The organism is Devosia sp. ZW T5_3 (genome assembly GCF_044987315.1).
GTDB lineage: Bacteria > Pseudomonadota > Alphaproteobacteria > Rhizobiales > Devosiaceae > Devosia.
Window position 1 is genome coordinate 57,672 of record NZ_JBJDRE010000014.1, and the last position, 105,464, is coordinate 163,135.

Annotated in this window: 102 protein-coding genes and 1 tRNA gene (1 of these 103 only partly in view); 57 read left to right on the top strand and 46 right to left on the bottom strand. The window is 63.1% G+C overall.

Going from position 1 to position 105,464, the window contains the following annotated elements:
- The 6 genes from ACI3KW_RS17150 to ACI3KW_RS17175 all read left to right on the top strand — a co-directional run.
- Positions 1-306 carry the 3' portion of a mandelate racemase/muconate lactonizing enzyme family protein gene (locus tag ACI3KW_RS17150; protein ID WP_404849099.1) on the top strand. Its footprint begins 894 nt before the window's first position, so 306 of the gene's 1,200 nt are visible here — the last part of the coding sequence; its start codon lies beyond the left edge, outside the window; its stop codon occupies positions 304-306.
- Positions 307-625: 319 nt separating this feature from the next.
- Positions 626-1,963, top strand: coding sequence for an extracellular solute-binding protein (locus ACI3KW_RS17155; RefSeq protein ID WP_404849100.1), 1,338 nt, complete (start codon positions 626-628; stop codon positions 1,961-1,963).
- A 71-nt stretch (positions 1,964-2,034) separates the two neighbouring features.
- On the top strand, positions 2,035-2,919 hold the full coding sequence (locus ACI3KW_RS17160; protein WP_113123203.1) for an ABC transporter permease subunit: 885 nt from the start codon (positions 2,035-2,037) through the stop codon (positions 2,917-2,919).
- Positions 2,920-2,929: 10 nt separating this feature from the next.
- Positions 2,930-3,847 (top strand): ABC transporter permease subunit, encoded by a 918-nt coding sequence (locus tag ACI3KW_RS17165; protein WP_404849101.1) that lies wholly within the window; start codon positions 2,930-2,932, stop codon positions 3,845-3,847.
- 11 nt (positions 3,848-3,858) lie between these two features.
- Positions 3,859-4,974 carry an ABC transporter ATP-binding protein gene (locus ACI3KW_RS17170; protein WP_404849102.1) on the top strand — a complete coding sequence of 372 codons (1,116 nt, stop codon included), beginning with the start codon at positions 3,859-3,861 and terminating at the stop codon, positions 4,972-4,974.
- A 17-nt stretch (positions 4,975-4,991) separates the two neighbouring features.
- Positions 4,992-5,903, top strand: a complete 912-nt coding sequence (locus ACI3KW_RS17175; RefSeq protein ID WP_404849103.1) for a TIM barrel protein — start codon at positions 4,992-4,994, stop codon at positions 5,901-5,903.
- 35 nt (positions 5,904-5,938) lie between these two features.
- Here the strand turns inward: ACI3KW_RS17175 and ACI3KW_RS17180 are convergent, their stop codons facing one another.
- The 7 genes from ACI3KW_RS17180 to phnG all read right to left on the bottom strand — a co-directional run bounded on the left by ACI3KW_RS17180 (position 5,939) and on the right by phnG (position 11,224).
- A complete protein-coding gene (locus ACI3KW_RS17180; protein WP_404849104.1) occupies positions 5,939-6,553 on the bottom strand; it encodes a DapH/DapD/GlmU-related protein in 615 nt (204 codons plus the stop codon).
- The gene (phnL, locus tag ACI3KW_RS17185) at positions 6,550-7,254 is read right to left on the bottom strand and encodes a phosphonate C-P lyase system protein PhnL (RefSeq protein ID WP_404849105.1); all 705 of its coding nucleotides are present in this window, start codon (positions 7,252-7,254) and stop codon (positions 6,550-6,552) included. Before phnL ends, ACI3KW_RS17180 begins: the two co-directional genes overlap by 4 nt.
- Positions 7,255-7,438: 184 nt before the next feature.
- Positions 7,439-8,215 carry a phosphonate C-P lyase system protein PhnK gene (gene phnK, locus ACI3KW_RS17190; RefSeq protein ID WP_404849106.1) on the bottom strand — a complete coding sequence of 259 codons (777 nt, stop codon included), beginning with the start codon at positions 8,213-8,215 and terminating at the stop codon, positions 7,439-7,441.
- On the bottom strand, positions 8,212-9,093 hold the full coding sequence (locus tag ACI3KW_RS17195) for an alpha-D-ribose 1-methylphosphonate 5-phosphate C-P-lyase PhnJ (RefSeq protein WP_404849107.1): 882 nt from the start codon (positions 9,091-9,093) through the stop codon (positions 8,212-8,214). The genes phnK and ACI3KW_RS17195 overlap by 4 nt, the downstream gene beginning before the upstream one ends.
- Entirely contained in the window at positions 9,090-10,187 is a 1,098-nt protein-coding gene (locus ACI3KW_RS17200; protein WP_404849108.1) for a carbon-phosphorus lyase complex subunit PhnI, read from the bottom strand. The genes ACI3KW_RS17195 and ACI3KW_RS17200 overlap by 4 nt, the downstream gene beginning before the upstream one ends.
- The gene (phnH, locus tag ACI3KW_RS17205; protein WP_404849109.1) at positions 10,188-10,787 is read right to left on the bottom strand and encodes a phosphonate C-P lyase system protein PhnH; all 600 of its coding nucleotides are present in this window, start codon (positions 10,785-10,787) and stop codon (positions 10,188-10,190) included.
- Positions 10,787-11,224, bottom strand: a complete 438-nt coding sequence (gene phnG, locus ACI3KW_RS17210) for a phosphonate C-P lyase system protein PhnG (protein ID WP_404849110.1) — start codon at positions 11,222-11,224, stop codon at positions 10,787-10,789. Before phnG ends, phnH begins: the two co-directional genes overlap by 1 nt.
- 79 nt (positions 11,225-11,303) lie before the next feature.
- Here phnG and phnF point away from each other — a divergent pair, with 79 nt between their 5' ends.
- Positions 11,304-12,041: a phosphonate metabolism transcriptional regulator PhnF gene (gene phnF / locus ACI3KW_RS17215; RefSeq protein ID WP_404849111.1), complete on the top strand. Its 738-nt coding sequence runs from the start codon at positions 11,304-11,306 to the stop codon at positions 12,039-12,041.
- Here the strand turns inward: phnF and phnN are convergent.
- From phnN to ACI3KW_RS17245, 6 genes are all read right to left on the bottom strand, one after another.
- Positions 12,038-12,616, bottom strand: a complete 579-nt coding sequence (gene phnN, locus ACI3KW_RS17220; RefSeq protein WP_404849112.1) for a phosphonate metabolism protein/1,5-bisphosphokinase (PRPP-forming) PhnN — start codon at positions 12,614-12,616, stop codon at positions 12,038-12,040. The two genes, phnF and phnN, sit on opposite strands and share 4 nt — an antisense overlap.
- Complete coding sequence (locus tag ACI3KW_RS17225) at positions 12,613-13,761, bottom strand: alpha-D-ribose 1-methylphosphonate 5-triphosphate diphosphatase (protein ID WP_404849113.1); 1,149 nt, start codon at positions 13,759-13,761, stop codon at positions 12,613-12,615. The genes phnN and ACI3KW_RS17225 overlap by 4 nt, the downstream gene beginning before the upstream one ends.
- Before the next feature lie 3 nt (positions 13,762-13,764).
- Complete coding sequence (locus ACI3KW_RS17230; protein ID WP_404849114.1) at positions 13,765-14,349, bottom strand: DUF1045 domain-containing protein; 585 nt, start codon at positions 14,347-14,349, stop codon at positions 13,765-13,767.
- 238 nt (positions 14,350-14,587) lie between these two features.
- Positions 14,588-15,220 carry a nuclear transport factor 2 family protein gene (locus ACI3KW_RS17235; RefSeq protein WP_404849115.1) on the bottom strand — a complete coding sequence of 211 codons (633 nt, stop codon included), beginning with the start codon at positions 15,218-15,220 and terminating at the stop codon, positions 14,588-14,590.
- A 137-nt stretch (positions 15,221-15,357) separates the two neighbouring features.
- Positions 15,358-16,197, bottom strand: a complete 840-nt coding sequence (locus ACI3KW_RS17240) for a bifunctional 5,10-methylenetetrahydrofolate dehydrogenase/5,10-methenyltetrahydrofolate cyclohydrolase (protein WP_404849116.1) — start codon at positions 16,195-16,197, stop codon at positions 15,358-15,360.
- Positions 16,198-16,206: 9 nt separating this feature from the next.
- Complete coding sequence (locus ACI3KW_RS17245; RefSeq protein WP_404849117.1) at positions 16,207-16,977, bottom strand: IclR family transcriptional regulator C-terminal domain-containing protein; 771 nt, start codon at positions 16,975-16,977, stop codon at positions 16,207-16,209.
- 287 nt (positions 16,978-17,264) lie between these two features.
- Between ACI3KW_RS17245 and ACI3KW_RS17250 the strand changes: the two genes are divergently transcribed.
- From ACI3KW_RS17250 to ACI3KW_RS17310, 13 genes are all read left to right on the top strand, one after another.
- Positions 17,265-17,846 carry an NAD(P)H-dependent oxidoreductase gene (locus ACI3KW_RS17250; RefSeq protein ID WP_404849119.1) on the top strand — a complete coding sequence of 194 codons (582 nt, stop codon included), beginning with the start codon at positions 17,265-17,267 and terminating at the stop codon, positions 17,844-17,846.
- Positions 17,847-17,848: 2 nt separating this feature from the next.
- Positions 17,849-18,646: an ABC transporter ATP-binding protein gene (locus ACI3KW_RS17255; RefSeq protein WP_404849120.1), complete on the top strand. Its 798-nt coding sequence runs from the start codon at positions 17,849-17,851 to the stop codon at positions 18,644-18,646.
- Between the two features lie 3 nt (positions 18,647-18,649).
- Positions 18,650-19,504: an ABC transporter permease gene (locus ACI3KW_RS17260; protein ID WP_404849121.1), complete on the top strand. Its 855-nt coding sequence runs from the start codon at positions 18,650-18,652 to the stop codon at positions 19,502-19,504.
- 54 nt (positions 19,505-19,558) lie between these two features.
- Entirely contained in the window at positions 19,559-20,716 is a 1,158-nt protein-coding gene (locus ACI3KW_RS17265; protein WP_404849122.1) for a hypothetical protein, read from the top strand.
- Positions 20,716-21,570: a bifunctional 5,10-methylenetetrahydrofolate dehydrogenase/5,10-methenyltetrahydrofolate cyclohydrolase gene (locus tag ACI3KW_RS17270; protein WP_404849123.1), complete on the top strand. Its 855-nt coding sequence runs from the start codon at positions 20,716-20,718 to the stop codon at positions 21,568-21,570. The genes ACI3KW_RS17265 and ACI3KW_RS17270 overlap by 1 nt, the downstream gene beginning before the upstream one ends.
- Before the next feature lie 202 nt (positions 21,571-21,772).
- The gene (locus ACI3KW_RS17275) at positions 21,773-22,780 is read left to right on the top strand and encodes an MsnO8 family LLM class oxidoreductase (protein ID WP_404849124.1); all 1,008 of its coding nucleotides are present in this window, start codon (positions 21,773-21,775) and stop codon (positions 22,778-22,780) included.
- 17 nt (positions 22,781-22,797) lie between these two features.
- The gene (locus ACI3KW_RS17280; RefSeq protein ID WP_404849125.1) at positions 22,798-24,132 is read left to right on the top strand and encodes an LLM class flavin-dependent oxidoreductase; all 1,335 of its coding nucleotides are present in this window, start codon (positions 22,798-22,800) and stop codon (positions 24,130-24,132) included.
- Positions 24,132-25,298 (top strand): M20 aminoacylase family protein, encoded by a 1,167-nt coding sequence (locus ACI3KW_RS17285; RefSeq protein WP_404849126.1) that lies wholly within the window; start codon positions 24,132-24,134, stop codon positions 25,296-25,298. The genes ACI3KW_RS17280 and ACI3KW_RS17285 overlap by 1 nt, the downstream gene beginning before the upstream one ends.
- A 19-nt stretch (positions 25,299-25,317) precedes the next feature.
- Entirely contained in the window at positions 25,318-25,851 is a 534-nt protein-coding gene (locus tag ACI3KW_RS17290) for a GNAT family N-acetyltransferase (protein ID WP_404849127.1), read from the top strand.
- A gap of 103 nt (positions 25,852-25,954) precedes the next feature.
- The gene (locus ACI3KW_RS17295; RefSeq protein ID WP_404849128.1) at positions 25,955-27,730 is read left to right on the top strand and encodes an amino acid ABC transporter permease/ATP-binding protein; all 1,776 of its coding nucleotides are present in this window, start codon (positions 25,955-25,957) and stop codon (positions 27,728-27,730) included.
- An 80-nt stretch (positions 27,731-27,810) separates the two neighbouring features.
- Positions 27,811-28,758 (top strand): ABC transporter substrate-binding protein, encoded by a 948-nt coding sequence (locus tag ACI3KW_RS17300; protein WP_404849129.1) that lies wholly within the window; start codon positions 27,811-27,813, stop codon positions 28,756-28,758.
- 15 nt (positions 28,759-28,773) lie between these two features.
- Positions 28,774-29,820 carry an LLM class flavin-dependent oxidoreductase gene (locus ACI3KW_RS17305; protein WP_404849130.1) on the top strand — a complete coding sequence of 349 codons (1,047 nt, stop codon included), beginning with the start codon at positions 28,774-28,776 and terminating at the stop codon, positions 29,818-29,820.
- A gap of 69 nt (positions 29,821-29,889) precedes the next feature.
- Positions 29,890-30,822: an ABC transporter substrate-binding protein gene (locus tag ACI3KW_RS17310; protein ID WP_404849131.1), complete on the top strand. Its 933-nt coding sequence runs from the start codon at positions 29,890-29,892 to the stop codon at positions 30,820-30,822.
- Positions 30,823-30,861: 39 nt separating this feature from the next.
- On the opposite strand, the gene ACI3KW_RS17315 is transcribed toward ACI3KW_RS17310, so the two are convergent.
- On the bottom strand, positions 30,862-31,764 hold the full coding sequence (locus ACI3KW_RS17315; RefSeq protein ID WP_404849132.1) for a phosphotransferase: 903 nt from the start codon (positions 31,762-31,764) through the stop codon (positions 30,862-30,864).
- A 110-nt stretch (positions 31,765-31,874) separates the two neighbouring features.
- On the opposite strand from ACI3KW_RS17315, the gene ACI3KW_RS17320 reads away from it, so the two are divergent.
- From ACI3KW_RS17320 to ACI3KW_RS17345, 6 genes are read left to right on the top strand one after another with little or no spacing between them, the layout of a single operon-like run.
- The gene (locus ACI3KW_RS17320) at positions 31,875-33,164 is read left to right on the top strand and encodes an ABC transporter substrate-binding protein (RefSeq protein ID WP_404849133.1); all 1,290 of its coding nucleotides are present in this window, start codon (positions 31,875-31,877) and stop codon (positions 33,162-33,164) included.
- Positions 33,164-34,132, top strand: a complete 969-nt coding sequence (locus ACI3KW_RS17325) for a carbohydrate ABC transporter permease (protein ID WP_404849134.1) — start codon at positions 33,164-33,166, stop codon at positions 34,130-34,132. The genes ACI3KW_RS17320 and ACI3KW_RS17325 overlap by 1 nt, the downstream gene beginning before the upstream one ends.
- Positions 34,129-34,950 (top strand): carbohydrate ABC transporter permease, encoded by an 822-nt coding sequence (locus ACI3KW_RS17330; protein WP_404849135.1) that lies wholly within the window; start codon positions 34,129-34,131, stop codon positions 34,948-34,950. The genes ACI3KW_RS17325 and ACI3KW_RS17330 overlap by 4 nt, the downstream gene beginning before the upstream one ends.
- Positions 34,951-34,952: 2 nt before the next feature.
- On the top strand, positions 34,953-36,971 hold the full coding sequence (locus tag ACI3KW_RS17335; protein ID WP_404849136.1) for an alpha-L-fucosidase: 2,019 nt from the start codon (positions 34,953-34,955) through the stop codon (positions 36,969-36,971).
- A 14-nt stretch (positions 36,972-36,985) separates the two neighbouring features.
- Complete coding sequence (locus ACI3KW_RS17340) at positions 36,986-38,047, top strand: ABC transporter ATP-binding protein (RefSeq protein WP_404849137.1); 1,062 nt, start codon at positions 36,986-36,988, stop codon at positions 38,045-38,047.
- Between the two features lie 5 nt (positions 38,048-38,052).
- Complete coding sequence (locus tag ACI3KW_RS17345) at positions 38,053-40,287, top strand: glycosyl hydrolase family 95 catalytic domain-containing protein (RefSeq protein ID WP_404849138.1); 2,235 nt, start codon at positions 38,053-38,055, stop codon at positions 40,285-40,287.
- A gap of 20 nt (positions 40,288-40,307) precedes the next feature.
- Here ACI3KW_RS17345 and ACI3KW_RS17350 read toward each other — a convergent pair whose 3' ends face one another.
- Both ACI3KW_RS17350 and ACI3KW_RS17355 read right to left on the bottom strand, forming a co-directional pair.
- Positions 40,308-41,225: a phosphotriesterase gene (locus ACI3KW_RS17350; RefSeq protein WP_404849139.1), complete on the bottom strand. Its 918-nt coding sequence runs from the start codon at positions 41,223-41,225 to the stop codon at positions 40,308-40,310.
- Positions 41,226-41,287: 62 nt separating this feature from the next.
- Positions 41,288-42,328 carry a LacI family DNA-binding transcriptional regulator gene (locus ACI3KW_RS17355; protein WP_113123237.1) on the bottom strand — a complete coding sequence of 347 codons (1,041 nt, stop codon included), beginning with the start codon at positions 42,326-42,328 and terminating at the stop codon, positions 41,288-41,290.
- A 178-nt stretch (positions 42,329-42,506) separates the two neighbouring features.
- Here ACI3KW_RS17355 and ACI3KW_RS17360 point away from each other — a divergent pair, with 178 nt between their 5' ends.
- Positions 42,507-43,487, top strand: a complete 981-nt coding sequence (locus ACI3KW_RS17360; protein WP_404849140.1) for an NADP-dependent oxidoreductase — start codon at positions 42,507-42,509, stop codon at positions 43,485-43,487.
- Positions 43,488-43,544: 57 nt separating this feature from the next.
- On the opposite strand, the gene ACI3KW_RS17365 is transcribed toward ACI3KW_RS17360, so the two are convergent.
- Complete coding sequence (locus ACI3KW_RS17365; protein WP_404849141.1) at positions 43,545-44,438, bottom strand: LysR family transcriptional regulator; 894 nt, start codon at positions 44,436-44,438, stop codon at positions 43,545-43,547.
- Positions 44,439-44,541: 103 nt separating this feature from the next.
- On the opposite strand from ACI3KW_RS17365, the gene ACI3KW_RS17370 reads away from it, so the two are divergent.
- A complete protein-coding gene (locus ACI3KW_RS17370) occupies positions 44,542-45,411 on the top strand; it encodes an SDR family oxidoreductase (RefSeq protein WP_404849142.1) in 870 nt (289 codons plus the stop codon).
- A 56-nt stretch (positions 45,412-45,467) separates the two neighbouring features.
- Here ACI3KW_RS17370 and ACI3KW_RS17375 read toward each other — a convergent pair whose 3' ends face one another.
- Together ACI3KW_RS17375 and ACI3KW_RS17380 are read right to left on the bottom strand one after the other, a co-directional pair.
- Positions 45,468-46,202 carry an SDR family NAD(P)-dependent oxidoreductase gene (locus ACI3KW_RS17375; protein WP_404849143.1) on the bottom strand — a complete coding sequence of 245 codons (735 nt, stop codon included), beginning with the start codon at positions 46,200-46,202 and terminating at the stop codon, positions 45,468-45,470.
- 31 nt (positions 46,203-46,233) lie between these two features.
- Positions 46,234-46,839, bottom strand: a complete 606-nt coding sequence (locus ACI3KW_RS17380; RefSeq protein ID WP_404849144.1) for an NADPH-dependent F420 reductase — start codon at positions 46,837-46,839, stop codon at positions 46,234-46,236.
- A gap of 169 nt (positions 46,840-47,008) precedes the next feature.
- Here ACI3KW_RS17380 and ACI3KW_RS17385 point away from each other — a divergent pair, with 169 nt between their 5' ends.
- A complete protein-coding gene (locus ACI3KW_RS17385; protein WP_404849145.1) occupies positions 47,009-47,926 on the top strand; it encodes a LysR family transcriptional regulator in 918 nt (305 codons plus the stop codon).
- Positions 47,927-48,272: 346 nt separating this feature from the next.
- Here the strand turns inward: ACI3KW_RS17385 and ACI3KW_RS17390 are convergent, their stop codons facing one another.
- The 3 genes from ACI3KW_RS17390 to ACI3KW_RS17400 form a co-directional block, all read right to left on the bottom strand.
- Positions 48,273-48,701 carry a hypothetical protein gene (locus ACI3KW_RS17390; RefSeq protein ID WP_404849146.1) on the bottom strand — a complete coding sequence of 143 codons (429 nt, stop codon included), beginning with the start codon at positions 48,699-48,701 and terminating at the stop codon, positions 48,273-48,275.
- Positions 48,702-48,709: 8 nt separating this feature from the next.
- The gene (locus ACI3KW_RS17395; RefSeq protein WP_404849147.1) at positions 48,710-48,910 is read right to left on the bottom strand and encodes a hypothetical protein; all 201 of its coding nucleotides are present in this window, start codon (positions 48,908-48,910) and stop codon (positions 48,710-48,712) included.
- Between the two features lie 156 nt (positions 48,911-49,066).
- Positions 49,067-49,140 (bottom strand) — tRNA-Gln (locus ACI3KW_RS17400).
- 236 nt (positions 49,141-49,376) lie between these two features.
- On the opposite strand from ACI3KW_RS17400, the gene ACI3KW_RS17405 reads away from it, so the two are divergent.
- Positions 49,377-50,570, top strand: a complete 1,194-nt coding sequence (locus ACI3KW_RS17405) for a Ppx/GppA phosphatase family protein (protein ID WP_404849148.1) — start codon at positions 49,377-49,379, stop codon at positions 50,568-50,570.
- Positions 50,563-51,303, top strand: a complete 741-nt coding sequence (locus ACI3KW_RS17410) for an RlmE family RNA methyltransferase (protein ID WP_404849149.1) — start codon at positions 50,563-50,565, stop codon at positions 51,301-51,303. Before ACI3KW_RS17405 ends, ACI3KW_RS17410 begins: the two co-directional genes overlap by 8 nt.
- Positions 51,304-51,339: 36 nt before the next feature.
- On the opposite strand, the gene ACI3KW_RS17415 is transcribed toward ACI3KW_RS17410, so the two are convergent.
- Positions 51,340-52,722 (bottom strand): MFS transporter, encoded by a 1,383-nt coding sequence (locus tag ACI3KW_RS17415; RefSeq protein ID WP_404849150.1) that lies wholly within the window; start codon positions 52,720-52,722, stop codon positions 51,340-51,342.
- Between the two features lie 27 nt (positions 52,723-52,749).
- Positions 52,750-54,150 carry an MFS transporter gene (locus ACI3KW_RS17420; RefSeq protein ID WP_404849151.1) on the bottom strand — a complete coding sequence of 467 codons (1,401 nt, stop codon included), beginning with the start codon at positions 54,148-54,150 and terminating at the stop codon, positions 52,750-52,752.
- A gap of 275 nt (positions 54,151-54,425) precedes the next feature.
- On the opposite strand from ACI3KW_RS17420, the gene guaB reads away from it, so the two are divergent.
- Positions 54,426-55,928: an IMP dehydrogenase gene (gene guaB, locus ACI3KW_RS17425; RefSeq protein ID WP_404849152.1), complete on the top strand. Its 1,503-nt coding sequence runs from the start codon at positions 54,426-54,428 to the stop codon at positions 55,926-55,928.
- 39 nt (positions 55,929-55,967) lie between these two features.
- Here guaB and ACI3KW_RS17430 read toward each other — a convergent pair whose 3' ends face one another.
- Positions 55,968-56,390 carry a VOC family protein gene (locus tag ACI3KW_RS17430; RefSeq protein WP_404849153.1) on the bottom strand — a complete coding sequence of 141 codons (423 nt, stop codon included), beginning with the start codon at positions 56,388-56,390 and terminating at the stop codon, positions 55,968-55,970.
- A 658-nt stretch (positions 56,391-57,048) separates the two neighbouring features.
- Here ACI3KW_RS17430 and ACI3KW_RS17435 point away from each other — a divergent pair.
- Both ACI3KW_RS17435 and ACI3KW_RS17440 read left to right on the top strand, forming a co-directional pair.
- Entirely contained in the window at positions 57,049-57,486 is a 438-nt protein-coding gene (locus ACI3KW_RS17435; protein ID WP_404849154.1) for an MAPEG family protein, read from the top strand.
- Positions 57,487-57,630: 144 nt separating this feature from the next.
- Positions 57,631-58,923 carry an RsmB/NOP family class I SAM-dependent RNA methyltransferase gene (locus tag ACI3KW_RS17440; RefSeq protein ID WP_404849155.1) on the top strand — a complete coding sequence of 431 codons (1,293 nt, stop codon included), beginning with the start codon at positions 57,631-57,633 and terminating at the stop codon, positions 58,921-58,923.
- 9 nt (positions 58,924-58,932) lie between these two features.
- Here ACI3KW_RS17440 and ACI3KW_RS17445 read toward each other — a convergent pair whose 3' ends face one another.
- Positions 58,933-60,153, bottom strand: coding sequence for an acyltransferase family protein (locus ACI3KW_RS17445; RefSeq protein WP_404849156.1), 1,221 nt, complete (start codon positions 60,151-60,153; stop codon positions 58,933-58,935).
- Positions 60,154-60,283: 130 nt separating this feature from the next.
- On the opposite strand from ACI3KW_RS17445, the gene guaA reads away from it, so the two are divergent.
- The 5 genes from guaA (at position 60,284) to ACI3KW_RS17470 (ending at position 66,420) form a co-directional block, all read left to right on the top strand.
- Positions 60,284-61,852 carry a glutamine-hydrolyzing GMP synthase gene (guaA, locus tag ACI3KW_RS17450; RefSeq protein WP_404849157.1) on the top strand — a complete coding sequence of 523 codons (1,569 nt, stop codon included), beginning with the start codon at positions 60,284-60,286 and terminating at the stop codon, positions 61,850-61,852.
- 119 nt (positions 61,853-61,971) lie between these two features.
- Complete coding sequence (locus ACI3KW_RS17455) at positions 61,972-62,589, top strand: 2'-5' RNA ligase family protein (RefSeq protein WP_404849158.1); 618 nt, start codon at positions 61,972-61,974, stop codon at positions 62,587-62,589.
- An 82-nt stretch (positions 62,590-62,671) separates the two neighbouring features.
- Complete coding sequence (locus ACI3KW_RS17460; protein WP_404849159.1) at positions 62,672-63,511, top strand: tetratricopeptide repeat protein; 840 nt, start codon at positions 62,672-62,674, stop codon at positions 63,509-63,511.
- A 37-nt stretch (positions 63,512-63,548) separates the two neighbouring features.
- Entirely contained in the window at positions 63,549-65,000 is a 1,452-nt protein-coding gene (gene der, locus ACI3KW_RS17465; protein ID WP_113123149.1) for a ribosome biogenesis GTPase Der, read from the top strand.
- A 157-nt stretch (positions 65,001-65,157) separates the two neighbouring features.
- Entirely contained in the window at positions 65,158-66,420 is a 1,263-nt protein-coding gene (locus ACI3KW_RS17470; protein ID WP_404849160.1) for a hemolysin family protein, read from the top strand.
- Positions 66,421-66,537: 117 nt separating this feature from the next.
- Here the strand turns inward: ACI3KW_RS17470 and ACI3KW_RS17475 are convergent, their stop codons facing one another.
- The 7 genes from ACI3KW_RS17475 to ACI3KW_RS17505 all read right to left on the bottom strand — a co-directional run bounded on the left by ACI3KW_RS17475 (position 66,538) and on the right by ACI3KW_RS17505 (position 74,731).
- A complete protein-coding gene (locus ACI3KW_RS17475; RefSeq protein ID WP_113123151.1) occupies positions 66,538-67,272 on the bottom strand; it encodes an SDR family NAD(P)-dependent oxidoreductase in 735 nt (244 codons plus the stop codon).
- Positions 67,272-68,762, bottom strand: a complete 1,491-nt coding sequence (gene purF, locus ACI3KW_RS17480) for an amidophosphoribosyltransferase (protein WP_390888791.1) — start codon at positions 68,760-68,762, stop codon at positions 67,272-67,274. Before purF ends, ACI3KW_RS17475 begins: the two co-directional genes overlap by 1 nt.
- 176 nt (positions 68,763-68,938) lie before the next feature.
- Positions 68,939-69,565 carry a CvpA family protein gene (locus ACI3KW_RS17485; RefSeq protein WP_404849161.1) on the bottom strand — a complete coding sequence of 209 codons (627 nt, stop codon included), beginning with the start codon at positions 69,563-69,565 and terminating at the stop codon, positions 68,939-68,941.
- A 129-nt stretch (positions 69,566-69,694) separates the two neighbouring features.
- Positions 69,695-71,095 (bottom strand): DNA repair protein RadA, encoded by a 1,401-nt coding sequence (gene radA, locus ACI3KW_RS17490; RefSeq protein WP_113123154.1) that lies wholly within the window; start codon positions 71,093-71,095, stop codon positions 69,695-69,697.
- 73 nt (positions 71,096-71,168) lie between these two features.
- Positions 71,169-72,299, bottom strand: a complete 1,131-nt coding sequence (gene alr / locus ACI3KW_RS17495) for an alanine racemase (protein WP_404849163.1) — start codon at positions 72,297-72,299, stop codon at positions 71,169-71,171.
- A gap of 2 nt (positions 72,300-72,301) precedes the next feature.
- Positions 72,302-73,786: a replicative DNA helicase gene (locus ACI3KW_RS17500; protein WP_113123156.1), complete on the bottom strand. Its 1,485-nt coding sequence runs from the start codon at positions 73,784-73,786 to the stop codon at positions 72,302-72,304.
- 177 nt (positions 73,787-73,963) lie between these two features.
- The gene (locus ACI3KW_RS17505; protein ID WP_404849164.1) at positions 73,964-74,731 is read right to left on the bottom strand and encodes a TetR/AcrR family transcriptional regulator; all 768 of its coding nucleotides are present in this window, start codon (positions 74,729-74,731) and stop codon (positions 73,964-73,966) included.
- 131 nt (positions 74,732-74,862) lie between these two features.
- On the opposite strand from ACI3KW_RS17505, the gene ACI3KW_RS17510 reads away from it, so the two are divergent.
- Entirely contained in the window at positions 74,863-75,342 is a 480-nt protein-coding gene (locus ACI3KW_RS17510) for an SRPBCC family protein (protein WP_404849165.1), read from the top strand.
- Positions 75,343-75,395: 53 nt separating this feature from the next.
- Here the strand turns inward: ACI3KW_RS17510 and rplI are convergent, their stop codons facing one another.
- The 4 genes from rplI to ACI3KW_RS17530 form a co-directional block, all read right to left on the bottom strand.
- Entirely contained in the window at positions 75,396-75,968 is a 573-nt protein-coding gene (gene rplI / locus ACI3KW_RS17515) for a 50S ribosomal protein L9 (protein WP_113123159.1), read from the bottom strand.
- Positions 75,969-76,196: 228 nt separating this feature from the next.
- Positions 76,197-76,451, bottom strand: coding sequence for a 30S ribosomal protein S18 (gene rpsR, locus ACI3KW_RS17520; RefSeq protein ID WP_035100429.1), 255 nt, complete (start codon positions 76,449-76,451; stop codon positions 76,197-76,199).
- Positions 76,452-76,469: 18 nt separating this feature from the next.
- Positions 76,470-76,880, bottom strand: a complete 411-nt coding sequence (gene rpsF / locus ACI3KW_RS17525) for a 30S ribosomal protein S6 (RefSeq protein ID WP_113123160.1) — start codon at positions 76,878-76,880, stop codon at positions 76,470-76,472.
- Between the two features lie 279 nt (positions 76,881-77,159).
- Positions 77,160-77,540 carry a VOC family protein gene (locus tag ACI3KW_RS17530; protein WP_113123161.1) on the bottom strand — a complete coding sequence of 127 codons (381 nt, stop codon included), beginning with the start codon at positions 77,538-77,540 and terminating at the stop codon, positions 77,160-77,162.
- Positions 77,541-77,748: 208 nt separating this feature from the next.
- Between ACI3KW_RS17530 and fabD the strand changes: the two genes are divergently transcribed.
- From fabD to ACI3KW_RS17570, 8 genes are all read left to right on the top strand, one after another.
- Positions 77,749-78,699 carry an ACP S-malonyltransferase gene (gene fabD / locus ACI3KW_RS17535; RefSeq protein ID WP_113123162.1) on the top strand — a complete coding sequence of 317 codons (951 nt, stop codon included), beginning with the start codon at positions 77,749-77,751 and terminating at the stop codon, positions 78,697-78,699.
- A gap of 57 nt (positions 78,700-78,756) precedes the next feature.
- Positions 78,757-79,494 (top strand): 3-oxoacyl-[acyl-carrier-protein] reductase, encoded by a 738-nt coding sequence (gene fabG, locus ACI3KW_RS17540; RefSeq protein WP_113123163.1) that lies wholly within the window; start codon positions 78,757-78,759, stop codon positions 79,492-79,494.
- 215 nt (positions 79,495-79,709) lie between these two features.
- Positions 79,710-79,946, top strand: coding sequence for an acyl carrier protein (locus ACI3KW_RS17545; protein ID WP_035100440.1), 237 nt, complete (start codon positions 79,710-79,712; stop codon positions 79,944-79,946).
- Between the two features lie 39 nt (positions 79,947-79,985).
- The gene (gene fabF, locus ACI3KW_RS17550) at positions 79,986-81,248 is read left to right on the top strand and encodes a beta-ketoacyl-ACP synthase II (protein WP_113123184.1); all 1,263 of its coding nucleotides are present in this window, start codon (positions 79,986-79,988) and stop codon (positions 81,246-81,248) included.
- A gap of 175 nt (positions 81,249-81,423) precedes the next feature.
- Positions 81,424-82,539 carry an endolytic transglycosylase MltG gene (mltG, locus tag ACI3KW_RS17555; protein WP_404849166.1) on the top strand — a complete coding sequence of 372 codons (1,116 nt, stop codon included), beginning with the start codon at positions 81,424-81,426 and terminating at the stop codon, positions 82,537-82,539.
- Positions 82,536-83,426 carry a YicC/YloC family endoribonuclease gene (locus ACI3KW_RS17560; RefSeq protein WP_404849167.1) on the top strand — a complete coding sequence of 297 codons (891 nt, stop codon included), beginning with the start codon at positions 82,536-82,538 and terminating at the stop codon, positions 83,424-83,426. The genes mltG and ACI3KW_RS17560 overlap by 4 nt, the downstream gene beginning before the upstream one ends.
- A gap of 10 nt (positions 83,427-83,436) precedes the next feature.
- Positions 83,437-84,075 carry a guanylate kinase gene (gene gmk / locus ACI3KW_RS17565; RefSeq protein WP_262168519.1) on the top strand — a complete coding sequence of 213 codons (639 nt, stop codon included), beginning with the start codon at positions 83,437-83,439 and terminating at the stop codon, positions 84,073-84,075.
- A 129-nt stretch (positions 84,076-84,204) separates the two neighbouring features.
- Complete coding sequence (locus ACI3KW_RS17570; RefSeq protein WP_404849168.1) at positions 84,205-85,443, top strand: MFS transporter; 1,239 nt, start codon at positions 84,205-84,207, stop codon at positions 85,441-85,443.
- 11 nt (positions 85,444-85,454) lie between these two features.
- On the opposite strand, the gene rsmA is transcribed toward ACI3KW_RS17570, so the two are convergent.
- From rsmA to ACI3KW_RS17600, 6 genes are all read right to left on the bottom strand, one after another.
- A complete protein-coding gene (rsmA, locus tag ACI3KW_RS17575; RefSeq protein WP_404849169.1) occupies positions 85,455-86,306 on the bottom strand; it encodes a 16S rRNA (adenine(1518)-N(6)/adenine(1519)-N(6))-dimethyltransferase RsmA in 852 nt (283 codons plus the stop codon).
- Positions 86,303-87,304 (bottom strand): 4-hydroxythreonine-4-phosphate dehydrogenase PdxA, encoded by a 1,002-nt coding sequence (gene pdxA / locus ACI3KW_RS17580; protein WP_404849170.1) that lies wholly within the window; start codon positions 87,302-87,304, stop codon positions 86,303-86,305. Before pdxA ends, rsmA begins: the two co-directional genes overlap by 4 nt.
- Before the next feature lie 43 nt (positions 87,305-87,347).
- Positions 87,348-88,256 carry a SurA N-terminal domain-containing protein gene (locus tag ACI3KW_RS17585; protein WP_404849171.1) on the bottom strand — a complete coding sequence of 303 codons (909 nt, stop codon included), beginning with the start codon at positions 88,254-88,256 and terminating at the stop codon, positions 87,348-87,350.
- Positions 88,257-88,355: 99 nt separating this feature from the next.
- Positions 88,356-90,662 carry an LPS-assembly protein LptD gene (locus ACI3KW_RS17590; protein WP_404849172.1) on the bottom strand — a complete coding sequence of 769 codons (2,307 nt, stop codon included), beginning with the start codon at positions 90,660-90,662 and terminating at the stop codon, positions 88,356-88,358.
- Positions 90,659-91,726, bottom strand: coding sequence for an LptF/LptG family permease (locus tag ACI3KW_RS17595; protein WP_404849173.1), 1,068 nt, complete (start codon positions 91,724-91,726; stop codon positions 90,659-90,661). The genes ACI3KW_RS17590 and ACI3KW_RS17595 overlap by 4 nt, the downstream gene beginning before the upstream one ends.
- A complete protein-coding gene (locus ACI3KW_RS17600) occupies positions 91,723-92,793 on the bottom strand; it encodes an LptF/LptG family permease (protein ID WP_404849174.1) in 1,071 nt (356 codons plus the stop codon). The genes ACI3KW_RS17595 and ACI3KW_RS17600 overlap by 4 nt, the downstream gene beginning before the upstream one ends.
- Positions 92,794-93,002: 209 nt before the next feature.
- Here ACI3KW_RS17600 and ACI3KW_RS17605 point away from each other — a divergent pair, with 209 nt between their 5' ends.
- The 3 genes from ACI3KW_RS17605 to ACI3KW_RS17615 all read left to right on the top strand — a co-directional run bounded on the left by ACI3KW_RS17605 (position 93,003) and on the right by ACI3KW_RS17615 (position 95,736).
- The gene (locus tag ACI3KW_RS17605; protein WP_404849175.1) at positions 93,003-94,484 is read left to right on the top strand and encodes a leucyl aminopeptidase; all 1,482 of its coding nucleotides are present in this window, start codon (positions 93,003-93,005) and stop codon (positions 94,482-94,484) included.
- 191 nt (positions 94,485-94,675) lie between these two features.
- Positions 94,676-95,122 (top strand): DNA polymerase III subunit chi, encoded by a 447-nt coding sequence (locus ACI3KW_RS17610; RefSeq protein WP_404849176.1) that lies wholly within the window; start codon positions 94,676-94,678, stop codon positions 95,120-95,122.
- Positions 95,119-95,736: a YitT family protein gene (locus ACI3KW_RS17615; RefSeq protein ID WP_404849177.1), complete on the top strand. Its 618-nt coding sequence runs from the start codon at positions 95,119-95,121 to the stop codon at positions 95,734-95,736. The genes ACI3KW_RS17610 and ACI3KW_RS17615 overlap by 4 nt, the downstream gene beginning before the upstream one ends.
- Here the strand turns inward: ACI3KW_RS17615 and ACI3KW_RS17620 are convergent.
- From ACI3KW_RS17620 to ACI3KW_RS17630, 3 genes are all read right to left on the bottom strand, one after another.
- Positions 95,733-96,587 carry a DUF4344 domain-containing metallopeptidase gene (locus tag ACI3KW_RS17620; protein ID WP_162740412.1) on the bottom strand — a complete coding sequence of 285 codons (855 nt, stop codon included), beginning with the start codon at positions 96,585-96,587 and terminating at the stop codon, positions 95,733-95,735. The genes ACI3KW_RS17615 and ACI3KW_RS17620 overlap by 4 nt on opposite strands.
- Positions 96,588-96,687: 100 nt before the next feature.
- On the bottom strand, positions 96,688-97,119 hold the full coding sequence (locus tag ACI3KW_RS17625) for a cupin domain-containing protein (protein ID WP_404849178.1): 432 nt from the start codon (positions 97,117-97,119) through the stop codon (positions 96,688-96,690).
- Entirely contained in the window at positions 97,116-98,987 is a 1,872-nt protein-coding gene (locus tag ACI3KW_RS17630) for an ABC-F family ATP-binding cassette domain-containing protein (protein ID WP_404849179.1), read from the bottom strand. Before ACI3KW_RS17630 ends, ACI3KW_RS17625 begins: the two co-directional genes overlap by 4 nt.
- A gap of 189 nt (positions 98,988-99,176) precedes the next feature.
- Here ACI3KW_RS17630 and ACI3KW_RS17635 point away from each other — a divergent pair, with 189 nt between their 5' ends.
- From ACI3KW_RS17635 to ACI3KW_RS17660, 6 genes are all read left to right on the top strand, one after another.
- Positions 99,177-99,581, top strand: a complete 405-nt coding sequence (locus ACI3KW_RS17635; RefSeq protein ID WP_404849180.1) for a hypothetical protein — start codon at positions 99,177-99,179, stop codon at positions 99,579-99,581.
- Between the two features lie 234 nt (positions 99,582-99,815).
- Positions 99,816-100,238, top strand: coding sequence for a nucleoside-diphosphate kinase (gene ndk / locus ACI3KW_RS17640; protein WP_404849181.1), 423 nt, complete (start codon positions 99,816-99,818; stop codon positions 100,236-100,238).
- A gap of 385 nt (positions 100,239-100,623) precedes the next feature.
- Positions 100,624-102,525 carry a DEAD/DEAH box helicase gene (locus ACI3KW_RS17645; protein WP_404849182.1) on the top strand — a complete coding sequence of 634 codons (1,902 nt, stop codon included), beginning with the start codon at positions 100,624-100,626 and terminating at the stop codon, positions 102,523-102,525.
- 226 nt (positions 102,526-102,751) lie between these two features.
- Positions 102,752-103,591 carry an SDR family NAD(P)-dependent oxidoreductase gene (locus ACI3KW_RS17650; RefSeq protein WP_404849183.1) on the top strand — a complete coding sequence of 280 codons (840 nt, stop codon included), beginning with the start codon at positions 102,752-102,754 and terminating at the stop codon, positions 103,589-103,591.
- Between the two features lie 223 nt (positions 103,592-103,814).
- Positions 103,815-104,129 carry a quaternary ammonium compound efflux SMR transporter SugE gene (gene sugE, locus ACI3KW_RS17655; protein ID WP_113124035.1) on the top strand — a complete coding sequence of 105 codons (315 nt, stop codon included), beginning with the start codon at positions 103,815-103,817 and terminating at the stop codon, positions 104,127-104,129.
- 243 nt (positions 104,130-104,372) lie between these two features.
- Complete coding sequence (locus ACI3KW_RS17660) at positions 104,373-104,972, top strand: hypothetical protein (RefSeq protein ID WP_404849184.1); 600 nt, start codon at positions 104,373-104,375, stop codon at positions 104,970-104,972.
- Positions 104,973-105,464: the final 492 nt, after the last annotated feature.

Below are 105,464 nucleotides of genomic sequence, written 5' to 3' on the forward strand. Positions count from 1 at the left end.
AAATGGGTGGCCGAGCACGCCTATATGCACTCGATCATGATGGCCCCGCATGGCACGGCCAATGGGTTGCTGGGCCTGGGCGCGCTGATCAATGTGTGTGCCACGCTGCCGGCCAATTATATCGCGTTTGAATATCCCAGCGCGTCCGATCCGTGGTGGGAGGACATTGTAACGGGGCTGCCGGCGGGGCGGATCGTCAATGATTCCATGGTTGATCTGCTGCCGGGACCGGGGCTGGGGCTCGATATCGATGCCAAGGCGGCCAAGCGGTATCTGATGGACGAGGATGTGGGATTTTTTGATTAGGGGTCGAGTATTCCTCCCTGATCTCACCGCCATCCACGGTGTCCTCCCCGCGAAAGCGGGGACCTCCGTTTGCCTTCCTCGCATCGTAAAACAGAGGTTCCCGCTTTCGCGGGAATGACACTGTGGGCAGGGGAGTAATCGCATAGGGCGCCATCCGGGGTAGGGACCGCTCCCTCTAATTTGCCCCAATCTCCCCCGATCCATCGCACAGCTGTGCAATGTCATCGATCCGTCACCGCAACGCAGTCATTCCGTCAACCACCGGGGCTAGGAGTCGCGCCGCTTTCAACAGCGCAACCCATTCCCGGAGACTACCCAAATGACAAGCAAATGGCTGTTCGGTGCAGCTCTGGCTGCCAGCGCGCTGAGCGTTGCGGCGCCGGCTTCTGCCGCCACCAAGTTCGAATTCTGGTACGGCCTGTCCGGCGACCTCAGCGAACGCATCCAGGACATGTGCAAGACCTTCAACGAGTCGCAGGCCGACTATGAAATCGTCTGCATCAGCCAGAATGATTACGAAGCCAACCTGCAGAACACCATTGCCGCTTTCCGCGCCAACAAGCAGCCCACCATCACCCAGATCAGCGATGGCGGCACGCTCGACCTGATGCTGTCCGGCGCTTACATCCCCGTGCGCCAGCTGATGGAAGAAAATGGCTACCAGATCAACTGGGACGACTATTTCTCCGGCATCGCCTCGTATTATTCGACCTCGAAGGGCGAACTGCTCTCGATGCCGTTCAATTCCTCGACGGCCATGTTCTATTACAATACCGACGCCCTCAAGGCCGTCGGTTTTGAAGGCGCTCCCCAGACCTGGGAACAGGTCGAGAAGATCGCCCGTGATCTGAAAGCCGCCGGCTATGACTGCCCCGTCGCGTTCGATCCGACCGGCACCTGGCAGTGGTGGGAGCAGTTCTCGGCTGCCCACAACCAGCCCATCGCTTCCAAGGGCAATGGCTATGAAGGGCTCGACGCCACCGTGGAATTCAACCACGGCAAGTTTGTCGATCAGCTGACCTGGATCAAGAAGATGTACGACGAGGGCCTGTTCGTCGCCAAGTCCAAGGCCATCGGCGAAACCGCCAATGATGCCTTCGTCAACGCCAAGTGCCAGATGTCGTCCTCCTCGATTGCCGATCACGGCACCTTCGCCAAGCAGGCCATTGAAGGCATGCATTGGGATGTCGCCATGCTCCCGATCTGGGAAGGCACCGAACGCACCAATACGCTGGTGGGCGGCGCTTCGCTGTGGACACTCAAGGGCTCGACCCCCGAGCAGTACAAGGGCGCCGCTGCGTTCTACGCTTTCCTCGCCACTCCCAAGCAGGCCGAATGGTGGTCGACCGTGACCGGCTACATCCCGGTTACCAATTCGGGCTTCAAGGCCATGACCGACAAAGGCTTTTACGCCAACGCCCCCTATAAGGGCCGCGAACAGGCCATCGAAAGCCTGACCTTCACGCCGCCCACCGAATATACCCGCGGCGTTCGCCTGGGCAATTTCGGCGCGGTGCGCAAGGAAGTCGCCGACGCCATGCAGGAAGTGCTGTTCAACAACGTTCCCGTGCAGCAGGCCCTTGATGGCGCCGCCGAGCGCAGCAACGAAATCCTGCGCCGCTTCGAGCAGACCTATGCCGGTCAGCAACTCCCCTGATCTGACGATGATCAAAGCGCGGGCGGCGAAAGCCGTCCGTGCATTGCTATTTTCTGCGAGGCGGATGGTTCATGGAACGACGCGCATTCTATCGTAACGGCACCTTGCCCTGGTTGCTGCTGGCGCCCCAACTCCTGCTGGTGCTGGTGTTTTTCTACTGGCCCACATCACAGGCGCTGTATTGGGCCTTCACGCTCGAACAGGCCTGGGGCGGCGGCAATACCTGGGTTGGCTTCGCCAATTTTCTCGCCATTTTCCGCGACAGCCAATATTGGGCCACTGTCGGTCGCAGCGCCTTCTACGCCATCTGCGCCACGGGCCTGTCCATGGCCATCGCCCTCACGCTCGCCATGTTCGTGGATCGCGCGCTCAAGGGCACCCGCATTTTCCAGTCGGTGTTCGTCTGGCCCTATGCCATCGCCGCGCCCGCTGCCGGCGTCGCCTTCCGCTTCATCTTCTCGCCTGAAGCGGGCCTGATTGGCTCGATCAACGATATCTGGCCCGGCATCTGGAGCCCCGCCACCAATGGCTGGCACGCTCTGGGCATGGTCATTGTCTGTCATGCCTGGCTGGGCATCGGTTATAATTTCATCTTCTTCCTCGCGGCTCTCCAGATGATCCCCAAATCCATCTCCGAGGCCGGGGCCATGGATGGTGCGCGCCCGTTCCAGCGCATGCTCGACCTGCAATTGCCGCTGATCGCGCCCACCGTCTTCTTCCTCATGATCATGAACCTGATTTCCAGCTTCACCGACAGCTTCGGGCTGATCGACACCATGACCGAGGGCGGACCGATCGGGGCCACCGAAGTGATGGTCTACAACATCTATATCGATGGCTTCAAAGGCCTCGATTATTCGGGCGCCGCCGCTCAGTCGATCGTGCTCATGGTCCTCGTTATTGCGCTGACTTTCGTCCAGTTCCGCTGGGTCGAAAAGCGCGTCCACTACAGCTAGGGAGAAGACTGTGATCGAACGTTCCCCCATTTTCGACTTCGTCACCTATGCGGCCATGGTGCTGGGCATGTTCCTCGTGCTGGTGCCGTTCTGGATCACGCTGGTGGCAGGCAGCCAGTCGCTGCAGGAAGTCAGCCAGGTGCCGCTGCACCTCTGGCCGTCCACCCATCTGCTCGAGAATATCCAGGCGGCCTGGACCCGCGCCGATCTGGGTCCCAAAATGGTCAATAGCTTCATCGTCGCCATCGGCGTGACGGTCGGCAAGATCGTGCTGGCGGCGCTCAGCGCCTTTGCCATCGTGTTCTTCAACTTCCGCGCCCGCATGCTGTGCTTCTGGCTGATTTTCATCACCCTGATGCTGCCGCTCGAAGTGCGCATCGTGCCCACCTATTCCATCGCCGCCAATGCGCTGCTGCCCTTCCAGGTCATCCTCGACACGTTCGGCATTACTGGCCTGGTTGAAAGCCTATCGGGCCTTCGCATCGGTCTGGAATGGAACCTGCTCAATTCCTATACCGGCCTCATCCTGCCGCTCGTCGCCACCGCAACCGGCACGTTCCTCTATCGCCAGTTCTTCATGACTATCCCGGACGAATTGGTCGAAGCCTCCAAGATGGATGGCTCGGGTCCGATGCGGTTCTTCTTCGATGTGCTGCTGCCGCTCAGCCGCACCAATATGCTGGCGCTGGCCACCATCATGTTCGTTTCGAGCTGGAACCAGTATCTCTGGCCGCTGCTGATCACTACCGACCGCGCCAATTTCGGCACCGTGGTCATGCAGCTCAAGGCGCTCATTCCCGCCCAGAACGGCACCCCCGACTGGAACGTCACCATGGCGGGCGCCCTCATCATCATGCTGCCGCCGCTGCTGGTGGTTGCCCTCATGCAGCGCTGGTTCGTGCGCGGCCTCATTTCTCGCGACAAGTGATTGGATCGATCATGTCTGCCATCACCCTCAAATCCGTCAAGAAACGCTACCAAAAATCCCTCGTCGTCCACGGCGTGGATGCCGAGATCGAACAGGGCGAATTCGTCGTCATCCTCGGGCCATCGGGCTGCGGCAAATCCACCCTGCTGCGCATGATTGCGGGCCTTGAGGACATCACCGAAGGCGAAATCCTGATCGGCGGCACGGTCGTCAACAAGCTCGAACCGCGCGAACGCGGCTGCGCCATGGTGTTCCAGAATTACGCGCTCTATCCCCACATGAGCGTGGCCCAGAATATCGGCTATGCCCTCAAGGTCGCCGGCATGCCGCGGGCCGAGCGCGACGCCAAGGTCGCCAAAGTTGCCAAATCGGTGAGCTTGGAACCCTATCTCGACCGCAAGCCGGGCGAACTCTCGGGCGGCCAGCGCCAGCGCGTTGCCATGGCCCGTGCCATGGTGCGCGAGCCAAAGGTGTTCCTGTTCGACGAACCCTTTTCCAACCTCGATGCCAAGCTGCGCGTCGCCATGCGCGCTGAGGTTCGCAACCTGCACCGCAGCCTTGGCGTCACCTCTGTGTTCGTGACGCATGACCAGACCGAAGCCATGACCCTAGCGGATCGGCTGATCATCATGAATTCGGGCGTTGTCGAGCAGATCGGCAAACCGTCGGAAGTCTATCACCGTCCCGCCAGCCTCTTCGTCGCCGATTTCATCGGCTCGCCCGCCATGAACCTGGTGCGGGGCCACTTCGCACAGGATGGCTATTTCCGCCACGGCAAGGGCGGCATGATCCATCTGCCCGCCATTGCCCCGGCGCTGGTCAGCCAGGAAATTTCCATCGGCGTGCGCCCCGAACTCGTGCGCCGCGTCAGCGCGACGGCAAACGGGGCGATAGCCGCCGTGGTCGACTACACCGAAGAACTCGGCGCCGCCCGCCTCATCTATGCTGACGCCGATGGCAGCCGCATCGTTGCGGTTGATACCGCCACCGACGCCCTCGGCACCGGCATGCCCATCCACTTCGCGATCGACCCCGCCGACCTGCACGTCTTCAGCCACGACACCGGCCGCCGCATCGAGCTGGGCGAGGCCCAGCGTGCTGCCACCCATACCCGCATCAACGCCTGACTCCCAGGAGATCCACCATGAGCAACATCACTGCAACAGGCTTCAATTCCGGCTCCACCGATGGCGAACTCGATAGCCTCGAGGCCGATCTGCGGCGCCTCGCCGATATCGGCGTCGATACGGTCGAACTGGCCCTGACCAGCATCGACTTGATCAGCGGCGGCCGCATCATCGAGGAGCGCGCCGAACGCCTGCTGGCCATCACCGAGCAATTCGATTTCCGCTACACCCTGCATGGCCTGGTCTCGTCCAATTTCATGGACCCGGACACTCAGCGCTATCAGCTTGATGCCGCCAAGGCGCTGGTCCAGCTCTGCGACCGCGTCGGCTCGGGCATTCTGGTGCAACATGGGGGCGCGCTGCGCGCCGACCAGCTCGTCGAACGCGCCGGCGCCGACCAGCGCGAACGCGAGGCCCTGACCGAACTGGCCGAATTCGCCCGCCCTTATGGCGTGCGCATTGCGCTCGAAAACATCTTCACCACCGAGCTGGGCCAGTACCGCCAGACCCCGGCCGAAGTCGCCGCAACGGTCAAGGCCGTCAACCATCCCAACCTGGTCGCGCTGATCGATTTCAGCCACGCCTATATCGAGAGCACCTATAAGGGCCTCAACTTCCGCGAACAGATCGCTGCCATGGCCCCGGTCACCGGCCATCTGCACGTCCACGACAGCTTCGGCCGCCCGCAGGGCTTTTACAAACCCTTCTTCCCGCAGGAAAACACGGCAATGGGCATTGGCGACCTGCACATGCCGCTGGGCTGGGGCGATATTGATTGGGACAGCATTTTCGCCGAACTCGATTTCCTGCCGGACACGGTGCTGATGATGGAAATCGGTCCCCGCCATCGCAACGAGCAGCCGGCTTGCCTGGAGCGGGCGCGGAAATTGGCCGGGTTGAGTGGCGCTGAGGCTATCGCTGCGCAGTAAGCGCGGGCCGGACGGGGCGCCATGCCCCGTCCATCCTACCCCTCATATTTCTCCAGAAATCCCTCCGCACCCAGCGCCCGAAAATCCGGTAGGGCCTGGTGCAGGCGCTCATGGCTCCAATCCCACCATGCTAACTTGTCCAGCCGTCCTGCCACATCATCGCTGAACCGCTGCTTGATCGTGCGCGCCGGCACGCCAACGGCGATGGCGAAATCGGCCACGTCCTTGGTTACAACCGCATTGGAGCCGATGATCGCCCCATTGCCGATCTTGATGCCTGGCATGATCACCGCGCCGTGGCCGATCCAGGTGTCGTGGCCGATGGTAATGCGCTGCTCCGCCCGCCAGTCGAAAAAGTCCTGGTCGTCCGCTTCGCCCTCAAAGTACCAGGAGGAGCGATAGGTGAAGTGGTGCAGCGACGCCCGCTCCATCGGGTGCATGCTGGCATAGATGCGCACATGGCTGGCGATATTGGCGAATTTGCCGATGTCGGCATAGGTGATCTGGGTGTTCTCGACGCAATAGGAATAGTCGCCCAGCGTGGAGCGCGCGACATGGCTGCCCGCGCCCACTTCAGTATAGCGGCCGAGCGTGGACTCGGTGACATGGGCGGTGGCGTGGATATGGGGCTCGATGCCAAGTTTGGTCATGCGGCAATCCTCGGCGCAAAAGCGGTCACATCCACAATCCGGTCGGCCACCTGCTGGCGTACTTCCTCATCGTGGAAAATGCCCAGCAGGGCCGTGCCCGCCGCCTTTTTCTGCGCGATCATCTCGACCACCACGGCCCGATTGGTCGCGTCCAGCGACGCCGTCGGTTCGTCGAGCAACAGCACCTTGTGGTCGGTGATGAAGCCACGCGCGATGTTGACGCGCTGCTGCTCGCCGCCCGAAAACGTCGCCGGGGGCAGGGACCACAGCCGCTCCGGCAGGTTGAGCCGCGCCAGTAGTGCCTTAGCGCGTGCCTGCGCCTCACTCTTGTCGATCCCACGGATCACCAGCGGCTCGGCCACCACATCCAGCGCCGAAACGCGCGGCACCGTGCGCAGGAACTGGCTGACATAGGCAATGGTGTCGCGCCGCAGCGTCAAAACCAGGCGGGGATCAGCCGTTGCCAGATCGATCTCGGCGCCATTATGGGCCAGCAGGATCGCCCCGCCATCGACGCCATAATTGCCATAGACCATTTTGAGAATGGAGCTTTTGCCCGCCCCCGATGGCCCGCCGAGGACGACGCACTCGCCGGCATGGACGTCAAAATCGACATTTTCCACAACGGGGAGCACCACGCCATCGCGCAGGTGCATGGTGAAGGTCTTGGAGAGGTTGCGGATGGATAGGGCGGCGGTCACAGCGTGGCTCCGTAAGTTTGGACAATGCGTTGACCCCTCATCCGCCCCTTCGGGGCACCTTCTCCCTCAAGGGGAGAAGGGGGGCTCAGAGTTTGAACGGGCACCAGGGCTCCCCTCTCCCCTTGAGGGAGAGGGTGGATCGGCCAGGGGCCGAGACGGGTGAGGGGTTTCTTTGGCATCGTCCTCACACCTGCAAAATCGAAGACACGAGCAGCTGTGTATAAGGCTCGCGCGGGTCATCCAACACGCGGTCGGTCAGCCCCGCTTCGATCACTCGGCCGTCCTTCATCACCATCATGCGGTGGCTCAGAAGCCGCGCCACGGCCAGATCATGCGTCACGATGATGGCCGCCAGTCCCAGTTCGCCCACCAGCCCACGCAACAGATCGAGCAGGCGCGCCTGCACCGATACGTCGAGCCCGCCAGTCGGCTCGTCCATGAATACCAGGCGCGGCCCCGTTACGAGATTGCGGGCAATCTGCAGGCGCTGGCGCATGCCGCCCGAGAAGGAGCGCGGCTGATCGTCGATGCGGTCGGCGGCGATTTCCACGCGGCCGAGCCAATCCACGGCCGTCTCGCGGATATGGCCATAATGGCGGTCGCCCACCGCCATCAGCCGCTCGCCCACATTGGCGCCGGCCGACACCGTCATGCGCAAACCATCGGCCGGGTTCTGGTGCACAAAGCCCCAATCGGTGCGCATCAGAAAGCGCCGCTCGGCCTCGCTCAGCTCATAAAGATTGCGCCAGACCTCGTCGCGCATCCGATATTCGGTCCGTCCCGAACTGGGTTCGAGATGGGTGAACAGGCAATTGAGCAGCGTCGTCTTGCCCGATCCGCTCTCGCCCACAATGGCCAGCACTTCGCCGGGCCATAGCTCGAAGGACACATCGGTGCAGCCCAGCCGATTGCCGTAATATTTGCTCAGGCCTTCGACCCGCAGCAGGGGTTGCTCGCTCATTCCGCCGCCTCCAGTTCTTCACCGCTCAGGTGGCCGCGATGGCCTTCGGCGCGGCGCTCTTCGCAATTGTCGGTGTCCGAGCACACGAACATGTGCCCGCCATGGTCATCCAGGATCACCTCGTCGAGATAGACGCCGGTAGCAGCGCATAGGGCGCAGGGCTGGGTAAAGTGCTGGATTTCGAAGGGGTGATCTTCAAAATCGAGGCTCACCACCTCGGTAAAGGGTGGCACGGCATAAATCCGCATTTCGCGCCCCGCGCCGAACAGCTGCAGCGCCGGCGACATATGCATTTTGGGGTTGTCGAATTTGGGTGTGGGCGAGGGGTCCATCACATAGCGGCCCTCGACCTTGACCGGATAGGCATAGGTCGTGGCGATCTGGCCGTGCTTGGCAATGTCCTCATAGAGTTTGACATGCATCAGCCCATATTCCTCAAGCGCATGCATTTTGCGCGTCTCCGTTTCGCGCGGTTCGAGGAAGCGCAACGGCTCGGGGATCGGCACCTGATAGACCAGCACCTGGCCCGCCTTGAGGGGCTTTTCTGGAATGCGGTGGCGGGTCTGGATGATGGTGGCGTCTGATGTATGCGTGGTCGTGGCCACATTGGCCACCTTGGCGAAGAAGGCGCGGATCGAGACGGCATTGGTTGTGTCGTCGGCGCCCTGATCGATCACCTTGAGCACATCGTCTGGCCCGATGATCGCCGCCGTCACCTGCACGCCGCCCGTGCCCCAGCCATAGGGCATGGGCATTTCGCGGCTGGCAAACGGCACCTGATAGCCGGGAATGGCCACGGCCTTGAGGATAGACCGCCGGATCATGCGCTTGGTCTGTTCGTCGAGATAGGCAAAATTGTAGCTTGGGATCAGGCTCATTCGGCCGCCTCCTTGTGTGCTTCCTGTTCAGCCCGCATGCGCCGCACCACGTCGAGTTCGGCCTGGAAATCGACATAATGGGGCAGCTTGAGGTGTTCGACGAAGCCGGTGGATTGCACATTGTCGAGGTGGCTGATGACGAATTCTTCGTCTTGCGCGGGGGCCACCACGTCCTCGCCAAATTCGCGGGCGCGCAGCGCCCGGTCGCACAGCGACATCGACATGGCCTTGCGTTCCGATTGGCCGAACACCAGCCCATAGCCGCGGGTGAATTGCGGGGGCACCTTGGCCGAGCCCTTGAACTGGTTGACCATCTGGCACTCGGTGACCCGCACACGGCCCAGGCTCACCGCAAAGCCAAGCTCGGCAATGTCGAGTTCCACCTCGACCTCCCCGATGCGGATTTCGCCGACAAAGGGGTGCGTTCTGGCGTAACCGCGCTGTGTCGAATAGCCGAGCGCGAGCAGGAACCCTTCATCGCCCCGCGCCAATGCCTGCAGCCGCAAATCACGGTCCAGCGGGTATTGCAGGGGCTCGCGCGTCAGGTCGCCGATTTCGTGTTCTTCGGCGTTCAGGGCCTGCTCGCCGGAATCGGGCTCGATCAGCCCTTCGTGGGCCAATAGGTCGGTGACGCGGGGTGCTTGCTCCGGGTCGGCAGGCCGCCGGACTGGCGTTGCGACCTCACCGCCCTCGGCCACTGCCGGGTCGAGCAGGCGGTGGGTATAGTCAAAGGTGGGGCCCAACATTTGCCCGCCCGGCAAATCCTTGAACGTCGCTGAAACGCGGCGCTCGATCAGCATCTTGGCGGTGTCGATCGGCACCGAATAGCCGAAGCGGGGCAGGGTGGTGCGATAGGCGCGCACGAGGAAAATCGCCTCGATCAGATCGCCGCGTGACTGGATGATGGCGAGCGCGGCAAGCTCCCGGTCATAGAGCGAGCCTTCCGCCATGCAGCGATCGACCGCCAGGCCAAGCTGCTGGATGATCTGCTCAATTCCGAGTGCCGGCACGTCCCGGTCGCCCCGCCGCCGGTCGGCCAGCAGAGCATGTGCATTGGCAATGGCGGCTTCCCCGCCCTTTACGGCCACATACATTTAAGCGTCCTTCCCAATAATGCGTGTGGTCCGTGGCAGCCCGATCACCGCGCCATCGGCCACCAGCAGCAGGTCCACCCCGCGCGGAAACTGCGCCCGGTTTTCCGCCCATTGTTCGAGGAAATCCGCGGGCAGGCCGAGTGGGGATATCTCGACGCTGTGCTCGATCCCCGGCCCCTTCAGCACGAGGGTGTCGCCACCGCTCAGCGCAGAAACGGCGACGATCAGCGTGGTCGAGCGGTCGGGATAAATATCCGTGCCGAGAGAAAAGCTATTCAATTTCAATGTACTGCTGTCGCGTAATGCCGCGAATTGCGCCTGCTCCGGCGCCACATTCAGGGGCGAACCGATATGGAAGCGCAACCAACTGGTTACTTTTTCCGTTGCCAGGTCGGGCTCCAGCCACACGCCGGTATCGTGATCGCACAGTGTCAGCAGCACTGCCGCCAGCTCCGGCGTCAGCGGGGTGGGCGGGGTGAGGTCGAGCGCCAAGTCCTGAATTGTCCCCGGATTGGCCAGCGCATCCATCAGGGCGCGAAAGCCCTGCTGGGCCTGCATCACGGGGTCGGCAAAGCCGCCATCGAGCATCAGATTATCCATCAAACGTCCCCTCGCACCATGGTGAAGAAATCGACCTTGGTGGCCGCCGCTTCCTCACGTTTCTGCTGGTCGGCATGGCTTACGACAGCCCGCAGCGGAGCCAGCACCTCGGCCTCGACCCGCTCCGGATCGCGCTGAAACAGCGCATCGAACACCGCAATCAGCCGCGCCTTTTCGAGGTCTCGGCCCAGGCAATAGCCGTGGCCCACTTCGCCACTGGCCAAACGGACGCTTGCCCGGCTCACACTGGTCTCGCCCAGATTGAACGGGGCACCGCCGCCACCGGCCCGGCCGCGCACCATCACCAGCCCGGTTTCGGGGCCACGCAAGGCGCGGAATTCTGGCTTCTCGGCCCAGTCCGTCCACCGCGCTGTCAGGGCCGCGCTCTCCGCTGCTGCCAGGGCATTCAATGCCAACCGCCTCGGTTCTGTCGTCATATCGCTTGCCTCTACTTGTCTAATAAACTAGACAACATAAATCCTGATTCCGGTCTTAGGCGCGCTGTGTGAATTTGCAATGACAAAAACCGAGTCCTCGTCCGAATCCCATCTCAGCGGCGTCGCGCTGTGGCGGCGCATTGCCGATGCCATCCGGCTCGACATCGTCGGCGGCAAGCGCCAGCCGGGCGATCGCCTGCCGGGGGAAACCGAGCTGGCCGAACGCTTTTCGGCCAATCGCCACACGGTGCGCCGCGCGCTGGCCGCGCTGCAGGCCGAAGGCGTCATCCGCACCGAACAGGGCCGGGGCAGTTTTGTCGACCAGGCCCGCCGCGTCAGCTACCGCATTGGCAAACGGACCCGGTTTTCGGAAAACCTGGCCGGGCAGGCAGCGACGATCTCGCGCGATATGCTGTCCTCGCGGCTTGAAAACGCGACGACTAGCGTGGCCGCCGCGCTGGGCCTGCGGGCGGGAACCAAGGTGACGCGGCTGGAAACGCTGTCATCGGCCGACAATCGCCCGATGTCGCGCGCCAGCATCTGGCTGAGCTACGCAGCCTTCCCCGATTTCGCGACGCGCTTCGCCGAAAACCCGTCCATCACGGCAACGCTGGCCAGTTACGGCATTGCCGACTATGCCCGCGCGAGCACGCGCATTTCGGCCCGCCACGCCGATGCCGACGAGACGGCCACGCTCAAACTCGCCCCCGGTGCCATTCTGCTGGTGTCGGAGGCGGTCGATACGGACCTGGCCGGCAAGCCCTTGCTTTACGCGCTGAGCCGCTTCCCGGCAGATCTGATGGAACTCGTCGTCTAGACTCGTTCCGCCTGGGCTTGCTGCAGCAGGTCGAGGAACTGCTCGCCGGCATCCTGCAACTGCCCGGAATTGTCGATCTGGACACTCTCGACGCCCGGCACGGCAACATCGAGTTGGCGCGCCAGGCGCTGGCGAATGGCTTCGGCATCCTCGCGGCCGCGTGCGGCGAGCCGCTGGGCGATGATCTCGGGCCGGGCCGAAATAGTGGCCACGATGACCCGGTGGTAGCGGGACGCCGCCTCGCCAATCACCTGCCGCGAGACATTGGCGATGACCACGCGACCGGCCGCGATATCGTTATCGATGGAGCGCGGCAGGCCATAGCGCAGGCCATGCGCCTGCCAATGCAGCGCCAGCCCATTGGACCGCGCCAGGGCCTCGAAATGGGCTTCGGTGAGGCTGTCGTGATCTTCGGCGGCGCGATCGGCCGGGCGGGTAACGATGCGGCGCACAAAGGTGAATTCCGTCCGTCCGGCCAGCCGCTGGCGGGCAAAGTCGATCAACGAATCCTTACCCGATCCGCTGGGGCCGACCACGGCAATGAAGGCGCCGGAAGCCGAGGCGTCCGTACTCATATGACGCGGTTTCCTTCGCGCCAGACGGTGCGCACGATCGGCACGGCATCCTGCACGCGCACGCGCACCAGATCGGCCCGCTTGCCCAGGGCGATCTCGCCGCGGTCGTGCAGGCTTGCCGCTTCGGCCGGGTGCTTGGATACCAGCCGCACGGCATGGGGCAGGGTGATGGAGTCAACGCTATCGCCCAGCGAGAAGGCGGCCTGCAGCAGGCTGAAGGGAATGTAGTCGGACGACAGAATATCGAGCAGGCCGTGCTCGGCCAGTTCGCGTGCCGAAACATTGCCTGAATGGGAGGAGCCGCGCACCACATTGGGCGCGCCCATCAACACGGCCATGCCGGCCCCATGCGAGGCGCGGGCGGCTTCGACCGTGGTGGGGAATTCAGCGACGTCGATGCCCTGCGCAATCGCCTCGTCGACATGGCCGAGCGTGGCGTCGTCATGGCTGGCCAGTACGATGTCATTGGCCTGGCAGAATTGCGAAATGGCTGCGCGATGCGGCCCGGCATGCTTTTCCGAGTCGCGAATGCGGCGGGCCGAGAAGTCGGCCAAGGCCTGATCGCTCATCTTGAGCTTGCCCTGATAATAGACGCGGTAGGCCTCAAGATTGGCGAACTGGCGCTGCCCCGGCGCGTGGTCCATCAGCGAGGCCAACCGTACCAGCGGATGGCCCTGCAATTGTTCAAAACCACGCAGGCAATCGGGCGCTGAAACTTCGCAGCGCAGGTGAATGAAGTGGTCGGCGCGCAGGCGCCCCGATGCCTTGCCGGCAGCGATGGCCTCGGCCAGCACCAGCATTTCGGTATCGCCCATATCGGCCTGCTCGTCGGTGCCGACCCGCAATGCGTCGAACACGGTGGTAATGCCTGATGCCGCGACCTGTGCGTCATGCGCCTGCACGGCGGCAATGGCGTTCCAGCGCACTTTGGGGCGCGGGGCATAATGGTTTTCGAGGTGATCGGTATGCAGCTCGACGAGGCCCGGAATGACGTGGTCGCCATCCATGTCCTCGCCATGTGCCGAAGTGGCCGAGATATCGGCGATCAGGCCATCGCGCAGCAGGATCGCGCCCTCGATGACTTCATCGGCCAGGACAATCCTTGCATTGGTGAGAACGGTTTCGGCGGCATTCTTCTGCGTCATGGATCAAGCAATCTTACGTCGGCGTTGAGTGGTAAACTGGTGGCTGGAATGGACGAAGAACGGAGCATTGGGCTCCGGCTCCACGAACAGGGCAACTTGCCCGATCTGCAATGGCGCTGTGGCAAGGTCGCCGAAATGGCGCTGCAATACCAGCGCGACGTGATCACGTTCCAGCTCATCGATGGGGCCGGTCAACGTCATGTGAAAGCGGAACTGGTCGAACACATTGGGGTGGCCCCAATTGCGCAGATTGTCGAATTGCTGGCCATTGAAGCGCCCGATATCGCCCCGCGCCAGATCAAGATCAGTGATCGGGCTGCGGTAGATGTCGAAGGCGGTGACGAAATCGGCTGCCAGATCATTGAGTTCGAGCATGGGCACGGCCGGCACCAGTGCAAAGGCATTCTGGATCGGCACGATGCGCATTTCCGGCACGGTGAGAGCGGGCAAGCGGCGGCAGAACCGCTCGAGCGCGGTTTGCAGGTCGCCGATTTCGTATTCGGGCGCCAGCCGGAACGGCGCTTTCAAAGTGCCGTGAAAGCCGAAGCGGCGCGGCGCAGCGGTGAGGAAAGCATGGTCGGTTTCCACCAATCCCTCCACCGGCCAGCTGACCCGCGCGCCTGTATAAGGGTCGCGCCTAAGCCATTGCGCCGCTGCAATCTGCAGGGGATCATCGGGCGGAGGAATAAAATAGATCGCGCAACGCATAGGGGGCTCACACTGGTCCCCATGCGTTACCTGAACTCTGTGACAGTTCGACAAATGTCTAGTTTAGTGCACAAGTTCTTTTCGCGCCTTGCGACCCGAAAAGCGGGGCGGCAGAGCTCTATTTCGGCGCGGGGCAGCTATTGGTCGGCTCGACCTTGAGCACGGGAAAGCAATCCTTCCAGGCCTCGGTGCGTGGCGGCCAGGGGGTGAGGAATTCCGGGCTTTCCTCCAGCTGCAGAATGCCCTGCGCCTGCAAGTTCTTCACCCGGCCATCCAGATATTCCTTGATGACGCTGATCTGCCCGTCTTTCACGGTGGCCACCCAGACGTCGTTGACCACCTGGCGATTGCCGCGCTGAAAAGTACGGAATTGCAATTCGGCGGCGACACGGCCGGTTTCGGTGTCGATATAGAAGGCGTCAGCGGGCAGGAAAATGCTGGTGTCGCTCGCCTGTTCGCAGAACAGTTTGAGGTCGGCCAGGATAGCGTCGACCCCGGTAATGTGGCTGGTGGGGTAGGAGAAATCGACGTCAGGCGCGACCGTCTTGGCCATCAGGTCGCTATTGCAGCTGGCCCAGGAACTGGCGAGGTCGAGGATCAGATCCTGGAATTGCGCCCGAGGGCTGCCAGCCTCTTCGATGGCGCCGGAATATTCGACACCGGGCCGGACTTCGGCAGCAGACAGCGCAACGGGCAGACAGGGCAGTATGGTCAATACGGCGGCAAGCTTGCGGACATTGCGCTTGGGCATCTCGGCATCTCCTGATGTGTCGGATCGATTATCGAACTTGTGTTCGATTAATGAATATCAAGACAGCCCTTGCCGCCTACGCCCATCCAGTTTTTCCGAATGTCAGGAATGCGTGGATGACATAACTGTGACAGCGGCTAATGCGCGCTGCGCCTAATGAGCGCTGCGTCAAGGATGTTGCGAAACAGGCAGGCGGCGGTGATGGGGCCGACGCCATCGGGCGCATGGGTGACCGCGGCGGCTTTGCCCTCGACACCAGCGAGATCGACATCGCCCAATATCTGCCCGTTGCGGCGGCTGATGCCGACATCGATTAGGATGGCCCCTTGAGCGATGTGATCGGCGGTGATCAATCCGGCCACGCCGGTTGCGCTCACGACGATGTCGGCTTGCCGCGTTAATGCGGCCAGATCGCGTGTTGCGGCGTGCCCCACGGACACGGTGGCGTTGCGGTCGAGCAGCATCATGGTCAGTGGCCGGCCGACGACGGGGGAGGCGCCGACAATGGCAATCGTCGCCCCGGCCAGATCGCCGAACAATGCTTCGGCACAGATCACGCTGGCCTGGGCCGTCGCGGCGCCTCGGCCGGGTGCGCCCAGCAGCAGGTTGCCGGCGTTCATCGGGTGTAGGCCATCGACGTCTTTTTCCGCGCCAATCGCCAGCGCGGCTGTAATAGCGTCGACGCCTTGGGGCAGGGGGTAGAGTGTCATCACCGCATCGACGGTTCGGTCGTCGCGCAGCGCGGCCAATTGCCGGTAGATCGCGGGCGGATTGCTCTCATAGGCCAGTAAGGTCAGCGCGATGCCGGCCTGTTCCGCCATCTCTTGTTGGCGGGTCGCATAGGCGCGGGCGCCGGGATTGTTGGCATCGAGCAGCACGCAGCAGGTGGGGCGAATTCCGGCGTCCTGCGCGCGGCGCAGGGTTTGGGCATGCATGTCGCGGGCGATATCGAGGCCGGAGAATATGCGTGTCTGCACCGGGCGCCCCTAGAAGGTCAGGCCGACATCGGCCGCGCATTGGCGCAGTTTGGGGAACATGACCTGCTCGATATGCTCGGGCTGGTAGCGGCTCTGCGGGAAGATGATCGAGATGGCGCCGATGACCTTGCCGCCCACGCCCAACACCGGCACGGCGAGGGAATCCACGCCCTCGACATATTCGGCGTCGGCAAAGCAATAGCCCTTGGCGCGGATCGCGCCGAGCTGGGCGATGAGCTTGTCCTTGCTGGTTTCGGTGTGCTGGGTATGGGCGGTGAGCGGCGCATCGGCAATGATCGCGTCGCGGGTTCCCGCATCGAGGAACGCCAGCATGGCGCGGCCGGCGGCGGTGGGCAGCAGCGGAATACGGCTGCCGGTGGTGACCATGTTGAGCGTGAAACGCGCCGGGCCATAGGAATGGGCGACATAGACCGCCTCGGTATCGTCCAGCATGCTGAAGGACACGGCCTCGCCGACCTCGTCGGAGGTGAGGCGCAGGATGGGCTGGATGATCTGTGAAATGCCGCGGCCTTCGACAAACCCCTGGGTCAGGCGCAGCACATGGGGTGTGAGCTCGTAGCGGCCCCGGTCGCTGGCGAGATAGCCGAGCTGTTCGAGCGTACGCACCAGCCGCCGGGCCACGGCCCGGCTGAGATTGGTTTTCTGCGCGACTTCGGCCATGGTCAGCATGCGGTTCTTGCCGTCAAACGCGCAGATGACCTCTAAACCCTTGGCAAAGGTCAACGAAACTTCCTTGTCGTCTGCGTCCAGCCTGCGCATGCCCATGCATCCCCCAAAATCAAAATCATCTTAGTGATGTTCGATAATAGATCAATCGTTCGGTTAGCGAGCGGCGTTTTGTGGGTGTGCCTATATATTGTGCATTACGAAATTCGGCCTTCAAGATAATCAATCGGCTTGACCGTGCCGTCAAACTGGCCTTAGGCTCTACATAACGAACATTAATTCGATAATCGAACGCGTCGGGAGCGAGGGGCTGGAGCTGCTGATTGGCGGCACCAGAACTCGTCCGCACCCTCGATGTCGCGACTGCCCTAAGGATCGGAATGAAAGTCCACGTCATCTATGCCCACCCGCTGACCGATAGCCTGGCTGCGCATTTGCATCGGGTGACGGTCGATAGCCTCGTTCAGGCGGGGCATGAGGTGGACGATCTCGATCTCTATGCCGACAATTTTGACCCCGTCCTGTCGCCAGAGGACCGGCGCGACTATCACGATACGGCCATCAATCAGCGCAAGGTCGCCGGCTATGTCGAGCGGCTGCAAAGCTGCGAGGGGCTGGTGCTGTGCCATCCGGTGTGGAATTTCGGCTGGCCGGCAATTCTCAAGGGTTATTTCGACCGCGTGTTCCTGCCCGATGTATCGTTCAAGCTGGTAGATGGGCAGGTTTCGCCCGGCCTCAAGAATATTCGGAAGCTGGCAACCGTTACCACCTATGGCTCAAAGCGCTGGCGCGCGGCTGTGCTGGGCGATGCGCCGCGCAAGAATGGCACGCGCTTTTTGCGCGTCGTCTGCCACCCAAGGGTCAAAGTGCGCTATCACGCATTATACGACATCAACAATGCAACGCCGGAACGCACCGATGCCTACATCGCCAAGATCCGCGCCGAAATGCTGAAGTTCTAGCCATGACCACTTCCTTGGCCCAGACAAAAACCGATATTGCGCCGGCCAATGACCGGCTGCCGGGCAATGCTGCCCTGATGTTCGACGCCGTCTCGATGACCTTTCCCGATGGCACTCAGGCGCTCGACACGGTGACGCTGGCCATTCAGCCGGGCGAGTTCGTCTCCATTGTCGGCCCCTCTGGCTGCGGAAAATCCACCCTGCTCAAGCTCGCCTCAGGGCTGGAGAGCCATACGTCGGGCGATATCTGGGTGGACCGCGACAGCCTTGGTTATACTTTTCAGGACGCAACGCTGCTGCCGTGGCGCAAGGTGCTCGCCAATGTCGAGCTGCTGATGGAATTGCGCGGCTTCGATCCCGCCGAGCGCCGTCGCATCGCTTTGGAGCAGATCGAACTGGTGGGCCTGTCGGGGTTTGAAAACCACTATCCCCGGCGGCTGTCCGGCGGCATGAAAATGCGGGCTTCGCTGGCGCGCTCGCTGGCGCTCAATCCGGCGGTGTTCCTGTTTGATGAGCCCTTCGGGGCACTCGATGAAATCACCCGCGAGCGGCTCAATGATGAGCTGATCGCGCTCTATACCAGGCAGAAATTCACCGGCCTCTTCATCACCCATTCGATCCCCGAGGCGGTGTATCTGTCCACCAAGGTCGTGGTCATGTCCAAGCGTCCGGGCCGCATCGTCGCCAGCTTCGACATTGCCTTCCCCGAGCCGCGCACGCCCGAGCTGCGCTATAGCAGCGGCTTTGCCGAAGTCTGCGGGGAAATCTCGCTGGCCCTGCGCAATGCGATGGAGGGCTAGACCATGGCAAAATCCCAACGCAAGCTCGCCGTCGAACGCTATCTCGCCAAGCCGCTGGCCGCGCGGCCCGGCGTCTCCCAACGCTTCGCCGCCGCGCTGCTGCCGCCGCTACTGATGGGCGTGCTGGTGGTCATCGCCTATATCTGGACGCGCTCGGGGCTGGAAGCCCATCGGCAATTCCTGATGCCGACGCTTGAGGGTCTGTGGAGCCAGGCATTCAGCCAGCCCGCAGTGCTCGGCCAATTGTTCAACGCCGCCGTCACCACGCTGTCGATAGCGCTGGCGGGGCTGGCCATTTCCATTCCCATCGGCATGTTGCTGGGCGTGGTTATGTTCCGCTTCCAGGTCATGGAAAAGGCCATCTTTCCCTACCTCGTCGCGCTGCAATCCATCCCGATCCTGGCGATCATCCCGCTGCTGCAATCGGCGCTGGGCTTTGGCTTCCTGCCCAAAGTGCTGATCGTGGCGCTCTTTACCTTTTTTTCCATTCCCACCACGCTCCTGCTCGGCCTCAAGAGTGTTGACCGCAGTATTATCGACCTGTTCCGCCTGCAAAAAGCCGGCTGGCCTACCATGCTGATCAAGGCCGGCTTCCCCTCGGCGGCACCGACGCTGTTTGCCGGGCTGCGCATTTCGGCGGGGCTCGCGGTGATCGGCGCCATCGTTTCGGAACTGTTTTTCCTGTCCGGCCCCGGCGGGCTCGGGCAGATGCTGATCAACGCCAAGATCGATTTCAAATACGAACAGATGTATGCCGCATTGCTGGTGTCGTCCGTGCTGTCGATCTCGGTTTATCTGCTGTTCAGCTGGCTTGGAAACCGGCTGTTTTCAGAATGGCACGAGTCGGGGGGGAGGTAGCGCGAGGTACAAGCCAGACCCGCGCACCGAAATGCTTCACATGGGACAACAATGATGAACTTCAGGACCTTACTGCTCGCCGTCACCGCGCTTACCGGCATAGGGCAAGCCGCCCAGGCCGCCGAGCCCGGCGCCTTCGCCAAGGCGCATTACACCACCCCATTGGCCGATGTGTGCCCCAATCCCTTCATCATCCAGAAGGATTGGCTGGCCCAGGCCGAGCATGGCGGGCTCTATCAGATGATCGGGGCAGGGGGCGAAATGTCCTCCGGCAAATATCAGGGCCCACTCGGCTCGACCGGCATTGATCTGGTGCTGCTCGAAGGCGGCGGCGGGGTTGGCCTGGGCGATGGCGAGACCGCCTATTCGGCGCTCTATATGGGCAATTCCAAAGCCGGCGTGACGCCCCATCTTGGCTTCCAGGAGCTGGACAACGCCTTCATCTTCTCCAAGCAATTCCCGGTCGTTGGCGTGGTCAGCCCGCTGGATAAATCGCCCACATCCCTGTTTTGGGACCAGGCGACCTATCCCGAGGGCTTCGAGACCATTGACGATCTCAAGGCCTTCGCCGCTTCGGGCAAGGGGAAGATTTATGTTTCCACCATCAAGCGCACCTTCGGCAAATATCTGGTGGACCAAGGCGTGCCGGCCGATGTCTTCATCGAAGGCTATCGCGGCGACGGCGAGAATTTCGTCGCCAATAATGGCACCTGGCTCAATCAGGGCTTCGTCACCAGCGAAGTCTACAAATTCGCTCACGGCAACAACTGGGCCAAGCCGATCGACTATCTGCTGATCTCCGATCTCGGTTATTCGATCTATACCGGCATGCTCTCGGTCGCCAGCAACCGGCTTGAAGAACTCGCGCCATGCCTCGAAATGCTGGTGCCGATCATCCAGCAGGCCGAGGTGGATTATGTCACCGACCCGGTCGAGGCCAATGGGACCATCGTGGCCTTCAATGAGGGCGGCTTTGGCGCTGGTTACTGGAAGACCGATGCCGACCTGATGACCTATGCCGCCAAGGCGCTGGTCGATTCCGGCGTCGTCTCCAATGGCAGCAATGCCACTTTGGGCGATTTCGATATGGCGCGGGTTTCAGCGCTGTTCGATCTGGTCAAGGGCGGGCTCGATGAACGCGCCGACCCGGCCGTCACGCCGGAAAGCGTCGTCACCAACCGCTTCATCGATCCCTCCATCGGGCTCAAATAATGCCGCATCCGCAGGCCATTCTGCTCGACGGCGACCAGCTCGCCGGGCGCCTGCGGGGCGAGATGAAAGCCGATGCGGCGCTGCTGATGGCGCGCGGCATCCAGCCGAGAATGGCAACGGTGCTGGTGGGGGATGACCCTGCCAGTGCCAGCTATGTGGCGCGCAAACATGCCGATTGCGCCGAAATCGGTATCGCCGTCGAGGATAGGCGGCTGCCTGCCACGATCACCTCGGATGAACTGCTGGCGACCATCGTGGCGCTGAACGCCGATCCGTCCGTGCATGGCTTCATGGTGCAATTGCCGCTACCGGCCGGGCTCGACGAAGCCGCCATGCTCGGAGCCGTGCGGCCCGATAAGGACATCGATGGCCTGCACCCCATCAATCTGGGGCGCCTGCTGGCCGGCCAGCCGGGCATCCTGCCCTGTACGCCGGCTGCTATCCTCACTTTGCTGCATGCCTACGACATTCCTTTGGCCGGAGCCGAAGTGGCCATCATCGGTCGCGGAAATCTGGTGGGTCGGCCCCTGGCTATGCTGCTCTCGCAACGCGGCATCGACGCCACCGTCACCCTGCTGCATAGCCAATCGCACGATCTGACCGCTGCCACGCGCCGCGCTGACATCGTCATTTCGGCGGCAGGCGTCCCCGACCAGATCTCAACCGACATGGTCAAACCCGGCGCTGCTGTGATCGGCGTTGGCATCAGCTATGTCGATGGCACGATGATTTCGGATATCGCTGCGGGCGTTGCGGATGTGGCTGCCTGGATCACCCCGGCCCATGGCTCCGTCGGCCCGCTGACCCGCGCCATGCTGCTCAAAAACTTGCTGCGGGCAGCGGCTGAGCGATAACATCCGGCTCATTCCTCCCCCGCGTCCTGCGCCGAACAAAATCAGTTGCCGTAACCCCCGGCGCTAGCGTGGCCTTGCTGGCAAATCATCGGAAGGGAAAAAGCCTTCTGAATATGGTCTCTTGCGGGCCTCGCAACGTTTATCTATCAAATTAGTAGACTTATAATCCCGCCACGTGATTTGCTATTCGGCAGGGGAAACAATGAGCTACGCATTGAGCGTGCTGGACAAGAGTCCGATCGTCCGTGGCGAGGACCCGGCGCTGGCCCTGCGGCGCACCGTGGCGCTGGCGCAGCGGGCCGAGGCCCTGGGCTATCGGCGCTTTTGGGTTGCCGAACACCACAATACGCCTGACCTCGCCAGCTCATCGCCCGAAGTGCTGCTGGCCCATCTTGCCGCCCATACAAGAAGCATCCGCATCGGTTCGGGCGGCGTGATGCTGCAGCATTATAGCCCCTATAAGGTGGCCGAGAATTTCAACTTGCTGGCGGCGCTGGCGCCGGGGCGGATCGATATCGGTATCGGCAAGGCGCCGGGCGGGCTGCCGCTCTCGACCAAGGCGCTGCAATTCGGTCGCGACCTGGCCCAAAAGCCCGATTTCCGCAGCCAGCTGGAAGAGCTCGACCGCTTCCTGGCGGACGATGCCGCACGTCGACCCGAGGGGCTGGAAGCGACGCCGCGGCCGCGCAATGCGGGGGAAAGGCACCTGCTCGGGGCCAGTGTCGAAAGCGCGGCATTGGCAGCAGAACTGGGCTGGAACTTCGTTTTTGCCCGTCATCTGAATGGCGACGACGCGACGCTGTCGGCAGCAATCTCGACCTATCGCGATGCCAGTGGCCGCACGCCTGTCGTTGCGCTGGCGGCCGTCGTGGCCCGCTCGGCGGCAGAGGCCCGGGCGCAGGCCGAATTGTTCACGCCCTATCGGGTGCATATTCCGGGCGCGCAAAGCGTCACCGTGGGCAGCGAGGCGCAGGCGGCTGAATATGCGCGGCAGGCCGGCGTCACCGACTACACGGTCGAACGCCGCCAATCCACGGCGCTGGCCGGCGATGGCACGGACATCATTGCAGCGCTCGACCAGCTCGCGCGCCAGCATGGCATTGCCGAATTCATCATCGATTTCGCCAATGCCGGCGATAGCCGCATCGAGGCGGTCGAACTGGTCGCCGCCGCCCGGCTGCACCCGCTGCCAACAGCACTTTCCGCTTAAATCATGGGGCCTTCAAAATGAGCCAGAAACGCATTCCCTTCGGCATCATGCTGCACGGCCCCGGCGGCCATATGAACGCCTGGAAACACCCAAGCGTGCCGGCCGATGCCAGCGTCAATTTCGACTTCATCCTCAATACGGCCAAGCGGGCCGAAGCGGCAGGCATCGCCTTCGCCTTCGTCGCGGACGGGCTCTATATCAATGAGCAGTCGATCCCCCATTTCCTCAACCGCTTCGAGCCGATTGCGCTGCTCTCGGCGCTGGCGGCGGTGACCAGCAAGATCGGGCTGGTGGGCACGCTGTCCACCTCCTACAGCGATCCGTTCACCGTCGCCCGGCAGTTCGCCTCCATCGATCTGCTCAGCAAGGGCCGGGCGGGCTGGAATGCGGTGACCTCGCCGCTCGAGGGATCGGCGAGGAATTATGGCCGCGCCAGCCATCCCGACCATGCATTGCGCTACGAAATCGCGGCCGAGCACATCGAGATCGTCAAGGGCCTGTGGGACAGCTGGGACGACGACGCGTTCGTGCGCGACCGGGCCAAGGGCCAGTTCGCCGATTTCACCAAGCTGCACCGGCTCAATTTCAAGGGCCGCTTCCATTCGGCCGAAGGCCCGCTCAATATCCAGCGCTCCCCACAGGGGCAGACGGTGCTGTTCCAGGCCGGCGGCTCCGATGCGGGGATCGATCTGGCCGGTCTGCATGCCGACGCGGTCTTTGCCAATTCGGCCTCGATCGAGGAAAACCGGGTTCTGACCAGCAAGCTCAAGCAAAGCGCAGTGGCGCATGGCCGGGGTGCCGATGCCATCAAGGTCCTGCCGGGAATCGGCCCGGTCGTGGGTTCGACCGAGGCAGAGGCGCAGCGCAAATATCAGGAAATCCGCGACCTGGTGAATATCGGCGAGGCGCTGGCCTATCTCGGCCGCTTCTTCGATCACCACGATTTCAGCCAATATGACGTGGATGCGCCATTCCCCGAACTGGGCGATCTGGGTTCCAACAACTTCAAATCCGGCACCGATCGCATCAAGCGCATCGCCCGGGAAAAGGGCCAGACCCTGCGCGAAGTGGCGCTGGAATCGGCGACCCCGCGCAGCGAATTCGTCGGCACGCCCGAACAGATTGCTAACAAGATCGAGGAATGGGTCGATACCGGCGCATCCGACGGCTTTGTGCTGGGCTTCCCGGTCCAGGGCATCGGGCTCGAGGATTTCGATACCCAGGTGCTGCCGATCCTCGAACAGCGCGGCCGCCATTCGCGCGAGCAGATTGGCGATACGCTGCGCGACCATCTGGGCCTGCCATTCCGCGAAAGCCGCTATGCGCTGGCCGACACCAAGGCGGCCGGCTGATGAGCGAGAGGGCGCCGGTGACAGATGAGGATTTCGTGGCGCTGCGCCACCGGCTGCATGCGGCGCCCGAACTGGCCTATGAGGAGCACGAAACCAGCGCGCTGGTGGCGTCGTACCTCAGCGAATGGGGCTATGATGTCGTAACCGGCGTCGGCCGCACGGGCGTGGTGGGAACGCTGCGGCAGGGCCATGGCGAACGCTCGCTGGCCTTGCGCGCCGATATGGATGCGCTGCCGATCGAAGAGGCCACCGGCCTTGCCTATGCCAGCCGCAACCCGGGCAAGATGCATGCCTGCGGGCATGATGGGCATACCACGATCCTATTGTCCGCAGCGCGTCAGCTGGCGGCCAGCCGGCAGTTTTCCGGCACGTTGCGGGTGATTTTCCAGCCGGCCGAGGAAAACAATAGCGGCGCCCGCACTATGATCGAGGATGGCCTGTTCGAGCGCTTTCCGGCCGATGCGGTTTTCGGCCTGCACAACTGGCCCGGCATTCCCGCCGGGCAATTCGCGTTTCTCGATGGTCCGGCCATGGCCTCGGTCGATCTGGTGATCATCAAGATTCACGGGCGCGGCGGGCATGGAGCCAAGCCGCACCAGACGGTCGATCCGGTCGTGGTCAGCGCCAGCCTGGTCATGGCCCTGCAGACCCTGGTGTCGCGCAATGTCGATCCGCTCGAAATGGCGGTGGTGACAGTGGGCTCCATCCATGGCGGGGTGGCGCCCAATGTCATTCCCGATAGCGTCGAGCTGCAATTGACGGTGCGCACCTTCAACGCCGCCATCCGCGAGCAGATCCGGCAGCGGCTGACCGCGCTGGTGGAAAGCCAAGCGGCCAGTTTCGGCGCCAGCGCCGAGGTATTCTATCCGCGCGGCTATCCGGTGCTGGTCAATCATGCGGCCGAAACCGAGTTCGCCCGCCAGGTCGCCCGCCGGCATTTCGGCGAGGAGCGGATCGACACCAGCCTGCGGCCGATCACCGCCAGCGAGGACTTTGCCTTCATGCTGGAGCAGCGGCCTGGTAGCTATCTGTTCCTGGGCAATGGCGACAGCGCCGACCTGCATAGCCCGCATTATGATTTCAACGACGCCATCCTGCCCGATGCCGCCCGCTATTGGGTGCAGCTGGCGCAGGATTACCTGGCGACCAATGCGGTCGCGGCGTGATTGCTTCCGGAGCTCCAAAATGACCGACAGCTTTCTTTACACGACGTCAACTGCCGAGATTTCCCGGCCGCTGATCGAGCAACTCACGGTGGAATACCGCAATCGCTATGGCAATTATTTCGGCGAGGATTCCTCGGCCGAAATGAACCGCTATCCGCCTGAACGCTTTGCCGACCCTGATGGCGCCTTCGTCCTGTTGTTGCGCGACGGCAAGCCGATCGCGGGTGGGGCCTTCATGCGCTACGACGACACCACCGCTGAATTCAAGCGGATGTGGACCGACATCGACCACCGCCGCCAGGGCCTGGCGCAGCGCGTGCTGGCGGAGCTGGAAAGCCGGGCCGCCGCCAAGGGTTATAGCCGCGTCTATCTCACCACCGGCTTCCGCCAGCCCGAGGCGGCCAAGCTCTATCTCAAGAGCGGCTATACCGCGCTGTTCGACGTCGCCGCCGACCCCGAGACCATCCAGATCCTGCCGTTCGAGAAAGTGTTGGCGCCGGCTGGCGTTCATCCGGGGTCGCGCAACGATCATCTGAGCGCGCCCGCCGCCTAGGGCAAAAATGTCCTGAGACATCGCAAACACAGAACGGGAGCACATTGCTGCGACGCCTCGTTCGAACCTAATGTCTATCAGATTTATAGAATAAGAGGGTGACATGGCATCGGCAACGGAAGTCGGCACGGAAACCAGTTCGGCGGGCAGGGGCTCGGCGCGGGACTATGCCCGCTACCGGGTGGTGCCGGCGCGCCATCCCTGGCGCATCGTGGGGAGCCTGGTTGCGGCCTTTATCATCGCGGTGTCGCTGCACTCCGTGTTCACCAATGAGCGCTGGGGCTGGGCGGTCTTCGCGCAGTTCTTCTTTTCCGAACCCGTCCTGGTGGGGCTGGGCCGCACGCTGCTGTTGACGGCGCTGGCTTCGGTCATCGGCTTCCTGCTCGGCGGCGTACTGGCCTTCGCGCGGGTCTCCAAATCGCCGCTGCTGTCAGGATTGTCCTGGGGCTATATCTGGCTGCTGCGCTCGATCCCGCTGATCGTGCTGCTGCTGGTGCTCAACAATCTGGGCTATCTCTACGCCACCATCAATATCGGCGTGCCCTTCACCAATATCCTGTTCGCCCAATTCGATACGGTGCAGACGCTCAGCCCGTTTTCCGTGGCGCTGATCGGGCTCAGCCTCAATCAGGCGGCCTTCTCATCCGAGATCATCCGCGGCGGCATCCTGTCGGTGGATCAGGGCCAGCATGAAGCGGCGGCGGCGCTCGGCCTGACCCGCTGGCGCCAGGGCATTCATATCGTGCTGCCCCAGGCCATGCGCGCCATTCTGCCATCCGGTTTCAACGAGATCATCGGCCTCGCCAAGGCGACGTCCATTGTCTACGTGTTGGCGCTGCCCGAGCTGTTCTACACCGTGCAGGTGATTTACCGCCGAAACCTGGAAGTCATTCCGCTGCTGATGGTGGCGACCGTCTGGTACCTGATCATCATGATCGTGCTGTCCAGCGTGCAATATTTCGTCGAGCAGCATTTCGCCAAGGGCGCGCGCCGCGATGCCGGCCCGACTGCCATCGACAAGGCGCTGCGCTTACTGGCCCGCCGGCCCACTGACACGGCCGGCACCTCGGCCACGAACGTTGCCCGCAAGCCGCTCAGCACTGCCTTTGGCAATACCGGCGAAGGCCGGGTGGACCTGCATGGCATCAACAAGAGCTTTGGCGCCAATGTCGTGCTCGACAATGTCAGCCTCACCATCGCGCCCGGCGAAGTCACCGCCATTATCGGCCCGTCCGGCGCCGGCAAATCCACCCTGCTGCGCACCATCAACCATCTGGAGCGCGCCGATGCCGGCGTGGTCAGCATCGATGGCGAACTGATTGGCTATGACCGCCGCGGCGATGTGCTCTATGAGCTCAAGGAGCCCGCCATCCGCCGCCGCCGCTCGGCCGTGGGCATGGTGTTCCAGAGCTTCAACCTGTTCCCGCACCTGACGGCGCTGGAAAACATCATCGAAGCCCCGGTCTCGGTGGGCGGCGTGCCGCGCGAGGAGGCCATTGCCGACGCGCGGGACCTGCTGGCCCGCGTGGGCCTGGCCGACAAGGCCGATGCCTATCCGCGGCACCTGTCGGGTGGGCAGCAGCAGCGCGTCGCCATTGCCCGGGCCCTGGCGCTTCGGCCCAAAGTGCTGCTGTTCGATGAGCCGACTTCGGCGCTCGATCCCGAACTGGTCGGGGAAGTGCTCGATGTCATCAAGGAATTGGCCAAGTCCGGCACCACGCTGATCATCGTGACGCACGAAATCGGCTTTGCCCGCGAAGTGGCTGACCGCGTGGTGTTCATGGAAGGCGGCAAGGTGCTGGAAGTCGGGCCGCCCGAGCGGCTGTTCAACGAGCCGTCCCATCCGCGCACCCGCGAGTTCATCGCCAAGGTTCTCTGACGTCCAACGCCTGCGCCGCCTGCTCATGCCATTCGTCCGGCAGGCTGGCGCACGCCTCGATCAAGCCAAAGGAACGCCAATTGCTCTCCAGAAAATCCTTCATTCTCGCGGCGACGAGCCTGCTGCTGGCAGCCTCGACATCGGGCATTGCGCTCGGTCAGGCCGCCGGCTTCAGCCTCGAGCCCAATCCGGCCAATCGCCTGCATGCGGAAAAGGTCGATGCCATCGCGGCCTTGCTGCCGCCCGACTATAAATGGGCCAAGGACGGCGTATTGAGCGTCGCCATTGCCGCCGGCGCGCCGCCGATCGCGACCTATGCGACCGATGGCGCCACGGTGGTTGGCTTTGATCCGGATATCGGTCGGCTGGTGGGCGAGGTGCTCGGGCTGCCGGTCGAGATCGTGCCGATCGCCTGGGCCGACTGGCCGCTGGGGGTGACGGCGGGCAAGTATGACGCGGTGATTTCCAATGTCGGGGTGACCGAGGAGCGCAAGGAGAAGTTCGACTTCTCGACCTATCGCATCGGCATCCACGGTTTCTACGTCAAGGCCGACAGCCTGATCACCTCGATCAAGGAACTCAAGGACATTGCCGGGCTCAAGGTCATCACGGGTTCAGGCACCAACCAGGAGCGCATTGCGCTCGAATGGGACCGCCAGAACCGGGAAGCGGGCCTGGCGCCGATCGAGCTGCAATATTACGACGACGATGCGGCGGCGTCGTTGGCCATCAGCTCGGGCCGGGCCGATGTGCAGCTCAATCCCAATGCACCGCAGGCCTATCACGCGGCGCTGACGGGTGACACCAAGCTGGTCGGCACGATCAGTTCCGGTTGGCCGAACCCCGCCGATGTGGGCATTACCACGCGCAAGGGCAGTGGGCTCGCCGAGCCGTTCACCGCCGCGATCAACCATCTGATCGAGACCGGCACCTATGCCGAACTGCTGGCGCAATGGAATGTGACGCCCGAGGCGGTGCCGGAATCGCGGACCAACCCGCCCGGCCTGCCCAAGCCGCCGGCTTCTTGATCGGGACGATCCAGCATGGCCCTCAATATCAGGCATATCGGCTTTCTGACGCCGGGCAATTTCAGCAATGACAATCCCTTCGAGGGGATTGACGCCACGCTGAACCTGATCGCCTTCGGCGAGCAATTGGGCTTTGACAGCGCCTGGGTGCGCCAGCGGCATCTGGAGCCCGGCATCGGGCAGGCAGCGGTGTTCCTGTCTGCGGCGAGCCAGCGCACCAGCACGATCCAGCTTGGCTCAGCGGTGATCCAGATCGGCTATGAGAGCCCGTTCCGGTTGGCCGAAGACCTCTCCATGGTCGATGTGCTGTCGCGCGGGCGGCTCAATGTCGGGTTGAGTGCCGGTGTGCCGCCGCATGCGGCAATCCTGGGGCCGCTGGTGCACGATGGCGATTGGCAGAGCCATGATCTGGGCCATGGCCGTATCGAACGCTTCGCCGCCAATCTGCGCGGCGCATATCTGGGTGACGACGACACCACCATCGCCACCCCGTTCGGCCCACAGCGGCCGCGCCTGCAACCCTATGCTGCGGGCCTGGCCAACCGCCTCTGGTATGGCGGCGGTTCGCTCAAATCAGCGCGCTGGGCGGGCGAGAATGGCTTCAACCTGCTCACCGGCAATGTGATTTCCGGGGAAGGCACTGACGATTTCCACACCGCCCAGCGCAACCTGATCCAAGCCTATCGCCAAGCTTCGGACGGCTGGCCGGGGCGGGTCGCCGTGGGGCGGGTAATCGTTCCGACCGACAGCGCACCGCCTGCGCGCATTGCCCGCTACGAGGCTTACGCCGCCGGCCGCTATGAACGCACCCTCAAGCCGCAGGGCGAACGCCGCACGCTGTTCCCGCGCGATCTGGTCGGCAGCGCCGAGCAGATCGTGGGCTGGCTGCTTGATGATCCGGTGCTGCCGCTGGTCGACGAATTGCGGCTCGAACTGCCCTACGAGTTCACGCTCCCCGAATACGAACAGATCCTGACCGACACCATCACGCGTATCGCCCCGGCGCTGGGCTGGTCGGCCAAGTCCCCATCCCGGACCCGGCCCGCTATCCGGCTGGTCTGATCCACCATGCCCGGCCTTGCGCAAAGCCGCGGCACACCACAGCGCGTCACGACGAAACGAAAGCATGACATGACCAAGCCAAACTCCCTCAGACTGCTGCTGGCCGGCCTTGCCCTCGCGGCCCTCACGGGCACCGCCTTCGCCCAGGCCGCGTTCGATCTCAGCCCCGAACAGCCAAGCCGCCTCAAGGCAGAACCCAATGCCGAAGCCATCGCCGCCATTCCGGCCGATTTCAAGTTCGCCAAAGAGGGCGCCTTCACCGTTGCGGTTTCCCCATGGGACCCGCCGATCGCCACCTATGCCACCGATTCCCAGACCGTGGTGGGCTCCGACCCGGATATCGCCTTGCTGATCGCCGACTCGCTGGGGCTCGAACTCAACCTGGTGGCCGTCGCCTGGGCCGATTGGCCGCTCGGGGTCAGTTCGGGCAAGTATGACGCGGTGATTTCCAACGTCACCGTAACCGAGGAGCGCAAGGAAAAGTTCGACTTTTCGAGCTATCGCCAGGACGTGCTGGGCTTTTATGTCCGCTCCGACAGCCCGATCACCGCGATCAATGAGCCCAAGGACATTGCCGGCCTCAAGGTCATTACCGGCGCCGGCACCAATCAGGAAAAGATCATCCTGGAATGGGATCGCCTGAATGTCGAAGCCGGTCTCGCCCCGGTCGAGGTGCAATATTACGACGACTCGGCGGCCAGCACGCTCGCCATCCAGTCCGGCCGGGCCGATGTCGAATTCAACCCGAACCCGACCCTGTCCTATTCCTCCGCGGTCACCGGCGACACCCGCCTGGTGGGCATCCAGAGCGGCGGCTGGCCGCTCAAGGCCGAAATCGCCGCCACCACCCGCAAGGGCTCCGGTCTCGCCGATGCCATCACCATCGCCATCAACGGGCTGATCGAAAGCGGGCTCTACGGCCAGACGCTGGAGCACTGGAACATCGCCGCTGAAGCCGTGGAAACGTCGCAGACCAATCCGCCCGGCCTGCCCAAGACCTGACGCCGGCAATTGGCGGCCGCCCTTCGGGGTGGCCGCTGGTCAACCCGCGTCCAGCTTGGCGAGCATCTGTTCGCTATGCGCCTTGAAATCAAACGGCTGGCCGCCTGCCGCCGGGGCGCTGGCGGACAATAGAGCCATGTTGGCCGACCATACGGCCTCGAAATAGCACACGACCCACTTCATGGCGGCCAGCCAATCCAGATCGCCATCGCCATAGGCCGCCAGCAAGTCTTGCTCTGCGGTGGCGTCGAGGCCGGCGGACAGCGACAGACTGGCCAGGTCGTACATGCCGTCACCAATGCCGGAAAATTCCCAATCGGTCAGCCAGAAGCGCGTGCCATCGGCCAGGATATTGTTTGGCCATAGATCATTGTGGGTCACCCAGCGGGGCCGCGGGGCGGCGGCTGCCAAGGCATCCAGCCTGTTGCGGTGACGCGCTTGGATCAATTCACCCGCGTTGAGGGCGGCGGCGCTGCGCTCCATATGAGCGATGCGCTCAAAGATGGTTCGTCCTTTCCCGGCCAGCGCGTCGGCGCCTATGGCGTGCAGCCGCCGGGCCAGTGCGATGGCCTGCAGCATTATGGGCCTTTGCTGCAAGGCCTGCGGCTGGAGCGGCACGGCCCGATCGATCCACTTGCTGATCATCATGCCGCTGTCGAGATCGTAATGCACCAGTTCCGGCCCGATACCAGCCTTGCCGGCGGCCTGCGCGATGGCTGCCTCTTCGCGCCGGTCCACCCCCATATGCGCCGCCGCCCGCTCACTGGCGAGGCGAACGGCATAGGCCTGTCCGCTCCCCGGACACACCAGTTGCAGCACGCGATTGTTCAGGCTTTGCACGCCCACCAGCTCGAAAGCCTGGAACGCGGTGGTCCCCACTATTGCGGCCAACCGCTCGGCCAGATCCGGTGGCAGCTCGATCGCGCGCGTCTGAAACGTCATCCTTGCACCCATTTCCACAGGGGATTGCCAATCGCAGAATAGATGATAACGTTTCAACATTGTTGATGATAGCCACGCAAAGAGGGCTGGATCAATGCGGAGGAGAAAGCATGAGCAAATTCAAAGGTGTCTGCGGACGACGTGCACTTCTGTCGGGTCTGGCCACGGCGGCGCTGCTGGCCATGGGTGGCGCGGCCCTTGCCCAGGATGCCAGCGGCGAGCTGGTCATCCTGCAATGGCAGGGCGGTACCGACCTCGAAATGTGGCATGAGGTCGAAGCCAAGTTCATGGAGCTGAACCCCGGCGTCACGATGCGGGAATTCCAGCCGGCGGGCGGGCAGGGCGATGCGCGCGGCGGCATCCGCACGGCGCTGCTGGGCGGCGAGGTGGTCGACCTCATCATCAATACCTGGCCGGCATTCCGCGCCGAACTGGCTACGGCCGGCATCCTGCGGCCGCTCGATGAGCAATGGGCCAGCCTTGGCTGGGACGACAAGCTGAGCCAATCCTGGAAGGATCTCGGCTCCATCGACGGCGTGCCCTATGGCGTGACCTATACCTATGGCGACCGCTCGGCCATCTGGTACAAGACCGCCCAGCTCGAAAAGGCCGGCGTCACCCCGCCCACGACCTGGGATGAGTTCCTGGCCAGCTTCGACAAGCTCAAGGCCGCCGGCTACGCCTATCCCGTCGTCATCCCGGCCAAATATTGGGCCCATACCGAGTGGTTCGAAACCCTGCTGCTGCGCACCGCCGGCGTCGAAACTGCGGCACAGCTGGCGCGCCACGAAATCCCCTGGACCGATCCCAAGATCAGGGACGCCCTCGTCAAGGTCAAGGAAATGCTGGATGCCGGCTGCTGCGCCGATCCGGCGACCATGCTGGCCACCGAAGACCCCTATCCGGCGATCTTCCGGGCCGAGGAAGCCAATTACCTGCTGTTCGGCATGTGGACCAATGCTGCGCTCAAGAGCGATTATGAGCTGCAGGAGGGCGTCGACTATTCCATCTTCCAGTTCCCGGCGCTTGGCATGGGGTTCGACGATACGTCCAGCGTCGATACCAAGGAGCTCAACGCCACCAGCAATGGCAATAATCCCGCCGCTGCGGACGCTTTCCTCGATTTCATCATCGGGCCGGACGCCGCCAATATCATGGGCAAATACGGCTATGCCTCGCCCAGTACGGCATTCGACACGTCCCTGCTCGGGCCGGTGCAGCAGACTGCGGTCGCAGCCGTTGCCGGGGCAAAGGTGCAATTCGTGCTGGGCGATCTGCTGCCCGGCGACCTGGTCGATGAATACCGTGTCCAGCTGCAGCGCTTTCTGCAGGACCCGAGCGAAGCGACGATCGACACGGTGCTGGCGGCCATCGAAGCCAAGGCGGCCACGGCCTATTGATGACCAGTTCCGAGGCAAAACCAATGGCGGGCGCGCTCGCCGATATCTCCTCCCCCCTGACTGGCGGCCGGCGCGAGCCGGTCGTCAGGCGCGGGCGCAAAGGGCTCGGTGAAACGCCGGCAGCGTGGTTGCTGATCGCCCCCGTCATCGTGCTGTTCGGTATTTCGGTGGTCTATCCGCTGATCGACACGATCCGGCTGTCGCTCTTCGACATCAAGGGCCTGGCCCCGGCAAAATATGTGGGCCTGGGCAATTACCTGACGCTGTTCGCCGATGCCACGTTCCGCAATACGCTGCTGACCACGCTGATCTTCACGCTGGGCACGACGGTCATTTCGGTGTCGCTGGGCTGGACACTGGCCATGCTGTGCTCCTTCGCGCCGCGCCATACCCTGCCGTTTCGCGGCATGTTCTTCGTCACCTTCGGCATTTCCGAAGCCGTGTCGGGCTATATGTGGATCAATATCCTGCGGCCGGACAAGGCGGGCCTGCTCAATTCGCTGATCGGCAATGTGCTGCCGGGCTTCCAGCATTCCTGGCTGGGCGATCCGGTGACGGCGCTATGGTCGCTGATCTTCGTGGCCTCCTGGAGCGGGGTCGGCCTGCCGCTCATGCTGTGCTTCGCGGCAGTGCAGGGCATTCCCAAGACGGTGCTTGAAGCCGCTTATATGGACGGGGCCAAGCCCATGTCCATCATGCGGCACATCATGGTGCCGCTCTCCATGCCCGGCGTGCGCGTCGCGATTTTCATCAATCTGCTGGGCGCGTTGCGGGCCTTCGACATCATCTATGTCATGACCGGAGGCGGGCCGGTGCGTGCCACCGAAACGGTGGGCTATTTCATGTATCGGGAATCCATGACCCAGTTCAAACTCGGCTATGGCGCCGCCGCCACCGTGGTGCTGCTTGTCGCCGTCTTGGTCATTTCCATCCCGGCCATCATCCAGCGCACGGCAGGTGCGAAATGATCGGCCGCGTTCCGTGGTGGACCGTCATCGTGGTCGGCGTGCTGGCCGTGTGCTGGGTGGTCCCGGTGCTGGGCATCGTGCTGACCTCCATCCGCCCGCCCGCCGACGTGGCGCTGGGCTGGTGGCGGCTCGACAATGTCCGCTTCACGCTCGATGCCTGGCAGCGCGTCTGGGTGGAATATCCGCTCGCCGAGTCCTTCTTTTACACGGCCATGCTGGCGGCCCTGGCGACGCTCGGCACCATGTTGCTGACGCCGGCGGCGGCCTATGCTTTCCACTTTCTCAAGTTCCGCTCGCGCCGGCTGCTGCTGATCATCATCATTAACGCCTTCGTGCTGCCCCAGCAGGTCGTGGTCATCCCGCTGTTCACGCTGTGGCGAGACATGAAGCTGATCGACAATCCCCTGGCCGTGCTCATTCCCTATGTCGGGATGAGCTTTGCCTGGTCGATTTTCCTCGTGAAGAATTTCCTCGAGGATTTTCCCAAGGAGCTGATCGAGGCCGCCAAGATCGATGGCTGCGGCCCGATCAAGACCCTGCTGCATGTCGTGCTGCCCAATGCCACCAGCCCCATCTTTGCCGTGGGCGTGCTGCAGTTCCTGTGGAGCTGGAATGCCCTGCTGCTGCCCATGCTCTATCTGCGCACCATGGTGCCGCTGCCCGTCCTGCTCACCAAGGTGTCCGGCACCTATGAGATGAACTGGGACCTGCGCTCGGTGGCTGCCATCGTCACCACCATCGTGCCGCTCATCGTTTTCGTCGTGTTTCAACGCCAATTTGCTGCCGGCTCGCAAACCCGCACCGGAGCCAAGGAATAACTATGCCCGTGACCAACAAGCCGCTCCGCTATCGGCAGATCCATCTCGATTTCCACACCTCCGAGCATATCCCGGGTATCGGCGCGGCCTTTGACCCCGATGACTTCGTCGCCACGTTCAAGGCCGCCAATGTGGATAGCGTCACCATCTTCGCCAAGTGCCATCATGGCTGGTCCTATTACCCCACCAAGGTCGGCGCGCCCCATCCCAACCTCGCCCGTCCCGACCTGATGGGCGACATGGTCAAGGCGCTGGCCGCCGCCGACATCGAGGCGCCGATCTATATCTCGGTACAATGGGACGAGCGCAATGCGCGCCTGCACCCGGAATGGCGGGTGCGCTCCGCCACCAGGAACCGCTTCGATCCCGGCCAATTGCAGGCCGCCTGGCACACGCTCTGCCTCAACCACAAGGCCTACCGCGACGAACTGCTTGAGCATGCGCGCGAAGTCGTGCGCAATTACGACACGCCCGGACTGTTCTTCGACATCGTGCTGGCCACCGATTGCGTATGCCAGGAATGTCTCGACAGCATGACCGCCCATGGGCTCGATCCGGCCAAGCCCGAGGATCGGCTGGCCAATGACGAATGGGTCAACGAGGTGTTCCGCACCGAAATGACCGCCGCCCTGCACGCCGAATTTCCGGGCCTGCGCATCTTCTACAATTGCGGCCATATCCATAAGCAGGGCCGCAAGCGCTTTGCGCCTTATAGCCATCTTGAGCTGGAAAGCCTGCCTACCGGTGGCTGGGGCTATGACCACTTCCCATCAAGCGCGCGCTATGCCGCAACGCTGGGCATGGATTTCCTCGGACAGACCGGCAAGTTCCACCTGTCCTGGGGCGAATTCGGCGGCTTCAAGCACCCCGATGCGCTGGAATATGAAGTCGCGCAGATGGCGAGTCTGGGTGCCAAATGCCTGGTCGGAGACCAGCTCCATCCCAGTGGCGCCATCAACGCCGATACTTATGCGTCGATCGCGCCGGCCTATGCCCGCCTCGCCCAGCTGGAGCCCTATATCGAGGCGGCAAAGCAGGTGTCCCAGGTGGCCATCCTGTCCTCGGAATATTTCCATCACGCCGGCGACCGCAACAGCACGGCCGATGCCGGCGCCGCCCAGATGCTGCTCGAGCTGAAAATCCCCTTCGACGTCATCGACGGCACTTCGGATTTTTCACCCTATGCGGTGATCATCCTGCCCGATGATATTCCCGTAGATGCGGCGCTTGCCGATCGGCTGAACGCCTTTGTAGGGCAGGGCGGTGGCCTGCTGCTGTCGGGCAATTCGGCCCTCAGTGCGGATGGGCAATTCGCCGTCGCGGCCGGGATCCGCAGCGAGGGCGCGGTGGCGTTCACGCCCAGCTATATCGGCTCGGGCAATGAGCTCGACCCCGCCCTGACCAAGTCGCCCTTTGTCGTCTACGGCACGGCCCAGCAGATCGTGGCGCAGGGCGCCCAGGTGCTGGCGCAGGTCGTGCCCCCCTATTTCAACCGCAGCTACCAGCATTTCTCCTCACACGCCCATGCGCCCGACAATACGGACGCGGCGCCCCTTGGCGCGGCGGTGACGCTGTCCGGGCGGGTGGGCTACATCGCCTATCCCATCTTCGGCATCTACCACAATGTCGGTCAGCCGCTGTATCGGCACGTGGTCAAGGCCCTGTTGTCGCGCCTGCTGCCCAAGCCTGCGCTGAGCACGGACCTGCCCTCGGCAGGCCGCGCGACGCTGACCCATCAGGCCGAGCGCAACCGGCACATCCTGCACCTGCTCTTTGGCCCGCCCCAGGTGCGTGGCAAGGCGGTGCCCAACGGGGAGGGGACCCGCGTCATGGAAATGATCGAGGATATTCCGGCCATCGGCCCCGTCAGCGCTGCGGTCCGCCTGCCCAGCCGCCCGGTCCGTGCCTATGAGGCGGTGAGCGGCCAGGATCTCGATGTGCAGGACCTTGGCGACGGCACCTATGGCGTCACCTTGGATCGGCTGCGCATCCACGCGGCCATCGTGTTCGAACAAGCCTAGTTGGAGGATAGACTATGGCTGGTGTAACGCTGAGCAATGTCAGCAAGTCTTATGGCACTTTCGAGGTCATCGACAATCTCAACCTGACGGTGGATGACGGGGCATTTACCGTTTTCGTCGGACCTTCGGGCTGCGGAAAATCCACGCTGCTGCGCATGATTGCCGGGCTTGAGCCGATCACCAAGGGCGACCTGATCATCGATGGAAAGCGCGTCAACGATGCCGATCCCATCGAGCGCGGCGTCGCCATGGTGTTCCAGAATTACGCGCTCTATCCGCATATGAGCGTGGAGCAGAATATCGGCTTTTCGCTGCGCATGGCGGGGCTCAGCAAGCCCGATATCGAGGCTCGCGTGGCCGCTGCCGCACAGACGCTGCAGATCGAGCCGCTGCTCAAGCGCAAGCCGGCCCAGCTTTCGGGCGGACAGCGCCAGCGCGTCGCCATTGGCCGCGCCATTGTGCGCGATCCCGAAGTCTTCCTGTTCGACGAGCCGCTCTCCAATCTCGATGCGGAATTGCGCGTCTCCATGCGCGTGGAAATCGCCAAGCTGCACAACAAGCTAGGCTCCACCATGATCTATGTGACCCATGATCAGACGGAGGCCATGACCCTCGCCGACAAGATCGTGGTGATGCGCGACGGCAAGATCGCCCAGTCCGGCACACCCGACGAGCTCTATGACGATCCCGATAATCTGTTCGTCGCCGGCTTTATCGGCTCGCCGCGCATGAATTTCCTGCGCGCCGAACTGACCCAGGGCAGCCTCAAGCTGCCATCCGGCCCCGTGCTGGCGGCGGCCGGCTTGGCCGACGCCGGTGAGGTGCTGGTCGGCCTGCGGCCCGAGCATTTCGTGCTCGAAGGGGGCGATGCAAGCCTCATGGCCAAGGTCGACGTCGTCGAAAATCTGGGGGGCACGCGCTACCTCTATGGCACCACGGGATCGGGCGAAACCCTGGTCGTGGAAGTGCGCGACAGGCCGGGCATCAAGGCCGGCGATAATGTGCAGGTGGGCATCAACGCCGCCCGCAGCATGGTTTTTGCGGCCTCAGGCCAACGTTTACGTCCAGGACACTGAACTTTATGACATCACTTAATCTCTGGTATCGGTCCCCCGCGGTGGAGTGGACCGAAGCGCTACCGCTCGGCAATGGACGGCTGGGCGCCATGGTGCATGGCGCCATCGGCCGCGAGGAAATCCAGCTCAACGAATCCACCTTGTGGTCCGGCGGCCCCTACCAGCCGGTCAATCCGGCGGCGCTGCCCAATCTCGCCGCGGTGCGGGAGCTGATCTTTGCCGGCCGCTATGCCGAGGCGCAGGCGCTGGCCAACCAGCATCTGATGGCGCAGCCCTATCTGCAGATGAGCTACCAGCCGGCCGGCAATCTCTTCCTCGAATTCCGCCATGAAGCCGCGCCCGGCAGCTATCGGCGCGAACTCGATCTCGAAACCGCCATCGCCACCACCAGCTATCATCTGGGCGGCACCACCACTCTGGTCAAGCGCGAAAGCTTCATCTCGGCAGCCGATGACGTGCTGGTCCTGCGGGTGGAAACCGCGCGCCCTGGCACACTGGCGTTCGAAGCCTGGCTCGATAGCCCGCAAACCGGCGATTGGCTAACCGGCGACGCCACGCGCCTAGATTATCGCGGCACCAATTTCGGCAAGCATGGCATTGAGGGTCCGCTTCGCTTCGGGATCGGCGTCGATATGCGCCTTGAGGGCGGTACAGCCGAGCGCCGGGGCCGCCGCCTCGTGGTGCGTGACGCCACGGCCGTGGTGTTCATCCTCGACATCGCCACCTCCTTCCGCCGCTTCGATGATGTGTCCGGCGATCCCGAGGCGCTGCTGGCCGCACGGCGGCAAGCGGTTTCCGGCAAGGACTTTGCCACACTCCGCGCCGGCCACATCGCCGCGCATCAGCGCCTGTTTAACCGCCTCGCCATCGACCTGGGCCCCGGCCAGCAGCACCTGCCGACCGACGAACGCATCGCCCGCTTTGCCGACGGCCAGGACCCCGCACTGGCGGCGCTTTATGTGCAATATGGCCGCTATCTGATGCTGTCCTCCAGCCGCCCCGGCACCCAGCCCACCACCTTGCAGGGCATCTGGAACAAGGAGACGCGTCCGCCTTGGGGCAGCAAATACACCACCAATATCAACGCCCAGATGAATTACTGGCTGCCCGATCCGGCGAACCTGGCGGAGTGCTTCGAGCCGCTGCTGGACATGGTGGAAGACCTGACGCTGACGGGCGCCGAAATGGCACGCGCCCATTATGGCGCCCGCGGCTGGGTGCTGCATCACAATACCGATTTGTGGCGCGCCACCGGCCCGGTCGATGGCGCCGAATGGGGCCTGTGGCCCACCGGCGGCGCCTGGTTCTGCGCGCAATTGTGGGACCATGCCAGCTTTGCCGGCCGGCCCGACGCGCTGGTGAAGCGCTTGCTGCCGATACTGGCGGGCGCGGTGCGCTTCTTCCTCGATATTCTGCAGCCGCTGCCGGGCACCGATCTCCTGGTCACCGTGCCCTCGCTCTCGCCGGAGAACCTGCACCCCCATGGCGCGGCCCTTTGCGCCGGCCCGACCATGGACAACCAGATCCTGCGCGATCTATTCGACGCCTACCTCGATGCCAGCGCCCAATTGGGCCTGACCGATCCGATGCAAGAGGAGGCCAGCGCCGCGCGCGATCGGCTGCCGCCGCATCGCATCGGCCGGGCAGGGCAGTTGCAGGAATGGCTGGACGACTGGGACATGGAGGTGCCCGAAATGCACCATCGCCACGTCTCCCACCTCTATGGGCTCTATCCCAGCCAACAGATCGCTATCGATACCAGTCCCGAACTGGCCGCCGCCGCGCAACGATCCCTCGAAATCCGTGGCGACGACGCCACCGGCTGGGGCATTGGCTGGCGCATCAATCTGTGGGCGCGGCTGGGGCAGGGCGACCATGCCCACGACGTGCTGGCGCTGCTGCTCTGCCCGCAGCGCAGCTATCCCAATCTGTTCGATGCCCATCCTCCGTTCCAGATCGACGGCAATTTCGGCGGCGCCGCCGGCATTCTCGAAATGCTGGTGCAATCGCGCGAAGGCGTGCTCGACCTGTTGCCGGCGCTGCCCTCCCATTGGCGCCAGGGCTCAGTCCGGGGCCTGCGCGCCCGCGGTGGCCTGACGCTGGATCTGGAATGGCGCGATGGCCGCCCAACCAGCTTGCGCCTTACTTCAACCCGGCCGCAGACCGTAATCGTGCGCTGGGATGAAAGCTCGCAGGAAGTCACGATGACCGATAGCGGGCAGGCGTCACTATCCTTCTAGCCCGCAACACACATCGAAATTCAGGGCCGCGAGAAGGCCCTGAATGGATTGTGGTGGGTGAGCTGGATGATCGTCTCCTGCGATACGCCACGGCTGATCAGCAGGGGAATGAGTTCGGTGCTGACGACGGTGTAGGGCTTCGGCTCGCCGCCATTGGGCAGCGCGGGGTCGAACCAGCCGCGGTCATGGCTGATCAGCAATTGGTCACCCAGTCCGGCTTCGAGGGCGCGCAGGATCAGGTCGGCGCTTTCGCTGACCGGGACGGCGCCGATATTATCATATTCGATCCAGGCGCCGCGCGCGGCGACCTCGCGATGCAGCGAAAAGTCGGGCTCCGCATGCGTATGAATGGACACGAAACGGCTAGCTGAACCGCCTTCCGCTTCGATGATGTCGACCTGGTCCATCACCACGCGCCCGCGGATGGTGTGGCTGCCGATCAACGCGTCGGTCGTCGTGGCGGCGCGGGTGGCCGCGCGCAATATCCGCTTTTCGAGATCAGTGATGCCGTCGTCGCCCGCGCTCAGCTTGACCCAGCCGGCGAGCACACCGCTTGCTTCGATGCCCTCCTGCAGTTCGGACAGCATCCAGTCATGCAGCGCGGTTTCGCTGGCATCCTGCACCCATGCCGGTACCCAGGGCTCGCGATAGTTGCCAGTGGGAACCACGATCGGAAAATCTGTCGCCTGGCTGACGGCAAGATCGAGATCGGCCCGCCGTCCGACCCCGCCTGTCGAACACTCGACCAGCGCGGTCACGCCCAGCGCCTTTATGGCCTCGATCTGCGGCACCATCAGCGCCAGCACGGCCTCGGCGCTGGCCTGCGCATAGCCGGGCTGATCCGGCGTTCGCAGATCGACGAAAACATGTTCGTGCGGAAGAATCATGCCGAGCTGGTCGGCCCGCATCTTCCCCAACGTCGTGTAGAGATATCGCATCTTGAAACGCCATTCCTGCTGGGCCGGAGCTGTAGTCTCGCAAACCTTCGTCCATGGCGCCACTATTTCAGGCGGCGTGTCGAATCCCGCAAGGTAATGCCGCAATCGATCCGTTGCTCATGTCGTCCCATGGCCGAAGGATCGGCGAGCCGGGCGTCGACAATCCGCGCTATGGCCTCGGCGACCTCGGCTATGGGCTGGGCCACCGCCGTGATTGCCGGTTTGTGCAGGCGCAGGGCCGGCACGTCGTCGAAGCCGACAAGCGACAGATCGCGCGGGATTTCGATCCCCGCTTCATGCAGATAGGCCAGCCCGCCCAGCGTCATGTTGTAATTGGCGCTGAACACGGCGGTTGGCGGATTGGGGAGCGAAAGCAGGTCGCGCATGCGTTCATAGCCGCGGATTTCCCCCCATTGCCCGTCCACCACCAAACTGGGGTCAGGTGTGAGCCCGCGGGCGGCAAAGGCATCGTGATATCCAGCCAGGCGCTCGCGGCCCGCGGAGTCGCGCTGGCTGCCGTGAATAGTGGCAATCCGCTCATGCCCCAGCTCGAGCAGATGATTGACGGCGCGCGCGCTCGCCTTGCGATTGTCCACGAATACCCGGTCCACCGGCAGGCCGGGAATGTCATTGTCGTACAGCACGACAACCAGCCCCTCATCGATGTGCTGCAGCACTTCCTGGCGAACGCTGTCCTCGCCATCCATCACCAGCGCATCCACCCGGTGCGCGGCAAAAAACTCGAGTCCCTCGCGGAGCGTGGCAGGCTGCGTATTGTGGCAGAACGACAGCACGGCCCGCCCCGACAGCCGCATCTGGCGCGACAATTGCTCCAGCATGGCCGCGTGAAACTCACCCAGCGCCGGCACCAGGAAGCCGACGATGCGGCTGGTATTGGTCTTCATGGCCACAGCAGTGGAATTGCGCCGATAGCCCAGCGCGGCAATGGCCCGCTCAATCTGATCGCGATTGCCCGCGCGCACCGGCTGCCCATTGAGATGCCGCGACACGGTCCCGATCGCCACCCCCGCCGCTTCCGCCACATCCACGATGGTGGCCGGCCGCTTGCGGACCTGATGTTGGGCATTGGCGCGACTGGTCATGGCACGTTTGATCCTGCGGGGCACGAGTAACCTTGATAGCCGGTGCCGGCGCCTAAAGCCAATGTCGGGAATGCGCACCCAGTTCGTAACCGTCTCATCTGTGAGACGATCTGTCCAGATTGGCGGTCCTGTCGAATGGATTTTGAGATTGTATCTTTCTCCATGAAGGAGAAACCCCATGACCTCATCCAATGACCTCGAACGCGCCGCACCACTATCTCACCCGCCTGGCTCCGGCCGCGCCCTGCGCCTGCAAGCCTATGGCGGCACCGGGAGCTTGCAAGTCGACATTGTCGCCGCCCCCGAACCGGGGCCCGGCCAGGTGCTGGTCCAGGTCAAGGCCGCCGGCGTAAACGGCATCGACTGGAAAATCCGCGAAGGCTATCTCCGCGACATGTTCAAGCTACCTTTGCCTGCAACCCTTGGCATCGAAATGTCCGGCATCGTGCTGCAGACCGGCGCCAACGTCAAAAGCGTAGCAATTGGCGACCGGGTGATGGCAGCGCTGGGTGGCCTCGGCGCTTACGCCGACCATCTGGTGATCGACGCCGAAAAGCTCGTCAAGACACCGGCGGGCCTGTCAGACATCGACGCCGCGGCAATCCCGGTCGCCGCCATGACAGCCTGGCAGATTCTGCAGGTCCCCGAATTCGACCTGCGCGGCAAACGCGTGCTGATCCACGGCGCGGCCGGTGGAGTCGGCAGCTTCGCCGTCCAGTTCGCTAAGGCGGCTGGCGCGACGGTTTTCGTCACGGCCTCGACCAGCAGTGTGCCCCATGTCCAGGCCCTCGGCGCGGACCAAGTGATCGACTACCGGACGCAGAACTTCGAGCAAGTGGTGAGTGACGTCGATTTCGTCATCGACCTTGTCGGCGGCGAGGTCGTGGACAAGTCCTGGGCAATCCTGTCGGCAAGAGGCCTGCTGGTGAGCACCGCCGCAACCGATCTGGCAGCCCGGACACCCGAGGGCCGCAATGGCATCTGGTTCTCGCTGCGGCCCGATACTGCGCACCTGGCCACGATCGCCCAGCAGGTCGCCGCTGGCACGCTGCGATCGAGCATCGCCGAAGTGGTGGCCTTCGAAGATCTGCCCGCTGCCATAGAGCGCAATCGCACCGGCCACGCGCCCGGCAAGATCGTCGCTGACTTCACCCGCTGACCAGCCACGCCCGGCTTAGACCATGCGCAGCCGCACACCATGCGGCTGCGGTAGCATTCAACTGCGGATAAAGGCCGCCAGCTCTTCGGGAGCGCCCGTCGGAAAAGCCTCTTTCAAATAGTCGATAAAGGCGGCCACCCGCGCGTTCAACAGACGTCGCGACGGGTAGAGCGCCCACAAAACCGTCTCCGGGCCGTCCACATCTGCCCAATGCACCAGGCGGCCATCGGCCAGATCATGGCTGACCAGCGATACCGGCAGCCGTGCGGCGCCTGCGCCCATTACGGCCGCATCACGAACCATGCTGAGCGATGACAGGCTGAGCGCCGGAGTGAATGCGATCCTCGCCGGCCCTGCCTTCGATTTGACGCTCCACCCAGCAAGCTCGCGGTCCGGGCCCCAGACGACAGCGGGGGCAGGGCTGCCGTCGCGCGGCCGCACCACCTTCGGGCTGGCCACGATAACGATCCGGTCATGTAGGAACACCCGCCCGACCAGGCTCAAGTCCGCAGGTGGGTTGACGCGAATGGCCAAGTCATACCCCTCCTCGATCATGTCCACGGCGCGGTTTTCCGCCGTCACATCCAGCCGAACCTCGGGATATCTGAGCGCGAAGCCCGCTGCGAGCTTGCCCATCGCAATTTGCGAAAAGTTCAGCGGCGCACTGATCCGCAGGTTGCCGCGCGGCCGGTCGCCGCCCGAGGCAATCGCTGCGGCCGTCTCGTCAATCTCGGTCAGCAAGGGGCCGGTCCGCTCATGCAGGGCCTTGCCCTCCTCGGTGAGCTTGGGCGCCCGCGAGCCACGCTCGAACAGGCGTAGGCCCAGGCTCGCCTCTAGTTCCGCCACCCGCCGCGACAATGTCGCCTTGGGGCGGCCGGTCGCGCGCGCGGCTTTGCCGAAGCCGCCATGCCGGGCGACCAGGTTGAAGTCAGTGAGTGCAAGCAGGTCCATGTGTTTCACCGATGAGACAGCGTGTCCTTATATCACAGCTAGCGCTGCATTTGTGGACCACTAAATGCTGGTCATCGTTTCCAAACCAGCAGGCGTAATTCCCATGACCATCCTCGTTGCCGGCGCGACCGGAACCGTCGGCCGCAATGTCGTCGATCAACTTATCAAACGCGGCGCCGATATAAGTGCACTCGTCCGCGATCCGTCGAAAGCCAATCTTCCGGCCGGGGTGACCACAATCCAGGGCGACCTGCTCGACGTCGATTCCCTGCGCGCCGCCTTCTCGGGCGTGTCCACACTGTTCCTGCTCAATCCCGTAGCACCCGACGAATTTACCCAGGCGTTGATCGCCCTCAACCTGGCCCGCGAAGCCGGGATCGAGCGGATTGTCTATCTCTCGGTGATCCACAGCGATGTCTATGTGAATGTGCCGCATTTTGCCGGCAAGTTCAGCGTCGAGCGCATGCTCGAGCAGATGGGCTTCAACGCCACCATCCTGCGCCCCGCCTACTTCATCAATAACGATCTTTCAGTGAAGGACGTGGTGCTCGCTCATGGCGTCTATCCGATGCCGATCGGCGACAAAGGCCTCGCCATGGTGGATGCGCGCGATCTCGGCGAAGTCGCCGCCATCGAACTGCTACGCCGCGAGCGGTCCAGCACCCCGCTTCCCCTCGAGCGGATCAACGTGGTTGGTCCCGATATCCTGACCGGCGCCGATGTGGCCGCCATCTGGTCCACCGCGCTCGGGCGCACCATCCATTTCGGTGGCAACGACACCGCAGCGTTCGAACAAAACCTCCGCAATTTCGCTCCCACCTGGATGGCGCTGGATATGCGGCTGATGGCCGAACGCTTTCTGGTGGACGGCATGCTGCCAAGTGCAGGCGATGTCGAACGCCTCACCGGCATGCTCGGCCGTCCATTGCGCTCCTATCGCGACTTCGCCTCCGAGATCGCTGCATCGGCATAGGCCGCCGGCCCCGGGCGCTCCGATCGATCGAATGGAGCGCCCGGTTCGACCCGGCGTCAGACTTGCGCCAGGCCGCCATCGACGGCGACCTCGCTGCCGGTCATGAAGCTGCTGTCCGGCGATGCGAGAAAGGCAGCCACCGCCCCGGCCTCCGACGGATCGGCCATGCGCTGGAGCGGATTCATCGCGGCGAAGGCCTTCATGCCCTCCTCGCCCAGCGCTTCCCTTGCGAGTTCGGTCGCAATCGAGCCGGGCGTCAGCACGTTTACCCTTATGCCGGTGCCTTTCAGGTCCTCCGCCCAGCTCCGCGCCAGATTACGCACTGCCGCCTTGCTTGCCCCATAAGCGCCAAATGCCGGGGCGCCCGTCGTGCCGGCGCTCGATCCGGTCAGGATGATCGAGCCGCCCCGGCCCATCAGGGGCAGCGCCTGCTGGACCGTGAAGATGGTACCCTTCACATTGGTGCCGAAGATGTCGTCGATATGCTCGGCCGTGATCTTGCCGAGCGCCAGCTGGCTTCCGGCCCCGGCATTGGCGAAGACGATGTCGAGGCTTCCGCGCTCGGCCTTCACCGCCGCGTAGAGCCGGTCCAGGTCGGCCAGATCGGCGACCGAGCCCTGCACCGCCCGGGCATTGGGGCCCAGATCGGCCACGGCAGCGTCAAGCGCGTCCTGCCGGCGGCCGAAGATGAAGACGAAGGCGCCTTCCTCGATAAAGCGCTTTGCCGCGGCCCGGCCGATGCCGGTAGCGCCGCCGGTGATCACGGCGGTCTTTCCATTCAGTCTGTTCATGTCATGCTGCTTTCGTTGGAATTGGTTGTTCTCACCGCTGCTCGGGCTTGGCGAGATCCTGGAAGATGAGCGGTCCCCAATTCGTGCCCTTGGCCTGCACCAGCAGTCCGCCTTCGGCCAATCCGCCCAGTTCCACGGGCGCGAAACCGAGCCGCTCCGCCAGGTGCCGAACGCGCTCGCTGGCCGGCGGATGATCGCTCGACAGAAACACCACCCGTCGACCGCCTGGCACTGCCGGGTCCTGCGCCAGCACCGAAGCCACCAGGTGGTTGAACCCCTTGACCAGCTGCGCGCCGGCAAAGGCATTGGCCACCACGGCCGAGGACGGCAGCCCGCCCAACTCACTGGGGTCAACGCCATGAGCATTGCTGACGTCGATCAGCGTCTTGCCGGTCCAGTCCGTGAGGATTTGCGCCACCTCGCGATGCGCCCAGAACGGGATGGCCAGCAAGATCGTGTCGGCCGTGACCGCGTCGTTCAGTGAAACCGGCGTCACCTGCGTCCCCAGCGACCGGGTCAGTTCGGCCAATTGCGCCGGCGGCGTCCTGCTCGCTAGACTCACCGCGATATCCTTGCGCGCAAACGCCTTGGCGAGCGCCTGGCCGATACGTCCGGCCCCGATAATGGCAAAGCTCATGTCTTGCTCCTGCTTGTTGATGGACAGGACCTCTCGTCGCGTCCGGCTCTGAGCTAGGTGCGATCACGCCCGGGCTTCAGTGGGAAACCCCACACAGCGGTGGTGCAAAAACGCACCACATCCATCCCGGCTCTCATGATATTCTGAGCCATTGGCAGAGGAACCGAATGTGATCGATTGGGACGATGTGCGCTTTTTTCTCGCGGTCGCGCGAAGCGGATCGGTGCGATCCGCAGCCGAGCGGCTCAAGGTCAATCACACCACGGTGCTGCGCCGCATTTCGCAGCTCGAGGGACGATTGGGCGCACGGCTGTTCGAGAAAAAGCCGGCCGGCTACCAACTGACCGGCTCGGGCCATGACGTCCTGGCCCTGGCCGAGGAGATGGAATTGTCCTCGAGTCGGCTCGAGGGCCTGGTCTGGGGGCGGGACGAAGGTATTGGCGGCCCACTGGTCGTCGCAATGGCGCAGACCATAGCCACGCACCTGCTAATGCCCGACTTTGCCGAATTCTGCCGGCGCCATCCCGAGGTGGAACTGACCATCCTGTCCTCGGAAGCCAAGGTGAACCTCACCAATCGCGAAGCAGACGTGGCGCTTCGCGTCGTGCTCGACCGCGAAGCGCTGCCGCTCAACCTGCATGGCCTGCAAGGTCCGGAACTGCGCATCGGCGCCTATCTGTCCAGCTCATTGCTCGAACAATGGTCCGCAGGCGCGCTGCCATATGCGCGCTGGGTATCCAAAGGGACCGATCGGGCTCCTGATTGGGCGCTCTGCGGCGAAATCCCGATCGAGGGCCTGTTCTGCGCGCCCGAAACCAGTACTCACCTAGCCGCCCTTCGCCAGGGACTGGGCATCGGTCTGCTGCCCCGTTTCGTGGGAGACGCCGAGCCGGACCTGGTGCGTGCGCCCGCCACCCTCAACGGCGCGCACGGCGCCTTGTGGATTCTCTCCCAAGGCGAAACCCGGCGCACCAAACGAGTACGCCTCTTCATCGACTTCATCTCCCAACGCCTAGCCGAATACGCACCCCGCCTGCTGGGACCGGATCCCGAAATCGCGCCGAAGTCCGAGCTTAAGAAGAAGTGATGGACCACCAAAATGGATCAGGGCACGTTCTAAGGCTCAAGGGGCTACGGCAACATTGCGATGTGAGTTACTTACGGTTGAATTAGTGTATTTTTCAACTTTTTAGCAGTAACTGGGCCCGGCCTCACAGGCCTGGGGCGGGGTCTAAAAATCTGGAAGGCCCTCGCTGTCCGGACCCACGAGGGCGCCCGTAGGTTTTTTCTCTGGTGGAAGTTGGCAGGTGCGAACCACTTCTGCGAAGCATTCTAAATCGCTGATTTTGTTGGTTTTCATGGTTTGCAGTTCGCGGTGGTTCGCACCAAAGGCCTGCGCTTAGGTCCGCAATGCGAACCAAGTGCGCACCAGGTCACTTCTGGAGATTGAAGACCAGTACGCCGTGAGCGGCCGCGGCCTGGCCAAGTGTGTGGTCGTTCGTTACCAGCGCCATCTTGCCTCTAACGCATGCCTCAGCAATCACAGCATCCACGCGATTGTTGCGATGAGGCTTTAGCCTGTCCATTTCTTCCAAGATGCTTTGATACAAATTACCCGGTTCTGCCCAAACAGATTCGTCAAAAGGTGTCACATCCCAAACCGCGATTGGCGGCGCCTTAACAGGGAGGTGCTCGTCAAAAACCGACTCGATCTTCGATCGGATTTCTGGATTTTTCGTCGCCTGAATTTCCTGCCACTGCAGATAAATAGCGACACAGCGCCAATCTTCTGGGACGCTGGTGGAATCGATCTTCCCGCTGGCCAAATTGCTGAAAACATTTGTGTCAAACATCACGTTCATGATCGCGCTCAAGCTGTTGGAAAAAAGTATGACAGCACTTCGCAGGAAAACACGACTGCGGCGCAGAAAGTGCCGGCTGCGGTCCATCGCCCAGATCTAGCCAGATCGCTGTCGTGGCGATCCATGTCGGGATGAATCTTTACGAAGGTGGCGACGAGAAACAGAATGGTCGCCAATCCAGCGAATACGAGCCTCACAATTTCGATCATGCCAACTCTCCATGTTGCATCCATGTCGCATGGACGCGCGGAGGCTGTCGAGAAAGGCCTGGAAATGCTGGGGATTGCGGCGCAACACGAAACGCGACATGGCGGCGAAAGGGCGCAGTGGGTTAAGCGCAAGTCGCTGATTGTATTAGGGAGTTTTGGCTGGGGAACCTGGATTCGAACCAAGATTGACGGAGTCAGAGTCCGCTGTTCTACCGTTGAACTATTCCCCAGCATGAGCCGGAAGGCCGGTAAGCGCGGGCGGTGGGCGAACCATCTCGTCGGCGCGGGGTCTGCATAGACAATGGTGGCAAAGATTGCAAGCGCCTGTGATGCGCCTTTGCCCTGCTATCGTTTGGATTGCGCTTCCGCCCCCCTTGCTCTACCGTCTTTTTCGACACGCAATGACAGTGCGTCGGGCGCGATCGGCCAGTCCGGTTCCCGCGACCGCGCACGCTAGGAGACCATAGTGACCGATTCTGATCGGTCCGTTGCCGCGGTTTCGTCGCTGGACGAAGAGGTGGCAGTCCGAGCCCCATCTGGCCTTGCGCAGATGGGAAGGGCAGGGGAGGCGGCGCCTCCAGGGCCCGGAGCGGACCAGCGGACAAAGCCCGCCCCAAATCCGTCCCGCAAACACCGCGGCCCCATTTATGCCGCGCTTGATCTGGGCACCAATAATTGCCGCCTGCTGATCGCCCGCCCGCATGACCACGGTTTTCGCGTGCTCGATGGCTTTACCCGCATCGTGCGGCTGGGCGAGGGCGTTTCGGTCACCGGGCGCCTCTCGGATGCGGCCATGGAGCGCACCATGGAAGCGCTGCGCCAGTGCCGCAATAAGCTGCGCGAGCATCAGCCCGCCCGCATGCGCCTGATTGCCACCGAAGCCTGCCGCGCCGCCGAAAATGGCCCGGCATTCCTCGCTCGCGTCAAGCAGGAGCTGGGGCTAGACCTCGAGATCGTCGATCGGCGCACCGAGGCCGAATTGGCCGTGACCGGCTGCGCCGACCTGATCGAGGGCACGGCGCAGGGCGCCTTGATGTTCGACATTGGCGGCGGTTCGTCCGAACTCGCCTGGCTCGATTTCCGTGGTGGCCGTCCCAAATCGCAGGGCCGCATGTCGGCTTCGATTCGCTCCTGGCAATCGCTGCCGGTGGGCGTGGTCTCCATCGCCGAAAAGTTCGGCGGCATCGATGTGACGCCGCAGGTTTTCGAGGCCATGGTCAGCCATGTCTCCGAGCATTTGCGCCAGTTCCGCGGCCGCGAAAAGCTGCGCCACATGATCGGCACCCATCCGGTGCATCTGATCGGCACGTCCGGCACGGTGACGACGCTGGCCGGCCTGCATCTGGGCCTTGAGCGCTATGAGCGGCAAAAGGTCGACGGATTGTGGATGAAGCGCGGCGAGGTCGACGAGACCATGAAAGTGCTGCTCGGCATGCCGTTCGAGCGGCGTGTCGCCCATCCCTGCATCGGCAAGGACCGGGCCGATCTGGTGCTGCCCGGCTGCGCCATTTTCGAGGCGATCCGCCGCGAATGGCCCACCGAACGCGTGCGCGTCGCCGATCGCGGCCTGCGCGAGGGCATTCTGATCTCGCTGATGGACGCCGATCGTACGCGCAATCGCGCATCCCGCTACCCGTCGCGAAGGACAAGCAATGGTTGATAAAGCTCTCGGCACGGGCGGCCGCAAGTCCGACAAAGACCTCAAGATCCGGGTGAAATCGGGCAAGGGGCGCACCGTCTCGTCCACCAAATGGCTGCAACGCCAGCTCAACGATCCCTATGTGGCGCGGGCTCGCGCCGAGGGCTATCGCTCGCGCGCCGCCTTCAAGATCAAGGAGATGGACGAAAAGTATAAGTTCTTCCGCAAGGGCATGCATATCGTCGATCTGGGCGCGGCGCCTGGCGGCTGGTCGCAGGTGGCGGCCAAGGCCACCGGCTCCACCGACGCCAACCCACTGGTCGTGGGCATCGATTATCTCGAAATGGACCCAATTCCCGGCGTCATCCTGCTCAAGAAGGATTTCACCGAGGAAGACGCGCCCGCCATGCTGATCGAGGCCATGGGCGGCCACAAGGCCGATGTGGTCATGTCCGACATGGCCTGGCCGACCACCGGCCATCGCGGCACCGACCATATCCGCATCATCCATCTGATCGAGATCGCGGCGGCCTTTGCGCTCGACGTGCTGGCGCCCAATGGCGTGTTCATCGCCAAGGTGTTCCAGGGCGGCACCGAGCATGAGCTGCTGCACATGCTCAAGCGCCACTTCAAAACCACCATGCATGCCAAGCCGCCGTCCAGCCGTTCGGATTCAGCCGAGGCCTATCTGATCGCCAGGGGTTTCAAGGGCAGTAACGACACCGTGCCGGGCGAAGAGGAATACGACCGCTAGGCGCCGCGACAGGTGAGGGCAGCGCACTCCCCTCTCTCAACGGGTATGCGGCATCTTGGTGAGCTGATACCCCGCATTGGCCGGCAGCCGGGCGAACATGATCGTCGAGATCAGGCAGATCGCCGCCAGTACGAAGAAGGCCAGATGGAAATCGGCCAATACCAGTTCGCCACCGCGCATGGCATTGCTCATTTCCAGCATGCCCCCGCCCAGCGCCACGCCAAGGGCGATGGACAGCTGGGTCGAGACCTGGCTGATCACATTGGCCTGGCCGGCATCCTTGTCCTCGATATCGGCGAAGACAAAGGCATTGCTGCCGGTCCAGAAGATCGATTGCCAGAACCCGACAAATACCAGAATGCCGATGATCAGCGGCACGACGGTCTCGGGCGTGTAGAGCCCCATCGCCAATAGGCCCAGCGCCGCAATGCCGGTGGAGACCACCAGCGAGGTGCGGAAGCCGAAGCGGATGAAAATGCCGTTCGCCATGAATTTGGCGACGATGGCGCCAATGGCGCTGGCAAAGGTGATCATGCCGGATTCGAACGGGGTATAGCCAAAGCTGAGCTGCAGCATCAGCGGGAAGAGGAATGGCGTCGCGCCTTGCCCCAGCCGGAAGAAGGTGCCCGCCACCACCGCGCTGCGGAAGAACGGGAACCGCAGCAGGCGCAGATCGAAGAGCGGATTATCGGTCGACAATGCGTGGCGGGCATAGAGATAGCCCAGCCCGATGCCCAAAGCCGTCGCCAGCACACCGACAAGCGGCGGCAGGGCAGGCAGGCTGATCACCGAGGTGCCAAAGGCGAACAGCGCAAAGGCGGGACCAGCCAGGGCAAAGCCCTTGAAGTCGATCTGCCGCGGCGCATTACGCATGGTTTCGGGCAGAAAACGGCTGACCAGGGCAATGCCCAAAATCCCGATGGGCACATTGATCAGGAAGATCCAGTGCCAGCTGAGATAGGTGGTGAGAAACCCGCCGAAGGGCGGTCCCACGATAGGGCCGACCAGCCCGGGAATGGTCAGCCAGGCCATGGCATTGACCAGATCGTGCCGTGGCGTCGAGCGCACCAGCACCAGTCGTGCCACGGGCGTCATCAGTGCGCCGCCCATGCCCTGCAGGAAGCGCGCGCCGACGAATGCCGTCAGCGAATTGGCAAAAGCGCAGGAAATCGAGCCCAGCACGAATACCAGCATGGCGACGCGGAACACATTGCGCGCACCAAACCGGTCGGCCATCCAGCTCGAGATCGGGATGAAAATGGCCAGCGCCACCAAATACGCCGTCAGCGCCAGCTTGAGCGAAATCGGATCGGTGCCGATATCGGCCGCGATGGCCGCCAGCGAGGTGGCGATGACCGTGGAGTCCATGTTTTCCATGAACAAGGCGGTGGCAAGAATAAGCGGTGTGATGCGCGACAATTGCTGAACACCGGACGAAAAGCCCGGCTACTCCTTGCTGGCGGCAATAGCCCCATGGCCTGAAACATTGCTGCCCGCATCGGCCGGCAGCCTGAAATAAACAATGCTGGCAAGCGCGCTGAGCACGCCCACCACGACAAAAGCGAGCTGAAAGTCCACCAGGGACAGCGTATTGCCATGCAGCCGTGTGCTCAGTTCCAGCAGCCCGCCCGCCACCGCCACGCCAAAGGCAACGCTGAGTTGCTGGGCCACCGCCACGATGGCCGTGGCCTGGCTGGCTTCGTCATCGCTGACATCGGCATAACCCAGGGCGTTGCTGCCGGTGAAAAACACCGACCGCAACACGCCGCCCAGCAGCAATACGCCCATCATCACCGGCACCCAGGTATCGGGCGTGAACAGCCCCTGCGCCGCAATCAGCAGGCCGCCCAGCAACGACGCCCAGCCCAAGGCGCGGGGAAAGCCGAACCGTCGATAAACCCGCTCGGCAATGAACTTGCTGGCAATGGCCCCGATGGCCGAAACGAAGGTGATAGCGCCCGATTGGAACGGATTGAGCCCAAAGCCCAGCTGCAACATCAGCGGCAGCAGGAACGGCACGGCGCCCACCCCGATGCGGAACATCGACCCGGCAGTGATCGAACTGCGGAACAGCTTGTGCCGCAGCAAAGCCGGATCGAGCAGCGGAAACTCGGTGCGCCTGGCATGCAGCAGATAGAGAATGCCCGAGGTCACGCCGACGGCCAGTGTCAGATAGCCGTAGATCAACGGCAGCGCCGGCAGGCTGACCACCGACAGGCCAAATACCGTCCCAGCAAAGGCAATGCTGGCGAGAACAAAGCCCACGAAATCGATCGGCCGCGGAATGCGCCCATCAGGCACTTTGAGGAAAATCCCCGCCAGGATGATGCCGGCAATGCCGATCGGGATATTGACCCAGAAAATCCAGTGCCAGCTGAGATAGGTGGTCAAAAATCCCCCGATCAGCGGCCCGGTCACCGGCCCCAGCAGCGCCGGCACGGTGAGCCAGGCCATGGCATTGACCAGCTCATTGCGCGGCGTCGAGCGCACCAGCAACAGCCGCCCCACCGGCGTCATCATCGATGAGCCAATGCCCTGGAAGAACCGCGAGATCACGAAGGTCTCAAGCGAATAGGAAAACGAGCAGGCGAGCGACCCCAGCATGAACACGAAGATCGCAAGCCGGAAGATATTCTTGGCGCCGAATCGGTCGGCCATCCACCCGCTGATCGGAATGAAGATGGCGAGCGCCACGAAATAGGAGGTCAGCGCCAGCTTCAGCGAAATCGGTTCGGTACCGATATCGGCGGCAATCGCGGGCAGCGATGTGGCGATGACGGTCGAGTCCATCTGTTCCATGAACAGGGCGACCGCCAGAATGAGCGGGGTAACGCGGATCGGAGACATTGCACCGGGGGAATCTTGTATGGCTGTGAACCAGCCGCCCCGACTATGAACGCCTCGGCGCCCCCTGCAAAGCCCAGCCGCGCATTTTTGTCGCACTGAGAGGGGATTGGCCCGCCAATGGCATTCGAGCCATGCGCACGCTGGCGGTCGCACCCCCTATGCAAGTCCGGCGCCCGGTGCTATTGACCCTCGCCAACCTGAACCCGGCGCCTGTCTCTCGCCCGGTTCACACTCCTTCATCTCTGTGCTCCACAGAAGTCCGGAAAGGTCTGGCCTTGGCGAAGATTATTACCACCATCACCGGCGATGCTGCGCTGACCTTTGACGACGTGCTGCTCCAGCCCGCCCGCTCGGATGTTCTGCCCACCGAAACCGACATTTCGACCTATGTCACCAAGGACATAGCGCTCAATCTGCCGATCATTTCCTCGGCCATGGATACGGTCACCGAAAGCGCCATGGCCATCGCCATGGCCCAGGCCGGTGGCCTCGGGGTCATTCACAAGAACCTCACTGCCGAGCAGCAGGCCGAGCAGGTCCGCCAGGTCAAGAGCTTCGAATCCGGCATGGTGGTCAATCCCATCACCATTGGCCCCGATGCCACCCTCGCCGATGCCCTCTCGCTGATGCAGTCCAACCGCATTTCGGGCATTCCAGTCGTCGAAAACGGCGGCAAGGGCGGTCGCGCCATTGGCAAGCTGGTGGGCATTCTCACCAATCGCGACGTGCGCTTTGCCTCCAATCCGGCCCAGCGCATTGCCGAGCTGATGACGCATGAAAACCTCGTCACCGTCCGCGATGGCGTCTCCAAGGACGAGGCCAAGGTGCTGCTGCACAAGCACCGTATCGAAAAGCTGCTGGTGATCGATGCCGATGGCCGCTGCACGGGCCTGATCACCGTCAAGGACATCGAAAAGGCCCAGCTCAATCCCAACGCCGTCAAGGATGCCCAAGGCCGCCTCCGGGTCGCCGCCGCCTCCACCGTGGGCGATCAGGGCTTTGAGCGCTCGCTCCAGCTGATCGATGCGGGCGTCGACCTGCTCGTCATCGACACCGCCCATGGCCATTCCGTCCGCGTCGCCGAGGCCGTCGAGCGCGTCAAGCGCGAGAGTAATTCCACCCGCATCGTCGCCGGCAATGTCGCCACTGCCGAAGCCGTCAAGGCGCTGATCGATGCTGGCGCCGACTCGGTCAAGGTCGGCATCGGCCCCGGCTCGATCTGCACCACCCGCATCGTCGCGGGCGTCGGTGTGCCCCAGCTGGCCGCCGTCATGGCCTGCGCCGAAGAAGGCGCCAAGCAGGGCATTCCGGTCATCGCCGATGGCGGAATCAAATTCTCCGGTGACATGGCTAAGGCCTTGGCCGGCGGCGCTTCTTGCGTCATGATCGGCTCGCTCCTGGCCGGCACCGATGAGAGCCCCGGTGAGGTCTATCTCTACCAGGGCCGCTCCTACAAATCCTATCGCGGCATGGGCTCTGTCGGCGCCATGGGCTCCGGCTCGGCCGACCGCTACTTCCAGCAAGACGTGCGCGACCAGATGAAACTGGTACCGGAAGGCATTGAAGGCCAGGTGCCCTATAAGGGCGCTGCCGGCGCCGTGCTGCATCAGCTCGCCGGCGGCCTCCGCGCCTCCATGGGTTATACCGGCGCCCACAATCTGCAGGAGTTCCGCGACAACTCCGTCTTCGTAAAAATCTCCGGCGCCGCCCTCAGCGAAAGCCACGTCCACGACGTGACCATCACCCGCGAAGCCCCGAACTACCGCAGCGGCCGGTAACATGGCCTTCGGCTACCTCCCCGCATTGGAAGGTAGCCGCTAAGCGCCGATTGTCACCATGCCCTGCTCGTCAATGGTCCAGTCCGGGTTCCACGCCACTTCCCAGGCATGATCGTCCGGATCGGCCACATAGCCGCGAAATCCGCCATGTGGCGGCGCGTCAGCAGCCCTAAGCAAGGTTCCGCCCGCCGCGAGCAGGCTTTGCATGACGTCGTCGACTTCTTCTTGGCTCCGCACATTATGCGCCAGAGAAAAAGCGCCGGGGGAACGCAGACCAGTACGGTTCATATCCTTTTCCAGCGCCGCCTTGCTGAACGTGCCGAGCACGAACCCGTTCATCTGGTAGAAGATGATCTCGTCATTCTCGAAGGCCGGCTTCCAGCCGAAGCCGTCCACATAAAAGCGCCGGGAACGCGCAAGATCGGCAATGCCGAGCGTGATGATAGCGATTTGTTGCTGCATTGATCCGCTCCATGGGTGTCACGATCAACGCAGCAACAGCCGGAGAGTTCGCGGATCATCGGAACCGCAGCGGGCGATAGGGCCGGCCTCCCTGCCGGGCCTGATCCGGACCCTCAGTCGTCACCCTCCCCCTTGTGGGGAGGGAAGCGAGATAGGACTTAGCGTGAGCTAAGTCCGTTGAATCGAGCAGGGTGGGGGTATCTCTCCGCGAGTCCAATGTGTGTGGCCACCCCCACCCTTGATCCCTCCCCACAAGGGGGAGGGAGACGACTGAGAGTTCTCGGACTGACCCCGATCTATCCATCTTATCCCCGCCCCCAATTCCCTCCTGCATACTCCGTCCATCCCCGCCAGTTACGCGGCCCCGACGCAGGGCCGGGTGGGGAGACCGTGGGATGGGGGCGCCTGTCCAGTGGGGTTGGAAACTCGGCAGCCGGACCTGCAAGAATGGTACCGCCTGAACCGGACCCTGCAGAAAAAGCGGATCGTGACGGGCGGCCATTGGCCCACTCTATCTGTTTCGGAAGGTCCAATGGCCGCCCGTTACCGTATAACCGCGACGCCACACCAGGCCGGGCGGCGCTTTTGCATGCCGCCGAAAACTTACTCCGCTACAAGTCGTTACTGCAGGACGCGGACTCTGAATCGGAACTTCAACATGCCCCTCACCACCAAGCTCCTGATCCTCGCAATGGCCGCGCAGGTCCTGCTCACCATCATCCTGCTCATCCTCATGGGCCGCGAACGCGTGCCCCGCGTCATGTCGGGCGAGATCGCCATCGAGGACATCGCTGTCGAGCGCACGGCCTATCCGCTCAAGGCGCGCCTGCTGTCGAACTGTTTCGACAATCAGTTCCAGCTCCCGGTCCTGTTCTATGTCGCCGCACTGCTCACGCTCTGGGTCGGTACAGTGAGTTGGCTCGAACTGGCGCTGGCCTGGGCCTTCGTCGTACTGCGCTACGCCCACGCCGCCATCCACGTCACCACCAATCGCGTCGAACACCGCTTCGCCACCTATACCGCCGGCCTTGCAGTTCTATGCGCGCTGTGGCTATGGCTGGTCCTTCGCCTAGTTGTCCTAAGCCCAGGTATCTAGAGACCGCTTGAGAATTCGCTCTGGTGGGATAGATGGAGTGGGTTTTCGAGAACCGGAGCGGAACGTACTAAAGTACGTGAGCACCGGAAGCGCAGGAAATGCGCTCCAGATGCCCACCAGAGTAGAATTCTCAGAGGTCTCTTCATGCGCCTGCCAGGCCGCCTTTCCGCTGCGATTGATGTTCTAACGGATGTGGAGACGCGCAAGCGGCCCGTCTCCGAGGCGCTCAAGGCCTGGGGTCTCAACAACCGCTTTGCCGGGGCCGGCGACCGCGCCGCCATCGGCAATCTCGTCTATGACGCCTTGCGCCGCCGCGCCTCGCATACCGCGTTGATGGGCAGCGATAGCCCGCGCGCTTTGGTCCTCGCCGTCGCCATCCGCGACTGGAACGAAGACCCGGCCGCCCTCAGCGACAGCTTTGCCGCCGATAGCCACGCGCCTGAGCCGCTCACCGCGGACGAGCTGGCCCGCGCCGTTGGCCAACTCCCTGACGATACCGCCCCCCATATCCTGGCCGACGTCCCCGAATGGCTCGCGCCCTCCATCGAGCGCGCCTTTGGCGACAATTGGATCGCCGAAGGGCAGGACATGGCCGGCCGCCCCTCGCTTGACCTGCGCACCAATACGCTCAAGGCCAGCCGCGACCGCGTCGTAAAATCTCTCGACCGCTTCCATCCGCGTCTAACCGCCATTTCGCCTGTCGGCGTCACCATGCCGGCCGGAGCCGGCGATGCGCGCACGCCCAATGTCACCACCGACGAAGGCTATCTCAAAGGCTGGTTCGAAGTGCAGGACCAGGGCAGCCAGATCGTGGCGGCCCTCGCCAATGCCCAGCCCGGCGAACAGGTGCTTGATCTGTGCGCCGGGGCAGGGGGCAAGACCCTGGCTCTGGCTGCCGCCATGGGCAATAAGGGCCAGATCTTCGCCTATGATAGCGACCGCAACCGCCTCGCGCCGATCTATGATCGCCTCAAGCGCAATGGCGCCCGCAATGTGCAGGTCCGCGCCCCTCATCCCGGTGCGCTCGACGATCTCGCCGGCAAAATGGATCGCGTCGTCATCGACGCCCCCTGCACCGGCACAGGCACCTGGCGCCGCCGCCCCGATACCAAGTGGAAGCTGACCCCCGAACTGCTGGCGCAACGCACTGCCGAACAGGCCGCAATCCTGATCGAAGGCGCCCGCTACCTCAAGCCCGGCGGCACGCTGGTCTATATTACCTGCTCCATCCTGCCCGAAGAAAATGACGACCAGATCGTCGCCTTCCTCAATGCCCATCCGGACTTCGCCTCGCTGCCGCCATCCGAGCTGTGGCAAGCCGCCTTCGGCGCCGCAATCCATCCGGATGTCGAAACCGCCCAGTCCGGCATCGCACTCACCCCGCGCCTCACCGGCACAGATGGATTCTATTTCAACGCCTTGCGCCGCGGGGCTTGATTCAAAACATCAGGACGGCGTCTCGGCCAATTCGCGTTTCTGGATCGGCACGGGTCGGCGCTCCAGCCCCCGCGCCCAGCGCACCACAGGTTGCTCCAGCAACCGGAAACTGACCGTCGCCACCAAAAAGCTGATGACGATTGCGGCGCCGCTAGATGCCAGCCAGATCGTCCAGCCATTCTCGCCACTGGTCTCGAAAGCCGGCGGCACCAGCCGCTCCAGCAGCCCGATCACCAGGAAATGCCAGATATAAACGCCGAACGACACTTCGGCGATATAGCGCGCCACTGGATTATCCAGCACCCGCCCCGCCAAAGCGGATGAGGGCAGGGCCACCAGCCCCACGGCAATCGCCAGCGGCATAAAGGGGAACCCATAGGGCACGTCCAGCCAGCCAAAGCCCTCATTGAGCCCGCCAATGTGGGCCACCATCACCCAGCCCGCCGCCACCACGCTGGCCAACCCGACCAGATCGAACAGATACGAACGCATCCCGGCCAGCTTCACCTGCACCCCGGCCGCCAGCGCTCCCAGCGCAAAAATGGCGAAGAACCCGATAGGATTGAACCGCGGCATCCACGCCTTGGCCCCACCAACCAGCCCATATCTCCAGCCGCGCTCCACCTCGTCGATCGGCGCCCATTGCACCACCATCCAGTGCAGCGCCAGCACCACGCCGATGACCCCGACCCAGGCAAACCGCGCCGGCCAGCCCTTCAGCCCCGCGGCAAACAGCACAGCCAGGAAAAACGGCAGCAGCAGATACGAAGTCACCTCAAACCCGATCGACCACAGCGGCCCGTTATTGTTGACCGGAAACAGCGTCACCCAATGCCAGTCGCTGACAAGGAAGAACCCCGCGACAAATCGCACGATCTCCTCGCGCCCCAGATCATAGCCATAGATCGTCAGGCCCAGCACGAAGCTGACAATCAGCGCCAGCCAGAACCCCGGCAAAATGCGCGCCGCCCGCCGCAGCGCATAAATCCCCAGCGAGGGCATCGGCTCCCCCGCGTCCAGCGCCTGCCAGAATGGCCGCGCCAGGAGGAACCCGCTCAGCACGAAAAACACCGCCACGCCGAAGCTGCCCATCACGGCAAAATCCACCACGCCCTGGAGGGGCCCCGGCACATTATTGCCATCCATGCGGAACGCCAGGTGATGCAACAGCACCATCAGGCACGCGGCGGCGCGCAGAAAATCGGCGCCAAGCAATCGCTGTTGCGTCAAAAGACTCGTCCTCCGTGGGTCCTGCCCAACGCCTGCCCGATCAATTCGTTGCGATTATGACTATGCCCGCAAACCAGTCCTGCAAACTTGCACCCTTGCGGAATCTCTGGCGTGGCGATATGGCCTCGCCATGAAAACCCCAGACACTGCCGCCCCCGACGCAATCCTTATCGTGGACTTCGGTTCGCAGGTCACTCAGCTGATCGCGCGCCGCGTTCGCGAGACAGGGGTTTATTGCGAAATCCACCCGTTTCAGAGCGCCAGCGCCGCAATGGCCGCGCTCAAGCCCAAGGGTGTTGTACTATCGGGTGGCCCGGCCTCTACGCTGGATGAAAACGCCCCCACCATCGATCAGTCGATCCTCGATGCCGGCGTGCCGATCCTGGGCATCTGCTACGGCCAGCAGGCATTGTGCATGGCCCTGGGCGGCAAGGTCGAAGCCGGCCATCACCGCGAATTCGGCCGCGCCGAGGTCAAGGTGCAAAAGCCCTCCGCGCTTTATGACGGCGTCTGGGACCTGGGCAGTGAACACCAGGTCTGGATGAGCCACGGCGACCGCGTCGTTGCGCTCCCCGAAGGTTTTGAAGTCGTCGGCACCTCGGCCAACGCGCCCTTCGCCATGATCGCCAATGAGGCCCGCCGCATCTGGGCCGTGCAATTCCACCCCGAAGTGGTGCACACCCCCGATGGCGCCAAGCTCTACGCCAATTTCGTCCACAATATCTGCGGCATCGAGTCCAACTGGACCATGTCGGCCTACCGCCACAAGATGATCGAAAAGATCCGCGACCAGGTCGGCACCGGCCGCGTCATCTGCGGCCTCTCCGGTGGCGTCGATTCTTCCGTGGCTGCCGTGCTGATCCACGAAGCCATTGGCGACCAGCTCACCTGTATCTATGTCGACCACGGCCTGATGCGCCTGAACGAGAGCGAACAGGTCGTCACCATGTTCCGCGACCAGTACAATATCCCGCTGGTCCACGTGGATGCCTCCGAAGTGTTCCTGCGCGAACTGGACGGCCAATCCGATCCCGAAACCAAACGCAAGATCATCGGGCGTCTGTTCATCGAAACCTTCGAAGCCGAAGCCAAAAAGCTCGGCGGCGCCAATTTCCTCGCCCAGGGCACGCTCTATCCCGACGTTATCGAATCCGTCTCCTTCACCGGCGGCCCCTCGGTCACCATCAAGAGCCACCACAATGTCGGTGGCCTGCCCGAGCGCATGAACATGCAGCTGGTCGAGCCGCTACGCGAATTGTTCAAGGACGAAGTGCGCGTCCTCGGCCGCGAACTGGGCCTGCCCGAAAGCTTTATCGGTCGCCACCCGTTCCCCGGCCCGGGCCTCGCCATCCGTTGCCCCGGCGGTATCACGCCCGAAAAGCTCGATATCCTGCGCCAGGCCGACGCCATCTATCTCGATGAAATCCGCAAGTCCGGCCAATACGACAAGATTTGGCAGGCCTTCGCCGTGCTGCTCCCGGTCCAGACCGTCGGCGTCATGGGCGATGGCCGCACCTACGAATTCGTCTGCGCCCTGCGCGCCGTGACCTCGGTCGATGGCATGACCGCCGATTTCTACCAGTTCGACATGAACTTCCTCGGCAAAACTGCCACTCGCATCATCAACGAAGTCCGCGGCATCAACCGTGTCGTCTACGACGTCACCAGCAAGCCGCCGGGCACGATCGAGTGGGAATGATCCGATAGGCGGCTAGCCGCCTATCCCCAACACTCCATATTTGTGATGGACCACACCGTTGACCCTCGTTCTCTGCTGTCCTATGAAAGAACAAATAGAGAACAAGATGGCCGGTCAAAATGGATATGCAGCTTGATCTGTTTGGCGGTGGCGCGCCGAAACTGGTGGGGACAGGGCGGTCGTTCCCAACGCATCGCTGGTATTTCACTCTTCTGCCGCCACCAGTGATTGCCCAGGATATGGAATACTTCGCCTTGCGCATGTCGCGCCGCTACGGCGTCCGGCGCCCCGTTCGGGCGGCGCGGATCCACGCGTCGCTTCATGGTATAGGCGAGGGTGACGAGATTCCAGCGGACGACCTCGATGCAGCTCTTGAAGTTGGCGAAGCCATCCGACGGCCGGCATTTGACGTCACATTCGATCGGCTCATGACCCTGGATGGGGGAGGCAAGGGCCGCAGCGGGCGGCAATTTCCGACCGTACTCAGCTGCTCGACGGGGCAGCGCGAAATCCAGGCGCTTCATGCCGATTTGCGGCGTGAGATGCTTCGGCGTGGCCTCGAAGGCGGTCCCTCAAACATCCTGCCGCATGTGACTTTGTGGTACGATACCGGCTCGGTTCCCGAGCAGCCTTTGTCTCGCCCATTCCGCTGGCGCGTCCGGCAGTTCTTTCTCGTTCGCACCACACTCGGCGAGGCCAGGCCCGAATGCCTTGGGGAATGGCGGCTGGGCCGCTGACGCCCAAGCCAAGCGCGCATTTGCATTCCCCCGGCACCGTGCTAAACGTGCGCCCCAATTCATTCGTGACGCTAGGCCATCCATGTCCCAGGACAATATTTTCCGCGAAGTCGACGAGGAGCTCCGCTCCGACCGTATGCGCGCCTTTTGGCGCCGCTTCGCACCCTATGTCATCGGTGCTGCGATTGCCGTGGTTGCCTTGGTTGCCGTCAATGAAGGCTGGTCCTGGTATCACGCCAACAATGCCGCCCAGTCCTCCGACGAGCTCTATGCGGCGTTCGACCTGATCGACGGCAACGACCTGCCGGCCGCCCAGACTGCGCTCGACAAGGTCATCGCCGATGGCTCGGGCCGCTACCCGACCCTGGCCGAGTTCCGCAAGGCCGGTGTGCTCGCCAAGGCAGGCAACACCGCCGAGGCCGTCGCCGCCTATGACGCGCTGGCAAATTCGCTGGACAATATCCGCCTGCGCGAACTGGCTCTGGTTCTGGCGGGCAATCTGCTGATCGATAATGGCACGCTGGCCGATGTGCAGTCGCGCATCGAAACCATCGCCACCGAGGGCAATCCGCTGCGCAATGCCGCCCGCGAAATCCTTGGCCTGGCCCAGTATAAGGCCGGCGATTTCGCCGCCGCGCAGACCAGCTTTGAAGCTGTTATCAACGATCCGATGTCCCAGAGCAGCGCCCGCAACCGCATGGGCTATTATCTCGCCCAGCTGCTGTCGGAAGGCGTCGTCACCGCGCCGGCTCCTGCCGCGACAGCCGATGACGCCGCCAATGCCATCGACCAGATCGTCAGCGACGACGCTCCGGCAGCCGAGAGTGCAGCACCCGCTGCCCCGGCCACGACCGAATCTGCCGCCCCCGCGGCTCCTGCGGCTCCCGCCGCCACCACCGAGACCGCACCGGCCCTGCAATAGGGCCGGCCGGATTCTGCCCGATCGGAACACAGCTTATATGACCGTCACCGTTGCCATCGTCGGTCGCCCCAATGTCGGCAAATCGACCCTGTTTAACCGCCTTGTCGGGCGCAAGATTGCGCTGGTCGACGACACGCCGGGCGTCACCCGTGACCGACGCGAGGCCGAGGGCCACATTGCCGACCTGACGTTCCGCATTCTCGACACTGCCGGCTACGAAGACGTCACCGATGGCAGCCTTGAAGACCGCATGCGCCAGCAGACCGAAATGGCCATCAAGGAAGCCGACGTCATCCTGTTCATGATCGACGCCCGTGCTGGCGTGGTCCCGCTCGACCAGCGCTTCGCCCAGGTGCTGCGCAAGGCCGGCAAGGATGTGCATCTGGTCGGCAACAAGGCCGAAAGCAGCGCTGCCGAGGCGGGGCTGGTCGAAGCCTTCAAGCTCGGCTTTGGCGAACCGATCGCGCTGTCGGCCGAACACGGCCTGGGCCTCTCCGAGCTCTATTCCATCGTCTCCAAGGCGATCGACGAGGCCGAGGCCAATAAGGAAGCCGAGACCATCGCCGATCTCGACGAGATGCCTGAGGTCGATGTCGACATCACCGAGGACATGCTCGAAGGGGAGGGCGAAGAAGCCACCCTGCGCTGGAATCCCAAGCGCTACCTCAACGTTGCCATCGTTGGCCGCCCCAATGCCGGCAAGTCCACGCTGATCAATCGCATGGTCGGCGAAGACCGCGTGCTGGTCGGCCCCGAAGCCGGCATTACCCGCGACAGCATTCTCGTGCCGTGGGAATGGGAAGGCCGCGTGATCAATCTGGTCGATACCGCCGGCATTCGCCGCCGTGCGCGCGTCCAGGAAAAGCTCGAAAAGCTCGCCGTCGGCGATAGCCTGCGCTCGATCCAATATGCCGAAGTCGTCGTGCTGATGCTCGATGCCACCATCCCCTTCGAAAAGCAGGATCTGGCGCTGGCCGATCTGGTCGAACGCGAAGGCCGTGCGCTGGTTATCGCCGTCAACAAATGGGACCTGATCGAGGACAAGAACGCGGCTCTCGCGGCCCTCAAAGAAGCCTGCACACGCCTGCTGCCGCAGCTGCGCGGCGTGCCGCTGGTCACCCTGTCCGGCCTCACCGGCAAGAATATCGACAAGCTGATGGACGCGATCTTCAAGATCGAACGCAGCTGGAACTCGCATGTCTCCACAGCCCGCCTCAATCGCTGGCTGACCGGCATGACCGAGAGCCATCCGCCGCCGGCCGTCTCCGGCCGCCGTCTCAAGCTGCGCTACATGACGCAGGCCAAGACCAGGCCGCCAAGCTTCATCCTCTTCGCCTCGCGCCCCGAGGCCCTGCCCATGGCCTATCAGCGCTATCTGGTGAATGGCCTGCGCGAGGCCTTCGACATCCAGGGCACGCCGATCCGCCTCTGGGTGCGCGCCGGCAGCGACAATCCCTATAACGACAAGCGCAAGCGCAAGATCGGCTAGGTTCGATCGAGGTGAAGGGTGGCCCCGGCCGCCCTTCATTGTTTTTGTCCACAGCCATGGTGCATTCGCCGCGATAGCCGCTATATTGCGCAACCTTAAGCGACCCGATGCTGAGTGCGGGGCCGCATCCATTGTTGAGATCTTGTTCGCAGAAATATTGATCGTCGTCGTTCTCACTATCGTCAACGGCGTGTTGGCGATGTCCGAACTGGCAGTCGTTTCGTCCCGGCCCGCGCGCCTGCGCGCCATGGCCGATCAGGGTAACAAGGGGGCTGCCACGGCCATCCGCCTGGCCGAAGACCCCGGCAAATTCCTCTCTTCCGTGCAGATCGGCATTACCCTGGTGGGTATCCTGTCCGGCGCCTTCTCCGGCGCCACGCTGGGCCTGCGCCTCACCGATTGGCTCAAGGATATCGGCGTCGCCGCTAGCGTTGCCGACGTGCTGGGCGTCGGCGTCGTCGTGGTCGCCATCACCTATATTTCGTTGATCCTGGGCGAATTGGTGCCCAAGCAGATCGCCCTGCGCGATCCCGAAGGCGTGGCTTCGCGTGTGGCGCCGGGCATGAAGCTGCTCGCCGCCATCGGCTCGCCGATCGTCTTCATTCTCGATATTTCCGGCCGCACGGTTTTGTCCTTGCTGGGGCAGGGTGAGGAATCCGAGGAAAAGGTCACCGAGGAAGAGGTCAAGACCCTCATCGCCGAGGCGGCAACAACCGGCATTATCGAAAGCGACGAGCATTCGATGATTTCGGGCGTCATGCGTCTGGCCGACCGTTCGGCCCGCGGCCTGATGACCCCTCGCCTCGAGGTCGATGTGATCGACCTGTCCGATGACAGCGACGAAATCCGCAAGGCGATCCTGGGCACGCACCGTTCGCGCCTGCTGGTGCAGGATGGTGACGCCGATTCGATCATTGGCGTCGTGGCCATCAAGGACATCATCAGCGTCTTTGCCAATGGCCAGCCACTGGAGGTGCGCAAATTCGTGCAGCCGGTGCCGGTGGTGATGGACCATGCCGACGCGCTCGACGTGGTGCGCGCCATCCGCAACGCCACGGTGCACATGGCCCTCGTGGTGGACGAATATGGGCACTTCGAGGGCATCGTGACCTCGGCCGATATTCTCGAGGTCATCACCGGCGTCTTCCAGGAAGAAACCGGCGACGATCCGGCGCTGGTGAAACGCGAGGACGGCTCCTGGCTCGTGGCCGGCTGGATGCCAGTCGACGAGTTCAGCGAAAAGCTCAAAGTGGCGATCCCCAAGGACGCCAAGTTCGAAACGGTCGCGGGTTACGTGCTGTCCATCATCAACCGCCTGCCGGCGGTGGGCGAGACGTTTGAGCACAATGGCTGGAAATTCGAGGTGCTCGATCTCGATGGCCGCCGCATCGACAAGATCATGATGACCAAGCTGAACTAGGCTTCCGGTCGAAACAAAAAGGGCGCCGTGAGGCGCCCTTTGCGATTATCGGGTCTGCACCAGCTACCAGTGGACCTCATCCTGAGCTTGTCGAAGGACGAGGTCGTGGCACCGCTCCTAAATCTCTTCGAAGGCCCCGGTCCGCATATCGAACAGCTGACCATTCTCCTTGAGCGCAGGGCTCAACAGGTCGATCAGCTTGGGCGCGATATCTGCAGGCGTCGGCAGCGTCGCCGGATCTTCCCCGGGCATGGCCTTGGCCCGCATCGCGGTGCGTACCGCGCCGGGATAGAACACATTGACGCGTACCTTGGTCTGCTCGACCTCGCCGGCATAGGATTTAACCATGGCGTCCACGGCCGCCTTGCTGGCGGCATAGAGCCCCCAATACGGCCGTGCGGACCGCGCTGACGAGGACGAGACGAACACCGCCCGCCCGGCATCGGCCTGCCGCAGCAGCAGGTCGCACGAGCGCAGCAGCCGGTAATTGGCCGTCACATTGACGGCAATGACCTTGTCGAAATCTTCCGGCGAAACATGGGGCAGGGGGCTGAGCACGCCCAATTGTCCGGCATTGGCTACCAGGCCATCCAACGCGCCCCAGCGCTCGAAAATGGCCGCGCCGAGCCGGTCGATGGCATCGCCATCGCGCAGGTCGAGCGGTACCAGCGTGGTCGAGGAGCCCAGGTCCTGGATTTCGTCATCCAGTTCTTCGAGGCCCCCCACGGTGCGGGCGACCGCAACCACATGGGCGCCGCGCTTCGCCGCCTCGATGGCGCTTGCATAACCGATGCCGCGCGAGGCGCCGGTGACGAGGATGACCTTGCCGGCAAGGTCATTGGATACAGCCATTAGCCGGCCTCTTTGAGCAGGGAGATTTGTTTCGGCTCGTTCTTGGCGCGGCCGTTCAGATCGGTCAACTGTGTCGGATAGTCGCCGGTGAAATAATGGTCGGTAAACTGCGGCGCCTTGGGGTTGCGCGGCTCGCCACCCACGGCGTCATAAAGCCCGTCGATCGACAGGAACGCCAGCGAATCCGCGCCGATGAACCGGCACATCGAGGCCAGGTCCTTATGCTGGTTGGCCAATAGCTTTTCCGGGTCCGGGGTGTCGATGCCGTAATAATCCGAGAAAAAGATCATCGGGCTGGCGACGCGCAGATGCACTTCGGTGGCCCCGGCATCGCGGATCATCTGCACAATCTTGAGCGAGGTCGTGCCCCGCACGATCGAGTCGTCGACCAGCACGACGCGCTTGCCCGCGATCTCGGCGCGATTGGCCGAATGCTTGAGCTTGACGCCAAAGGCGCGGATCGACTGGGTCGGTTCGATAAAGGTGCGGCCCACATAATGGTTGCGGATAATGCCGAGCTCGAACGGAATGCCGCTCTGCTGCGCATAGCCGATTGCCGCCGGCGTGCCGCCATCGGGCACCGGCACCACCACATCGGCCTCGACCGGGGCTTCCTTGGCGAGATTGATGCCCATGCCTTTGCGCGCCGAATAGACGCTGCGGCCGGCCACCACCGAATCGGGACGGGCGAAATAGACATATTCGAACAGGCAGGGCCGCTCTGGCGCCGGGCGAGCCGGCTTGCGCTCATCGATGCTGATCGAGCCATCCGGCTGGATTTCGCAGATGATGACTTCGCCATTCTCGACGTCGCGGATGTATTTGGCGCCGATCATGTCGAGCGCGCAGGTCTCCGAGCAGAAGATCGGCTTGCCATCGAGCTCGCCCATCACCAGCGGCCTTATGCCCACCGGGTCGCGCGCCGCGATCAGCTTGGTGCGGGTCATCGCCAGCATGGCGTAGCCGCCTTCCATCTGGCGGATGGCGTCGATGAAGCGGTCGGTGGTGGAGGAATGGCGCGACCGCGCCACCAGATGCAGCACCACTTCGGTGTCCGACGTGGACTGGCAGATGGCACCCGTCGCGATGATCTGCCGGCGCAACGTCAGCCCATTGGTGAAATTGCCATTATGGGCAATGGCGATGCCACCGGCCTCAAGTTCGGCAAACAGCGGCTGCACATTGCGCAGCGCCACCTCGCCCGTGGTCGAATAGCGCGTATGGCCCATGGCCATGGCACCGGGCAGCTTGGCCAACAAAGCCGGGTCCGTATAATGGTCGCCCACCAGGCCCATGCGCTTTTCGGTATAGAATTGCTTGCCATCGAAGCTGACGATACCCGCCGCCTCCTGGCCGCGATGCTGCAAAGCGTGCAGCCCCAGCGCGGTGAGGGTGGCGGCATCGTTATGCCCCAAAATGCCAAACACGCCGCACTCTTCATGCAGCGTGTCGCCATTGAGATCGAATGAGTCGTCGCTCGGATGGTTCACCGGGCTCTCCATGCCAATGCTGCCCTCAACTGCAGAACTGCCGTCGCCAATGGCGACAAGGCCGTGCGCAGCGCTTTCGCTCTACGCAATAGCCCAAATTGGTGTCCCCGACCAATGTTGTCACAAAGGGTCAGGGTTGTGGCGAGCACAGCGCACTCACCAGAAAATGATCGTCCTCAGGCGCCAGGCGCGATCGGAGCCGGCGGTGTCACCGGCGGAACCGTGCTGTCCTCGGTGGCGTCGGTGCCTTCATCCACGGGCGCCGGCGGCGCTTCTGGATCTTCGGTCAGGCCCGTGCCGCCCTTGAGGATTTCGGTAACCTGCTGCTCAAGACCCTCTGGCAGCATGGAAATCAGCGTATTGCCCATATTCTGCAGATGCGGCAGCGATTGCGACTGCGCAGCCCAGGGCGGCAGATTGTTGGGCAGGAGCCAGGTGCCGAAAATCGTGATCACGATGGCGATCAGCACGCCGCGCAACACACCGAAAACGAAACCCAGCGTACGATCGATCGGGCCGACGCGGCTGTCGACGACAAAGTCGGCAATGCGCATGGTCAACAGATGCAGCACGATCAGCGCGACAATAAAGGTCACGACCACGGTGGCGATATCGGCCACGATCTGCTCGGCAATATATTGCCGGGCAATTTCCGGATGGTACTGCCACATATAGATGGCGATAGCGGCCGAGCCGGCCCATGTCGCCAGCGAAAGCACTTCGCGGGTCAGCCCGCGCGCGGTGGCCAGGATTGCCGAAATCAGCACCAGTACACCAACACCAACGTCGAACGCTGTCAGCATATGTCTTCGCTTAGCTCCAGTTGCCGCCCCGGCTTATTGGGCTTCGTTTAGCCGCTTTGTGTTGCAAAGCCAAGGCTTACGGCGCCTCCGATGCGCGATCTTCCCAGAAAGCGACAAACTGTGCCGGCTCTACCACTGCTCTGGCTCTTTTGCCGGCGCCTTGCCATTGGCCGCAATCCGCCCCACTAGTTCCGATAAAGCGGTAAACTCGGACACGTCGAGCCCGCTATTGCGATCCGCATTGCTCAGCCGTCCGGTCGACACCGCCTTGAACCCCAATTTACCCGCTTCGCGCAGCCGCAGCGAGCCATGCACCACCGGTCGCACGCCGCCGGCCAGCGAAATTTCGCCGAAATAGACCGAATCCTTGGGCAGGGGTGAGCCGGTCAGCGAGGAAATCAGCGCCGCCGCGACGGCCAGATCGGCCGCCGGCTCGTTGATTTTCAACCCGCCCGCCACGTTAAGATAAATATCATTGGCCCCGATCCGCACCCCACAGCGGGTTTCGAGCACGGCCAGCACCATGGAAAGGCGCGAGCTATCCCAGCCCACTACGGCCCGGCGCGGCGTGCCGAGCGGGGAGGGCGCCACCAGCGCCTGGATTTCGATCAGCAGGGGCCGCGTGCCCTCCATGCCCGCAAACACCGCCGAACCTGCCGCACCCTCATCCCGCTGGTCGAGAAACAGCGCCGAAGGATTGGAGACTTCCTCCAGCCCAAGCTCGGTCATGGCGAACACCCCGATCTCGTCGGTCGCGCCATAGCGGTTCTTCACGCCGCGCAGAATGCGGAACGTATGGCTGGTGTCGCCCTCGAAATAGAGCACGGCATCGACCATGTGCTCGACCACGCGCGGCCCGGCGATCTGTCCATCCTTGGTGACATGGCCCACCAGCACGACCGCCGCCCCGCTTTTCTTGGCAAAGCGCGTCAAAGCCTGCGCGGAGGTGCGCACCTGGGTCACCGTGCCCGGCGCAGAATCGACGCGATCCGTCCACAGCGTCTGGATCGAATCGATAATGACCAGGTCCGGGGCAGGGCCGTTTTCCAGTGTCGCGAGAATGATCTCGACATTGGTCTCGGCGGCCAGCAGCACTTCGGCGTCGCCCAGCCCCAGCCGCTGCGCCCGCAGCCGCACCTGCGCCACCGCTTCCTCGCCCGAAACATAGACGACGCGCTTGCCCCGATTGGCCAAAGCCGCTGCCGATTGCAGCAATAGCGTCGATTTGCCGATACCGGGGTCGCCGCCCACCAGCAGGGCTGAACCCATCACAAAGCCGCCGCCAGTGACCCGGTCCAACTCGCCAATGCCCGTCACCACCCGCGCCGCGCTCTCGGTCTCACCGGACAGCGGCACCAGATTGGTCGGCTTGCCATTGGCCTTGGCCGATTTGGGGCCCGCGCCAACCCCACTATCGGTCATCTCCTCGACCATGGTGTTCCAGTCGCCACAGGCGTCGCAGCGCCCCTGCCAGCGGGTCGAGACGGCGCCGCAGGCTTGGCAGACAAAGGAAGATCGGGATTTGGCCAATGGAAACTCGCGAATGCAACTATGCCAACGCTAGCCGCAAATGCCAGTCACCGCAAGAACAAATAGCGAACGACTATTCCGGCAGATTACCGTCGCCCACATAGCTGCGATTATAGCGGCCCTGCTTGAGCGAGGTCAGGATTTCGTAGCCGATCGTGCCGGCTGCATCGGCCTGGTCGTCCGCGCCGATCAGGTTGCCCAGCACTTCGGCGCCCTCGCCAGGGGAGGGCAGGTCCGAGCCAAGTTCGGTAATATCCACGATGGTCGTATCCATCGAAATCCGCCCGATCACGGGACATGCCTTGCCGCGAATGACCACCTTGCCGCCCGGCCGCATATTCGTGCCCGATAGCGAGCGCAGAAAACCATCGGCATAGCCATGCGCGATGATCGCCAGCCGGCTGTTGCGCGATAGCGAATAGGTTGCCCCATAGCCTACCGTCTCGCCGGTGCGGGCCTCGACCACCTGCAGGATCGGCACATGCAGCGTCGCCACCGCCGCCATCGGGTTCTTGCGCCCATTCACCGCCCGGCCGCCATAAAGCGCAATGCCGGGCCGCACCATCTGGAAGTGATAGTCGCGCCCGCTCATCAGCCCGGCCGAATTGGCCAGCGAGGCCGGAATCCCTGGAAACTGGTTCAGCACCGAGCTGAACAGCGCCAGTTGCGTACGGTTTTTCTCGTGATTGGGCGTGTCGGCGCAAGCCAGATGGCTCATCACCATTTGCGGCGCATAGCCCAGCGTTTCGATCTGCTGGCGCACGACGCTCGCTTCATTGAGCCGGAAGCCCAGCCGGTTCATGCCGGTATCGAAATGGAACGCCGACGGGTAGGCCTCGTTGCGTTCCACGCATTTGGCTAGCCATTCTTCCAGCATCGCCACCGAGGAAATCACCGGCATCAGATTCTGCCGCACATAAAGATTGGCCGCGCCCGGATAAAGCCCGTTGAGCACAAAGATATGAGCGTCGGGTACGGCAGCGCGCACCGCCATGCCTTCGTCGGGCGTCGCCACGAAGAAGAAGCGCGCGCCCGCCGCATGCAGCGCCTTGCTCGCCATGGTGATGCCCATGCCATAGGCGTCGGCTTTCACCACGGCAGCCGTCAGCGCCCCGGCGCTCACGCGGTCGAGCGCGCGCCAGTTGCGGGCCAACGCGCCCAGATCGATGCTTAATTGGCCCCCAAGGCCTGAAGTCAGCGCCATGCCTATTCCATGCGCTCGGGAAGATAATCGGCCCGAGCCAGATTGCCGAAGCGGGTAAATTGCGCCTCAAAACTTAACTGCACAGTACCAGTGGGGCCGTGTCGTTGCTTGGCGATGATGACTTCCGCCTTGCCGTGCACTTTTTCCATCTCGCTCTGCCAGGCCAAGTGCTCGGGCGTACCCTCTTTGGGTTCCTTGTTCTTGAGATAGTATTCTTCGCGATACACGAACAACACCACGTCAGCGTCCTGCTCGATAGAGCCCGATTCGCGCAAATCCGCTAGCTGCGGATGCTTGTCATCGCGCGACTCCACCTGGCGCGACAGCTGGGACAGCGCAATCACCGGCACTTCCAGCTCCTTGGCCAGCGCCTTGAGCGTGGTGGTGATTTCGGTCAGTTCCTGCACGCGGTTCTGGCTCGAAGCCTTGCTTGAGCCCGTCAGCAGCTGCAGATAGTCCACGATCAGGCAATCGAGCCCTTTCTGCCGCTTCAGCCGCCGCGCCCGCGCCGCCAGTTGCGCCACCGAGATACCGCCGGTATCGTCGATATAAAGCGGCATCACGCTCATCATGTTGGACACATCGACCAGCTTGGTGAATTGGCTGTCGTGAATTTTGCCGCGGCGGATATCGGAGGAGGAGACCTCCGCCTGCTCGGCCAGGATACGCGTCGCCAGTTGTTCCGAACTCATTTCAAGGCTGAAGAACCCGACCACGCCGCCATTGACGGTCTTGAGATGCCCATCCGCCTGCACCTCGCTCTTATAGGCCTTGGCCACGTTGAACGCGATATTGGTCACCAGCGAGGTCTTGCCCATGGCAGGGCGTCCCGCCAGCACGATCAAGTCGCTGCGCTGCAAGCCGCCCATCTGCCGGTCCAGATCATCCAGCGCCGTCGCGATGCCCGACAGGCCGCCGTCACGCTGATAGGCCTCGCCCGCCATGCGGATGGAGGCCTGTAGCGCCGTGCCGAACGCCTGAAAGCCGCCATCATAGCGGCCCTTCTCGGCCAGCTGAAACAGCGCGCCTTCGACCTTTTCGATCTGCTTGACCGGCGTCATCTCGACATCGGATTCGTAGGCTTCCGACACCATCTCCTCGCCGACCAGAATCAGGCTGCGGCGAATCGCCAGGTCGTAGATGGCCTGGCCGTAATCGGCCGCGTTGATAACGGTGGTGGCTTCCGCCGCCATGCGCGCCAGATATTGCGCCATGGTCATTTCAGGCAGCAACTGGTCGGGCAGGTGGGTCTTGATGGTGGTCGGGTCAGCCGATTTGCCGGCGCGGATGATCTTGCCGACCAGCTCATAGATGTCGCGGTGGATTGGCTCGTAGAAATGCTCGGGTTCGAGAAAGTCGGACACCCGATAGAACGCGTCATTGTTCAGCAGGATAGCGCCCAGCAGCGCCTGCTCGGCCTCCACATTGTGCGGGGCCAGGCGGAAGGACTTTTCCTCGGCACTATGCAGCCGTGCGATCTCTGCCATCTTAGCCTCCCTAACGACGTTAACCTTTCTTAACCACGCGATGCGGGCCAGAGTCTCGACCTACCGGAGGAGGGGTTAACACGCCCTGACCCGGTCCTGTGAACACTGGGGACAACGGGGAATGTGAATAGCGTTGCTTGCATGTGAGCAAGGCAGCAGCATGGCATGAGTCGCGGGTCAGCGGCTCGCTTTACGGCGCTGCACGAGCACTTCGACGCCGTCCAGCAGGCGCTCCAGCCCAAATTCGAACGCCTCCTGGCCCCAGAACTGGCCCGATCGTGCTGCTGTGGCGGCTGTGCCGACCCGAACCGATAGCGGAAACATCTTGGGATCGACCAAGCGCTCCAGCACCGGCATGGCTTGCACCCACCATTCGCCGTCTGCCAGACCCGTTTCGCCCTGTTCGGCCCGCAAGCGATTCTCCATCCGCGCGGCATGGGCGACCTGGGCCAGGAGCTGCGGCAGGGTTTGGTCCATTTCGGGGTCGGTCAGGCCGATGCCCTCGATCGGCGCCAGTTCAAGCTCGTGCTTGCGCATTTCATGCGGCCCCATGGGGGACCGAATTGCCTGCAATTCCTGCAGCCATGGATGTGCCAGGTGCAGGGCGCGGTTGGTATGCGCCACGGTGCGCAGGCCCTCGCGCCAGTCCACCGTGGAGGGCGCACCGCCAGCATAGAGGTCGCGATAGGCGTGATCGACCATCAACGCGACCAGGTCAGCCTTGCTCGGCGCAAAACTATAAGTTGCCATTGTCCTGACGCCGAGCTTGGCGGCCACGGCGCGCATCGATAGAGCGTTCGCGCCCTGTTCCTGCACCAAGGCAATGGCAGCGGCGACGAAATCGCCAACGCTTTTCCCGCTGCGCCCCACCGGCCGGCTATGCGAACTCCACAACAGGGCCTGCGTCCGCCCCAGATCCGTTGCTATTTCGCCTCGTTCAGTCATGTCGCCAGATCACCCCTTGGCTGCAAGATACAAGCGTAAGTCCGTTTGACCAGACATTTTGCCATTCCGTTGACCCTCAGTAGCCAAAACGATACAGTGTATCGTATAATGTATAATTGAGGGGTTTCTGGATGGAAGTGCAACAGCCGACATCGCACGAGCTTCTGGCCTTGGCTGGCGAGATAGACAACCACGCGCCAGTTCAGGCACTGGGTAGCATTGTGGTTGAGGCCCCTGCGGACCGCGTATGGGCTGCACTCAGTGACGTGACCAACTGGCCGGCGATCCGCGCCGATATCAACACCGTGTCGCGAGCCGAAGCAGCGGCTCCTGGGGGCGTCTTCACGTGGCGCACAGGGGAGGTGGCGGTCACCTCGCGGTTCGGCGTTGTAGACCCTGAGCGTCTTCTGACCTGGACCACGACGGCGCCGGGCCTCGCAGCGGTGCATGTCTATGCCTTCGAGGTGCTTGGTCCCGAACTCACGCGCATTTCTGCCGCGGAGTCGATGGATGGAGCAATCGTGGCCGCGGTCCAGCTCAACAATTCTCAACTGGCCGAACGCATCCAATCCTGGTTGATCGGCATCAAGAATTTTGCCGAGCGCCCATAACAAAAAGGCCGGGCAACAAGTGCCCGGCCTTTTCAAACGATCGATGATTGATCTTAGACTTCGTCGTCGAAACGATCGTCCTGCTGCGCGTCCTTCTGGCCGGCAGCGAAGTCGCCTTCAACGTCGTCTTCATACTGGGTGACGGTCACGTCTTCACCGGCGCTCTGGCGAGCCGCTTCGTCTTCCGAGCGGGCGACGTTGACCGAGATCGACACAGCAACTTCCGAATGCAGGTTCAGCGGCACAGTGTGCACGCCAACCGACTTGATCGGGTCTGCGAGGTCGATCTGCGAACGCTGCACGGTGAAACCTTCGGCAGCCAGGGCTTCCACGATATCGCGCGAAGCGACCGAACCGTAGAGCTGGCCGGTTTCGCCGGCCTGGCGGATGATCACGACGACCTTGCCGTCCAGACCTTCGGCAATGCCGGCAGCCGACTTGCGGCGGTCTTCATTGCGCTGTTCGATGTGAGCGCGCTCAGCTTCGAACTTCTGGCGATTGGCGGCAGTGGCGCGCAGCGCCTTGCCCTGCGGCAGCAGGAAGTTACGGGCAAAGCCGTCCTTCACGCTGACTTCGTCGCCGATGGAGCCGGTGCGACCAATGCGCTCGAGCAGAATGACTTTCATTGGGGTATTTCCTTTGGGCTGTCCCGTCGATGTGACGGTTAGGAGTCCCGGACCATCCGGAACCCCAGCGATTGCCTCCCGCATTCCCTGTGGGGCAGGGGAGGCCAAACAGAAAGTCGTTGGGCTGGATGAGATAGTGGTGGTTCGCGAGAACCGGAGCGGAACGTACTAATGTACGTGAGCACCGGAAGCGCAGCGAACCGCCGCTAGATCGCCAGCCCAGCGAACTTACTGGACGGCATACGGCATGATGCCGATGAAGCGGGCACGCTTGATCGCCCGTGCCAGTTCACGCTGCTTCAGCGCCGAAACGGCGGTGATGCGGCTCGGCACGATCTTGCCGCGCTCGGAAACATAGCGGCTCAGCAGGCGCACGTCCTTGTAGTCGATCTTTGGCGCGCCTTCACCCGAGAACGGGCAGGTCTTGCGGCGGCGCTGGAACGGACGGCGGGCTTGGGCAGTGGTCAGGTCTTTGATAGCCATAGCTTTTCGGTCCTTATATTAGAAACGGCGCGGGCGGCGTTCGCCACCGGCAAAGCCACCGCGTTCGCCACCACGATCCGGACGGGTGCCGTCACGGTCGTCGCGATCGCGCTTTTGCATCATGGCAGATGGGCCTTCTTCCAGCTCGTCGACACGCACGGTCATGAAGCGCAGGATGTCTTCATTGATGCGCATCTGGCGCTCCATCTCGGCAACGGCAGGAGCCGGCGCGTCGATGTTCATCAGCGTGTAGTGAGCCTTGCGGTTCTTGCGGATGCGGTAGGAGAGACCCTTGAGGCCCCAATATTCGTTCTTGGTGACCTTGCCGCCGCCAGAGGCGAGGACTTCGGTCAGCGCAGCGGTCAGTTCTTCAACCTGCTGCTGCGATACGTCCTGGCGCGCCAGGAAGATATGCTCGTAAAGGGCCATGAATGCGCCTTCCTTCGTGGTTTAACACACATGCAATGTCTGGCGCGGAGCCTCCTTGAAGCCGGAAAGGCATCAAAGCAGTCTTGCAAAGAGCGGGAACACGGGAGGCCGGGCATGAGCCCTATTTGCCGTTCTTTCAAACGACAAACCCTCCGTTCAGCCCCCGGCCAAACGAATTGCTGGCGTCCCAATAGGGGGAAACCCGCCCGAGATCAAGCAGAAACGGGTATTGCCACGAACCGGGCAGGTCGAACGCATGCCCGGTTCACTTGCGGGAGCTCAGTTCGGCTCGTCGCCAACGGCCAGGATATTGCCTTCGGAATCCTTGAACCAGGCGGCGTGGAACTTGCCCATCGTGGCTATGCCGTCCACCGTCTTGAGCCCCGGCATGTCATAGTCCTCGAACTTGACGCCATGCCGCCGCATATCCTGCACCTCTGCCTCCACATCGTCGGTGGTAAAGGACAGCAGGGTATTGGGTGCCTTGCCGGCATTGGGCGTGGGATAGAGCAGGAAGCTGGTGCCCCCGCCGACCTTGTACATGCACCCCATCTGGTCTTCCATTGCCGGAGTGAGGCCAAGTTTGTCGCGATACCAGGATTTTGCGCGGTCCATGTCTGCAGCCGGGATGGTCGCGTAGGCACGATGATCTGTGAGCATAACTTCCTCCCTTTCTGAGAGCCTGTCACAGCAGCTAAAATACGCCTCTCGCCGGTGAGAGTAAACGCGATCATGCGGGACGGACTTGCTGTTCCGCGAATGGTTTTGCCACCGTGCCGCCTTGACTCTGCCACACACTCCCGGCAAACGCCGCGCAACTGGACAGACCGCTCGCGGTTTGGCTAACTGCGATGCCACAGGGGGCACTATGACCAAGCGCGCATTCACATTTCCCGGCCAGGGCAGCCAGGCTGTCGGCATGGGCAAGGATCTTGCAGCGGCCTATCCCGAGGCACGCGCCGTGTTTCAGGAAGTCGACGAGGCACTCAACCAGCGGCTGTCGGCCATCATGTTCGAAGGTCCCGACGATATCCTGCGCCTCACCGAGAATGCCCAGCCGGCTTTGATGGCGGTCAGCCTCGCGGTTATTCGCGTTCTTGAATCCAAGGGCATCAAGCTCGCCGATCACGCAGCCTATGTCGCCGGCCATTCGCTCGGCGAATATTCCGCGCTCTGCGCCGCCGGCACATTCTCTTTGTCCGATACCGCGCGCCTGCTCAAGACGCGTGGCCAGGCCATGCAGAAAGCCGTCCCGGTGGGTCATGGCGCCATGGCCGCATTGCTCGGCCTCGATTTCGAAACCGCTCGTGCCGTCGCTGAAGAAGCCGCCCAGGGCGAAGTCTGCGATCTCGCCAATGACAACGCCCCCGGCCAGGTCGTGGTCTCCGGCAATATCGCCGCTGTGGAACGCGCCGTGGAGATCGCCAAGGCCAAGGGCGCCAAGCGCGCTCTGCTGCTGCCCGTCAGCGCGCCCTTCCATTGTTCCTTGATGCAGCCGGCCGCCGAAGCCATGGAAATCGCCCTGGCGGAAGTAGAAATGCGCGCGCCCGTCGTGCCGGTGGTCGCCAATGTGCTGGCCGCCCCGATTTCCGATCCCGCCGAAATCCGCCGCCGTCTGGTTGAGCAGGTCACCGGCGACGTCAAATGGTCCGAAAGCGTCACCTGGCTCACCACCGAAGCCGGTGTGACCCACCTGCATGAACTGGGTACCGGCAAGGTCCTGACCGGCCTCGCCAAGCGCATCAATGCCGAGGCCGTCGCCAGCGCGATCGGCACTCCCGCCGATATCGATGCTTTCGTCGCCGAACTCACCGCCTAACCAACTTGATCGAGGTCTTGAAGCCCTTGAATCACTTTCTCCGTGGAGGAGACGTAAATGTTTGATTTGACTGGCAAACGTGCCCTGGTAACCGGCGCCAGCGGCGGCATAGGCCGCGAGATCGCCAAGGCCCTGGCCGAGGCCGGCGCCACCGTCGCCCTCAGCGGCACCCGCGTTGGCGCCCTCGAGGACGTGGCCAAGGAAATCGGCAAGGACAGCCCGATCCTGCCCTGCAATCTGTCCGAGCTTCATGACGTCGACAAGCTCGTGCCCGCCGCCGAGGCGGCCATGGGCGGCATCGATATCCTGGTCAACAATGCCGGCATGACGCGCGACAATCTCTTCATGCGCATGAAGAATGAGGAATGGGACGAGGTGCTGGCGGTCAATCTCACCGCCGCTTTCCACCTGACCCGTGCCGTGTTGCGCGGAATGATGAAGCAGCGCTATGGCCGCATCATCGGCATTTCCTCGGTCGTCGGCGTCATGGGCAATCCGGGGCAGGGCAATTACGCCGCCTCCAAGGCCGGCCTGATCGGCATGAACAAGGCGCTGGCCCACGAAGTCGCCTCGCGCGGTATCACCGTCAATTCCATCGCCCCCGGTTTCATCGCTTCGGCCATGACCGATGAGCTCAATGACAAGCAGCGCGACGCTATCCTGGGGACAATTCCTGCCGGCCGTTTGGGAACTGCACAGGAAATTGCGGGTTGTGCAGTCTTCCTTGCGAGCGACGCTGCGGCCTATGTCACGGGGCACACGTTGAACGTAAATGGTGGCATGGCGATGATCTGATCTGCGGAAAAGCCCGGTTTTAGGGGGGTGCGCCTTATGGCTAACCTCGAAAAAACGTGCTACCCCGCCCCGCGGTAACCTCTGCCGGTCCGTCTTGCGAGCGCCGGAAAGGCCGCTTACATTGCCTCTGTGCAGGCCAAAACCATGCTTGAAGATTTGGCATTGCGCCAATAAGAAGCGAAACGAAACGTCGATTTCTAAAAGGGAAGTCAAATATGAGCGATGTCGCTGATCGGGTCCGCAAGATCGTTGTGGAACACCTCAATGTGGATGCCGAGAAAGTGGTCGAAAAGGCCAGCTTCATCGACGATCTGGGCGCCGATTCGCTCGATCAGGTCGAGCTGGTGATGGCTTTCGAAGAAGAATTCTCGGTCGAGATTCCGGATGATGCCGCCGAGTCGATCCAGACTTTCGGTGATGCTGTTTCCTTCCTCACCAAGGCCGTCGGCTAAGCCTTAGGGCCAGCTGGGATAGGCAGGTAGAGTATGGAATTGCGCCGCGTCGTCGTTACCGGATTGGGCCTCGTTACGCCCCTCGGTTGCGGAGTTGAAGCCACCTGGGCCAATATTTTGGCCGGCAAAAGCGGCGCCAAGCGCATCGACGACTTCCGGGTCGACGATATCGCTTGCCAGATTGCCCACCGCTTGCCGCGCGGCGACTATGCCGACGGCAAGTACAATCCCGACGATTGGATGGACACCAAGGAGCAGCGCAAGGTCGACGATTTCATCGTCTACGCCATGGCCGCTGCAACCCAGGCCATCCAGGATGCGGGCGTCGAACCCAAGACCCAGGAAGATCAGGAACGCACCGGCGTCCTGATCGGCTCTGGCATCGGCGGGGTCGGAGGCATCTATGAAGCCTCCATCACGCTGCACGAAAAGGGCCCGCGCCGCATCAGCCCCTTCTTCATTCCGGGCCGACTGATCAACCTGGCGTCCGGCCAGGTGTCGATTCGCTTCGGTCTCAAGGGGCCGAACCATTCGGTGGTCACCGCCTGCTCGACTGGCGCCCACGCCATTGGCGATGCGGCCCGGCTGATTGCGCTGGGCGATGCCGACGTGATGGTTGCCGGTGGCACCGAAAGCTGCGTCAATCGCCTTGCCATGGCCGGCTTTGCCGCCTGCCGTGCGCTCTCCACCAATTTCAACGACGATCCGACCGCTGCCTCGCGCCCCTATGATCGGGATCGCGACGGCTTCGTTATGGGCGAAGGCGCCGGCATTGTCGTGCTCGAAGATTACGAGCGGGCCAAGGCCCGCGGCGCCAAGATCTATGGCGAAATCATCGGTTATGGCCTCTCGGGCGACGCCTATCACATCACCGCCCCCTCCGAGGACGGCGATGGCGGCTACCGCTGCATGCAGGCCGCCATCAAGCGCGCCGGCATCACGCCAGCTGAAATCGACTATATCAATGCCCACGGCACCTCGACGCCGCTTGGCGACGAGATCGAGCTTGGCTCGGTCACCCGCGTGCTGGGCGATGCCGCCTCTACCGTTGCCATGAGCTCCACCAAGTCGGCCGTCGGCCATTTGCTGGGGGCTGCCGGTTCGGTCGAAGCCATCTTCTCGCTGCTGGCCATGCGCGACAATATCGCGCCGCCCACCCTCAATCTCGACAATCCCTCGGTCGAAACGGTGATCAATCTTGTGCCCAAAAAGGCCTTCAAGAAAGAGATCAACGTGGCGCTGTCCAACTCCTTCGGGTTCGGCGGCACCAACGCGACCCTGGTGATGCGCAAGGTCCACTGACCTTCTCCGCCAACAAAAGCCGTTCACATCGCGGGCCAACCGTGGCGTGGGCTATTGCCTTTGCATGGCCGCATGCGAACAATGCGGCCAACAACGGGCCCAGCGTTTGGCGCCAAATCGATGACAAGACCCGTCGCATTCGCGTGCGAACGGGCTTCCAGGGTGATGCATCACGATGAATGAACGCAAGGCTAGGCGGCCGAAACGCCGCTCCAGCAACGGCTTCGTTGATATCCTCAATGGCTTTCTGACCCTGCTCGTGCTCGGCCTGCTGATTGCCGGCGGCGTTCTGCTCTACGGCGCCTCCCAGTTTTACGGCGATGGCCCACTCAAGGAAGAGACCACGTTCCGCGTCGAATCGGGCAGCGGCCTGGCCTCCACCGCCCAGCGCCTCGAAGAACAGGGCGTCATTTCCAACCGCTTCATCTTCCAGGCCGGTGGTCGGGCGCTGGAGCGTCAGGCCAATATCAAGGCTGGCGATTTCCGCATTCCCGCTGGCGCCAGCATGGCCGAAATCCTCAAGGAAATCACCGAGGGCAACCCGATCCGCTATGCGGTGACCATTCCCGAAGGCTGGACCTCCTGGGATGCCATTCAGCGCCTCAATGGCGACAGCAATCTGGTGGGCGAAGTCACCTCCCTGCCGGCCGAAGGCTCCATCCTGCCCGGCAGCTATGACTATATGCCCGGCGATACCCGCCAGTCCGTGCTCGACAAGATGCAAACGGCCATGACCACCGAATTGGCCGCCATCTGGGCCAGCCGTCAGGATGATCTGCCGCTGGAATCGCCCGAGCAGATGCTGGTTCTCGCCTCCATCGTCGAAAAAGAAACCGGCGTCGCCAGCGAGCGGCCGCAAGTTGCCGCCGTCTTCGTCAATCGCCTGCGCGAAAGCATGCGGCTGCAATCCGATCCGACCATCATCTATGGCATCACCAAGGGCCAATCCAATCTCGGCCGCGGCCTGCGCCGCTCCGAAATCGAGGCCCAGACGCCGTACAACACCTATCAGATCGATGGTCTGCCCCCGACGCCGATCGCCAATCCCGGTGTCGAAGCGCTCAAGGCCGTTGCCCACCCCGATAGCCACGATTATCTCTACTTCGTGGCCAAGGGTGCCACGCCCGCCGAAGGCCATGTGTTTGCCGAAACCTATGCCGAGCACCAGCAGAACGTCGCCCGCTATCGCGAGATTGCCCGCGCCGCTGCCGAACAAGCCGAAGCCGATGCCGAGGCTGCCCGGCAGGCACTGGAGGCTGAAGAAGCCGCCGGCGCACCAGCAACTCCGTGAGCCATTCGCTCGCCAGCATGACGGGCTATGCGCGTGCCGCCGGCACAGCGCCCGGCGCCGCCTTCACCTGCGAAGTCAAATCCGTCAACGGACGCGGCCTCGACATCCGCATGCGCCTGGCGCCCGGCTTCGACGCGCTTGAAAGCGATATCCGCCAGCTCATCGGCAAAACCCTGTCGCGCGGCTCGGTCACCTTTACCCTCAATGTCGAACGGGACGGGGCAGGGGGCGACCTGCTGGTCAATCAGCAGGCCCTTGCCACGGTGCTTGCCGCGCTCGCCGATCTCTCTGGCCGGGTCGATGCCGACCGGCCTCGCCTCGATGGCATTCTGGGCCTCAAGGGCGTCCTCGAACAACGCGACCGTCCCATGGGCCCCGCCGCTGAAGAAGCCCTCGCCGCGGCCATTCTCGAAAGCGTCGCCCAGGCCCTGGCCGATCTCGTCCTCGCCCGCCGCCAGGAAGGCACCCATATCGCCAGCGTGCTGTTCGAACGCCTCGACGAAATCGAAGCTTTGGTTGCCCGCGCCGACGCCCACCCCGCCCGCAGCCGCGACGCCATCCTGACCCGCCTGCGCCAGCAGCTTGCCGACCTCACCGCCGATATCGCCATTCCCGACGATCGCCTCGCCCAGGAAGCCCTGCTTCTGGCCACCAAGGCCGATATCCGCGAAGAACTCGACCGCCTCACCGCCCATATCGCCAGCGCCCGTCAATTGATCATTGCGGGTGGTCCAGCCGGGCGACGCCTCGATTTCCTAGCTCAGGAATTCAACCGCGAGGCCAATACGCTCTGCGCCAAAGCCAATGCCGTGGAGCTCACCGCGATCGGTCTTGACCTCAAGGCGGCGATCGATCAACTACGCGAGCAAGTGCAGAACATCGAATAGGAACTTGGCGATGGAATTTCAGCGCCGCGGCGTCATGCTGGTAATTGCGTCGCCGTCAGGCGCCGGTAAATCGTCCATTTCACGCGCCCTGTTCGGCGCCGATCCCAACATCAAGCTCTCCGTCTCGGTCACGACGCGCGCGCGCCGTACCGACGAGGTCGATGGCAAGCATTATCACTTCATCGACGTGCCCACCTTCAAGCGCATGCAGGCCGATGGCGAACTGCTGGAATCGGCCGAGGTGCACGGCAATTTCTATGGCACCCCGCGCGCCCATGTCGAAGAGCAACTGGCCGCCGGCAACGATATCCTCTTCGATATCGATTATCAGGGCACCCTCCAGCTCTACCGCAACAGCCGCAAGGACATGGTGACGGTCTTCATCCTGCCGCCCTCCATCAAGGAGCTGCGCGCCCGCCTCGAGCGCCGCGCTCAGGACAGTGTCGGTACCATCGAAAAGCGCCTCCAGAATGCCCGCGACGAGATGGATCACTTCCACGAATACGACTACGTCATCGTCAACGAAGATCTAGAAGCCTCTACCCAGCGCGTGCGCTCCATTCTCGTCTCCTCCCGTTTGGAACGCGACCGCCAGCTCAATTTGAGCAGCTTCGTCAAAGACTTGCAGAGCCAGATCGATTCTCTTTGAGAGAATGAACTGCCGGCGAGCAGATGAACGTTGCTCCACCCACGGTGTCATTCCCGCGAAAGCGGGAACCTCCGTTTAGCGGCGCAGGGACGTGAACAGAGGTTCCCGCAAAGATAGATGGTGGCGAGCATGAGCAACGGATTACCCTCCACCATCAAGCGCGGCACCCCAGCCTTCATCCGCGCCAATATCGCCTTCTTCCTCGCGGCCTTCGCCACCTTTGCCTCGCTCTATTCGGTCCAGCCCCTGCTGCCCATCTTCGCCGAGCAATTCGGCCTCGACGCCGGCGCCAGTTCCCTCGCGCTCTCGGTAACCACGGCAACCCTCGCCATCGCCCTGCTGCTCGCCAGCTGGGTCTCCGACCGTCTCGGCCGCCGCACGCTCATGGTCTGGGCCATCCTGCTCACCGCCGGTCTCGGCCTGCTCCTGCCGCTGGCGCCCAATTGGGCCGCCCTCATCGCCATCCGCACCCTGATCGGCCTGACGCTGTCCGGGCTCCCCGCCGTGGCCATGGTCTATCTGGCCGAAGAGATGGATCCCGGCGCCCTGGGCTTTTCCATGGGCCTCTATATCGGCGGCACCGCCATTGGCGGCATGGCCGGGCGGCTCGTATCCGGCATCCTCGCCGATTCCCTGGGCTGGCGGCCCGCCCTGGCCATTCTGGGCGCCGCCATTGCGGTCGCAGCCCTCGTCGTTGTGCTCCTGCTCCCCAAGCCGCACAATTCCGCCCGCAACCGCCTTTCCGTCCGGGACCTTACCCGGCTTATCGGGCTGCAATTTCGCGACAAGGGCCTGCCCTGGCTCTTCCTCTCGGCCTTCCTGCTGATGGGCTCCTTCGTCACGCTCTACAACTACGCCGGCTTCCGCCTCGCGCTGCCGCCATTCGCGCTGAGCCACACCGCCATCTCGGCCATTTTCGTGGTCTATCTGCTCGGCAGTTTCAGCTCCGCCTGGGCCGGCGGTCTGGCCCAACGCCTGGGCCGTCGCAAAGTGTTCTGGGCCATGGTGCTCACCATGGCCGTCGGCGTGTTCCTCACCATTGTGCCGTCCACGCCCGTCATCATTGCCGGGCTTGCCATCGCCACCATCGGCTATTTCGCGGCCCATGGCATAGCAAGCGCCTGGGTCGCCCGCCGCGCTGTGGTCGGCCGGGCGCAAGCCTCGGCCATCTATCTCTTCGCCTATTATCTGGGCTCGTCCGTGCTCGGCACGCTGGGCGGCTATGCCTGGGTCGCCTGGGGCTGGACCGGCGTCATGCTGGTCAGCGGCGGCGCCATCGTGGCCGCCATGCTGGTCGCCATCCGCCTCATGGCCCTGCCGCCATTACCGATAGCCGAAAAGCCCGCGGAGCCGCCCGCCGGGTTGTAACGCCTATTCCGTCAGCCGCGCGGCCGCAGCCCCGGCAGAGCCCGTGCCATTGCGAGAAACGTCTCGACCGCCAAGTCCTCGGCGCGCTCGTCGCCCTTTAGCCCAGCCGCTGCCAGCAAGCCTTCGACGGGTACGCCCAGCGACTTCAGGCTCTGGCGCACCATCTTGCGGCGCTGACCGAACGCGGCTTTGGTGACGTTTTCCAGGTCGCGCACGGTAACGGTTCCGTCCACTGCCTTGGGCTTGAGATGGACTACGGCTGAGGTGACATTCGGTTGCGGCGTAAACGCCTCGCGGCTGACATTAAACGCAATGCGGGCGTCGCTGCGCCAACCGGCCAAAACACCCAGTCGACCATAGGGGTCTTCGCTGGGACGCGCACAAATCCGCTCGGCCACCTCGCGCTGGAACATCAGCGTCAGGCTCTCGAAATAAGGCGGCCAGGGCTCGCTGGTCAGCCACCCGGTCAGCAGCGGCGTCGCGATATTATACGGCAGGTTAGCAATGATCCGCGTCGGCCCATCGGCCAGCAGCCGATAATCCATCTCCATGGCGTCGCCACCAATCACCGTCAGCCGGCCCGGATAGGCCTCGGCAATCTGCGCCAGTGCGGGCAGGGCGCGCGCGTCCCGCTCGATGGCAATGACTTCTCGGGCGCCCTCGGCCAGCAAGGCACGCGTCAACCCACCGGGGCCCGGACCCACCTCGATAACGCGCACGCCTTCCAGCGAACCGCCAACCCGGGCTATGCGCGCCGTAAGATTGAGATCGAGCAGGAAATTCTGCCCCAGTTCCTTCTTGGCACGCAGCCCATGCTCGGCAATGACTTCGCGCAGCGGCGGCAGATTGTCGATCTGGCTCATGCCGCCTGCGCCGTCATTGCGTCAGCCATGCGGATCGCCGCCAGAAAGCTCTTGTCCGAGCCCTTGCCAGTTCCTGCCAGGTCAAACGCCGTGCCATGGTCTGGCGACGTCCGCACGATGGGCAGGCCCAGCGTCACATTCACCGCATCCTCGAAGGCAACCGTCTTGATCGGGATCAGCGCCTGGTCGTGATACATGGCGAGAACCGCATCATAATTGGCCCAATGGGCGGGGTAAAACAGGGTATCGGCGGGCAGGGGCCCCACGGCGTCAATCAACTCGAACTGCAACTCAGCCACCGCCGGCCCGACGATTTCGAGATCCTCGCGCCCAATCGCCCCGCCTTCGCCCGCATGCGGATTAAGCCCCGCAATGGCGATCCGCGGATTGGCAATGCCAAAGCGCTGCTTGAGATCATGCGCCACGATCCGCCCCGTCTCGACAATCAATTCCTTGGTCAGCAAGCGGGGAACATCCTTGATCGGCACATGGATCGTCACCGGCACGGCCCGCAAACCGCCATGCGCCAGCATCATCACCGGTAGCTTGGGCACGCCACCGCCCGCACACAGCTCGGCCAGAAACTCGGTATGCCCGGGATGCTTGAACCCGGCATGATAAAGGCTGGCCTTGTTGATCGGCGCCGTTACCAGCCCGCGGCAGGTGCCAGCCAAAGTGGCCTCCACCGCATCCGCAATCGACTGGATAACCGCATGCGCGGCCAATGGACTGGCCTTGCCGGGATGGTCGGACACCAGTCCCTCAACCGGCACCACGGGCAGGGCGCCGGCAAACACCGCACCCGCCTCTGCCGCACTTGTCGCTACGATATCGAAGATCAGTCCCAGCCGCTGCGCGCGCGCCTTGAGAAATTCCACATGCCCGAAGACGCAGAACACCGGCAGGTTCAGTTCCACGCGGCGCGCATAGAGCGACAGGATGAGGTCCGGGCCAATGCCGGCCGGCTCGCCCATGCTGATGGCCAGCGGCTTGCTCATCATGCCCCCGTCGGTCGCCCGCTGCCCGTTTCCGGGCAGTGGCTTAGTTGTAGATGATCTTGGCGCGGCTGCGCAGGTCGGCCAGGTAATTGGTCGTCTGCTGCTGCAGGGCGCTGGTGCCGGCTTCGGCTTCGAGGTTGCCCTTGATGAAGGTCAGGTCTTCCGCCTGGGTCTTCTGGCAAACGGCGAGCATGGACACGCCGGTATCGACCACGCGCGGCTTGGTAATGCCGCCCACATTGAGGCCAGCCAATTCCTTGGCAATCGCCTCGGGCAACTGCGTGGCATGGCGGCGGCCGACATCGATCACTGCGGCATCGGTATAGGTCAGCGACAGCTGCACCGCGCTGTCGCAGCCGGCAAAGCTCGAACGGTAGCGGTTGGCCTGTGCCGTACGGCCGCCCGCGCCCTGGCCGCCGGGGGCCACGAAGATGATTTCCTTGAGGATGTAATCATAGGTCTGGAAAGCGGCGACCTGGCTTGCGGCTTTCTGGTCCAGCTCGAGATCGGAAATCTGCACCTGCGGCATGATCGCCTGCTCGCTCACCGCATTCCAGGCGATGGCGGCGCGCAGCCGGTCACGCAGTGTGTCGATGCCGACGCCGTTCTGCTGCAGCATCTGCACCAGCTTGTCCTGGCTGATCTTGATATTGCGCGACACCTGCTGCAGGCCTTCATCGATCTGCGCATTGGAAACGTTGATGCCGAGGCGCTTGGCCTCTTCCATCTGCAAGGCTTCGTCGATGAGCTGATCGGTCGCGCCCTTGCGGCCGGTCTTGTTGCCTTCCATGCTGAACAGGCGCAGCCGCTGATCGACCTGGGTGTCGGTGATCGGCGTGCCATTGACGGTCACTACAGTCGCGGCCAGGCTTGGCGCGGCCATGGCCACGGTCAAGACCAGGCCAACCATCGCTGCGGCCGCTGCGCGTCCAAAGTGTTGCAATGCCATCATCGTCTTCCGCCTGTCCAAGAATTCGTGCCCGCTCTCAATGCGGCGGGAAAAGCACGCTGTCAATTGCCCGATGATTGCGGCCAAAATCCGCAACACACGCTACTGTGTGGCGCCCATGACTCCCAGGTCGAGCCCGGCCGGCGTCTTCAGCCGGAAGCTGCCGGTAAAGCGCGTATCATCAGGGCTCGTATGCGTCGGTCCGGTGCGCGTCGCGGTCGCGCCGATCACCACATAGCCATCGTCATAGGTCAGGCCCGCGCCCACTTGCAGCCAGCTGCTATTGGTGATGTCCCAATAGGTATTGCCCGTGACGCGCCAATAATCCATCAGCGGCACGCCCAGCTCCAGCCCGATTTCCTGCTGGTCCTTGATCACACCAGCCGGCTCGTTGGCCGCGATGTAATTGTAGTCGACCGTCGCCGAATAGCCGGCATTGGAATAGGTCACGCCCAGCCCGGTGCGCGCCAGCAGCCAATCGTCAGTGTTTACCTGTACTTTGGCGCCGACCTTAAAGCCGGGCGAGAAGACGCCATAGGCGCCCAGCACGGCATAGGATGTCTCGTCTTCCAGCCCGCCGCCCACGCCGGTCTGCACCTGGTCCGGGGCCGCAAAGGCATTGGCGCCAGCCAGGTGGAACGATTGCCCGCCCAGCAGTTCGAGATAGGAACCATCCACGAAATTGGCCTGGTAGCGCCCGCCGATATTGGCGCGCAGGCCCGTCTCCTGCCGGTCGCTGCCGCTGAAGCGGTTATAGCTGAACAAATTTGTGTCATCGAAGACGAAGCTCTGCGCATCGTCATTGGTAACGCCAACTGCAGTAGTGTCCGATCCGCGATAGACCAATTGGCCAATCGGCTCGATCAGATGCACCGTCGAGCCATCGCTGGCCGCCATCGGGAACCGCACATCCATCGCCGCAATCGGCGTCGCGCTCCACAGCGTCGTTTCGCCCGGAGCGCCCGCGGCCCCACTGGTGCCATCGTAGTAAGCGACATCGGCCCGGCCACCCAGATAGGGCGTCGCCACAAATCCGCCCGCACCGATCCACTGGTTCTGCCAGCCGGCCTGGAACACAGCGTGGGTCTTGTCGCCAGAATAACCGAGGTCGTAGGGCACAGAGTTGGGCCCAATCAGGCGAGTGGGGACATCATCATCCCGCCGCACACCGAGCAGCCGCCCGCTGATTTCGAACCGCCCCATGCCGGGAGCCATTTCGATGAAATGCTCGAAGCGGGCATTGGGCAGCGCCTTGGCCTGCTGCCGCTGGCTATCCTCGGTCACGTCGCCCAGCACGTCAAACTGCTGCATCCGTAGGTCGATATAGGTGTCGGGCGTCAGATTGGTGGCATAGACCTCGTTGACCGACGATTTGGCCGTGGTCATCCGGTAGTCTTCGAGATAGGCCGCGTCGGTGAACTTGGTATAGGACCAGCCAACCGTCCAGTCGGCGATCGGGCGGAACTCGCCTGAGCTCTGCAATGCCCCCCGCCATTCCTCCTGCGCTTCAGAGAAGGTGAAAGCGCCGGGATTGAACTGGTACAGGCCCGACGCCTTGATGTTGAACGAGCCATTGTCGAAGCGCTGGATCCATTCCGCGCCCAGCAGGAAACCCTGACCGGTCAGCAGCGTCGGCGTCAGGATCACCTCGGTCCAGCGCGTGGAATAAACCGCCACCGGCACTTCGACCTTGAGGCCGATCTCTTCGCTATAGTCGAACGAAGGCGTACGGAGCCCCGCAACCGTCCCCGAACTGGTGTCAGGCAGCCAAAGATAAGGCAGCCAGGCCACCGGCACACCCAATATGGCAAGGCTTGGCTGTTCTAGTGCTAGCGAACCATCCGCCCGATTCTGCGTGACGCGGTTGGCATGCATCGACCAGCCAATGCGCCGGCCCTTGCCGTCCACGCATTCCCCGCAGGGCGCATAGGTGGCGTTGTTCAACACCGTCTGCAGCGCCCCCACGTAATCGGCGCTGTCCGCCGTGATCCGCGCGCCGTCATAGCTGGTAATGGTCAGCGCATTGAGCAGCGCCTGCTTCATCCCACCGGTCAGTTGCAGGTCGTTGGTTTCGGTCACATTGTTGGACGGGTCGCGGATCGTCACTGCGCCCACGAAATGCGCGTCGCTGGTCAGCCGGTTATACACCAAGTTCTGTCCGCTCAGCGTATAGCCGCCACGGGTCACCACCACATTGCCGCTGGCCGTGATGATATTGGTATTGCCGTCAAACGCCAGATTGTCGGCCTCGACGCCGGTGGGCGCACTCGGATCGATTGGCGCATTGAAGAAATCGGCGGGAAGCAGGCCCTGCGCCATCGCGCCGCCGCTAAGGGCAATGCCAAGCACCGCGCCGGCGGCCGCCTGGCGGAGTGACGATCGGATATATGCGCCCCAGCCCTTACTCACGTACGCCCGTCTTCCTTATGCAGCAGCACCGTCACGCCAATGACGATGGCTACGAACGCTGGTCCGACTGCGGCAAACGCGGGATCGAGAACGCCGGTCGACCCGGCCCGGTCGGCCATCTCGGTAATCACGAATACTACAAACCCAAGCACGATCCCGTAGAGAACCGCGGGACCAAAATTAGACGACCTTCGATAACCTGCGGTAAACGCAAAAGCAATGAACAGCGAGCCTGTTAACACCAGCGGCAGGGCGAGCAATTTGATCAGCCGCATAGATGCCGCGCTGCGGATTGCACTATCCGTCACGCCGGTTTGCAGCAGCCGCGCCAGCTCGAAAAACGTCATATCCTCGGTGGATGCCAGCCGCAGATTGATCTCGGCCGGCGTCGAGGTGGTGGGCAATGTGTAATTGTAAACCTCATGCGGCGGCGTGTCGGGATTGCGCACTGTGGCTGTCGGCAGCACCCAATAGCCGTTTTCCAGCCGCGCCTCGGGGGCCTCGATTCGATGGTCGGGGGCATTGCTGAGGTTGAACACCGTCACATTGCCCAATACCGAGCCGCCCGGCCGCATGTCGGTCGCCAGCATCACATAGCGCGTGTCCCCGGACCGCTGCTCGAGCCAGATTTCACCCGGCGTCAGCATCGAGGCTTCGCCCGGGGGCGTTGGATTGAGCTCGCGATTGATCTGCGTGCTGATCGTTTCTGCCCCCAGCGCGATCACGAAACTGATCAGCATCAGCGCAATCGTCGGCGCGCGCACGATCCGCCAGATCGATAGCCCGCTGCTCTTGATCACCGTCAGTTCATGCCGCGCCTTGAAGTCGATAAACCCCACAATGGCGCCCATCAGCACCGTCACCGGCAGCGTCTTGATGGTCCAACGCACCCCGCTCATGGCCACCATCAGGAAGGCCATGGCCATGCCCCGGCTTTCGGCCACGAAATTGAAGCGTCCGGTATCCAGCGATTCCACCAGCGTGATGATGCCGTAGAACACGAACACGGTCACCCCGATGCGGCTCGCCAGCCGCGACAGCACCAGCCAGTCGATCCGGGTCATACCGGCACCACGGCGCCGGGGTGGCGCGGTCGCGCCCGCATCAGCAGAATTGTGCCGCCCACCACCATCATCAGCAGCGCGCCGGTCGAGGACCCCAGCGGGCTATAGGCGCTGACGCCCAGCTCGACAAAGGCCAGCAGCATCACGACCACTTCCATCGGTAGCGAAAAGCGCGTTCGCCGCCCGCTGGGAAAGCCGCAGATCGCCAGCACCAGCATGCAGATACCGACCACCTTGAGCGCTTCGAACATGCGTTTGGACAGCTCCTTGACCAATTCCGGCGGCCATTCGCCGCTGGCCAGGGCCGCGCCCACCAGCGAGACGCTGTCGGTTTCGAGCAATGGGTCGGCTACGCCCGTCGTCTGCGACAGCCGCTCGACATTGAGGTCGTATCGGCTGAATGAAATTTCCGAGAATTGGCCGGTGCTCGAAGTATATTGCAGCGCCCCGTTATAGAGCTCGATGACATAACCCTGGCCATCGGTGGAAACGCGCGCGGTATCGGCCATATAGGTGTGGCGCATTTCCGGATCGCGCCGGTCATCGGCAAAGAATTCGGTGATTTCGCCATTGCCCGCCCGCCCGCCGATCAGCAGCAGCACGCCCGGCGTCACCTGGGTGAAGCGCTTGGGCTTGAGCGTCGTGCTGATCAGGTCGGCAGCCACGCTGGCCGAAAGAATGTTGAGCCGCTTATTGGCCATGGGCGCCAGAAAATTCGAGATCAGCAGCACCGCCACAACGCCGGCAATCGCCACCACGCCCGTCGCCCGCCACAGCGAGGGCAGGCCATAGCTGGTGTGGATGATGTGCAATTCACGGCTGGCCTGCAGCGCCAGCAGCGCCCGCGCCAAACCGATTCCCATGCAGACGTAAAAGAAGGTCAGCGCCAGCGGCGGCATGGTCAGCAGCGCCTGCAGCGCCAGCGTCACCAGCCCTTGCCCCTTCACCGACACCACATCGAACGAGCGCAGGCAATTGACCAGCCACAGCAGCACGCAGACCACGCCGAACAGGATCATCGCATCGATGACGAACAGGCGTGACAGATAGGCGGTTAGTCGCTTCATACGGCACCCATGGCGTCCACAAGCGCCGCTTTTATGTCCTGTTCAGGACCGTGTCGACACTGCGGCCTTTCCAATTTTCGCACAAGCTGGGGACAGAAGCCGCGCGCCTTTGCCTCGCCTGTGTTGCGGGATTGACGCGGCCTCCATTCCCCTCAATGCTTCGGAAAACATCTTCGCATGGCGCCCGCCATGTCTTGCAAGGCCGACCAATGTCCCAGAAATTTTCGATCCAAACGGCAGCCTTTGCCGGCGTTTCCGCACCCCTGACCATCATCTATGCCGCCGAAGGCGAAGCCCCCACCGGCGCCGGCGCCGCCATCTGGTCCGCCACTGGGCTCGATTGGCATTCAGTCAGCGCTTCCGCCGCCTTCAAGGGCAAGCAGGGCCAGGCGCTCGACATTATAGGGCAGGGGGCGGGCCGCCTGATCGTCCTGGGCAAGGGCAAGCCTGATGACAAGGCCCCCCTCAATGCCTGGACCGACCGCGGCGGCTCGCTCTTCGCCAAGATCACCGCCGCCCGCGCCGAGTCGGTCGCCGTCATCGTGGATGAACCCGGCGCCACCCCCGCCGCCATTGCCGAACTGGCCGCTGGCCTGCGCCTGCGCCACTACAAGTTCGACAAATACAAGACTGCGCGGCCCGACGAGCCGGCCGTCGACATCTCTATCACGCTGCATGTCGCCGACCCCGCCGCCGCCGATGCCGCCATTGCCGATCGCGGCGCCGTCGTCGAGGGCACGCTGCTCGCCCGCGACCTGATCAACGAGCCGGCGAACGTCCTGGGCCCGGTCGAATTCGCCGCCAAGGCCGCCGAATTGTCCGCCCTCGGCGTCGATGTCGAAATTCTCGAACCCGAACAGCTCGAAAAGCTCGGCATGGGCTCGCTGCTCTGCGTCGCCAAGGGCTCGGATCGTCCCGCCCGCCTCGTCGTCATGCAATGGCGTGGCGGCGATACGGGCGCTGCGCCGCTGGCTTTCGTCGGCAAGGGCGTGGTCTTTGACACTGGCGGCATTTCCATCAAGCCGGCCGCCTCCATGGAGGAAATGAAGGGCGATATGGGTGGCGCCGCCGCCGTCACCGGCCTCATGCGGGCGCTGGCCGGCCGCAAGGCGCCAGTTAACGCTGTCGGCGTTATCGGCCTCGTCGAAAACATGCCCTCGGGCAATGCTGTCCGCCCCGGCGATATCGTCACGGCCATGAGCGGCACCACCATCGAGGTGATCAACACCGACGCCGAAGGCCGCCTCGTGCTGGCCGACGCGCTCTGGTACACGCAGGACCGCTTCAAGCCCCGCTTCATGATCAACCTGGCGACCCTCACCGGCGCCATCATCGTCGCGCTCGGCCACGAACATGCGGGCCTCTTCTCCAACAATGACGAATTGGCCATCCAGCTGCTCAATGCCGGCCTCACCGCCAATGAAAAGCTCTGGCGCATGCCGCTCAGCCCCGCCTATGACAAGCTGGTCGAATCCAAATTCGCCGACATCCGCAATTCGGTCGGCCGTCCGGCGGGCTCGATCACGGCAGCCCAGTTCCTGCAGCGCTTCGTCAACAACGTCCCCTGGGCGCATCTCGACATCGCCGGCACCGCCTTCGGCGCCAGCGCGACGGAAATCAACACCTCCTGGTCGGCCGGTTTCGGCGTCGCCCTGCTCGATCGGCTAGTCAGGGACTATTACCAGGGCTAGGTTGAAGACAGCTGGAGAGCCTCGATCCGCCTCCCTCCCCCTTGAGGGGAGGGATTGAGGGTGGGGGTTCTGCACCCACAACAAACTCTATGCCGATGGGGAGTGCAGAACCCCCACCCTAGCCCTCCCCTCAAGGGGGAGGGGACCGGATCGTGGCTCTCTGGCCTATCTGCCCGACAATGGAGCATTGAGTGCCCGACGTTCTGTTCTACCACCTGGAAGCCCGCCCGCTCGAAGCGGTCATCCCGCTGCTGCTGGAAAAAACCCTGGAACGCGGCTGGCGTGCCGTAGTGGAAGTCGGCTCCACCGAGCGCGCCGAGGCGCTTGATGCACATCTGTGGACCTATCGCGAGGATAGTTTCCTCGCCCATGGCCTGGCGGGGGAGGAAACCGACAGCCTCCAGCCCATCCTCATCACCACCGGCCTCGACAATCCCAACGGCGCCGCCTGCCGCTTCTTCGTTGATCGCGCGGTGCCGCAATCGGCTGAAGGCTATGAGCGCATCGTCTATATGTTCTCCGGCCATGATCCCGATGCCGTGGCCGAAGCCCGCCTCGCCTGGAAGGCCCTGCGCGATGGCAACAGTGTGACCTATTGGCAGCAGGAAGCCAGCGGCCGCTGGGTCAAGAAGGCATGACGCCCGATCTTTCCACCCCCAGTCGCCACCAACTCCACGAAGACATTTTCGCCATTCTGATCGGCACCACGCTGGTCTCGCTCGGCATCGTGTTTTACGCGCAAGTCACCCTGATCACCGGCAGCACGGCCGGCATTGCCCTGCTGCTGCAATACGCCACCGGCATCCCCTTCGGCTGGCTGTTCTTTGCCATCAACCTGCCATTCTACGTGCTGGCCGTGCTCCGCATGGGCTGGCCTTTCGCCATCAAGACTTTTGTCAGCGTTGCCCTGGTCTCGTGGTTTTCCGTCCACTTCCCCGATTGGCTCGATATTTCCAGCATCCATCCGCTGTTTGCGGCTTTGGTCGGGGGCGGGCTGATCGGGCTGGGTATTCTCTCGCTGTTCCGCCACAAGGCCAGCGTGGGCGGCATCAACATCCTCGCCCTGTTCCTGCAGGAAAATTTCGGCATCCGCGCCGGCTATTTCCAGCTCGGCGTCGATACGGTGATCCTGCTGATCGCGTTTTTCGTGCTGCCGTTCGACCGGGTGCTCTATTCGGTCCTCGGCGCGCTGGTGCTCAACCTGATTGTCGCGCTCAATCACAAACCCGGCCGCTATGTCGGCTTCAGCTAGGAAGGCTTATCCTTGTCCTTCTGCCGGCTCTGCGGCGGCACATCCGCCTTCTGGGTAATGTCCTCCTGATAGAGGTCCATATAGTCCTGCATCAGCTCGTAGCAGAAGATGATCTCGACGGTTTCGGGGTCATAGAAGGCATTGGCCTCCCCGCAGCGCTTGGCATTGAACTGCACATTCTCGCGCAGATTGTAGCGATTGCGCAATTCATCGGCGACCTGGTCGAACACCCCGCTCGATTTGAACGCGGCCGCCGCATCCTTCAGCCGCCCACCCGCATCATGATAGGTCACCGTCACCTTGGTGCCCGTGCCATTCTTGTTGGCCCGCGTGCCCAGCAGGCCCTCAAAACTGCGCTTGACCAGTTCATAGTCGAAATAGCAGGTGTCGCGCCGGTCGCGATCCAGCGCGTAATCATTGGCGATCGGCTGGAATGCCTTGTCGTCGCTGCCCACCATCAGGCACACGATCTGATAGGCGCGCTGCTTGTCCAGCGTGTGGGCCGCGGCATAATCGCTCTCCACCCCGCCACTGTCATAAGCCACGCCCGACAGCACCCAGCCCTTGGCCGCGTCGGCCAGCGCCTGGTCGGCCTCGCGGGTCCGCTTGCTCAGCAAGGTCCAGGTGGCCATATTGTCGGCCGCATCCTCTTCCCGCCCCAGCACCGGCAGGTTGAGCTGGTCGACCAGCAGATGCGCGATTTCATGATACAGCACGAAAAGACTGTTATTGGCCGCGAAGCGCCGGATTTCGGCCCGTTCTTTCTTGCTCAGCTCCGCTGCCGCCGTCCCTTGCAGGGCCATCGCGCACAAACCGATCAAAAGAACGATGCCACGATAGAATGTGCGCATGACCAACTCTTCGGATTCTTCGTTGTGGCCAGCAGATTGCAAGGACGCTGCGCTGTCAACTCACGCTGACAAACGGGCTTAAAGAGCGTTTGAAACTTTCTTAATCGCTGCCCGGCGCCCAGGTCTTGTCAGCCAGCTCAAATCCGGAGAATTGGAACCCCGGCGCCACGGTGCAGCCCACCAGCGTCCAGTCTCCCGTGCTTTCCGCGGCCTGCCAGGCTTCACGCGGCACCACGATTTGCGGCCGCTGGCCACTATCGAGATCAGCGCCCAGCACCTGTTCGTCCACCGTCCGGCCATCGGAAATGCGCAGGCGCAGCGGCGCGCCGGCATAGAAATGCCACACTTCGACCGCGTCCACGCGATGCCAATGCGATTGGTCGCCCGCCTCGAGTAGATAATAGATCGCCGTGGATTTGGGCCGTCCGTCGGTGCTGGCATTGTCCTCGAATGTCCGCGCATACCAGCCGCCTTCGGGATGGCGTTCCATCCCGAGCGTGAAAATCACGTCCTTGGCGGCCAGTTTCCTCATGCGCGCTCGACACTCTCAAGTTCGGCGCTCAGCGCCAGCCATTTTTCTTCCGCAGCCTCGAGATCGGCGCTTAGACGCGCCTTGTCCTTGCCCAAAGCGATCAGGCGTTCGGGAGCGCCATTGTAGATTTTGGGATCGTCCAGCTGGGCGCCGATTTTGTCGATTTCCACCTTCAAACGGGCAATCTTGGTTTCCACATCCTTAATGCTCGCCTTGATCGGGGCGATTTCGGCCCGCTTGGCCGCGGCCTCCTGCTTGGACAGCTTGTTGCCGCCGCCCTTGCCACCGCCGCCGCCCTTGCTCTCCTTGTTGGAGGTGATCGAGCGCTGGTAGCTGTCCAGATCCTCATCCAGCTCGCGAATAGTGCCGCCTTCGGCGATCCACAGCGTATCGCAGGTCGCTTCGATCAGGTGGCGGTCGTGGCTGATGATCAGCACGGCGCCTTCATAATCGTTCAGCGCATGCACCAGGGCATCGCGGCTATCGATATCAAGGTGGTTGGTCGGCTCGTCGAGGATCATCATCCCCGGGCCGCCAAAGGTGATCAGGCCCATCAATAGCCGTGCGCGCTCGCCGCCCGAAAGGTTCTTGGCCAGCGTGTCCATGCGCGATTTGGTCAGGCCCATCTGGCTCAGGCGCGAACGGCGCCTGGCTTCGCTTTCGGTGGGCATCAGCTCCACGACATGCTCGAATGGCGTCCAGTCGGGCTTGAGCTTGTCCATCTGGTGCTGCGCAAAATGCGCGATTTCCAGCTTCTTGCCCTTCGCAAGCGTGCCGCCCGTCGGCTTGATGTCGCCGGCAAGGAGCTTTGCAAAAGTAGACTTGCCGTTACCATTCACCCCGATCAAGGCAATCCGATCCTCTGGGTCGATCCGCATGTTCACATTGCGCAGAATGGTCTTGTCGCCATAGCCTGTCGATACGCCATCTAGCGTAAGCATGGGCGTTGCCTGCTCGGCCTTGGGCTGCTGGAAGGTGAACGGCGCCGCATATTCGTCGAACATCGCCGCGGGCGGCCGCAGCTTCTCGATCATCTTCATGCGCGACTGCGCCTGCTTGGCCTTGGAGGCCTTGGCCTTGAAGCGGTCGACGAATTTCTGCAGATGCGCCACCTGGTCGAGCGCTTTTTCGCGGCCCTTGTTGTTCAGTTCCATCTGCATGCGGCGCGTGGTTTCGAACGTGTCGTAATTGCCTTTGTAAAAGGTCAGTTTCTTGTGTTCGAGATGGATGATCGAATTGACCGACTTGTTGAGCAGGTCTCGATCATGGCTGATCATGAAGACGGTATAGGGATAGGTGGCCAGATATTTTTCCAGCCACAACGTGCCTTCGAGATCCAGATAGTTGGTTGGCTCGTCCAGCAGCAGCAGGTCAGGCTGGGAAAACAGCACGCCGGCTAGCGCCACGCGCATGCGCCAGCCGCCCGACAGCTCATGCGTCGGCGCATTCTGGCGGTCCTGCTCAAAGCCCAGGCCCTTCAAAATCGATGATGCCCGCCCCTCCGCCGAATAGGCGTCGATATCGGCCAGCCGGGTGTAGATCTCGCTGATCCGGTCCGGGTCCGTCGCTGTCTCTGCTTCCGCCATCAGCGCGGTGCGCTCCTTGTCGGCCGCCATCACCACGTCCAGCACGCTTTCATTGCCGGCTGGCGCTTCCTGCGCCACCGCGCCAATGCGCGCCTTCTTGTTCAATTCGATATTGCCCGCATCGGCCGAGATATGGCCCTGCAGCAAGTGGAACAATGTGGTCTTGCCCGTGCCGTTCTTGCCGACAAACCCGGTCTTGGAGCCGGTGGGCAGCACCACCGAGGCATCCTCGAACAATTCGCGGCCCTGAATGCGGTAGGTGAGATTATTGATCGTGAGCATGACAACGGCAATCTAGTGAGGAGGGCAGGGGTCTGTGCGGCACATGCGGCGCCAATGCGGCAACGCCCCTGCGAAAAGGTGTTGGCTGCTGGATAAAGTTAAGAGCCTCTTATGGCAACCGCCATTGCGGTATAGTTGACACGCAGTCGCCGAACTCGCCATCTAGCCTCCTCAAAAATGGAGGACCACATGCGCCAATTCGCCCTCGCCACCATCCTGGCCCTCAGCACCAGTGCCGCCTTTGCCGACGCGCCCTTCGCACCAATGCCCGAGCCATCGCCCAATGAAGGCCCGGCCTTTATCGACTCCTCCGCCACCCGCCTCGATGCCGATCAGGTCCAGCTCAAACTGACCTTCGAGGGCGGCGCCTGCCAGGCCGTCGACGAGCCGGTTCTGGACGAAGTTTCCGGCGGCACGCTGGCCGTCACCATCCCCACCCATGACACATCCGAAATGTGCACCATGCAGATCGTGCAGATCCCGGTTGATGTCACCATCGCCGCCGGTGCCGACGTCACCGCACTCGACGTGACCATTCAGGCACCAAGCGGGCAACCTCAGCACAGCGGCACGATCGAGATTGCGGCTGATTAGCTGCTGCACGTCACCGTAGGACCTATCGACATTCATCTCAGGCTGAGCCGAAAAGGGCGGTTTTCGAGAACCGGAGCGGAGCGTACTTCGGTACGTGAGCACCGGAAGCGCAGAAAACTGCCATTTGCAGGCCAGCATCAGTGAATGTCGATAGGTCCTAGTCTTGTCTCCGTCGCAGTCTCCCGATAGAAGGCAGCACCTTTCTCAGCCTTTATCGCAATAAGGACCAGTTCAATGGCGATCGAACGCACTTTCTCCATCATCAAACCCGATGCCGTCCGTCGTAACCTCATCGGCAAGATACTGACCAAGTTCGAAGACGCCGGCCTGCGTCCGATCGCGCTCAAGAAGATCCATATGACCCGCGCCCAGGCCGAAGGCTTCTACGCGGTCCACAAGGATCGTCCCTTCTTCGGCGAGCTGGTCGAGCAGATGATTGCTTCCCCTGTCGTCGTGCAGGTTCTGGAAGGCGAAGGCGCCATCCTCAAGAACCGCGACGTCATGGGCGCGACCAACCCGGCAAATGCCGCTGAGGGCACCATCCGCAAGGAATTCGCCCTCTCGATCGGCGAAAACTCCGTGCACGGCTCGGACGCTCCCGAGACCGCTGCCGAAGAAATCAAGTTCTTCTTCAACGACGACGAACTGGTCGGCTAATGCCCGACCTCCTACCCCTCTCCCCTTGAGGGACTTCGAGCCGTCCCGCAGGGCAAATCGCTCCGGTGGAGCGATTTGAGGTAAGAAGGCCATGAGAGCTATGCTCGAATGGCACGAATTTTCCACAACAACCGTATTTCCCCTCTCCCCTTGAGGGAGAGGGGTAGAAAATCGGCGTTCAGCCGATTTTTTCGACTGCCAATTCATTGGTAGGCCGCCCGCGGGGCGGCCTTTTGCTTTGTTTGTGCTATACTGCACGCAACCGCTCCGGCGTCATTCCCGCGCAAGCGGGAATTTTCCTCACCAATCCGTCCGCAAGAAGTGGGTTTCCCGCTTACGCGGGAATGACGTCGTTGCTTGATCGACGTCCCACGAAAGAACTGATTTGTCCCTGCCTGAAACCATTCTTGCTCCGCTCGCCCGTGCCCTTGCCGCCAAGGGGTACGAGACGCTGACGCCCGTGCAAGCCGCCATTATCGAAGATGAAACCGCCGGCCGCGATCTGCTCGTTTCCGCGCAGACCGGCTCCGGCAAGACCGTCGCCTTCGGCATGGCCATTGCCCCAACCCTGCTGGGTGATGCCGAGCGCTTCACCGAAGTCGGCGCCCCCCTGGCGCTGGTCATCGCCCCCACACGCGAACTCGCCCTCCAGGTGCAGCGCGAACTCGATTGGCTCTATGCCGAAGCCGGCGCCCGCACCGCCTCCTGCGTTGGCGGCATGGATGCCCGCACCGAGCGCCGCGCCCTCGAACGCGGCGCTCACATCGTCGTCGGCACCCCCGGCCGCCTGCGTGACCACATCACCCGTGGGGCCCTCGACATGTCCGCGCTCCGCGCCGTGGTGCTCGATGAAGCCGACGAAATGCTCGACCTCGGCTTCCGCGAAGACCTCGAATTCATCCTCGACGCCGCCCCCGAAGATCGCCGCACGCTGCTCTTCTCCGCGACCGTGCCCAAGCCGATCGCCCAGCTCGCCAAGACCTTCCAGCGCGATGCCCTGCGCGTCGCCGCCACCAGCGCCACCGAGCAGCACGCCGACATCGACTACAAGCTGATGCTGGTCCCCGCCGCCGAGCGCGAAAACGCCATCATCAATACGCTGCTCTACTTTGAATCGGTCAACACCATCGTCTTCGCCTCCACCCGCGAGGGCGTCAAACATCTCTCGGCCCGCCTGCACAATCGCGGCTTCGATGTCGTGACTCTGTCCGGTGAACTCTCCCAGTCCGAGCGCACCAATGCGCTGCAGGCCATGCGCGACGGTCGCGCCCATATCTGCGTCGCCACCGACGTTGCCGCCCGCGGCATCGATCTGCCCAATCTCGATCTGGTGATCCACGCCGATCTGCCGACCAATCCCGACACGCTCCTGCACCGTTCGGGCCGCACCGGCCGCGCCGGCCGCAAGGGCACCTGCGTCATCATCGCCCCGATGCATCGCCGCAACGTCGCCCAGCGCATCCTCAAGGGCGCCAAGCTCGACGTCACCATGATGGGCCCGCCCACCGCGAGCGAGATCGACGCCCGCTACCGCGAAGGCATCCTCTCCAACGCCTCCCTCAGCCTGCCGGTCGCCGAGGAAGAAGCCGATTTTGTCGGCCAGCTGCTCGCCCGCTACAGCCCCGAGGCCATCGCCGCCGCCTATCTGCGCCAGCAATTCGCCGCCCGCCCAGCCCCCGAAGATGTCACCGAAAACGCCATGCCGGACCGGCCGGGCGACAAGGACCCGCGCACCCGCGAAAAATTCGAGGGCGGCACCTGGTTCAAGGTCACCGTCGGCCGCAAGCACAAGGCCGAGCCCCGCTGGGTCCTGCCTATGCTGTGCAAGGCCGGCAATGTCACCAAGACGGCCATCGGCTCGATCCGCATTTTCGATACCGAATCCCATTTCGAAGTTGCCGCCGGCAAGGCCGATGCCTTCGCCGCCGCCATCGCGCGCAATGGCTCGGGCGAACGCGGCGTCACCATCTCGGCGATCGAAGCCCCGGGCGAACGTCAGGCCACGCCCCGCCCATCCGGCAAGCGCCCGCCAGGCCCCGTCGAACGCTACGACCCCATGGCCGCCCGTCCCGAACGCACTGACCGCAAGCAGCGCTACGGCTCGTCCACCCTCGGCGCCGAAGACTTCCAGCCCCCGCCCGCCCGAGCCCCGCGTCCCCCTCGCAAGGACTTCGACAAGCCCCGCGCCCCCAAGGCGCCCACCAAGGACAAGGGCAAGCCAAAATGGGCCGGCAAGGACAAGCCCGCCGGCAAAGACCACAAAGCCAAGCGCAAGCCACAAATCTAAGGCCGCGATCGCTCCGCAAACACAGAAAGATCCCTCCCCCTATCAGGCTAGGAGGGGGTACCCCAATCCCTCGGCTCCATCGCTTCCCTCCCCTCGATGGGGAGGGATCAAGGGTGGGGTGACGGGAGCCACAAAGGCCCGGTGTAGTTCACAACTCCGTTCCCGCCATCGCCCAGCCCTTTTGTCTCCCTAGTACACGGCCACCCAGCGCACTTCGGAACCCACCTTGCCGACTTCCCCCATTATCATCACCGGCGCCTCCTCAGGCATGGGCAAGGCCGCCGCACTCCAACTGGCCGAACAGGGCCACCCGCTCGTCCTGCTGCTCCGCGACGGCCAAAAGGGCCGGGACGCCCACGCCGAAATCGTGCAGCGCTCCGGCAATCGCGCCGTCGAGATCGAACACGCCGACCTTTCCTCGCAAGCCGATATCCGCGCCGCCGCCGCCCGCATCACCGGGCGCCACAAGCGCCTCGCCGGCTTCATAGCCAATGCCGGTGCCCATTTCAGCGAGCGCACGCTGTCGCCCGATGGCGTGGAAATGACGCTCGCCATCAATCACCTCGCCCCCTTCCTGCTCACCCATCTCCTCCACGACGCCCTCAAGGCCCATGGCGCCGCCCGCATCGTGCTCACCGCCTCCAGCCTGCAATTCCCCTTCGATTTTGCTGACTACAATCGCGACCGCGCTTATGACGGCTACCGCGTCTATGGCCAGACCAAGCTCGCCAATGTGCAATTCACCTTCGCCCTGGCCCGGCGCCTGCAAGGCATCGGCATCACCGTCAATTGCCTCGCCCCGGGCCTGGTCCGGACCGACATCTACCGCAGCACAAGGGGCGCCGCCCGCTTCCTCGCCCATACCCTGCTGGCCCCGCTCATGGCCTCGCCCGAAAAAGCCGGCCAAAAACTCGTCCGCCTCGCCACCGATCCGGCCCTGGAGCAAACCTCCGGCGTCTATTTCAAGCATTACAAGCCCAGCCGGGCCATCCCCGCCGCCTATGACGAAGCGGCCCAGGAACAGCTCTGGACGCTAAGCGAGCAACTGACCGGCACCACGGCTTAAGATTGTCGTTCAGGCCTAGGGAGCCACGATGCCGTCCCTCCCCCTTGAGGGGAGGGCTAGGGTGGGGGTGCCGCGCCAGCCAAATACTCGATGCAAGGGACTTCAGCACCCCCACCCCTTCACCTTTGCTCCCCAATGTCCTATTTATGGCCCGACGCGAGGACGACCTTGCGCTTTCCAATTTTCCGGCCGGGACGACCCGCCACAGCTAGGAGTAAATCCCATGGCTTGGGTCTATCTCGCCATTGCCGGCATCTTTGAAATGGGTTGGGCCATCGGCCTCAAATATACCGAGGGGTTCACCCGCCCGCTGCCCACCATCCTCACCGTCGGCGCCATGATCATCAGCGTCATCCTGCTCGGCATCGCCTTGCGCGATCTGCCCGTGGGCACCGGCTACGCCGTCTGGACCGGTATCGGCACCGTCGGCACGGCCATTCTGGGCATGTATCTGTTCGGCGACCCCGCCACTGCCGCGCGCCTCGCCAGCATCGGCCTGATCATCGCCGGCATTGTCGGCCTCAAGATTTTGTCCTGATTTTTCAAACCTGTACGGCGCTGGCATGATTCAAAATGCCAGCGCCTTGACTCAATCTGCGAACCCGGCCCGCCACCAATCTGTGACAAAAAGGCCGATGCGCCGCCACGGCATTGCCGCTTCCCGAAATTGTTAATAGCCAAACCCGCGATCCTTGCTAGATTCGGTTTCGTATCCGCCGATCGCGTCGCCGGCCCCCAGTTTTGGAGAGCAATAGTGCCCTTGCGTTGGCAGGAAGTGGCTATGCCACTTGCCGTGATCCTCGTCCTTCTTCTTCTCAAACATGTTCCCGCCACCGCCAGCCTGCCGCTTGCCCGCGCCGCCGGCGTGGTAGCCTTCGGCTATGCCGCCTTCCTGGCGCTGCGCCTCGTGCAGGGCGAAGAAGCCGTCAGCATTGACGGCTGGACCGAACTGCGCCCTTCCATGGTCGAATATTTCGCCTGCTACGGCGCCGCCGCGCTGGCCGTGGTCCTCATGTCCGCCGTCATTTTCGTCGGCAGCACGTCCATTGTCGAACCCACCCAGATGCTGGCCGCCTTCACCGCCGCCACGCTGCTCGGGGCAGGGGCCATCGGCATCGGCATTGGCGGCCTGTTCACCCGCGTCCGCTGGAACAATACGCTGCTCGAACACCACACCGCCTTCGGCAAGCAAACCAGCCTGGCCTGGTCCGACGTGAGCAGCGTGCGTCCCAATTGGCGCGGCATCACCATCGCCACCCACGACGCGCGCAAAGTCACCTTCTCCCAATTCCACTCCGGCGCCGCCCAACTGGCCAAACACGCCACCAACCGCGCCCGCCGCAACGCCGAAACCGCCACCAAGGCCTTCGCAACGCTGTAGGTAGATACCCCCACCTAACCTCCCCCTGATAGGGGGAGGGATCTCTCCACTCTTGAAGCTGGATCGTGTCCCAACCACAAAACGGTCCCGCCCCCTATCAGGGGGAGGCTAGGAGGGGGTAACGCGAGCCCCCATCTATCGGCCCTTGTGTGTTCCCCGCTCAAATCCCTCCCCGCCCACGGCGTCATTCCGGCGCAGGCCGGAATCCAGGTCCGTGGCCAACCACACCCATCCAGCGCCGGGATAGCCTTCAGCATGGATTCCGGCCTGCGCCGGAATGACACCGTGGTGTTTGAGCGGTCGCGGGCTGCCCCAATCCCTCCTCCCCACCGCTCTCCCTCGGGCTCGACCCGAGGGCCATTCGCCGCTTGCGCCGGATTGAGAAAGGCCCTCGGGTCAAGCCCGAGGGAGACGCGGTGATATTGGGTGCTGAGGGGACAGCAAAGAGCTCACTTATCCCTCTTATCCCCCACCCCCAAACCTGCCCCATAC

Excerpts from the sequence above, each read along its gene's own strand:
- ACI3KW_RS17630 (WP_404849179.1), bottom strand. The coding sequence starts at position 98,987 with ATGCTCACGATCAATAATCTCACCTACCGCATTCAGGGCCGCGAATTG.
- ACI3KW_RS17330 (WP_404849135.1), top strand. The coding sequence starts at position 34,129 with ATGATCGGCCGCGTTCCGTGGTGGACCGTCATCGTGGTCGGCGTGCTG.
- ACI3KW_RS17395 (WP_404849147.1), bottom strand. The coding sequence starts at position 48,910 with ATGATCGAAATTGTGAGGCTCGTATTCGCTGGATTGGCGACCATTCTG.
- der (WP_113123149.1), top strand. The coding sequence starts at position 63,549 with ATGACCGTCACCGTTGCCATCGTCGGTCGCCCCAATGTCGGCAAATCG.
- ACI3KW_RS17545 (WP_035100440.1), top strand. The coding sequence starts at position 79,710 with ATGAGCGATGTCGCTGATCGGGTCCGCAAGATCGTTGTGGAACACCTC.
- ACI3KW_RS17340 (WP_404849137.1), top strand. The coding sequence starts at position 36,986 with ATGGCTGGTGTAACGCTGAGCAATGTCAGCAAGTCTTATGGCACTTTC.
- phnF (WP_404849111.1), top strand. The coding sequence starts at position 11,304 with ATGACAAAAACCGAGTCCTCGTCCGAATCCCATCTCAGCGGCGTCGCG.
- fabD (WP_113123162.1), top strand. The coding sequence starts at position 77,749 with ATGACCAAGCGCGCATTCACATTTCCCGGCCAGGGCAGCCAGGCTGTC.
- ACI3KW_RS17615 (WP_404849177.1), top strand. The coding sequence starts at position 95,119 with ATGACGCCCGATCTTTCCACCCCCAGTCGCCACCAACTCCACGAAGAC.
- ACI3KW_RS17390 (WP_404849146.1), bottom strand. The coding sequence starts at position 48,701 with ATGAACGTGATGTTTGACACAAATGTTTTCAGCAATTTGGCCAGCGGG.
- ACI3KW_RS17500 (WP_113123156.1), bottom strand. The coding sequence starts at position 73,786 with ATGGCAGAGATCGCACGGCTGCATAGTGCCGAGGAAAAGTCCTTCCGC.
- ACI3KW_RS17225 (WP_404849113.1), bottom strand. The coding sequence starts at position 13,761 with ATGACGCAGAAGAATGCCGCCGAAACCGTTCTCACCAATGCAAGGATT.
- phnH (WP_404849109.1), bottom strand. The coding sequence starts at position 10,787 with ATGGATAATCTGATGCTCGATGGCGGCTTTGCCGACCCCGTGATGCAG.
- ACI3KW_RS17570 (WP_404849168.1), top strand. The coding sequence starts at position 84,205 with ATGAGCAACGGATTACCCTCCACCATCAAGCGCGGCACCCCAGCCTTC.
- ACI3KW_RS17440 (WP_404849155.1), top strand. The coding sequence starts at position 57,631 with ATGCGCCTGCCAGGCCGCCTTTCCGCTGCGATTGATGTTCTAACGGAT.
- ACI3KW_RS17315 (WP_404849132.1), bottom strand. The coding sequence starts at position 31,764 with ATGACGTTTCAGACGCGCGCGATCGAGCTGCCACCGGATCTGGCCGAG.
- ACI3KW_RS17285 (WP_404849126.1), top strand. The coding sequence starts at position 24,132 with ATGAGCGAGAGGGCGCCGGTGACAGATGAGGATTTCGTGGCGCTGCGC.
- ACI3KW_RS17380 (WP_404849144.1), bottom strand. The coding sequence starts at position 46,839 with ATGAGCTTTGCCATTATCGGGGCCGGACGTATCGGCCAGGCGCTCGCC.
- ACI3KW_RS17260 (WP_404849121.1), top strand. The coding sequence starts at position 18,650 with ATGGCAAAATCCCAACGCAAGCTCGCCGTCGAACGCTATCTCGCCAAG.
- ACI3KW_RS17475 (WP_113123151.1), bottom strand. The coding sequence starts at position 67,272 with ATGGCTGTATCCAATGACCTTGCCGGCAAGGTCATCCTCGTCACCGGC.
- ACI3KW_RS17460 (WP_404849159.1), top strand. The coding sequence starts at position 62,672 with ATGTCCCAGGACAATATTTTCCGCGAAGTCGACGAGGAGCTCCGCTCC.
- ACI3KW_RS17290 (WP_404849127.1), top strand. The coding sequence starts at position 25,318 with ATGACCGACAGCTTTCTTTACACGACGTCAACTGCCGAGATTTCCCGG.
- ACI3KW_RS17365 (WP_404849141.1), bottom strand. The coding sequence starts at position 44,438 with ATGGACCTGCTTGCACTCACTGACTTCAACCTGGTCGCCCGGCATGGC.
- ACI3KW_RS17280 (WP_404849125.1), top strand. The coding sequence starts at position 22,798 with ATGAGCCAGAAACGCATTCCCTTCGGCATCATGCTGCACGGCCCCGGC.
- ACI3KW_RS17355 (WP_113123237.1), bottom strand. The coding sequence starts at position 42,328 with ATGACCAGTCGCGCCAATGCCCAACATCAGGTCCGCAAGCGGCCGGCC.
- ACI3KW_RS17270 (WP_404849123.1), top strand. The coding sequence starts at position 20,716 with ATGCCGCATCCGCAGGCCATTCTGCTCGACGGCGACCAGCTCGCCGGG.
- phnN (WP_404849112.1), bottom strand. The coding sequence starts at position 12,616 with ATGAGTACGGACGCCTCGGCTTCCGGCGCCTTCATTGCCGTGGTCGGC.
- mltG (WP_404849166.1), top strand. The coding sequence starts at position 81,424 with ATGAATGAACGCAAGGCTAGGCGGCCGAAACGCCGCTCCAGCAACGGC.
- ACI3KW_RS17530 (WP_113123161.1), bottom strand. The coding sequence starts at position 77,540 with ATGCTCACAGATCATCGTGCCTACGCGACCATCCCGGCTGCAGACATG.
- phnK (WP_404849106.1), bottom strand. The coding sequence starts at position 8,215 with ATGAGCGAGCAACCCCTGCTGCGGGTCGAAGGCCTGAGCAAATATTAC.
- guaA (WP_404849157.1), top strand. The coding sequence starts at position 60,284 with ATGAAAACCCCAGACACTGCCGCCCCCGACGCAATCCTTATCGTGGAC.
- ACI3KW_RS17235 (WP_404849115.1), bottom strand. The coding sequence starts at position 15,220 with ATGCCCAAGCGCAATGTCCGCAAGCTTGCCGCCGTATTGACCATACTG.
- ACI3KW_RS17320 (WP_404849133.1), top strand. The coding sequence starts at position 31,875 with ATGAGCAAATTCAAAGGTGTCTGCGGACGACGTGCACTTCTGTCGGGT.
- ACI3KW_RS17255 (WP_404849120.1), top strand. The coding sequence starts at position 17,849 with ATGACCACTTCCTTGGCCCAGACAAAAACCGATATTGCGCCGGCCAAT.
- ACI3KW_RS17295 (WP_404849128.1), top strand. The coding sequence starts at position 25,955 with ATGGCATCGGCAACGGAAGTCGGCACGGAAACCAGTTCGGCGGGCAGG.
- sugE (WP_113124035.1), top strand. The coding sequence starts at position 103,815 with ATGGCTTGGGTCTATCTCGCCATTGCCGGCATCTTTGAAATGGGTTGG.
- ACI3KW_RS17660 (WP_404849184.1), top strand. The coding sequence starts at position 104,373 with ATGCCACTTGCCGTGATCCTCGTCCTTCTTCTTCTCAAACATGTTCCC.
- ACI3KW_RS17595 (WP_404849173.1), bottom strand. The coding sequence starts at position 91,726 with ATGACCCGGATCGACTGGCTGGTGCTGTCGCGGCTGGCGAGCCGCATC.
- ACI3KW_RS17410 (WP_404849149.1), top strand. The coding sequence starts at position 50,563 with ATGGTTGATAAAGCTCTCGGCACGGGCGGCCGCAAGTCCGACAAAGAC.
- ACI3KW_RS17265 (WP_404849122.1), top strand. The coding sequence starts at position 19,559 with ATGAACTTCAGGACCTTACTGCTCGCCGTCACCGCGCTTACCGGCATA.
- rsmA (WP_404849169.1), bottom strand. The coding sequence starts at position 86,306 with ATGAGCCAGATCGACAATCTGCCGCCGCTGCGCGAAGTCATTGCCGAG.
- rplI (WP_113123159.1), bottom strand. The coding sequence starts at position 75,968 with ATGAAAGTCATTCTGCTCGAGCGCATTGGTCGCACCGGCTCCATCGGC.
- ACI3KW_RS17375 (WP_404849143.1), bottom strand. The coding sequence starts at position 46,202 with ATGAACAGACTGAATGGAAAGACCGCCGTGATCACCGGCGGCGCTACC.
- ACI3KW_RS17485 (WP_404849161.1), bottom strand. The coding sequence starts at position 69,565 with ATGCTGACAGCGTTCGACGTTGGTGTTGGTGTACTGGTGCTGATTTCG.
- ACI3KW_RS17420 (WP_404849151.1), bottom strand. The coding sequence starts at position 54,150 with ATGTCTCCGATCCGCGTTACCCCGCTCATTCTGGCGGTCGCCCTGTTC.
- ACI3KW_RS17430 (WP_404849153.1), bottom strand. The coding sequence starts at position 56,390 with ATGCAGCAACAAATCGCTATCATCACGCTCGGCATTGCCGATCTTGCG.
- rpsR (WP_035100429.1), bottom strand. The coding sequence starts at position 76,451 with ATGGCTATCAAAGACCTGACCACTGCCCAAGCCCGCCGTCCGTTCCAG.
- ACI3KW_RS17245 (WP_404849117.1), bottom strand. The coding sequence starts at position 16,977 with ATGCGCAGGCTGGACGCAGACGACAAGGAAGTTTCGTTGACCTTTGCC.
- ACI3KW_RS17155 (WP_404849100.1), top strand. The coding sequence starts at position 626 with ATGACAAGCAAATGGCTGTTCGGTGCAGCTCTGGCTGCCAGCGCGCTG.
- ACI3KW_RS17635 (WP_404849180.1), top strand. The coding sequence starts at position 99,177 with ATGCGCCAATTCGCCCTCGCCACCATCCTGGCCCTCAGCACCAGTGCC.
- fabG (WP_113123163.1), top strand. The coding sequence starts at position 78,757 with ATGTTTGATTTGACTGGCAAACGTGCCCTGGTAACCGGCGCCAGCGGC.
- phnG (WP_404849110.1), bottom strand. The coding sequence starts at position 11,224 with ATGACGACAGAACCGAGGCGGTTGGCATTGAATGCCCTGGCAGCAGCG.
- ACI3KW_RS17600 (WP_404849174.1), bottom strand. The coding sequence starts at position 92,793 with ATGAAGCGACTAACCGCCTATCTGTCACGCCTGTTCGTCATCGATGCG.
- ACI3KW_RS17195 (WP_404849107.1), bottom strand. The coding sequence starts at position 9,093 with ATGAGCCTGATCCCAAGCTACAATTTTGCCTATCTCGACGAACAGACC.
- ACI3KW_RS17435 (WP_404849154.1), top strand. The coding sequence starts at position 57,049 with ATGCCCCTCACCACCAAGCTCCTGATCCTCGCAATGGCCGCGCAGGTC.
- rpsF (WP_113123160.1), bottom strand. The coding sequence starts at position 76,880 with ATGGCCCTTTACGAGCATATCTTCCTGGCGCGCCAGGACGTATCGCAG.
- ACI3KW_RS17510 (WP_404849165.1), top strand. The coding sequence starts at position 74,863 with ATGGAAGTGCAACAGCCGACATCGCACGAGCTTCTGGCCTTGGCTGGC.
- ACI3KW_RS17345 (WP_404849138.1), top strand. The coding sequence starts at position 38,053 with ATGACATCACTTAATCTCTGGTATCGGTCCCCCGCGGTGGAGTGGACC.
- ACI3KW_RS17335 (WP_404849136.1), top strand. The coding sequence starts at position 34,953 with ATGCCCGTGACCAACAAGCCGCTCCGCTATCGGCAGATCCATCTCGAT.
- ACI3KW_RS17370 (WP_404849142.1), top strand. The coding sequence starts at position 44,542 with ATGACCATCCTCGTTGCCGGCGCGACCGGAACCGTCGGCCGCAATGTC.
- ACI3KW_RS17585 (WP_404849171.1), bottom strand. The coding sequence starts at position 88,256 with ATGATGGCATTGCAACACTTTGGACGCGCAGCGGCCGCAGCGATGGTT.
- ACI3KW_RS17505 (WP_404849164.1), bottom strand. The coding sequence starts at position 74,731 with ATGACTGAACGAGGCGAAATAGCAACGGATCTGGGGCGGACGCAGGCC.
- ACI3KW_RS17620 (WP_162740412.1), bottom strand. The coding sequence starts at position 96,587 with ATGCGCACATTCTATCGTGGCATCGTTCTTTTGATCGGTTTGTGCGCG.
- ACI3KW_RS17275 (WP_404849124.1), top strand. The coding sequence starts at position 21,773 with ATGAGCTACGCATTGAGCGTGCTGGACAAGAGTCCGATCGTCCGTGGC.
- ACI3KW_RS17455 (WP_404849158.1), top strand. The coding sequence starts at position 61,972 with ATGGATATGCAGCTTGATCTGTTTGGCGGTGGCGCGCCGAAACTGGTG.
- gmk (WP_262168519.1), top strand. The coding sequence starts at position 83,437 with ATGGAATTTCAGCGCCGCGGCGTCATGCTGGTAATTGCGTCGCCGTCA.
- ACI3KW_RS17175 (WP_404849103.1), top strand. The coding sequence starts at position 4,992 with ATGAGCAACATCACTGCAACAGGCTTCAATTCCGGCTCCACCGATGGC.
- ACI3KW_RS17200 (WP_404849108.1), bottom strand. The coding sequence starts at position 10,187 with ATGTATGTGGCCGTAAAGGGCGGGGAAGCCGCCATTGCCAATGCACAT.
- ACI3KW_RS17180 (WP_404849104.1), bottom strand. The coding sequence starts at position 6,553 with ATGACCAAACTTGGCATCGAGCCCCATATCCACGCCACCGCCCATGTC.
- ACI3KW_RS17160 (WP_113123203.1), top strand. The coding sequence starts at position 2,035 with ATGGAACGACGCGCATTCTATCGTAACGGCACCTTGCCCTGGTTGCTG.
- ACI3KW_RS17625 (WP_404849178.1), bottom strand. The coding sequence starts at position 97,119 with ATGAGGAAACTGGCCGCCAAGGACGTGATTTTCACGCTCGGGATGGAA.
- ndk (WP_404849181.1), top strand. The coding sequence starts at position 99,816 with ATGGCGATCGAACGCACTTTCTCCATCATCAAACCCGATGCCGTCCGT.
- ACI3KW_RS17350 (WP_404849139.1), bottom strand. The coding sequence starts at position 41,225 with ATGCGATATCTCTACACGACGTTGGGGAAGATGCGGGCCGACCAGCTC.
- ACI3KW_RS17170 (WP_404849102.1), top strand. The coding sequence starts at position 3,859 with ATGTCTGCCATCACCCTCAAATCCGTCAAGAAACGCTACCAAAAATCC.
- ACI3KW_RS17605 (WP_404849175.1), top strand. The coding sequence starts at position 93,003 with ATGTCCCAGAAATTTTCGATCCAAACGGCAGCCTTTGCCGGCGTTTCC.
- ACI3KW_RS17360 (WP_404849140.1), top strand. The coding sequence starts at position 42,507 with ATGACCTCATCCAATGACCTCGAACGCGCCGCACCACTATCTCACCCG.
- ACI3KW_RS17325 (WP_404849134.1), top strand. The coding sequence starts at position 33,164 with ATGACCAGTTCCGAGGCAAAACCAATGGCGGGCGCGCTCGCCGATATC.
- pdxA (WP_404849170.1), bottom strand. The coding sequence starts at position 87,304 with ATGAGCAAGCCGCTGGCCATCAGCATGGGCGAGCCGGCCGGCATTGGC.
- ACI3KW_RS17305 (WP_404849130.1), top strand. The coding sequence starts at position 28,774 with ATGGCCCTCAATATCAGGCATATCGGCTTTCTGACGCCGGGCAATTTC.
- alr (WP_404849163.1), bottom strand. The coding sequence starts at position 72,299 with ATGGCGCTGACTTCAGGCCTTGGGGGCCAATTAAGCATCGATCTGGGC.
- ACI3KW_RS17250 (WP_404849119.1), top strand. The coding sequence starts at position 17,265 with ATGAAAGTCCACGTCATCTATGCCCACCCGCTGACCGATAGCCTGGCT.
- ACI3KW_RS17310 (WP_404849131.1), top strand. The coding sequence starts at position 29,890 with ATGACCAAGCCAAACTCCCTCAGACTGCTGCTGGCCGGCCTTGCCCTC.